A 115343-nucleotide genomic window follows, 5' to 3' on the forward strand; every position below is an offset into this window, starting at 1 on the left:
GCCACCGTATATTCTCAAGCCGTCGGTCTGGGTACGCAGCAAACCAAACTCCACGGTAAACCAGTAAAGACGCGCCAAAAAGACCCTGTCTTCCTTGCTGGCATCAAGCCCCAACTGACCGTAAATATGGGAGAAATGAGCAAAGGCCGGGTTGGTCAGCAAGGGACAATGACCGAAAATCTCATGAAAGATATCCGGCTCCTGCAGGTAATCAAACTCCTCCCTGCTGCGGATAAAAGTTGCCACCGGAAACTCCTTGTTGGCCAGGAGTTCAAAGAAGCGCCCGAATGAAATAAGCGCCGGCACCGCCGCCGTCTTCCAACCCGTAGTGTCCTGCAACACGGCATCCAGCTCTCCCAGTTGCGGGATCCTGTCTTTGGGCAAGTCCAACGCCTTGAGTCCCTGCATGTATTCATCGCAGGCGCGACCGGGCAAGTTGTGTTCCTGGCGGGAATACAACTCCTGCCAGATGGCGTGTTCATCTTGCGGGTAATCTATTCGGCCATCACTGCCTGGATGACGTGCCACATATTGAGTTGCTTTACTCATAGTCCATACTCACTGCCTGAATCGTTTCTGATTTCATGTTCACTCAAGGGCGAACTTTTGTTAACCAGCTCACACTTTATTTCCGGAGGCTAGTGATGAAAATTTGTAAAGAATGGGTTACAAAATAGTATTTAGCTCGGTAAGCTCAGTAGCTTGCTCTTGCAGCCCAGGCAGAATTTTTTGCAAGTTTCCAGCAAAATAAGCCCTTTTTGCAAATGGCTTTTCAGTTTTACTGCATTACAATAGGGGCTGATTTATCCCGAGCACCCAAGGTATCTGAATGCCGATAAAATCAACCACCATCCGCAAGGCGGTGATCCCCGTTGCGGGTCTTGGCACCCGTATGCTGCCGGCCACCAAGGCGATTCCCAAAGAGATGCTGCCGGTAGTAGATAAACCCTTGATTCAATATGTAGTCAGCGAAGCGATTGCCGCCGGCATCAAGGAGATCGTGCTGGTCACCCACGCCAGCAAAAACTCCATTGAAAACCACTTCGATACCAGTTTTGAACTGGAAGCCCAGCTAGAGCGCCGGGTAAAGCGGCAACTGCTCAATGAAGTGCAGTCCATCTGCCCGCAAAATGTCACTGTTATCAGCGTCCGCCAGGCTCAGGCCAAAGGGCTGGGGCATGCCATTCTCTGTGCCCGTCCGGTAGTAGGTGATGAGCCCTTCGCCGTGCTGCTACCGGATGTATTAGTAGACGATGCCGCCAGCGATCTTTCCCGCGATAACCTGGCCGAAATGGTCAGCCTGTTCGACCAAACAGGAACCGGGCAGATAATGGTCGAAGGTGTACCGCACGAGAAGGTAGACCAATACGGAATAGCCGATGTCAACGGCCACGATCTTAAGCCGGGCGAATCCCAGCCGCTGATCAAACTGGTTGAAAAACCGGATGTCGACGAAGCCCCCTCTAACTTGGCTGTAGTGGGCCGCTATGTGCTGCCTGCCGCCATTTGGCCCTTGCTAGGCAAAACACCGGCCGGTGCCGGTGATGAAATCCAGCTTACTGATGCCATTGCCATGCTGATGCAAAGCCAGCAGGTCAACGCTTACTATATGCGTGGCAAGAGCCATGACTGTGGCAACAAGCTTGGCTATATGCAAGCAACGGTAGAGCATGCATTGCGCCATCCCGAGCTTGGCAGTGAATTTGCAGCCTATCTGGGCGATTTAATAAAAGGATGTAAAGCATGACAATTTTGGTCACCGGCGGTGCCGGTTATATTGGCACCCACACTCTGGTCGAACTCTTGGCCGCGGGCAAAGAGGTTGTGGTAATAGACAACCTGAGCAACTCAAGTGTTGAAGCCCTGGCCAGAGTCGAAGAGATCAGCGGCAAGAGCGTACTCTTTTATCAGGGTGATATCCTCAACAAGGCATTCCTGCAGAAAGTCTTCAGCGACCACAGCTTCGAAGCCGTGATTCACTTCGCCGGCCTCAAGGCAGTGGGTGAATCGGTCGCCCAACCGCTGAGATACTATGAAAACAATGTCACCGGCACCCTTATTCTGTGTCAGGTGATGAAAGAATATGGCGTTCGCAACCTGGTATTCAGTTCATCGGCCACTGTTTACGGCGATCCCGCCAGTCTGCCGATCACCGAAACTTTTCCCACATCGGCCACCAACCCCTATGGTCAATCCAAACTGATGGTGGAACATATTCTGGCGGATTTAGCCGCGGCCGAACCCAACTGGAATATCGCCCGCTTGCGTTACTTCAACCCGGTTGGCGCCCACAAGAGCGGCCGTATCGGTGAAGATCCCAACGATATCCCAAATAACCTGATGCCATTTATCGCCCAGGTTGCCGTCGGCAAGCGTGATAAACTCAGCGTCTTCGGCAATGACTACCCCACAGTAGACGGCACAGGTGTGCGCGACTATATCCACGTGGTTGACCTGGCCATAGGTCACCTCAAGGCTCTGGACAAGCTCGCCACCAATCCAGGTCTGGTCACCTATAATCTGGGAACCGGCCAGGGCTACAGTGTACTTGAGATGGTCAAAGCCTTTGAGAAAGCCTGTAACAAGGCGATCCCCTTTGAGTTTGCCCCGCGTCGTCCCGGCGATATCGCCGCCTGTTATGCTGATCCCGCCCATGCTGCCAAAGAGCTGGGCTGGAAGGCTGAGCACAGCCTGCAGGATATGGCCGACTCCAGCTGGAACTGGCAATCCAACAACCCTAACGGTTACAAGGGTTAGTCATGGATCTTTCCCGCAGACGCCTGTTCAGTCGCCGCAAGAGTGATCTGGTTCGGCCGCCCTGGAGCAAGCCGGAGGCGGAATTTACCGACGCCTGCACCCGCTGCGGCGCCTGTGTGGATGCCTGCGAGACTCAAGTGCTTATCAAGGGGGATGGCGGCTTTCCGGAGCTTGACTTTCAGCGCGCCGAATGCAGCTTTTGTCAGGCCTGTGTCACCAGCTGTGAACAGCCGGCATTCAGGCCTCTCATCGAAGCGCCTTGGCGGCTCATTGCCCAATTTGCCGACAGCTGCCTCGCTCGCCAGGGTATTGTCTGCCAAAGCTGCAAGGATGCCTGCGACGAACGGGCGATCCGCTTTCCGCCCCTTTTAGGGGCTACCGCCCTGCCGGTACTGGATGCTGAGCGCTGTAGTGGCTGCGGCGCCTGCGTTGCCCCCTGCCCCGCCTCTGCCATCAAGCTACGAGAGCCAAACCCCGACTGACGCTCTGCCGGAAGCCAAAAATCTGACTCCCACAGCGCCAAATATTAGTGGTTTTGTTACTTTGTGATAACAGGTAATATCGAGTTTCCCCTGATAAAACCACTAAAAAGTACTATGTTTGGTAAAAACAAAAAAACGGCAGGGCTCACCTATATTGCCCAGGGTAGCAAGATTACCGGCGAGAGCCACTTCGATGACGAGACCCTGGTCGGCGGCGCCATCTATGGAAAAGTAACAGCTGAAAATAAGCTGATCATCGAAGCCAACGGCCTGATTGATGGCGAACTTAACTGCCAGGAACTCAAGGTTTCCGGGCTATTTCGCGGTAAACTCCACTGTGAGAAATTAACTATCTGCGGTACCGGTACGGTCGAGGGAGAAGTCGCCAGTAAATCAATGGAGATCTTCGAAGGTGGTCAATTTATCGGTATCAGAGTCAAAGACGAGGTTAACTTGCTTAAAGAGCTTGGCGATGATAATCCCCCTATGACTGAACTTAAGCTCCAAGCTCAAGAGTAGTGATCAAAAAAGCACACAAACATGACTTTTGTCACATTTTAATCACAATAAATTCGAAAAGCGCACTGAATTGTGCTCAGTCACAGTAATCATATTTGTGCTGGTCTAGCATCTATCTCCAAAGAGGTATAAATCCATAGGATGGATGCTAATGTCGAGTCGATTATTGAAACAGCTGTGTGAGCTGGATATCTTTACCCTCATGGTGTTCAAGAACATCTATGAAACAGGGCACGCCAACTGTACAGCGCGAGAATTGGCAGTGTCTGCCCCTAAAATAAGCCGCTGCCTGGCGGCACTGAGATTAGCCTTTGACGACGAGCTTTTCTATCGCCGTCAGCAACAACTCAAGCCTACACCTCTGGCGGAGAATCTATACCAACCGGTTTGCGATTTCATCCATTCAGTGCACCGCCTGGAACAGCAAGTTCATCAGAGCCGCTTGCCTTCAAGCGATATCTGTATTCATGTAGCCGTAGCGCATGGCTTGCTTTCCTCGCTGGCGATGAAACTGGGACAGACGAACATTCAGCAGCAGTTGGGCCAGATCAGACTCTACCCCTGGCAAGATGATTCAGCAGAAAAAATTCACCGTGGACAATTAGACTTAGGGGTCTGTCTGGAGCACCCCGAGCAGTTGGATCTCATTCTGAGTTCGCTTGGGCAAACCATGGGTGTGTGTGTTGTCAGCCGAGAGGATCATCCGCTGTGGCAAAAATCACCGGCTATCACCCTCGAAGATATCAGCCAATATACTTTCGTTTACTTGACCATCAAGGGCTTCAACGAGCGCATGGATCCCATGGAACTCTTCTGTCAGCAAGAAGGCATTCCCCTATCCCAAGTGCATGCCGTACACGACAGGGAAGAATGGCATGCTCATCTATTGACCATGAGCAGTGTAGCCTTCAGCACCCCCAATGAAATGGCGCTTATTGAAGGCATGCCGGGTTTGCGGGTGCAACATCTGCCCGAGACCGAAGTGGCTAAACTCCACCGGGCATTTTCGCTGCCAAGCTACTCCTTGGTAGAAAAGGCCCCCAGCTATCGCCGTTACTCCGAACAACAAAGAAAACTGTTGTTGAATCTGGTCACTCAAGAACTCTACCCCAAGGCTGAATATTGAGAACTGATTGATCACCTGGCATCTTTGCGACCTTCAGAATTAGCCCATTCTCCTATTTGTCCAGAACTATCTGCTACTTATAGCCAGCTTCAGCTTGTCACTCTGCGCATTCGGTAATTTCAAAAACTGAAATTACCGATTTCGCCACCCGTTATTTCTTTATCAATTTCTTAACTCATATTTCACAAATAAAACAATAAGTCAAAACTACCACTTTGGATGTATGTATATTCAAATGACTGCACAGGCAGTACCCATAATTTGAATAAAGGGACGCAATGATGAAAAAACACAATAAGTCATTACTGGCGCTGGCTCTGACCAGTCTATTGTGCCTTACCGCATGCGGGGACGGTGAGGACGGAAAAGACGGAGCCCCCGGTGAACCTGGCATACCAGGCGAACCCGGACAGCCAGGAGCCCCCGCAGGTTCAAGTACTTCCACCATTATCAGTGCCGGCGATGTCAGTTTCGAGATAGTGCCGGCCGACAACACACTGGCAGGCGGCGAAACCTTCGCCCTCAAGTTCAAGACCTCGGCCACCAACGGCTCAGGGGAGCGAGTCCCACTGACGGGCCTGGATCAAGTCGCCCTCTACTCTATTACCGCCATGAGCAATAGTTCCGGCAGCGGTGCGCCGCTGCAATGGGTCAATAATGCCACGGCTCAGGAACTGGGCAGCTCCATGTACTGCACCCTGGATGGCACCTATAGCTCCAGGGGTCAAACTGGCGATGCCTGTCTTCTGGTTGAAGATCCGGCCGAGCCAGGTACCTATACCGGCACTTGGGCACATGATGGAGTCGCTCCCATCATGAATGCCAATGACAACCTCAGCGCACCTCATCGCTTGTTCCTGCGCGCCTATAACCTCAAGGATGCCAGCGGCGCAGCCATAGCAGACAAGGTGCTCTCTACGCCGCTGGATTATATTCCGGCATCCGGCGAGCTGGTTGAAGCCACAGGTAAGGATACGGTAACAGATACCGCCTGTATTGCCTGCCACAGTGAAGTCGAAGGCCGCATCGCCAAGATAAACGCGCACCACAACTACCAAAGCACTGAGAAGTGCGTTGCCTGCCACAACCCGGCTCTGGTACCTAACGAAGCCCAAAAAGCCGAAGGTTGGGTATTTGATTTCGGCCCTATGGTTCACAGGCTGCATGCCGGCCATCACATCGCAGGTTTCCTCTCCGGTGAAGCCAAAGAGTACTTCGGTGAAATAGGCTTCCCGGCAGAACTTAACAACTGCGCCAGTTGCCACAACAACGGTGACTCCTGGAACGCCAATATCTACCGCGAAGCCTGTGTCGGTTGCCATATCAATGTTAACTTTGAAACCGGCGTAGGCCACTCTGACTTCAACCTGGCTCAGGCCGACGACAGCCAGTGTCAGTCTTGCCATGGCAGCGGAGCACTTAGCCCAGTGCAAGCTCATAAAGTGGGTAAACGGGCTGAATATGCCGAGCTGTTGACCGTTGAGTTCACCTCGGCCACTGCGGCGGCTTCCACCACAGCGGGCAATAAACTGGTTACCATCACTGCTAATGTCAGCTTCAATGGTCAACCACTGACAGATGCAGCTCAACTGGCGGTGCTCAACAAAGACGCCACTCTGATAGGCAATGTGGATGCCAGAGGCGAAGTCACCCGCTGGGGCAGCAGGCCAGGTCTTGCCAGCGGCAGCGCCGCCAATGGTGTGCTGACCCTGACTACTGATGTTCCGGAAGCTCAGGCAATGGGCACCATTTACGTCGGTACCGAGGCCAACTTCTGTGTCGATAACTCAGGTAAGATAGCCGCCTGTGCCGAAGGCATGCCCTTCGATACCGGTAATCCAATTGGCGCCACTTCAAGCGTTAAGTTCTATAACCTAGATGGTGGTGATGCTGTCACAGCCCGCTTTGCCATTGCAGAGCGGATGAGCGCCAGCGAAGCCAAGTGTAATGCCTGTCACGGCACCCTGGACTATATCAAGGGCTACCGCCACGGCACCTACACCTTTGATCAGTGTATGGACTGCCATAACAACAGCTATTACGGCTCCTATCACGGCACCTCCGAGTACAACACGGGTAATCTGGATGCCGATGGCAAGCCGATATTTGCCGAAGTCCCCGGACTCCTGTATGCCAACCGCGATCTGATGACAGTTGCCCACCGTTTCCACAGTGGTAACTGGGGTGAAGCTGCCATCTTCCGTGACGCTTCAGGCGAGCTGCACGGTTATCCTGCTGTGGAAACCGAGTGTGCAGCCTGCCACAAAGACGACACACCGCTGTTTGCCGCCGATGGTGGCCTGACATCCGCCAAGCGTGGGATCAAGATTTCAGCTACCGAGTATATCTCTCCCGTTGCCGAATCCTGCCGTACCTGTCACGCTCACTCTGACGCGGCCGCTCTGGCCCACTTCAAGAGCAATGGTGCCTTCGTTGCCGGTGATGCTGCCACAGACGCCAACCTGCCGGTTGAATCCTGTGCCACCTGTCACGCCGAAGGCAAAACCTATGGCGTAGATAAGGTACACGCAGGGGGTGCTCACTAGTACCGTACCTTGAGGGCTGTCCCTGCAAGGCCCTCCCTCAACTCTGCAACAACAAGGGGACCCACTTGGGTCCCCTTATCTTTCCTTATCCAACTTAAGCCATAACTTACAACTCTGTAGCCGACATCCTCTGCTGCCACAGCTGTCGCAGTTTACGAACAAAGCTCTCCGGCGGTTGATCCAATGCGTCCACGGGAATATAGAGGTGATAACCCAAGTACTTGTCCAGCGTCAGGCAACGGCGGCCAAACATGGCCAATACGCCTCTGTAACGCTCATCATTGACCGTAAGAGGTTCAAACTCGGCGCTGAGTGCCGCTTCAAGTGTCTGCAGCTCTTCATCCTGGGCGGCAGCTGTCATCAGCAAGGGCCGCTGCTCCGACAAAAGCCCGGTCGCCAACCTGGGTGAAATGGCATCCAGCAGTGGATTGATACGTTTGAGCTTGAGCCCGACATAGGGCAGCGTCAGTTGCTCCATGCCTTGGGTGACTCTGGGCTGATCCAGCCGCTGAATATTATCCCAGGCCACAAACAAGCTACCGCGGCGATGGAAGAATCTCAGCCCTTCAGCGCTGAATTCAAGACTGACATGGGGCTCGAGCTGCTTGGCAATGCCCAGCACCAAAGACACGGCCCCAAGGGCAAAACACACTATGCCCGGGGCAAACATCCAGGGCCAACCGATAAACAACACCAACCCCAGGACTATGCCCAGCCCTCCAGCCAGAGTCAGTGTAATGCCATTGCGCTTACTGCCCGGCCTTATTGTGATAGTTTCCATAACGCTTTCGCTCTATTGCCAGCGGCTTATCAGCCGTTTATTCATTCTATAACCAGGGCAAGAAGCCATTAGCGGCCGCTGATAGTCAACCAGGCCAATCCCAGATATTCGTGCAACGCCTTTTGTGAATCATCCAGATTGGATGTGGTCAGGCGCCACCAGTGATCGCGCCTAAGCAGAAAGTCAGTCGGTGCCGCCTGAGGTTCAAGCCCGGTCGAGCGGAATATTCGCATCGCCCTTGGCATATGGCTGGCGGAGGTGACCAGGATCAGTTGTCTGCCACCCAAGGCATCTATCCCTTTATCATCAGCGCCGGCACCGAAGGCCTGCCGCAGCGCCTGGGCTTCTTCTATGGTATCGCGAGCCGAATCCAACATTAAAACTCGCGATGGCTCGGCCCCCAACTCGATGGCGGCCTCGGCCATACGCCGGGCATGACTCTGCTGCTCAAGACCGCCGCTCCAACCACTGACCGCCAACAGGCAATCTTTGCTGTTGGCCGCCTTGAGTTGCGCCACCCCTTCACTGAGACGCTCAAGCGCCGTTGCCGACAACATATGTCGCGCGAGTCCGCCAACCTCATCATCATGGCCCGAACCCAGCACCATCACCACACAGGAGCGCGCCGGCGCTGCGGTATAAAGTGGATACTGACGCTCAAGCCCGGCAAGCAGTGTATTGCTGCCGATAGAGCTGGAAAGCAGTAGCACCCAAGTGATGGCAAAAACCACCAGGGCGCGCGCTACACCCGGCCTGCGACGGATATAAAAACAGGCAAGCAGCAGAGTGACCAAGGTTAGAGGGATGGGCATAAAGAATTGAGAGAGGATTTTTTTCAGCCAGAACACGCTTGATATCCGAAGGTTGGCAAAAGTAGCCATAGCTTACAGAAGCGTTACTCGGCTGACCAGTGATTGGCGAAGGGCTATTGACTCACTTGCCCCAATACATGTTCGAGCGCTTTTCACTTTTGTCTAAAGTGCCTAGAGTGTCTAAAGTGTCTCAGTCGAATACCTGTAACACGGCCCGGGCACCTCGCCAAACTCAGTCCTGGCCCCACAGCCAAGCGGCGCCGCGTACCCCGGAGGAGCAGCCGTAGTGATTGGGCAACACAGGAGTTCGGCACTCGCCGCCGACCACATAGCGCTTGAGTCTATCCGGCAATGCCGGATAGATGGCCTGCACATTGGACATACCGCCGCCGAGTACTATGGCGTCCGGATCCAGCAGATTGATCACATGGGCCAGAGAGCGGGCCAGACGGTCGAGATAGCGCTCAAAGGCCGCGCCGGCCTCGGCATCCCCCTGCTCCAGCAATGCCATCACCTCGGCGCCTGAGCTGAGCTGCGCACCGGCAGCCTGGTTATAGTCGCGGACAAACCCGGTTCCCGAAATAAAGGTTTCGATGCAGTCGTGCTTGCCGCAAAAACACTCAGTGCTGTTGAACTCCTCGGCGCGTATCCAGGGCAAGGGATTATGGCCCCATTCACCGCCTATACCATTGCCGCCCTGATGTACCCTGCCATTGATGGCAATGCCGGCACCGCAGCCTGTACCTATGATCACCCCGAACACCACCTCTTTGCCTGCGGCGGCGCCATCCACCGCCTCGGAGACCGCAAAACAGTTGGCATCATTGGCAACCCGCACTTTGCGCCCCAGACGCTGCTCGAGATCTCTATCGAGCGGATGACCATTTAACCAGGTGGAGTTGGCGTTTTTCACCAAACCGGAAAAGGGTGAGATCACCCCGGGAATGCCAATACCCACAGTTCCTGTCATTTCCAGCTGCGTCTCGGCTTCATCGACCAAGGCACAGATGGCCTCAAGGGTCGCCTGATAGTCTCTGGGGGTGGCAATTCGCTTGCGAAACAGCTCACTCCCGGAATCACCCAGAGCCACCAATTCAATTTTAGTGCCGCCCAAATCAACGCCGATACGCATCATGCTTTCAACTCCGGTGTTTGTATCTGCTTTAATCGCACGGCCAATCGGCGCTGTATGCGATAAACCAAGGATTGAGGATAGTTTCTTTTTGGTTATATTTTAAGTTGTTGCCTGCTGGATATTCCAAAACTCGGCCACCGGCACTCTCAAGCACGGCCTGAGCCGCCGCCGTGTCCCATTCACTGGTAGGGCCCAATCTGGGGTAGATGTCCGCCTTGCCCTCAGCAAGCAGGCAGAATTTGAGTGATGAGCCGACACTCTTCATTTCGTGCTCACCGAGCTGCTGCAGATACTCGCCAAGCCCCGGGCTCGAGTGCGAGCGACTGCCGACAATCACAGGAACCTGGCGCTTAACTCCGGCCCTGGCATTCAATTCCACCCGCTGGTATCCAGCCGCATTTGGGGTCTCACGCCAGGCACCAAGTCCCAGTGCGCCCAAATAGCACACGGCTGTGGCGGGCACATAGACAACACCTGCGACCGCCTGGCCTCGGTGAATAAGCGCAATGTTGACGGTAAATTCACCGTTGCCCTTGATAAACTCCTTGGTGCCGTCGAGTGGGTCGATAAGCCAATAGGTTTCCCATCCCCGCCGCTGCGCCCAGGGGATATCCGCCGCTTCTTCCGACATCTGTGGCCAGGCTGGAAACTCACGCGCCAGCGCCTGTTGCAACACGGCGTGACTGGCAAGATCGGCAGCCGTGACCGGACTGTCATCGGCCTTGTGCTCAATCGCCAGTTCGCCGCCCTGATAGTAGTGCATTATCGCCTCACCGGCGGCGCGGGCCATCTCGGTCAAGAGTGTCAGCTGCTTGGCATCAAGCAAGGTCTTGGGGGGATTATTCGACAAGGTTTCATCCTTTGGATCAACAAGATAGTTTATTATGCCAGCCACCCGGCTTTGGTGGGTATAACCTTTAGCTACTGGTTATAATCTACAGCCGGTTTTGCCTTACTTTTCATCCTGTTTAACCCCATTCAATCCAAGGAAGGTGCACCAAGCCCCGAAAGCATCAGCGCCAGCTGCGCCTGCCAGGAAAGCCAGATGGGTGATGGATAGTCTTTTGGCAAATAGCAGCGAAATGCCGAAGGCATGGCCGCCATGGCATCTTTGAGAGCGCTTGAGTCGAGCGCCGAATACGCCGGGCGCGGCGCCTGCGCTCGATTCAATAAGGCGCCGTACTCTGCTGTGCTGACAGGCGTTATCCGGCACCCTGGCGTTATTGGCGCCGGGTTTGGTTGAGCATGTAATGTAGCTTGAGATTGCAACGCGGCCTGAGATTGCAACGCGGTTTGCAATGGCACCGCCGCCTGAGAGCTTGGCGCTGAATTGCACTGCTGCTTGGCAATTTGCTCGGCTATCTCTTTGGTGAAAAGATACCAGCTGCACTGCCCCGTTGCTGCGTAATGAAAGCAGCCGCTCAGCACCGCGGACTTCTCTGGCTTAAGATGAAACCAGATGAGCAACTGCCAGATAAGCCGCGCCAACGCCTCGGCCCAGGTTGGCGTGCCGATCTGATCCGCCACTACCTTGAGCTCCGGACGCCCGGTCAGCAATCGCCGCATGGTCAACACAAAGTTGCTGCCAAAACGGCTGTAAAGCCAAGAGGTTCTCAGCACCAGGGCGCCGGGATTGGCCTTAAGCAAGCGCTGCTCGCCGGCGAGCTTGCTCTGACCGTACAGGCTCAACGGCTCGCAAACATCACTCTCGGTCAAGGCTCTGGGCGCATTCCCGAGCATATTGGCCGCTGCATTTCCAGAAACGTTTCCAAGAGCATTTCCCAAATCCTTCCCGAAGACATTCCCGAAGACATAGTCGCTCGAAATATGGATAAGCCAAGCACTCTGTTGCCGGCACCAGATAGCCAAACGCTCCGGCGCTTCGGCATTAAGCGCCATCGCGGCAGCCATATCCTGCTCGGCCGCATCCACGGCGTTGTAGGCGGCGCAGTTGATTATCACATCAGCATTGATTTCACTGAGCCGCTCAGGCAAATCTGCCGAGGTTAAATCCAGCTGCTGATGCCCGAGCGCCACAATTTCAATTGCGCTGCCAGGTGCTACAGCACTGCGGGGCTCTACAGCACTGCCGGGCACCAGGCTTACCTCAGGTATCTTCATTCGCAGCCTGGAAGGCGAAAACTCGGGTAACCAAGGTAAGTTCGCCAGCAGCGCCTGTCCGAGCTGACCATGAGCGCCGGTGATCAATATTCGGGTAGTCTTGGCTGTCACGATTCGGAATTCATGGCTAATCAGTTGATGGATTTTTGTGGTTCGTATACTTAAAGCAGGCGAACCAGGTTAGCCTGCAACCGCCTCACTCTCAAAGTAGTCGATTAACTCACCAAGCGTCTTGTGGCCTCGCTGCTGCAGGAAATTCAGCAGTGCCAATGGCTCGCGATTGAGCAGCCTGTCTCTTGGATAACCGGCGGCATCCACTATTTCAAGCGCCAGCGGGAACTCACCCAGACTGAAGGCCACATGGGAATCTGATCCCATCACCAATTGGGCGTCGAATCGTTTCGCCAGTTTGGCAATATTGAGGCAGCTGTCTTCACTGCCCTTGCGGGAGCAGGCAAAAGAGGAGTTATTGATCTCCAGCGCCACATTATGCTCGGCGGCGGCGCGGACAATCAGCTCCTGATCCAGTGGATATTTGGGGTTGCCTGGGTGGGTAATGATATCGACCTTGCCGCTGCGAATGCAGTTCAGCAGCGCCTGAGTGTGGCTGTCACTGTCGGCGGGAGGGAATACCGGCTCGTGAAACCCGGCCTGCACCAAGTCCAGCTCTTCCAGGAACTCACCAAAGAAGTCGATTTCCCCCTCCAGATTGGTAATATTGGCTTCAATCCCGCGCAATATCCCCACGCCGTCGACTATCCGCGGCAACACCCTGAGATTCACGAAATGCCAGAAATGCGGCGCATCGGCCATCGCCGGGCCATGATCTGTGGTGGCAAACAAACGGATCCCTTTGTGCTTGGCGACTGCCAGATAATCATGGATCGTGCTGTAGGCGTGAGTAGAGGCAACTGTGTGGGTATGGGTATCGACTACGAACATGGCTCCCCCAGGAGACTGTTTCTTGAAAACCGGGCCACTAGCTTAGCGCAACTAACCCACTTTGGCGAATGAACCCAATAGCGTTTCCTATCTATCGGCCACCCCAAAGATAAAGGGTATGCATCGACTCAAACGGCTTGAACAGCATAGGTTTCCACTCGGCAAAACTCTCAAGCACCTGCCGTGGGCTTTCGTCCTAACGGCTTCTCGGCACGCCGTGAAATCATCCCTGATGGCTCTACTCTGGCACCCATGCCAGCGAAGGCCTCGAATCCATCAGGAGCAGAATACTTATGTTGTTGGCATTTGCGGTTGATTAACCCAAGTAGGCTCAACTAAATCGGACTTGCTATCTTTTACCAAGCGCTCTCTTGCGGGCCCGCTGCTTTTGGGCAGCTTTACTCTGGTTTCTCGGCGCGTCAAAACTGCGGTTAAGATCCGGCTCAAACCCGGGCAGCCATTCTCTGGGGAGGCGCCTGTCGAGTATGGCTTCCAGCTCTTCGAGGAGGCGCTCGTCGTCACGACTGAATAGGGTGATGGCGAGCCCCTCCATGCCGGCGCGGCCGGTGCGGCCAATGCGGTGCAGATAATCTTCGCGCTTGAACGGCAGCTCCAGATTGATAACGCAAGGCAAGGCCGCTACATCCAGGCCTCTGGCGGCAACATCTGTGGCCACCAGCAAACGGCATTCACCCGCCTTGAACGCCTGATAGGTCTGCTCCCGCTGAGCCTGACTCAGATCTGAGTGCAGCGCACTGGCGGCCAAGCCCTCGGCACTGAGCCCACAGACCAGTTTGTCGGCGCCCTCCTTGGTGCGGCTGAACAGCAACACCTGACGCCAGTCGTGCCGACGACAAAGGGCGGCAACGGCGGCGGCCTTACGCTCGCTATCGAGCTCAATCAATCGCTCCTTGATACTGCCATCCTGCTCTGATGCTTGCAGCTCCAGCACTTTGGGAGACTGCAGCAAAGTCTTGGCCAGGTGCCAGATGTTGTCGTTGAAGGTGGCGGAAAACAGCAGAGTCTGGCGCTGTTTGGCCATCTTTTTCATCAGCGCCGAGATCTCATCTTCAAACCCCATGTCCAACATGCGGTCGGCCTCATCAAACACCAAGGTTTCAACCTTATCCAGCCTGAGACTGCGCTTTTTAAGGTGATCCAGCAGGCGCCCGGGCGTGGCGACCAAGAGATCAACGCCATCCTTGAAGTTCTTTAGCTGACCATCGAGTGGCACGCCGCCATAGGCAATGGCAATCTTCAGCTCGCAGCCCTTGGCATAGCTTTTAATGTTATCGAAAACCTGCTGCGCCAACTCCCGGGTAGGCACCAGCACCAGAGCCTTGGGCGCTGCGGGTTTTACTGCTCTCTCAGCCGTGGCGGGCAGTAAACGCGCCAGCAGCGGCAAGGCAAAGGCGGCGGTTTTCCCTGTGCCCGTCTGTGCCTGCACCAGGAGATCGCTGCCGGCGAGCACCAAAGGAATGGCCTCTGCCTGCACTTGGGTTGCCTTGCTAAAACCCAGTCCGGCCAGATTGGTCAGTAGCGGTTCGGGCAGAGAAAAAGCGGCAAATTCCATGGAGAGTCCTTCAAAAATAAAGCTTAGGGCAAACTGCCATTATACCCTGCTACCCGGTGCCGGATAGGTGTTATCCCTGGGTTCAGGCAGCAAACGTTGCTTACGGGTGAAAAATTAACCGCCCGAGAGACTTATTCGGCTTGACGTTTGCTTTAGGCTGCAGCGCATCTTATTGTCATAAAAAGCAGTTTTACTTTTCTCTGCCCTATTTGAACAAGGAAGCGCCCATGGCCGTCACCAGTTTAGATGCCAGTCAGGTATATCGTCCCGCCAATCTCGACAATCTGGGAGATGAGGTCAAATCTACCCGCGAACTGGAGCCGCTGGATGACATCATAGGCCAGGAGCGGGCCCAGAGTGCGGTGGAATTTGCCATGTCCATCAAGGAGAAGGGCTACAACATCTATGCCATAGGCCAAAATGGTCTGGGCAAACGCACCATGATGCTGCGTTATCTCAAGCGCCATGAATTTACCGACAAGACACTTAACGACTGGTGTTATGTGGCCAACTTCGACCAGACCCGGACCCCCAAGGTGCTCAAACTGCCCGCCGGCAAGGGCGTCACTTTCAAGAAAGAGATGGAAAAACTGGTTCTCCGGCTGGTCAAGGCGCTGCCGTTGGCGTTTGACAACGAGATGTATTACCGCCGCGCCGACAAGCTCAAGAGTCAGTTGGCGCAAAAACAGGAAGCGGCGCTGCTGGCTCTGAGCGAAGAAGCCAAGGGGATGAAAATAAGCCTCTCCATCAACACTCAGGGCGAGTATCAGTTGATGGCGCTGAACGGCGAAGAGCCGCATACCGAGGAAACCTATCTCGCCCTGCCAGAAGCCGAGCAACAGCTGTTTGAACAGAATATCAAACACTTGGAATCGCGCCTAAGGGGCATTATTCGCCAATTGACCGAATGGGAAGAGGAGTTCAGCACCAAGCAGCAGGAGCACGATGAACAGGTGGCCCGCGAAGTACTGAGCCATTTCTTCAAGCCGCTCAAGGATGAATACCGCAGTCTGCCGGAAATCCGCTCTTTTCTGACGGCGATGCAAAAAGATATGCTCGGCAACCTGGATATCTTCCTTGAGGAGAGTGAAGACCAACTGGCGCTGGCTTATGCCTCGCTGGAAAAGAAAATGCCCAGGCGCTATCAGGTTAATCTCTTGGTAGAACAGGAAGAGCAGAAATTCCCTGTGGTGGTAGAGGAAAACCCCACCTATCACGGCCTGTTTGGATATGTGGAAAACGCCACTTACCGCGGCACTGTCTTTACCGACTTTTCGCTGATCCGACCCGGCAGCCTGCACAAGGCCAATGGCGGGGTGCTGCTTATGGATGCGGTCAAGGTGCTGGAGCGGCCCTACGTTTGGGACGGACTCAAACGGGCACTGCGTTCCCGCAGTCTGGACCTCAGCTCGCTGGAGCGTGAAGTCTCCCTGTCCGGCACAGTTTCACTGGCACCTGAGCCTATCCCTCTGGATGTCAAAATCGTGCTCTTCGGTGACAACCAGACCTACCAGTTACTACAGCATTATGATCCCGACTTCAGTGAGCTGTTTCGGGTAACCGCCGACTTTGAAGATGTGATGCCAAGAAGTCCGAAGGCCGAATGCTTCTATGCCAGATTTATCTCTTCGATAGTGCACGACAACCAGATGCTGCACTGCGATCGCAGCGCCATTGCGCGGATAATAGAATTCAGCTCGCGCCAGGCCGATGACCAAACCCAGCTGTCACTGCATTCGGCCAATATCGCCAATCTGCTGCGGGAGACCCACTACTGCGCCAAGGCGGCCAACGCCCGCAGTATTCGCCTCACCCATGTAGAGCAGGCACTGGCGCAGCAGGAGCAAAGGGTATCGCGCCTCAGGGACCAACTGATGCAAAGCTTTCACAAGGGCACCACCCTGATTGATGTGCACGGCAAGGTCTGTGGTCAGGTCAACGCCCTGTCGGTTATCGCCACCACAGATCATCAGTTTGGCCTGCCCAATCGCATCAGCGCGACCACAGCCTTTGGCAAGGGCGAAGTGTTGGACATAGAACATAAGGTGCGCCTCGGCGGCCGTATTCACTCCAAGGGGGTGTGGATCCTCTCGGCCTATATCAAGACTCTGTTGGGACGCGAGGCCGATATTCCGCTGACCACCTCCCTGACCTTTGAACAATCTTATTCCGGGGTCGATGGCGACAGTGCCTCCATGGCCGAATGCTGCGCCATTATCTCTGCAATCGCCCAAGTTCCCCTGCGCCAGGATATCGCCATCACAGGCTCAATGAACCAGTTCGGTGAAGCCCAACCCATAGGCGGAGTCAATGAAAAGATTGAAGGCTTTTTCGATGTCTGTGCCATCAAGGGGCGCAGACATACCCAAGGGGTGATCATTCCCGCGGCCAACGCCCACAACCTGATGCTGAAAAAGCCTGTGGTGGACGCCATCAGCAAGGGCAAGTTCCATATCTGGACGGTCGAGCATGTGACCGAGGCGATGGCATTGCTGTGTGATATGGAAACCGGCAAGGCCGACAAGCGCGGTCACTACCCGAATGGCAGTTTACTGGGGCTGGCCTCGGCCAGGCTGTCAGCCCTGAAAACTAAAAACCAAGACAAGAATCAAAACAAGGCTTAAACCTATTCTGGGCAAAGCGCACTCTTTTCCGGTATGGAGTCAAAACGTCGGTGACCAGGCCGTGAAACTCAATAAAAATCCCCGCCATTGTTAATGGCGGGGATTTTTCATCTGGCTATTTTTCCAGGCGAACCACCTGAACTGGGCTTAACGCCGACGTCGCAGCAATCCCAGCGACAAGAGCAGTAAACTCCAGCCGAGTGAACCACCCGAGTCTGACTCATCCACCGGCGGCTCTGGTGGGCTCACAGGGTCAACCCCGTCGGACTCCACCTTCAGCATAAAGCTGGTGCTGGCGGCATCGCCGCTGTTGAGGCTATCACGCACAGTTACTGTGACCAGGGTTTCACCGTGGAAATCGGCCTCTGGGATCAGGTTGAAACTGTCACCGTTAATCTCTGCGCTGATGTGTTCACCACTGACCTCCAACAGATTAGGCACTTTATCGGCATCAATATAAGTCACGGCAATACCGTCTATACGGCCATTTTCAGCAACGCTCATGTCACTGAGTGGCGCCAGTTGGATATTGCCTTTAACCGCAATTTGATGGCTCAGGGTTTCCGGTTCGCCGCCTTCAAGATCGTAATCCAGTGTCATGGCAAGCGCCTTACCGGTAGCACCGGGTTGAATCGCCGCCTTGAAGCTCAGCTCGACCCTGCTTTGCTCAGGCCCTGAGTAATCAAAACAGATCACCAGGTCTTCCTCGAGCAAGGTATCCAGATTATCGAAGCCCAGCATCTCATAAAGATAGCCATTCTTCGGCCCCGCATCACTGGACCAGGTACTGTCAAAGCCTTCGACAAACACAGCACCGTCGGCCACATCGGCCCCCAGATTCTGGTAGGCATAGATGATCTCATACATACCTGGATGATCGTCGATACCACTACGCAGTATGGTCTGGAAGTCAAACTCCTGACCTGTCTGGCGGTCGGTAACATTATCAAACTCGAGGAACAACAAATCTCCCAGATCCGGACGTTCTTCCTTATACTGAGACGCTATGGTCAGGCCCCATGGTTCTTCCCAATGACGGCGGTACTTCATCTCAAAACTGCCACGCCAGAAGGGTGCCAGCGCCTCGTAGAGGAAACCCGGGCCACGGTGCGCACCCATATACCAGTAGGCAGTGTTAAACTGCAACGCGCCCACTGTGTGCATCCGCATATAACCGGCATTGGCCTGATTGTACACCTTAAACTCGGCGCCCTCTTTGTAGAACAACCAGTCAATAGGCACATCGACACTGGTTTGAGAATCACCGACCAACCAGTCGGCATTGGGCTGCATACCAAACTCACCAAAGAGATCTATGTAGCCACCGGTGGAGTACTCATCAATCATAGGTGTACGACACATGGCATCGTTAAGGTTGGTACTGACTTTGTATTGCCGCTCAAGGAGCCGAGTGCTGGGCTGCAAGCCTGTCAGCGTCAAACCGTTTTCATCGGCAACAATCGCTTCGGCAACCGCAGGATTATTACTCTTGATGGTCGCCGGCGCCAAACGCATGCCTTCGGGTAACTTGAGCTGCAGTTCATAGTTGCGATCGCGGGATTCCAGGTTGGCCGCCAGTTTAACGGTAACATCCACAACATCTTCACTCAGCGCCTTGTCCTGGCTGACTGTCCAACTGACGGCATCCTCGCTGCGGCGGATATTGAGGGCACTAAAACCGAAAGAACCTTCAGCGCCCGGCCCGGCACCGAGATCCATACCGCCATAGAAAACATCCCCTTGCTTGGCATCGGGAATATTCCAGTTAAGAGTCAACTGGTAGTCACCGTTGCCATCGTGCGATGCCGGGCCATCCAAGCTCAACATACCACGATCGTCATCGGCCATGATCACCGCATGGCCGGTCACAGCTTCCACTTCCCCCTTGCCATAAGCCATGGCGGTGGCAAACCAATAAGTACCGGGAGCAGGATTTTCCAGGCTACAAAGGTTGTTTTCGGCTTGGCTGGAAGAGAAACACATCAGCTCGGCATCGTATTCAGCCTTGAGCGCCCTGTCATCCTGTTCCATCTCCTCCTGCGAAGGGATAAAGCCGTTGTTGCCGTTGGCATCACGACCCAGGATCACAAAAGGGAACACCCCTGAATAGCGTGGGTTCATATCCTCAAGCGTGCTGGTGCGCTTGGCGCTCTGCACTTCCACCACCAAACGCTTGGCGCCTTCAGGAACCGTGACTGTTTGAATATCCCAGCCCTTTTCTATGTAGTCCAGGTCAAGGAATGGCGCCACGGCTTCCAGGGTGGCACTTTTAAGTTCAGGCTGCACTGGGCCGTAGAAACGTGGCGTCAGCTGGGCATAGGCCGAGGTATTCATCTTCAGAGTCTCACTGCCCTGAGAGCGGCTGATCTCCAAATCCATGGATACCGGCATCTGATCTGCCTTACTGGCCACCACCACTGGCATGTGCAGCTCAGGGGAAGCACCCGACGCTTCAGTGAGCCTGAGCTCACCATTGAAGAAGGTGTTTTTGTTTTGTACCTGTTGCCAAGGCGTTCCCGGTTCGCTCGGATTGACGTTGGACTCAATCAGCGGCGGCACTTTGGCCTTGATCACCAGGGTCTGACTCTCACCCTTGGCAAGAGTAAAGTTCGTGGGAGAAACGCTGAGCTCAAAGCCCTGCTCCTGACCCAAAGCCTCGGCACTCCAGCTGCCGTCGCGGGTAGCAGTAACAGTACGCATCCAGCTGCAGCTTTGCTCACAGGCCATTTCCACCATGGAAGGCAGGTTGAGCCAATTGACTATCCCACCGTTTTCCGGATTGGCATTACGGTAATTTTCTATGGTCTCATCCATCACCAGGCCGGTATCGGCTGCACGGGCCACATTAATGGCACCGGCGCCGGCCATAAAGTGATAGAAAGGCTCCAGCAACTCATAACCTGTGTTGAGATACACAGGCCCGGCAGTCATCATCAGCGCCGACTGCACTTCAGCCGGGGTCCACTCTGGATGCAGCTGCATCAGCAACGTCATGGCACCCGTCACATGGGGGGCTGCCATTGAGGTGCCGCTCATAAAGGTCCAGTCAGAAGCATCCGGCGCTCCGGTAAAGGGTTGATCATCTGCGTTGGCAGCGTAAATCTGTACCCCGGGAGCAGTAAGATCCGGCACCAAGGTGTTGTTGGTGCGGCTCGGGCCCATTGAGCTGAAAGGCGCCAGGTTATTGGCCAGGGCATCATCAAACAGATACTCGTTGCTGAAGTCCGAGATAGTCGCGACAGCCGTGCCAGGCTCACTGTATTTAACCCAGTTTTTCAGCTTATATCTGTTACTCTGCTTCACCTGGATCCCAGGGATCACAAAGCTGTCGGCCACCAGATTGTCGACCTGATAGTCCACGTTTTGCAGAATAAAACCACCGGCGCCGCCGGCCGCTACATTCTTGGCCTTGTCCACTCTGGGAATGTCACCGCGCTCACAGATGACAATCTGGTCATCGCGGAAGGTTCCGGCAGGGAAAGGGGCGTTGCAGGAAGCGGCGTTGAAATCATCACTGGGATCAGGGTCGGCATAGTTTTCAGCCAGCACCACCTCACCGGTAATGCTGCCGGAGAAACTCTTGCCTGCAATAGGCTCGGACGGGCGATAACGTTCGTTGCCGCCGAAGTTGTCTATATGCTTGCTACCGGCTTCCAGCACCCTGTCGTGGGTGGTGGCGCCAACAGTTGTCACCCAGGGAGAGCTGTGATCCGCGCTCCAATAGGCGCCGGCATTACCGGCCGCTACGGCCACAGAAATCCCCGCTTCACGGGCTGCCAGAAAAGCCAACTCCATAGGGTCGGCCCAGGGTAAAGATTCAGCGCCACCGATTGAGAAGTTTATCGCATCGACCCCGTCGGCAATCGCATCTTCAAAAGCCGCCAGAATCGCCGACTCGGGACAACCTGCATAGGGATCACCACCATTGCCGGGCCAGCACACCTGATAAGAGATGATATGTGCCCGCGGCGCTACACCGCTGGTAGACGGGAAGTTAAAGGGCACATTAACCCCATCACTGGTAGCGTCACCTGTTGCAGCCTGCAAAGGTGTATTATCCAGATGGTTACCTGCTACTGTGCTGGCGGTGTGGGAGCCATGGCCGTTATAGTCCTCACCATTGGCCGGGCGCACCATGACAGGTGTGCCCCAGGGGTTGGCCTGAAATTCCGGCGCACCGTAAACATCTGTGATCTCGGGATAGGAATGTACCCCCACCAGTTTGTTGTTACACAGCTCAGGGCTGTCGACACAATCACCGGTAAACTTGTTGCTACCGAGCGGATTCAAACGCACATAGTCCTGATCCTCGGCAAAGGCCGGGTGATCTGTGTTAACCCCGGTATCTATGATCCCGACCAACATGCCCTCGCCCTTGGCAGCCAGGCCTGTACTCGGGTCCTGGCCGAGCCAGATCCGGTCGGCACCGATAAACTCAGGCCCTCTGTCGGTACGCAGTTGGAAAATGCGGTTAGGGGTTATCCGCTTGACGCCGCTCTGGCGGGCAAGAATTTTGGCATCTTCCTGAGTCATCTCCACCACCATAGCATTGCTGGCGACGGTGAAGCGCTGTTTCAACTGCAGATTGGCGCCGGCCTGACGGGCGCGGTTTACGAAACTGTCCTGGCGCTGTTCCAGGAAGCGGCTGTAAGCCCTGGCATCAGTCGTATTGACACTGACCCGACCTTTGGCGATCAGCGAACGATTTTTTGGTGCCTTGGTGGCCGCCAGCCCTGAAATACTACCGTCATAAGTTGCCAGAGGCTCTTCATTAAGCTGCACTATATAACTTTGAACGCCACTGACAGATGGATCCGGTTGAAATATCTGTTCCGGTGTCCGTTGACGCAACACCTGATTGAGCACTCCCGGCTGACCGACATAAATATCACCTTCAAGACTCGCCTTGCGGGCCTTGTCTGCCGCCAACACCTGTTCTTTGGTAAAACTTGGCTGATAGAAATTGCCTTTGCCCACAGGTTGCATCTGCACCTGGGCGCTGGCGCTCATCATGCCGCCGAAATAGAGCGCGGTCAGACTGGCCAACGCCGTCTGACGGAACCGCGTTCCAAGTTGATTATTTGTTATAGTCATAGGTCCTCTTTAAGACTCTTGCTTTCAGTTGCGCAGTTAATCTGCACTACAGATATAACAAACAAAAACAAACAATTTCGTAGCATTTAGTAACCTTGCAATTACATACAAATGTATGGGATGCTGACGACACCTGCAGTTCTATTTCAGCATTGTTGGGTTCCAAGCCTCTGATATGAAGGTTAAATATGAAACTGACTTGGGTATTTTTTCTGCTATTTCTGCAGCAGCCATGGCTGGCTTTCGCTAACTGTAATCCTTCATCCCCTTCAACTTCTGAACCGGCAGTACCGCTGCATCTGACACTGACCAATGATCCCTGGCCTCCTTTTATTGAGACCGATGGCAAAACCGGTTTGGCACTGGAAATAGTTCAGAGCGCGCTGGCGGTTCATTGTTATCGCTTACAGGTGGAGTTAAAACCCTGGGCACGGGCACTGAGGTCGGTTAAAGAGGCCAAAACCGATCTGCTGCTGGCGACCTGGCATACGCCGGAGCGAGAGCAAGTGCTGTTGTTTTCTGAGCCCTATCTGCAAAATCGCCAGCGTTTCATCAAGCGCCGTGGCGATCCCTTTGAATACACAGATCTCGACAGCCTCAAGGAGAAAAGAATCGGCGTGGTACGCGGATACAGCTATCAAACCGGTTTTCGCGCCGCTAGCGATTTTATTCGCGTGCCCAACAACAGTCTGGAGTCCAATCTGAAGATGTTGGCAGTGGGGCGTCTGGATTTGACTCTGGAGGATGAGATTGTCGCCACAGATACATTCTGGCGTCTGCACCAGGAAGATAGCTTCGACTTTACCGGTCCGCCACTGGATATTCGCAACCTGCACCTGAGCACCAGTCGCCTTCATCCCCATGGCGCAGAGTTAATAGCCGAGTTCAATCAAGGGCTGGAGACAATCAAAAAAAACGGCGAGTATGCCAAAATACTCGCCAAATATGGGGCAATTCTACAAGGACGCCGGGCGCCGCCAATACTGCATCTCGATGGCGCCATGGCTAAGCGGGTTAAGGATAAGACTCCGAACGGGATGTTCTGCTTCAGTCAAGAGTGGCCAGCATCTCATCCGAGTAATCCTGCAGGCGCTCACCGCTGCGAACCTTGGCGATATAGTCAGGGTTAGCAATAAAGGGGCGGCCTATGGCGACCAGGTCAAAACGCCCGGCAGCAATCGCCTCAGCGGCCGTTTCCGGGCTGTAGCCACCCACACCCACCAGATTTCCCTGGTAGTGACGGCGCATGTAGTCCGATACCCGGCCATCGAGGAAGTCAAAGCGCATGTTGTCGTCAAACATGCCCTCGTGCAGATAGGCCAATCGGCGTGAGCCAAGCTCAGCGAGCAGATAATCGAACACCTGACGGTCACGGGGATCGGCACTCATATTAAAGTATGCCCCGGGTGACAAACGCAGCGCCGTGCGATCTGCACCTATGGCGGCTATGGTGGCATCCACAACTTCCAGGGCAAAGCGGCTCATGTTTTCAGGCGTTTGACCGTACTCATCTTCACGTCGGTTGCTGTCGTAATGCAGGAACTGATCGATGAGATAACCGTTGGCGCCGTGGATCTCCACACCATCGAAACCGGCCTCAATGGCGTTTTCTGCCGCCTTGGCATAATCACGCACCAGTTCAGCAATCTCGGCCTTGCTGGCCGCCTTTGGGGTTTGATAGCTCAGCTCGCGCATTCTCGGCACTGTACCTTCAACGCCCACGGCAGATGGTGCCAACACATGCTCACCATTAAAAAAGTGCGGATGCGCGACCCTGCCTGTGTGCCACAGCTGGGCAAAAATCTTACCGCCCTTTTCATGCACGGCATCTGTCACCCTGCGCCAACCGGCAATCTGAGCCTGGGTAAAGAGCCCAGGAGTATTGGGATAGCCCTGCCCATCCGGGCGAATGATGGTGGCTTCACTGATGATCAGCCCAGCCTCGGCGCGGCGGGCGTAGTAAGCCAACATGGCATCGGTCGGCACCAAATCGGCATCGGCCATACAACGGGTAAGCGGCGCCATCATAAAGCGGTTATTGAGCGTGATGCTGTCATTGAGACGATACTGTTCAAACAAGTTCTGGTACATGGTTCCTGCCCTTGGCGAGTTAACGGCTCAGTCACTGGCATTCGCCTTATTCAGAGCCTGAGGAGCTGAGCCCCTATTTGAATGTTTGTTCAAGATAAAGATTGTTGAATGATCATTCAAGCCTTTTTTGAACAAATGTTCAAATTGCAGTAAACTCGGCGCATCACAGTGGGAAATCATCTTATGAGAAACGCCGAATTCGATCGCGAGAAAGTGCTGCGCAGCGCCATGAATGCCTTCATGGCCAAGGGTTACAGCAAGACGAGTATGCAGGATCTGACCCGGGCAACCGGCTTGCATCCGGGGTCTATCTATTGTGCCTTCGACAATAAGCACGGGCTGTTTCTGGCGGCGATTGACCAGTACCATGCCGATCGCGAGCAGCAGCTACAGGGCTTTTTCCCGGCCGAGGGTTCACGGCTCGAATGCCTGCGGCGTTATCTGGACAACATAGTCAGCGAGTGCCTCAGCTGTGACACCAGCCAGGCCTGCCTTTTGGTCAAGGCCTTGAGCGAAGTGGGTGAGCAAGATCTGGCTGTGCAACAAAGAGTGAACCAACATCTACAGCAATGGCAAACGGCGTTGCAGCAGATACTGCAGCAGGCCCAGGCGCAAGGTGAACTGGCCGCCGATAAAGATCCGGCGCAACTGACCCGGTTTCTGATGATGGGTATTTATGGCCTGCGCACTTATGCCCATACTCGCCCGAGCGCCGATGAACTCAGTGCCCTGGCCACAGAGCTGTTTGAACACCTGAGTCTCTGAGCCGACCGCAAGCCTTGAGCGCCCAAGGCGCAGTCGCACTGCAGCATCACTGGGCCTTGAAGCCTATCCGAAAGCCACCCCAGTGTTTGCCCTTAACATAGATGGGCACAGAGAGATCGTGCATCACCTCGCCTGTATCACGTTTGTAGGTCTGCAGCAGCACCGGCTCTGTGTGCTGGCCGCAGCGGATCCCTGTTGGGTCGTTGAACAATCTCTTGGTGCGGTTTTGCAGCATATCCCGCTCCCTATCGCCGGTCAGCGGCTGGCAGAAACGCTGATTGTGAGTCGGAAAGTAGCCCTTCTTATCAACCGCACCGGCGTAAATCACCTCCCGGTGACGCTCCAGTATCGGTTCCTGCAAGGCCGGAAAGTGCTTGTCGGTAAAACCGTCAAAGGCGGTGTTGTATTTGGGTGGCTCTGTTGCCGCTATCGGCCGATATTGCGGCGAAAACAGCTGCTGCTCAGTAAATTTGCCTTCCGCCAATCCTTGCTCCAGCGCCTGGCCGCAAGCCTTGGCGGCCTGCTGCGCTTGTTTGAGAATAAGCTGATCGAAACTACCGGTATCCCAATGGGAAAGCGCCCGGAACATTCCCTCTGTGGTCTGCGACAGCCCAAAGGCCTGACGGGAGATCTGCTCGCTGCGACGACCTGTATCTGTCAGCGACTCGCTGATATGGGTAATAGCATTGGAAATATCCGCCGTCGTGCCGCGATATTCACGTAAAGCCGCCTCAATCTGCTCCAACGCCTGCGCCGAGTCCTCGACACCCGAAGCGATACTGTCAAACCTCTGCTCCAGTGAATTCATGGCATCCACGGCGCCGGCCGTTTGGCTAACCACCTGATTCATTAGCTGTGAGGTGCCATCGGTCAGCTCTCTAATCTGGGTCAACATGGCGGCAATATTCTGGGTAGCCTCTGCGGTCTTGGCCGCCAGACTGCGCACCTCATCGGCCACCACGGCAAAGCCCCTGCCCGCCTCTCCGGCTCTGGCGGCTTCAATGGCGGCATTGAGCGCCAACAGATTGGTCTGGGCAGCAACACTGTCAATCACTTCGGTGATTTTGCCTATGGCATCGGCCTGCGCCTTGAGTTGCCCCACCCCGGAGGCGGCCTTGTCGACATCCTGACTCAAAGCTTCAACCGCACGAAAACCACTGACAGCATACTGACGCCCTTCCATGCTGACACTGCGGGATGCCTGTGCCTGATTGAGCACCACTTCGGCGTGTTCACTCAAGACCACGGTAGTATGACTCAGCTGATTGGCAGCCACGGCAATTTGCCCGGCTTGCTGGCCGCTGGAATCCAGAGTGAGCTTGAGCTGGTCAACAAAGTGGGACACTTCGGCAGCGCCGATAGCAATACGACTGGCATCCCGGCCCAGTTGCTGCGCCGCCTTGTCATCACCTGCGCTCTCGCTGGATACCTGCTTGGCATTTTGAACCACAGGGCGGGAAGCCCAGCGCAGCGCCAATACAGGGCCAATAAGCGCAAGACACCATCCAAGCAGTGAAAGTAATAGATTGTCGGCACTTAAAGCCAACTGGACACAACCCAGTGCCAGCGCCCCGAGCAGCAAACCCGCCAGCATAGGCCAAATACGGTTTTCCTCAAACATGCAGCCTCCCTTCCTATCCTTAGTGTTGGTTTGCACCAAATAAGGGATCCTTGAGTTTTCAGCATAACCCAAAGCATGGCGCTCTGCCGAATTGGACATAAGTCTATAGTGAGGCAATGAGCTTCTACGGCGGGAGACGGTAAGCATGATCAGGCGTAGCTTCACACTGCCGGCAGCCCGACGGGCGGACAGGTGCATTTAGTGTGGGAAAGCTGCTAGAATCTGCCACTCTTTTTCAACGCATTGATGAGACATTGCAAAGATGGGCAGAGCATATCAAAACCGCAAGGAATCCATGGCCAAAACGGCCGCACAGAAGACCAAGGTCTACTCCCGTTACGGGAAAGAGATCTACGTGTGTGCCAAGGGTGGCGGTGTCGATCCCGACGGTAACCTGGCACTGCGGCGCCTGATTGAGCGCGCCAAGAAAGATCAGGTACCGGCACACGTTATTGACCGGGCTATCGACAAGGCCAAAGGTGGTGGCGGTGAAGACTATGATACTGCCCGCTATGAAGGTTTCGGCCCGGGTAACTGTATGGTGATTGTCGACTGTCTGACCGACAACGGCAAGCGCACCTTCACCGAGGTTCGTCAGGCCTTTGTGAAGAATGATGCCAAGCTGGGTGGCCCAGGCACCGTGGCCCACATGTTCGATCACCAGGCGGTATTTGTCTTCCCCGGTGAAGATGATGAAATGGTGCTCGAGGCCCTGATGATGGCCGATGTCGATGTTGCCGATGTCGAGTTGGAAGATGGCATGATCAGTGTCTACGCCCCCAACACAGAATTCTACAAAGCCAAGACGGCATTGCAGGAAGCCTTCCCCGAGATCAACTTTGAGATGGAAGAGATCACTTTCGTGCCACAGAGCATGGTGGAAGTGTCCGGTGAAGATGTCGCCCAGTTCGACAAGTTTATTGCCGCACTGGAAGACTGTGATGACGTGCAAAATGTCTATCACAACGCCGAGATCATCGAATAATCTCAAAGATTTAGAATATGAAAAAGGGACCAGATGGTCCCTTTTTCATTTCTGCATCAAAGTTAAGTCCTTGAATTAACGCAGTTCCATTTCCTGGATGATCTCGTGGGCAATTTCCGGGGTCGTCACCTCGGGCTTTTCATGAAGATCGGCTTTGAGCTGTCCCTTTCTGTGCTTGAGCGCCGCTTCCAGTTTTTTGCCTGCCTCGGCGATAGCCGGATACATGACTTCGTTCTTGCCGGAGGCCGCGACCGCCACCCCCTCGTAATTGGTTCGAATATCAACCTGATGTACGCCATGCTCTTTGGCAATAATGATGTCCAAGCCGATCAGGCTGGGAAAATGCTTGGCGATTTTGGAAAACTTCTCTTCGATATGGCTACGTACTGCTGCTGTAACTTCAACATGATGACCTGAAAGCTGAATTTTCATAGGTTTTCCTTTTTTCTGCTGATTCACTTATAGAGCTTGGGGCTTTCAGCGTAAAACACAAGGGGCAATGTTCAAATAAAGCTCGATAAGTGCCTTATTCTGCTCTTGTATGGTCAAAATTAATCCAGAGTTCATCATACTCCCTGTTTAGTGCTGTTTTTATCGCCTGTAATTAGCTCGATTTAATTCAGTTCAATATTTTCAGCCCCTTCATTATCAAACCCTGGCCAACTTGATACAGGCATCATTTACAAGTAAAACACGAATGCTAATGTTTATCATTAAGCATTATTAAGATAGAATCAGCGCATCTCTTTCCCTTGATGACCAATGCACTATCCGCAGCAATCATGAAATCTTTATCTCTATTACAGTTTCCCAGGCGCCATCCCCAAGCCCTGACCATTATCAGCCGGGCGCTGGCATCTATTATTGGCGGTTATCTTATTGCGTCTTTGGCCTGTGCCCTGTTGGCTGTGAGTCTGCCGATGAGCCGTATCGACAGTACAGTGTGCGCCATGATGCTGTCTTTTTTGATCTACGCCCTGGTGGTTATCAGGGTATTTTGCATCAAACGCAGTTTGCGGGCCTGGCAGGAACTCCTGCTGCTGGCGGCCGCCTTGTTTGGCGTGCTGAAACTGCTGGGGGCTTGAGATGAAAGACAGTTTTTTTCGAACTATGACCTGGCTACACACCTGGGTAGGCCTGCTGGTTTGTTGGGTACTGTTATTGGTGTTTTTTGCCGGCACCCTGAGCTACTATCGCCATGAAATCAGCCTGTGGAATCAGCCTGAGCTACACAAAGAGGTGTTCCAATCCTACGATACCACCCGCCTTACTGAGCAACTGAGTCAGGGCGAGGATTATCTCAGGCAAAATGCGGTCAACGCCCAGCGCTGGCTGATTGAATTCCCCACTGAGCGTCATCCCATGTTGAGTTATGGCTGGCAACAGCCGCCGGAGCCGGGACAGCGCCGCGGCGCCTTCAGTGAACATGCAGTCAAGGCCGATAACAGCGGCTATGTGACTGAAGTGCGGGAGAGCCGCGGCGGCAACTTTTTTTATCGCCTGCATTTCGATCTGCATTATATCTCGGCCATCACGGCGCGCTGGATTGTCGGTTTCTGCACCATGTTTATGCTGCTGGCGATCATCTCAGGAATAGTGATCCATAAACGCATCTTCAAGGACTTCTTCAGCTTTCGCCCCGGCAAGGGCAGCCGTTCCTGGCTCGATGCCCATAATGTCAGTTCGGTACTGGCACTGCCATTCCATCTGATGATCACTTATACCGGGCTTATCACCCTGATGATCATCTATATGCCTTGGGGCATATTGGTCAACTATGACAGTGACCGCCGGGAATTTATCAATGAAGCCCGCCCCGGCAGCAGCTTCACCCGCATAGCTGCCGCCAATGAAGCCGCGCCTCAATTGCCACTGGCAAGCTTCCTGCCCAAGGTGCAGCAAACCTTTGCCGAACTGCCGCTCAAGTCGGTGTCAGTGATCAACCCGGATGATGCCAACAGCCGGGTAGTGGTCACTTTCAACACAGGCGAGCAGGTTACAGAGCGGGAGCTGTTTATGGTGTTCAGCGGTACTGATGGCGAGCTTCTCTACAGCGCGGACAACGACATCAGCGCCGCCAAGGCAACCCACGACGCCATGATGTCCTTGCACACCGCCCGTTTCTCCGGCCCCGTACTGAGGGGGCTCTTCTTCCTTCTGGGGCTGAGCGGCTGCGTGATGATAGCCAGCGGTACCTTGATGTGGGCGGTTAAGATTCGCCAGAAACAACAAAAAGCCATCAGTCAGGGCGCCAAGCCCAGCCTGGGTCTGCGCCTGGTGGAAACGCTGAACCTGATGTTTATCCTCGGCCTACCCCTGGGTACAGTGGCCTTTTTCTATGCCAATCGCCTGCTGCCGGCCTCTTTGCCTGGCCGCAGTCAATGGGAGGTTCACAGTTTCTTTATTCTGCTGGTGATCAGTGGCCTGCTGGCTATCTGGCGCCGAGACAGAGCCATGTGGCGCGCTCAACTGGCGGCGCTGACAGCCGCACTGGCGTTCTTGCCGCTGCTGAACGCCCTGACCTCGCCAGCCAACCTGCTGAGCAACCTCGCGGCCGGTCAATGGCAATTGGCAGGATTTGATCTGCTGGCGCTGGCCTTCGCTGCCCTTGGCTTATTTGCCTTCAAGCGTTTGGGGAGACAGCCAATGAAACAAACGGCCAAGGCCCAAAAACTTAAGGCGGTGCGCGGATGATGATTGCACTTATTGCGTTGACTTATCTCGCCTTTGGCCTGCTGGCCATGTCCATGTTCGGTCATTTCCGTGAGGCCATGGGGCGCGCGCCAAAAACATTGGAAAGCCAGCTATTGTATGTCAGTGGTTGGCTGACGCTACTGATGAGCCTGATACTGTGTGTCACAAAATATGATTGGGGTTACGGTAGCATACTGTTTTTCGGTCTGATGACGCTGGCTGCCCTACCTGTGGTTTTACAGCTCAGCTATGCCAGCCGTAGCCTACCAAAAACGTTAATATTGGCACCTGTCATCCTGATAGCGGTTTGGTTTATCTAGCCAACTCTGCCTCAAACCATGAAAAAGCGCTGCAACTGCAGCGCTTTTTAGTGTGTATCTCAAAAGAGATCCAGCAATCAGCGAGGATTTTTCGGGTTTTTACAGCCTTTGCCCTTACATCCACCTGTGTCACCGCCACCGCCGGTGCCACTGCCGGAGCAACCATTGGCGGTCAGATAATCCACAGCATCCTTGGCCTGTACCAGACCATAACCTGTCTCATCATCACGGCCGGAAGCGCCAAGATCTTCGGCGGTGGCACGCAATGCCGCACGAATGTCACTGTTGCTGCACTGAGGGAAATGACTCCACACCAAGGCCGCAACCCCGGCCACATGAGGTGTCGCCATCGAAGTGCCGTCGAAGTATGCATAGTTACCCGCACCGATATCAACGCTGGCATTGCTGCCCACGGCCGCCAACATGGCCGCACCATCGGTATCACTCACACCCACAGACGGAATGGCGGTAACCACCTCACCCAGAGTCCCGTTTAAGGCCCCCGGCTCATTGTTGTAGATAATGGCCGCAACACCACCGCCGTTTTCACAGGCGAGCACCTTGTCGGAGAAGGCGATATTACCGCGCTGAATTAAACACACCTTGCCGGCGGCATCACACTGGCTCTCACCTGTGCCGCAGTCAGCCAGAGTACCGGCGGCGCTACCTGTAGGTGAGCCTTCCATTCCTATGGCTTCGTAACCATTGCCGGCAACAGCGGCAGCAGCTACCAATGCAGTGCCCATAGGCACAGAGGAAAGTACGCCGACCCCCGGGCCGGAGAGCTCAACCTGACTGGTACGCTGTGAGAAATCCGCATGCTGCTTGTTGGCATCCACTGCGGCAACCGATACCACAGAGTTATAAGATGCCGGATAAGAGTGACGGGTATTACCGTCGTTACCGGCTGCAGCAATACTCAGAATGCCGCGACTGTCGGCGGCAGCAAAGGCGCTGTCCTCGGTGCGGCTCTTCATGCTGCCACCCAGACTCATGTTGATTACCTTGGCGCCGGCCTGTTCACACTTGTCCAGTGCGGCAACCAGGCTGGATGAATAGCCCCAACCATCGGCATTGAATACCTTGATAATGTGCAAGTTAAGATTGCCGTTGGGGTTTACGCCTACCACACCAACCCCATTGTTGAGCGCGGCAATAGTCCCGGCCACATGGGTACCATGATGGTTTTCATCTGTGTACCAGTTGCCGGTACCCGGATCATTGGTGCCATCAACATTGTTGCCCGATAGGTCTTCATGAGCCAACTGGTAACCCGAATCTATGATACAGACCTTCATATTGCCGGTCTGGGCGTCACTGAGTTGGTCGGCCTGCACCATGGGAATACCATAAGGCACTATCTGTGAAAGCGGGAAACGCTTCACATCCGCTTCGACATATTCCACGTTGGGATTGTTGGCCAGGCCCTTGAGAGCCTGAGCCGGAATAGAAAAAGCGGCGGCGTTGTGGGCCGACAGATCCAGCTCCATTTTGGCACCCATGGCCTTCATCTGCGCCATAGTGCTGGGGCCTTTCCCCTCCTTAAACTTGACTATGTAGCGCTCGTTATCTGCAGCCTGTGCACCGACGCACAGCGCCAAAGTCACCGCTGCTGCGAGGGGCTTGTAAAATGCCTGCATAATGTTCTCCTGCAATTTGTTTTTGGTCTGCATTTCGATCTATCTCGAAATATTATTTTTATTAACAATTGAAACAAGGTGTTTACACACGCTATTGTTATAGCGCTGCCAGACTTGAGATGCAAGACTAAAGTAGGTGGAATGACCAAAGAATTAAGACCAAAGAACTAATGGCAGACATTCATGTAATTAACTTTAAAAACAACACTTTAATAAATATTTTCTGTTGATTTTGCCGAAAAATATCGAGCATAAATGGATCCTGCCCCCCAGTGGCAGACAAGGGTTTGGCAAATAGGCTATAGTGGCCGCTACTTTGCAAACCGTCTCAAGGAGCATCCAATTGAGTTTTCATCTGACCGTATCCTGGCAAACCAGCCCGGCGCCCGAGGGAGAGTTCAATCGCGATCATCAAATAGACTTTGGTACTGGCCAACAACTGCTGGCGTCAGCAGCCCCCGAATACAAAGGCAATGAAACCAAAGTCAACCCGGAAGAGAGTCTGCTGGCGGCACTGTCGTCCTGCCATATGCTGACTTTCCTGACTATAGCTCACTTGAAGCGCTTACCGGTCGAGAGCTACCGGGATAACGCCACCGCAGAAATCGGCAAGAAGGAATCAGGTAAAATCGCCGTGACCCGCATGACTCTTAATCCTGAAGTGACCTTTGCCGAAGGCACCGAGATAGATAGGGAAACATTGGCAAAGATCCACGAAAAGGCACATGCCAACTGCTTTATCGCCAACTCTCTGGCGGCAGATACCGAAGTGGAAATTAATTTCTGAGCAATAAAAACGGGTGCTACCGGCCTGGGAACCAAGTGGCCGATAACACCCTAACACCTGCACGGGGGATGCAAATGCATCCCCCGTTTTTTATACCTCGACGTTTACTTAATATCGTCCGCTTTCCCCTTGGGAGGCATGGGGCGAGCATTCAATGCCGGTATCGGCTCCCGCAACAATTCATCCTTGAGATAACTGATAGCCCGCTCAAGCTGGGCGTCTTTGCCGTTGAAGGTTGCCAGTGGCAAGTTGTCTACCTCGATATCCGGGCTGACACCTCGGCCTTCAAGCACCCAGCGACCATCGATGGCATACTGAGGATACTCGGCAACCCGCGCCATGCCCCGGTCGGTGAGGCTGTTGCGACCCGAGAGCCAAACCCCGGCGCCCGCCGTCTGTTTACCCACCAAGGGCGCCAATCCCAGTGCCTTTATGCCGGCGGAGAAGGTTTCACCATCGGAGTAGGTCAACTGATCTGTCAGCACCACCAGGTGGCCGCGGAACGTCTGCTGCATGTTGACATAAGGCGCACCTGTTGTGGGTTGCCAGAAGGCCCAGGCCTTACGCAGCAGCTTTTCGATAATCCAGCTGTCGATATTACCGCCACGATTGCGGCGCACATCGATAACCAGGCCATCCTTGTCATAGTTGGCGTAAAACTCGCGGGCAAAGCTCTCAATATCATCACGGCCCATGGCATACAGATGCAGATAACCTATCTTGCCGTCGCTGGCCTTGGCCACCTTATCGGCATTGGCATTGACCCAATCGAGATACCTGAGTTTGGCATTGTCACGGTTGCTGATGGCCTGCACTATTACCTTGTGCTGCTTGCTGCCGCGCTTGAGGCCCAAAAGCACCTGTTTATCGGCCTGATTACGCAGCATGGAGGTGAGCTGCGCCAGGGTAGCCAGCTTACGGCCATTGATATGGGTGATGATGTCGCCATCGCGGACATCGACTCCGGGGCGCGCCAGCGGTGAGGCCTGCATCGGCAACTCAGGGTCGGTGCGATAGATATGGCTTACCTTGACACCATCTTTCACCTGACTCAGACGTGCACCCAGCTCGGCGGCCTTGGGCATATCGGGATCCTTGGCAAAGTCACCACCGCGCACTTGAGAGTGCAGCGCATCCAGTTCCCCCATCATCTGAGTGAAGATGTCATTCAGCTCATGCCTGTCGGTGAGCCGGTCCAGCAATGGCTGATATTTGGCCTTGGCGGCTTGCCAATCGACACCGCGCATCTTCTTGTCGAAAAAGGAGTCTCTGTGCATCAGCCAGGCATCTTCAAAGATCTGCTGCCACTCCTGACGCGGTTGAATGGCGAGTTGCCACTGGGATGTTTGCACCACGGCATTGCTGAGATCGCCCGGCAGTTTGTCACCCACTGGCACTATTACCATCTCTTTGGGATTGCTCTGCTTACGCAGCAATACCTTGCTCTGATCGGCCGAGAGCTGATAATCGCGCACATCATCGGCGAAGGTTTCCAGCTTGGGGCTCAAAGGGTCAAACCTTACCAGCTTGAGCGCCGACTGTTCGCCTGTGATATCGCTATCGAGCAGATAGAGCCCCGAGTCCAGCACCTGCAAATTCTGGTAGTTACCCGCCTCGATGGGGACTTGCCACAGCCGCGACTTCAGGCCTTGCCAATCCACTTGCAGCTTATCGTCAGCGGCCTTTTCATCACCGGCAATAGCGCCTTGCAGCTCGTTGGGACGTTGGAATGGGAAACGGGCATCCTGACTCAATGCCAGGGCAAATATTTGGCTACGCTTGTCAAATACGGGGCCCATGTTGCGATCGCCCCAAGGCGAAGATGGAGTGGCCTGGAACTCACGGTTTGACAGGAAATAGAGCCACTGGCCATCCGGGCTGAAGCTGGGCGAGAAAGACTCGTACTTGTCGCTGGTCAGCATCTCGCCCTTGGCGGATTCCAGCGAGTAGAGCATCACCTGGCTGCGCTGGGCACCGACTTCCGAGCGAGTCAAAGCCAGGAAGCGGCTATCCGGCGACCAACGGATATCGACATAGGGGCCGAGACCTTCGTTGTTGGTCACTATCTTCTTGTTACTGCCGTCTTTGAGATCCAGCAGCCACAAATTACCGGCATAATCATCATGAGCCAAATAACGCCCATTGGGCGACAGCTCCAGGCTCATTCTCAATGTGTTGCCATCTTGGGTCAGCTGCTTGGCGCCAGCGCTGCCATCGGCGGGATAACGCCAGATCTCCTGCTCACCGGAAGCATCCGAGATGGCATAGACCCAACGGCCGTCATGACTCATCAGTGCATTGCGCATTCTATGCTTGCCGTCCGAGTCCAGCTCTACCAGGCGGGAACCATCTGTAGTCGCCAGCGCCACATGGCTGCGGGCAGTGATGACCACCTTGTCTCCTGCCGGGGCCAGCCTGGCACTGGTGGCAAAATCGAGCGGATCGTTAACCCAATGTTCACGCCGCTCGGGGAAGTCTGAGGCCAGACGCAGATCCAGCTTCTGCTCCTGCCCGGAAGCCAGGTCCCACAGGTGAATATCGGCACCCAGCTGGAACACTATGCGGCCGCCGTCCAGATAGGGGCTGCGCACTTCGAAATCACGATATTGAGTCAACTGTTTAAGATCTGAGCCATCGCTGGCCATAGACCAGATATTGGCGTTGCCATCGGCATCCGAGACGAAATAGACCCGCCCCTGCCACAGCATGGGATGACGCAGCGAGCCCTGATGCTCTTTGCCCAGCCGCACAGCCTCTTTGTCCTGCCCCAGTTGATAACGCCACAGTTCACCCATGGCGCCGCCGCGGTACACCTTGGCATTATCCCCTGTGGTTTGCAGCCCAAAGCGGCTGAAGTAGACATACTCGCCTTGTGGGTCAACCACGCCTTCTATGGCATCGGCCAACGGCAGATCGCGGGTTGTCAGGGTATCCGGGTTTACCGAGCGCAGCACCCAGTAGTTCGCCGGCCCCTGGGCATTGTCTGTGGCATAGAGAATTTCGCCATTTGCGGTCCAGCCCTGTAGCCGAACCTGGCTGTTTTCGAAACTGACGCGCTTTGCAAGCCCGCCACTCATGGGGATCACATAGACTTCCTGGGCACCATCATAGTTGGCGGTAAACGCCAGCGATTTTCCATCGGCAGAGATCTTGGCATTCAGCTCTTCGGCCGGCAGGCTGGTCAAACGGGCAGCTTTCTCCTGCCCGAGTGTCTGAGTCCAGATATCCCCTTCGGCAGTAAACACCAGGGTATTGTCATGAATCGCGGGCGAACGGTAATAGCCCTGACCCGCTTCTGCGGCATAGGCGGCTGCACTGCCCAAAGTTCCCAATGCCAGCATACAGCAGGCCACGGAGTGACGAAGTTTCATCAATGCCTCTATTCTCTGTTATTAATCAGTTAGCGCGGTTTTACGAGCCCAACAAGTTAGCAGAGAAAGCGGCGGGATTCAGCTGTTGCCGACGACAGAAGTTTTAGCAAATGTGTCGGCAGGCATACTGAAAAAATCAAACTGATAGCGGCCAGCCGTGGGTAATTTTACTCAAGGGTTCATTCACATCGAACAGCCTGATGCGTATGTTGTGGGCGCCCATGGCCGCCACTCGTTGTGAGTGCATGCAAGCGTAAGCTTCGGCGCTGGCTTCATCTTCAAATAGATAGATGCCACCGGCCTCGCCGCTGCGTGGGTTTTCGGTCCAGATTTTGGCAATGAAACCCGGCTCCCGGGTAATGGACTCGGCCAGAGGCTTGGCCTGCTCAGTCAGGGCATCGCCCATCATTTCGGCGGGAAATTCAAAATCGATTTGCAATAGAGTGGTCATTCAACCCTCCCCTTGGTTTGCGGATTAATGTCAGGGAAGATGCAAACAAGTGATTGGCCTTGAATGCCTGTCACTGTTAATGCTGCTCGCTTGGCAGATAGCAGCATGAGAACCTTCCTTATGAAATCATAAAACTGCGGCGCGTTCGCTACAAGGAGGCACAAATTGGTGGCATAGTTACCCTAAAGTAACTTGCGCCCAGCCTTATGACACTCAATCAGCAAGCCCCTCTCTGCCCGGCCTATCAGGTTCTGCGGCTGATCTGCGGCAAATGGAAACCCGCCATTCTGTTCCTGCTGCAACAGCAGCCACAGCGCTTCAGCTACTTAAAACGGCATCTACCCGGTGTCAGTCAAAAAGTGCTGACCGCTCAGCTAAAGGAGCTGGAGCAAGACGGCGTACTCACCCGTACTCTCTACCCTGAAGTGCCGCCCAGGGTCGACTATCGTCTCAGCCCGCTTGGAATGGCACTGTTGCCGCTGCTGGAGCAGATGCACCTTTTTGCCGAGCAAAACGCCGACTTGCTGACGGGAGAGGCCCAATGAAGCCTGTGCCCTGGCTCGATGGCATGAAGCGCTGGCATTTTGCCTTGGCCACGCTTTTATTATTCGGTACTGAAATATTGATAGCCCGCTACGCCCCGCCCGGCTTCATCCGCGGGTTTATCGGCGATCTGCTGGTAGTAATATTGATGTTTTGCGCCCTTAAAACTCTTACCCCTTGGACAAGTCGGTTGCTGCTTCCCTTGGTGCTGGCATTTGCCTTCGCCATAGAGTTTGGTCAGGCCTTTGGCTTGGTGGATAAGCTGGGGCTGGGCCATATTCGCCTGGCACGAATCGTTATCGGCAGCCACTTCGACTGGCTGGATCTGCTGGCATACAGCCTGGGTTGTTTGCTGTTACTCCCGGGCTCCCTGGCGTTATCTTTCCCGGGGAAGAGACAAGCTCAAAGTGCCCGGGAATAACCCCTGAATAAAACTCAGTTTCGGTGCTTGCTCCCCGGCTTAGGCCAATATCAGCACCACCTGGGCGGCATTGGGCTGAGAATTACCCGCTAAGTCGGGCTAAAAGACCGGGAGCAGGTTGGCAGCTGCCCCCCGTGGATTTGACGGTTCAAAAAGGCGGTTTAAAAATCACGGCTCAAAATAAGCTTAAACCTTGTAACGCTCGCTAGCGGGTCAGGCGGTTTATCAACACCTGATGCTGAGGGAAACGCTCGAGCAGTTCATTACGGCCGAACAGCTTGAAGTCATCGAAAGTAAAGCCAGGTGCCACCATACAACCTACCAGCGAATAGCCCGGATTATTCATTGCCGAACCAAAAATAGTGCCTTTGGGCACCAAGACCTGTGGCCGCTCACCTTTGGCCAAGTCCATCCCGAGTTGCGCCTCGGTCAGCTCACCCTGCTCTGAGAGCATATATATGGTCAGCGACTCGCCACTGTGGAAGTACCACATCTCATCGGCCGTCAGTTGATGCAGGTGGGACACTTCCCCCGTCTTGAGCATAAAGTAGATGCTGGTCCACAGGTTACGGCTATCATCATAGTGGCTGTCCGAAACGAATGAACGACCGAAATACCCGCCCTCAACATGGGGCTCAAGCTCGAGTGCCTGGATAACATCATCGGCGGTCAACATAAAAAACTCCTGTTATTAAAATGAGGGCAGGCTCCCTGCCCTGTGATGGATTGAAACTGACTGACTTCCCGGTAACTTTTTTTAAGCCCAGTAACTCTCTTTAAACTCAGTCACTCTCTTTTAAGCTCAATCTTTAGTCTCAGTGATTCTCTTTGACTTCGAGACTCTGCTCGAGACGCTCAAGCAAGGCTTGCCAGCGCTCGCTCTGCTCGCGATTAAGCGCTTGCGCATTCTCGGGCGCCGTAGCCTGATGGATAAAGGACTGCTGCTTCAGTTGCTGCTGGGCCGCTTCTTTCACCAGAGCCGCTTCATTTAGGCTCAAGGCCTTGGCTAAAGCATCCGGCAGCGTCAGTTGATAATCTGCAACTATGCCTCGTACCAGCACTGCCGCCTGTTCAAGTTCACCGGCTTCGATGGTACTTGTCAGCAGATCCAATCGGCCGTCGATATCACTTGGCTGCGCGGCCAGAGCTTGCTGCTGCCTGGGGGCCATTCCCGCTCTTTGCTGCACACTCTGTTCTGCCACGGCGCGATTCTTGGCAGCAGCGCTTTCTTGAAGATGCATATCCTGTTGCTGAACAGCCTGTTCCTGAGGTGCCGCTCGCTTGGCGGCCATGGACTGCGGCGCCGCCATCGGCTCAACTCTGGCGGGCTGCGCCGCATCTTCAGCGCTATCTGGCTGCGGGCTGATTTCCAGATTAGCCGGAGCACTGAGCTGCGGCGCCGATGCGTTTCGCAGTTCGGGATTCAGAATAAACAACCCTGCCACCAGCATCACAGAAGCCGCTGCGGATAGGCCATATCTGTGCTTTTGCCAGAAACCGGGTGCCGGACGGATCACCTCTGGCGCTTGACGGCAGTTGTCCCTCGCCTGCTGCAGAATTTGCTGATCCAGGGCCAGAGGCGGCTGCTCGACAGCACCTTCACGATAGAGCGCATCTATCTGCGACTCTGGTGTGGCAGCATCATCGCGTTTGTTCTCTGTCATTCAATGCTCTCCTGGGTCTTGCGCCCCAAACAGTCACGCAGGCTCTGATAGGCATAACGTATCCGGCTCTTGGTGGCCTCCAGCGTCGCCCCGACAACTTCACTGATCAGTTGCGCCGTCAGCCCGGACTCCTGATTCAGCAAAAAGGCTTCCTTCTGCACCTGGGGCAAGAGACCAATGCACTCCTTGAGCCAGGCGACCTGACGACTTCGCTGCAGTTCGCTATCCGGCTCAGCGGTTTGTGGGCCCAGCAGATTGGCCTGCGCATCCGGCTCATCCTCATCTATGCTGAGGCTGTCGACCGGTTTAACCGCCCGCACATGGTCAATCAGCAGGTTGTGAGCTATCCGGTACAGCCAGGTAGTAAACTTGGCGCTGGGTTGATAACTCTGCGCCGCCTTGATCACCCGGCTCCAGGTTTCCTGATACAAGTCTTCAGCCAAGGCCATGTCACTTAACTGACGGACAAAATACCGGTAGAGTCCGCCCTTGTGTTTAAGATAGAGGCGCTCAAAAGCTTGGGCATCCCCGGCGGCATAAGCCAGCATCCAGGTCTCATCCTCTCCACTTGGCATTCCCGTCTGCCTTTGCTGTTCCAAATTCTCTCTCCTGACCGGCAGCTTAATTGGTTATTGGGATGAGAGTTTGCCTCTACACCATTGGGCTGTAAAGCCCGCTGGCGCGACTCTGGATCTCAGTTTTGCCTACGCCCCTGTCCCAGTGGTTTAAATCCGTCGGCCGGCATAGGTTCAAACATAGCTTCGGACACAGATTCGGCTCTGGTTTTATCTGCCACGACTTTGCGTCCGGGCTTAAGCGCGCCTTGCCCGGCCAACAGCGCGGCGCTGCGAGCCAGGCTGACAAACTCATGTCGATAACCGTATGGGTCTTCGCCCTTGGCCGAATCGGCAAGCTCGGCGACCCGGCGCCAGTCAAAGTCATGCAGATACACTGAGCCGTTAAGCAGTTGCCCAAGCCCGGCTACCGCCGCGGCGAAACGCAGATCATCACTGGCGAGCGCAAGCGACTTGTGGGCAGAATCCAGGCGAATGCCGTGAGTATAAAGCTGGCTCTTGCTGTCTTTGCTACTCTCACTCAAGGGCGGTTTGGCTCGCAGTTTCAGATAGCCAAGCTCTTCACGGCTGTATTTTTCCTTGCCGCTGACAGGGTCGCGACCATAGCGCAATGCATCGTTGGCCAGGTTATGTGAATCCGTAAGGCTGAGCTCATACAGGGCCGTCACCGCATGTCCGGCGCCCATTTCGGCGGCGTCGACCTTATCGTTGTTGAAATCCTCCCGCTTGAGGGCGCGGTTTTCATAGCCGATGAGGCGATACTCGGCCACCAGCGCCGGGTTGAACTCGAGCTGCACTTTGACATCCGACGCTATGGTCAGCAGGGTGCCGCTACGCTGCTCCACCAGAATTTTACGGGCCTCGCTCAAAGTATCGATATAAGCGTATTGGCCATTCCCCTTATCCGCCAACTGCTCCAACATACTGTCGCGGTAGTTGCCTAGGCCAAACCCCAGAGTCGTCAGGCCAATCCCCTGCTGCTTTTGTTGTTCAACCAGTGCCAGCAGCTCCTGCCTGCTGGTCAGACCCACATTGAAGTCGCCATCGGTGGCCAGCAGAACCCGATTCACCCCGCCACTGATAAAGTGCTTGCGGGCCAAACGGTAAGCTGTTTGGATGCCTTCGCCGCCATTGGTGCCGCCGGCGGCCTTAAGCTCAGCCAAAGCGGCGTCTAGGCTCTCTTTATCGGCACCATTGATACCGTCCAGTACTACGCCGGCCTCACCGGCATAGACAACTATCGACACCTTGTCCTCTGAGGTGAGCGTATCGCTGAACATTTTGATGGCCGATTTCAGCAGCGGCAACTTGTCCTGCGATGACATGGAGCCGGAAACATCCATTAAGAACACCAGGTTGGCGGCGCCTATCTGACTGGCAGGCACTTCATAACCCTTAAGCCCGATACGCAGCAACATCTTGCCTTCATTGTAAGGCGACGGTGCCAGCTCAGTACTGATGGAGAAAGGCTCGCCTTTGTCCGGCTGTGGGTAGTTGTAGTCGAAATAGTTAATCAATTCCTCGACTCTCACTGTGCCCTTGGCTGGCAATGCTCCCAGGTTGATACTGCGCCGCATCAGGCTGTAACTGCCACTGTCCACATCGACGGAAAAGGTCGATAACGGTGTTTCGCCCGCCACCATGATGCCGTTGGCGATATACACCTCCGAGCCATTGGCAAGCACAGTGGCGCTGGGATAATTCACATCCGCCAGAGTCAATTCAGCAGGCACGCTCAAGCTTCTTGGCTGGACACTCGGCTGGTACAAAGTCCGTGACGATGCAGCGCCGCTGACGGCTAACTTCTGAGCTTGCGCATGGGTTATAGCATTCGCGATATCCCGCCCGGGGTCTTTGCTTGGCAGCACAGTAGTTTCAACCTCAGAGGACTGAGGCTCACTCGCTTGATTGGCTACCTTGGGTGGCTCATGGGACTGCTGTGGCTGACAGGCAGTCAGCCACAAACTGCCAACTAGAATGGCCAACAGGCTAAGATGATATTGGCGCCCGGCAATGGCGGCGCTTTGATTTATCCCCATCTTCCCTTTGGTACTCACCTTGCATTTGCCTGGCAACATTGTCGCCTTCATAACATTTCTCCTTATTCGGCTGTTGTTATTGCAAACGGGCAGCAGAAGCAAAAGGGTTATCGAACCCACAATAAATCTTGCAAATAAGCCAAAGCACTGGTGAATGATGGCTAAGAAACGCCAAGCGACCAAGGCAGATAAAAAGAGAAGAGCAAACGTGAAAAACAGAATTGCTTTCGACCAAACACACTTTTACCCCAAAAAAAAGCTTAAAACTTAGCTTTTGAGCCACACGTCACACAAGACGGGTTTACAGAAGCCTAAAATAACGGCTCTTTTTTTCCGGCCACAAGCCGGTTCGATTTTCTGGAGCCCTGTCGACGTGCCTCACATAAGCAATTTCAGAACCCAACTTTTTTCTTTGCGCCTAGGCCATGCCCTGCGTGAAGTCATCGCCAAGGAAGGCTATAGTGGTAAACACTTTGGCCAGGATCTGATGGCCGGGGTCACAGTGGGGATCATCGCCATTCCATTGGCTATGGCTTTGGCTATAGCCAGTGGTGTTGCCCCTCAATATGGTCTCTATACCGCTATCATAGGCGGCTTTATCATCGCCCTTACCGGCGGCTCACGCTACTCAATCTCTGGCCCAACCGCGGCCTTTGTGGTGCTGCTTTATCCCATAGCTCAGGAGTTTGGCCTCGCCGGTCTGTTGATGGCGGGGATGATGTCAGGGGGGATTCTGATAGCCATGGCGCTGCTGCGCCTTGGTCGCCTGATCCAATATATTCCCCAGTCGGTGACGCTGGGCTTTACCGCCGGGATAGGCGTAGTCATTGCGGTTTTGCAGCTGAAAGACTTCTTCGGCCTCCCGATAGACAGCATGCCGGAGCAGTTTGGTGAAAAGCTGCAGGTACTGGTACTGGCACTGCCACAAACCGATTTTCCCAGCTTAGTGGTCGCATTGGTCACTCTGGCTGTGATGCTGTTGTGGCCAAAACTGAAATTGCCGGTACCGGCGCATCTGCCGGCCATCATTATCGGCAGTCTACTGGCACTGCTGCTCGGCAGCTTTGGGCAAGAGGTAGAAACCATAGGCAGCCGCTTCCATTATCTGCTGCCCGACGGTAGCCAGGGCAATGGTATTCCCCCCTTCCTGCCAAACTTTGAGTGGCCTTGGTTGCAGCCCGGGCCGGATGGTGAACCTCTGGGGCTTTCCTGGCAGATGGTAAAAGCCCTGGCCCCAGCCGCCTTTGCCATCGCCATGTTGGGCGCCATCGAATCCCTGCTGTGCGCCGTAGTGCTCGATGGCATGACAGGTAAGCGTCACAGCGCCAACAGTGAGCTGCTTGGTCAGGGGATAGGTAATATATTGGCCCCTTTCTTTGGCGGTATCACGGCTACAGCTGCCATCGCCCGCAGCGCGGCCAACGTCAAGGCCGGTGCCTTTAGCCCGGTATCGGCGATTATCCACTCCCTGGTAGTACTCCTGGGGCTGGTGGCGCTGGCCGGCTTACTGTCCTTCCTGCCGATGGCGGCCATGGCGGCCTTATTGCTGGTTGTAGCCTGGAACATGAGCGAAGCTCCCAAGGCCTGGCAATTGCTGAAAACCGCGCCGCGCAGCGATATCTGGGTATTTTTAAGCTGCTTTTTCCTGACGGTAGCGTTCGACATGGTGATCGCCATCTCTTTCGGGATCATGCTGGCGGCCCTGCTGTTTATGAAAGAGATCGCCGAGATGACCCGCCTCTACGATATCAGCCACAATAAACGTTATATTGACCGGCCACTACCGGACGATTGGGTAGTACTTAAGATTAATGGCCCACTGTTTTTTGCCGCGGCGGAGCGCATCTTTGCTGAAATCGCGCAGATGACTCAGGATAAACAGACAATCGTGCTCTATATGGATGGGGTGTCCATTCTCGATGCCGGTGGTATGGCGGCGTTGAACAAGCTGATACGCAAATGCCAAAGTAACGATACCCGTTTGCTGGTTGCCGATCTGCAATTCCAGCCAATCCGGACCCTGGCCAAGGCCAAGGTTCAGCCTATCGAAGGTGTGCTCAAGTTCTATCCCACTTTGAGAGAGCTAATTGAAGAACAGGTGCCGCTCAGCATAGATGGTCAAACTAGCGCAGAAGCCGCCCATATCAAACCGGCACAATAGCACTATTGAGCATTGATTATACCTTCACGCGCCCGGTCTTATCCGGGCGCTCGCTTATCCCGCCAAAGTAATAACCATCGCAAACTACTGACACAATTGTAAGAGATTGGCTATCCCCCCCACTTAAGCCAATCTGCTAGTATGCGCGCTGATAAAAAGGGCGTTGATTAAAAAGCACAGGATAAAAAAGGCGCAATATTGATTTGCCGCCGTACATTGCAAAGGACTGGGAATGCAAGCAAAACAAACAAAGCTCTGTAACCTGTTAAAGCTGGTTGCCGGGCTGGGACTATTCAGCCTGAGCCAACTGGCGCAGGCTAATGAGGATAAAACAGAAGCGGAGATCCGCTGGCAAACACTTAGCCCGATAGCCAACCTGTATCTGAGTCAAGCCAACGCGGAAGACTTCATCGCCCAAGGAGATAATGAAAAAAGCCGCTACAACAACTACGCCGGTGCCCTCGCCTATTACCTAATGGCCACAGAACGCGATAGCAGCAATATCTGGGCGCCCTATCAAGCCGCCGGTACTCTGGCAATGCTGGAACTTAAAGACCAGGCTATCGAAATGCTGCAACTGGCCGACAGCCGCGGCCTGTGGCAACAGATAATGCTTGAGGAAGACGAAGAACTTAACGCCATCAGAGACTCGGATGAGTACCGCGCCGTGCTGGAAAAGGTTAAACGTCGTTATCCTCAGCATGCAAAAGATGCCGGTACAGCTTATATCCACCACCCTCATGGGACAGCCCCTGAAGGTGGCTGGCCTGTGCTGGTCTGGTTATCCGGCTATGGCACAGAAGGCAGCAACAGCACCCATATGGCCGAACTGCTGACGAGTGAACGGGCAATATTTATCGGCATCAACGGCACGGAAAAGCTCAATGAGCACAGCTTCCGCTGGGCCAGAACCGAAACCGAGTCCAGTCACCGGGCGGTGCAGCAGGCTTTAGCCCTGGCGGCAAAGACCAGCCCTGTCAACAAGCAGAAAGTAGCACTGATGGGCTTTTCCCAGGGTGCCCTTCACAGCGCTCACCTGCTGGCCAAACACCCGAATGATTATGTCGGCGCCCTGTTATTGTCGGCAGGCGGTATGCAAACCGAGCTCAAAACTTCGGCCCCCGCCGGTAAGCGACTGGTCATCTCATACGGCGAACAGGAACACAGCAGTAATCTGGCGCTGGATAAACAGCTGGAACAATTTTTTAGCCCGGATAATCAACTGCAGCTCAAACCGCATCAGGGCGGACATTTCTTTGATGATGCCTGGCAGCAGAAATACCCGGATTATGTCAATTTCGTATTGGAACTCAATTAAGGAAGATTAGATGGAACTGAAAAGTACCTCAGGTTTTAAATCCTATTTTACCCCCAAGCGCATTCTGATAGGGGTGGGCATATTGGCGGCCCTGGGTATTGCCCAAAGCTCAGTATTGATGACAGATGCCGGTTACACCTATGTGCATCAGAACAATGTTACCGGCTCTTTGGATGTGTTCACCGAGCCCGGCATCCACTTTCGCATGCCGTTTCTGTCGAAAATAACCCGCTATGATCAGGTCGTTACCGTCTCCTTTGGCAACAACCAGGGCGAGGTATTCTACCAACGTCTGCCGGCGCTGCAGGTACGTTTTGCCGATACCTACACAGGCCAGGTACCGGCCACTTTCCGCTTTAAGCTGTCTTATGATCCCGAGCAGCTCAAGACCATGCATCGGGAGTTTCGCTCCAACGACAACCTGATTGACACCATGTTGATCAAAAACGCCCGCAACGTCACCGTGATCACCTCAACCCAATATACCGGCGAGGAGTTTTTCCAGGGCGGCCTCAATCAGTTCAAGGCACAACTGTCGGATCAGCTCAGCAACGGTATCTATACCACTGAGCGACGCCAGGTTGAAGTCGAGCAGGTGGATCTGGTGCCGGTGGGCTTCGATCAGGAAGATTCCAACAAGCTGCAAGCCACCAAGCAATTGGTGTTGAAGACAGTGCCTATTACCGACAAGAGCGGTAATCCGGTACGTCAGGATAACCCGCTAAAACATTATGGAATCACGGTCACCCAGGTCACTATCGGCGATCCCAAGCCGGAAGATCAACTGGACAAGCTATTGACCGACAAGAAAAAACTGGTTGCCGAACGGATCCGTACCATTCAAGAGCAGGAAACCTCCAAGGCCCAGGCCAAGACGGAGCAGCTGCGCAAAGAGATCCAGCGTACCCGCGAAGTACAGGATGCCCAGCGTGCCAAGGAGCTGGCGGTTATTGCCCAGCAAAAAGAGGTTGAAGTGGCGCGGCAAATCGCCGAGCGTGAACTGGTGGAAGAACGCAAGAAGAAAGATATCGCTACCCTGAGCAAGGCCAAGGAGCTGGAAATCGCCCAGGCCAACCTGGAGATCCAGAAAGCCAACTCGGCCTCGGCCATGTTTGAGGCCAAGGCGATCCGTGAAAAAGGGATAGCCGAAGCCGACGTACTGGCGGCGAAATACAAGGCATTGGGTGCTCATGAGAAAGTGTATCTGGCCGAGCTGAATCGGGATGTAGCCAACGCCCTGTATCAGAACCTGCCCAACTTCAAGGTGGATATGCCGAAGAACTATATCAACGGCAGTGGCGGCAACGGCATGACCTCCAATCTGGACGTGATCACCGGCTTGTCGGCGTTGGGACTGATGGAAAAAAGCACCACCCTTGGCAGTAAAGCATCCGCCAAATAACAGGCTGGCTAGAAAGTCAATTTTAGGGAGGCTTAGCCTCCCTTTTTATTCGCCTTCATTTCAGGTCATACTGATATGCCCAACCGCAAGGAGGCCTTATGTCTAAGCACTCATCCGTTTCACTGCGCCCGCAGCGCCGCGCTATCTCGCTTGCAGCAGCTCTCTCGACGGCAGCTTTGTTGACAGCTACCGTGAGTGGCTCTGCACTGGCTAAAAATTCAGCGCCATCGGTACTGAAGGATATCCGCCTGCCCCAGGGCTTTAAGATAGAAGTCTATCTGGATAATGTCGCCAATGCCCGCCAGATGGCGCTTGGCAGCCAGGGCACACTCTTTATCGGCAGTCGCGGCGAAGGTAAAGTCTATGCCGCAATAGATACAGATGCCGATGGCCGCCACGACAAGGTCAAAGTGATCGCCTCCGGGCTCAATATGCCTTCCGGGCTGGCTTTTCGGGACCAGACTCTCTATGTAGGCGCCGTGAGCCAAATTCTCGCCTTTGACAATATCGAGCAACAGCTGAGTCAGAGTGCTTCCCCGAGCTACCGAATCTTTTATGATGACTTACCCTCAGATAAGCATCACGGCTGGAAATACCTCAAGTTTGCCGCCGACGGCCGCCTGTATATACCCATAGGCGCACCTTGCAATATCTGTGATGCCGGCAGCGACTACAGCAAAATAATCAGCCTGGATCTCCAAAGCAAACAACCGAGGCTCGAAGCCGCCGGTGTGCGCAACAGTGTCGGTTTCGACTTCGACCCTATCAGTGGCCAGCTGTGGTTTACCGATAATGGCCGCGACATGATGGGAGACGATATGCCAGCCGATGAGCTCAATCATTTGAGTCAGCGCGGCCAACATTTTGGTTATCCCTACGTTCATCAAGGGGATATCCTGGATCCTGAATTCGGCAAAGGTAAGCAGCCCGCCGATTTCAGCCCACCTGAAGTCAAGCTGGGCGCCCATGTAGCGGCGCTGGGGATGACCTTCTATCGCGGCGACAGCTTCCCCAAGGCCTATCACGGCGGCATTTTTATTGCCGAGCACGGTTCCTGGAACCGGTCCAGCAAGGTAGGATATCGAGTGCGTTTCGTGCCGATAAAACAGGGCAAGGCCGGTGAACCTCAGGTGTTTGCCGAAGGCTGGCTCAAGGGCGAAACCGTATCCGGACGCCCCGCCGATGTGCTGCAGTTACCGGATGGTTCCTTGCTGGTAGCCGATGATGCCAAAGGCCGCCTCTATCGCATCTTTTACTCGGGCTGATTTTTGTCCGAAACACAGTGTTCAAGGGCAGCGCGCGCCGTCCTGTCATGATATTATCTGCAGCCATTATCGCCCGGCCTTGGGAACAACGCCGGGTTAAGGACGTTGCGAACCACGCCTTTTATCAAGGCCTGTAAGCCCACGCAGAGCACGCATGGAACTGGTTTGCACCGTCCGTTACTGTACCCGACCTGGAAACAGGCAAAATATTATAAATAAAATCAGTAGTTAAGGAGTTATCATGCAAGCCCTCGTTGCTGTTGTAATGGGTTCCAAGAGTGATTGGCCCACCATGGAAGCGGCCGCAGAGATCATGGATTCTCTCAAGGTGCCCTACCATGTCGAAGTGGTTTCGGCCCATAGAACCCCAGACAAGTTGATGGAATTTGCCGCATCAGCAGCAGACAAAGGATACAAGGTCATCATAGGCGGTGCCGGCGGCGCCGCTCACCTGCCGGGTATGATAGCTTCCAAAACCCGCTTGCCTGTACTGGGCGTGCCGGTACAAAGCAAGGCTCTCAGCGGCATGGACAGTCTGTTGTCGATAGTGCAGATGCCCAAGGGTATTGCCGTGGGAACGCTGGCCATAGGGACAGCCGGGGCATTCAATGCCGGCCTGCTGGCCTGCCAGATGCTGGCAACTCAGGACTCGCAACTGGCCGAGCGCCTCGAAGCCTTCCGCGAAGCTCAGACCCGCGCGGTACTGGATAATCCGGATCCGAGGGAAGACTGAGATGGCTGACAAGAGAGTTTGGGTACTGGGCGATGGCCAACTGGGTGCCATGTTGCGTCATGCCGGCCAACCGCTGGCGATAGATGTCCGCCCGGTGGATATCATGGCGCCAAGCGATGAAAAGTTGCCGCTGACAGACACAGATATTATTACTGCCGAACGTGAGCAGTGGCCCGAGTCACCCCTGAGCCTGCAATTATCGCAGCACTGTCATTTCATCAATGGTCCGGTATTTGGCCGCCTCGCCGACAGATACACCCAAAAATCCCTGCTGGATCAGCTCAAGGTGGCCACTGCGCCTTGGGAACTGCTGGACGATAACACCCAAGCTAATGATCTTTATCACAAATACGGTGAAAGAGTTCTACTGAAACGCCGCACCGGCGGCTATGATGGCAAGGGACAACACTGGCTGAAACAGGTCGAGTCGAGCACTATCCCAGCCGATTGGCGTAATGAGGCGATTGCCGAGCAGGCGATCCCCTTCGATGAAGAAGTGTCTCTGGTTGGGGTTCGCAGCCGCAGCGGCGAGTGCTTCTTTTATCCCTTAACGCTCAATTTGCATCAAGATGGCATTCTGATGGCATCGATAGCCCCCTTGGCCCGGTTGCAACCATTGCAGGCCGAGGCCGAAACTATGCTCAGCAGTATAATGCATGAGCTGGAGTATGTTGGGGTGATGGCGATGGAGTGTTTCCGGGTGGGCGATCACCTGCTGGTCAATGAGCTGGCGCCAAGAGTGCACAACTCAGGGCACTGGACTCAGGCAGGCACTCATATGGATCAGTTCCAGCTGCACCTGCGGGCCCTGTGCGAATTGCCACTGATGACGCCTCAGGTTAACTTCCAGTGTGTAATGGTCAACCTGATAGGCATAGATAAGGACGACCGTTGGCTGAGCCTGGCCAATGCCGAGCTATTCTGGTACGACAAAGAGGTGCGCCCCGGCCGTAAGGTAGGCCACCTGAACTTGTCGGTACTGGATAAAAACGCGCTGGCAAACAGCATCAGCCAGCTTAAGCAGTGGATGCCGACTCAGTATCAGGCACCACTCTCATGGATACAGGCAGAGTTTGACTGAAAAACGGGCGGGCAAGGGTTGCCCGCCTTTTACGACTGTTCAAGGCATAACTTTAGGGCTTTCAGGATTTGTTGGATCAGAACGGACTCAAAAAGCAGAAGATAGACACATTGGATCTGCGTTATCATCTGCTGCTTATGTTACTGCCGCTGCTACTGATAGCCTTATTATTTTGGGTCACCAGTCCAGCCGGAGAACTTCCCTGGCTGCAGTGGGTTGGGGTTTCTGTCATCTATTTCATGGCCTATAGTTTGGGCTACTTTGTCCACCAAGGGCGCCTGGGCCGGCTGTGGCGACACCTGGAACAGGTGCTGGGTATCAACGAAGCCACCTTCGAGTTGGTGCATCTTTCCAGCCAATACGAAACCGAACACGCCTTCCTCAATGCCCTACTGGGTAAAGCAGTCGCCATGATAGATGGCGCCGAAATGGGCTCTATCATACTGGTGAAACCCGGCAGTAATAAGCTGCACTTTGAATCGGCTGTTGGGCTGGATATGACCAAATTGCAACGGCTGAATATGACCCTGGAGCAGTCTTTCGCATACAGGTTGACCAATGGCCGCTGCGACCGGGTAGTTGTAGTCAACGATATGCGCAAACTCAACGCCCAGAGTGGTCTGAGTCCTGAAGCTCAAACATTATTGTTAAACGCAGCCGCCCCTCCCATTAGCGCGACGCTTTCAAGCCCACTCCATATAGATGGCAAACTCTATGCCATGCTCAATCTCGACAGTTCATTAGTTGCCAGCTTCAGCAGCTATGACAGGGATCTGGTGGCTATTTTGACCCATGAAGCCGCCAATGCCATCGCCCTGTACCAAAAGTCCCGTCAGATCCACCAATTGGCCAACTTTGACAGCCTGACGGGGCTCGCCAATCGCAAGTATTTTGAAGAGCAAACCCAGAAGTGGCAGCCCAAAAACAACATAGAAAGCATGCTGGTGCTGCTGGATATGGATAACCTGAAAAAAATCAATGATAGTCTGGGGCATGGTGCCGGTGACTTTGCACTCAAACGTTTGGCAACCGAGCTGAAACTCGCTTTTCCGACACCGGCGCTGGTGAGCCGCTTTGGCGGCGATGAGTTTGTGCTGCTCAGCTACGGCAGTGAAACTTGGCTCAGAGAACGCTTACGGCAAGTCGAGACCAAGCTGACCACCGATAAGGTTGCCGTGTATTTCAGCGCTGGCATCGCACCTTTCAATGGCGATGTGGAGCAGAGTCTCAGGTTGGCAGACAACCAGATGTACCAATATAAAAAAGCCCGCAAGAGTGAGCTCAAATAAGTAAAGAACCGGATCCCAATGACGGGGTTACAGAAGTCGGTAACAAGGAGAAGCTATGCATAAACATCTCACCATCATGACAATGTTGGTCGTGAGCACATCGACTTTGCTGCAACAGGCACAAGCGGCACAAAACCTCTCTTCCTTAATGGTGGAAGTCCGGCAGCAGGATGGTATCCCTCATTATTACAATCTGGCCAGTGGCATGCCCCTCAATGGTGAGATCTCCATCATTCGCGATAACCAAGGTTATACCCAAGCGACTTTCTCTCAAGGATTGCCCAATGGCCGCTGGCAGGTATTTCACCCCAACAATGCCAAATTGATTGAGGGCCAGTATTTCCAGGGTTATCAGAATGGCAGCTGGCGCATGTATGACCTCAGCGGCCAGATGACCGAATTACAGGTGTTCAACAAGGGCGTACCCGAAGGGGAATGGCAAACCTTTGACAGCAATGGCCGCCTCAATGAAAGCGTATTCTACCGCAGCGGCAATAAAGAGCTGGTCAAGCGCTTCTACGCCAGCGGTAAACTCAAGGCCAGCGAAACCTATACCGATAACCTGCGCCATGGTCAGTGGCAGAGCTTCTATGAAAATGGCACCCTGGCACAAAGTCAGCAATATGCCAACAACCAACTCTTTGGCGAGTATCTGGAGCAAAACAACCAGGGCGTCATCAAGATCAAGGGCAAATTCGATGCCAATGGCCAACGTCAGGGCGTCTGGCAGAGCTTTTTTGATGATGGCAGTAAAGAGAGCGAAACTCATTTCAGCGCCGGAGAACGGGACGGCGAAAGCCTGAAATATCACCCCGGCGGTGAACTGGCGGTCAAATGTGCTTACCGCGCGGGTAAACGCCAGGGCCCATGCCAAACCTTCGACAATAAAGGCGTGCTGCTGGGCAATGAACTCTTCAGTGACGGCGAAAAAGATGGCCACCAGGAGTACTTCAACAGTGAAGGCAAGCTGGTCATAGAGCAGCATTACAAAAATGGCCTGCAAACCGGTATACAGAAACGTTTTCATCCCAATGGCCAGTTGGCCGAGCTGGAAACCTTCCACGACAGCCAATTGAGCGACAACGGTCAATATCCCCGCCATGGCAAGTATGAACGTTTCGATATCGACGGCAAACCCCTGGAAAAGTCCCAGTTCACCATGGGCCTGCTGGATGGCTTATATCAACGTTTCAGCGCCGGCGTTTTGCAAGAGTCCAGCCAATGGCAACAGGGAAAACGTCACGGCGACTTTATCCGTTACTTCCCGAACGGGGAAAAACGCAGCCTGGTGCAATATCAGCATGATAAGCAAACCGGAAAGTCCATCCGCTACTTTGAAGATGGCACAGTGCAAGAACAGGGCGAAGTCATAGACGGTAAATGGGTCGGCAAGTATGAGAGCTTCTACAACAATGGCAAGCCCAGGGAGTTAGCCCACTATGCCAAACACAAGGCCGCCAAGGATTATCGTTATCCGCTCGATGGTGCCTTCAAGCGCTGGTACGCCAACGGCGATCCCAATGAGGAAGGCGCATATCTCAACGGCGACAAGGACGGGCTCTGGATTCAGTATCGCGAAGGGGTCAAGAGCCGGGAGCAGACCTTTGTCAAAGGCAAACTCAATGGCCAATATGCCGAGTATTATCATGGCCGCCGCCGGGTTACGGGGGAGTACCTGGACAATAAGAAGACAGGTAGCTGGATAGACTACCGCTACGAAGAGGACGATCCCACCTTCGGCACCATCCCAGAAGGCAATGTCAGGATCAAGAGCCAGTGGCAGCAGGGTAAGTTGCATGGCGCACGCGAGCATTACAGCTTCAAGGGCATCCTTTATCGCAAGGAAACCTATGCCAATGGCGACAAGAGCGGCAACTACAGCGAGTACTATGTCGACAATGGGCAACAGAAACTGGCCGGCGAGTTGTTAAAAGGGGCCAAAAGCGGCCAGTGGCAAAGCTGGTTTGAAGATGGCATGCTCGCCGCCAGTCAAGAGTTCAAGGACGATGTACTGCACGGCAAGTCTGAGCAGTACTACAGTAACGGCCAGTTGAAACTGCAGGCCAACTACTGGCAGGGAAAACTCGATGGCAAACTGAGCCAGTACTTCCAAAATGGCAAACCACAGAGCCATGAACAGTGGCTCAAGGGCCAGAAAGAGGGTGAAGCCAGTTACTTCCACAACAACGGCAAGCTGGCCGAGAAAGGCACCTTCCTCAGGGACAGAAAAGAGGGGCTGTGGCAGACCTTCTGGACCAATGGTGAGAAGCGTACCGAAGGCAGCTATATCAGCAATCGCGAATCAGGTGACTGGAACTTCTACGATCAGTTCGGCAAGCTGATAAAGACTGAACACCATGGTTAATCTCCCCCCCGGTTTCGCGACTAGAGTTGAGGATTGTGAATTTTGGCAGCATCTATTGGCGAGAAAATGGGTTCAATAGACAAGTCGCCAAGGCTAGAGTCGTAAGCCAGCCTGATAGCAGCGGCTAATATCAAGTTACCGAAATAAACAGCCCCTTCCCCAGCCGGCCTCATCAGTAACCATAAAAATGCCGCTTACAAAAGTAAACGGCATCACGCGACAGAGGGATCCTAGCGCCAATATCAAATAATCAAGGTTGTTGTTCCAACTGAGGTATTGGCACCGCCTTCATCAACACTTCGGTGGTGAACTTGTCATTGTTGATCACCGGATATCTGTCATAGGTTTGGAAAATCACCCTTCCCTGATACTGGATCATGGCGACCACACCATAGTTGACATCGGACTCAAGGGTTTCAGTCGGTAAAATAAACTTGAACGGCACCGGCGCCCTGGCGATATCAAAGCTCTTTTGTGCCACGATTACCCCGGGGGTGTCCAAATCTATGATGGCAATGGTGATACTGGAACCTTGAGGCAAGGCCACTCTTTCCAAGTAACCAGCGGCCCCGTTGACGATAACAGGAGCTTTGGGGTCAACAGTGACACAGCCGCCTAGAAACACTATCCCAGCAGCAATTACCAGTCCTTTCAAATACTTAATCATCTTGCTTTCCCTTATTTGGCGGTCATTCTCATCAAGCCTTCCTGAGTGGCAGAAGCCACCAGCTCGCCCTGTTGATTAAAGAATTGCCCTCGCACATATCCCCGACCGCCACTGGCATTGGGACTCTCTATGGCATAAAGCAGCCATTCCCCCATATTGACAGGTCGGTGGAACCAGAGTGAGTGATCTATAGTGGCCATCCGCATCCCCGGGGTCAAAAATGACACCCCATGAGGCTGAGCCGCTGTCACCAAAAAGTTGAAATCCGAAGCGTATGCCAATAGGTAGTCGTGCATTTCATGTTCGGGCGGCAAGGCACCATTTGCCCGCATCCATACATGTCGTACGGGCTCAGTGGCCGCCGGAGCTACAGGGTTAAGCGGATTGACCAGGCGCATTTCAATGGGGGCATCGGCCATAAACTTTTCCAGCATTCTGGAGGGCACCTTATCCCTCATGGTCATTGCCAACTCCTGCTGATTGAGTATCCCTTCTGGGCCGGGAACCTCTGGCATTTCTGCCTGATGGCTGAAGCCAACTTCCGGCTCCTGGAAGGAGCAAGTCATGTAGAAAATCGGCCGCCCTTTCTGAATCGCCTTCACCTGACGGGCGCTGAAACTACCACCGTCACGCATATTTTCAACTTCGTAGACTATCGGCAGCTTTTCATCGCCTGCACGTAAAAAATAGGAGTGCAGTGAGTGCACCTGGCGCTCTTGCGGCACAGTACGACGGGCGGCACTGAGGGCCTGACCCATGACCTGACCACCAAACACATGACCAAAACCCAGATCCTGACTCTGGCCCCGATAAAGTCCGATTTCTATCTGTTCAAGCGCGAGCAGTGACAAGAGATCATCTAAAACCTGGCTCATAAAACTCTACTAACTGGCTGACATATACCGCAAAGATTAACCCAGAACCGCCCTCCGTGACCAGATGACTTTACTCTATCTCTATATCATGCTCAGCGGCAGCTTGTCTGGCCCAGTTAACAATTTGCGCCTCACCGCTGTCGCTGAAACCCAGCGGTGTGGCCACACTCAACTCTGGCCAGGCTCTGGCCAAAAGCTCAGGAGTACAAGCATCGGCATTAAAGTAACCCGGCTCTGTCTGCGCTATTCTCACCCGGCTGATACTGCCTGCTGCAGCCAACAAATGTTGCCCATTGGGCGCCTGCTCACTGAGCAGAAACAACCCGGCTGCCAATGGTGCGCTCAAACCAAATAAAGGTTGTACCGGCAGTGCCAGATGTTGCTCCGTCATAGGGGTGGTAGCCAAAGGATAGAGACTGTTGACACGGATGTTATGATTGCCGCCTTCACGACTGAGACTATTGGTTAATCCAAACAAAGCCATCTTGGCGCTAGCCCAGGCACTTTCAAAAAGATCTCCAAACAGTCCACTAACACCCCCCAACAAAAGGATCCGGCCATACTCCTGTGCCTTCATTCGCGACCAGAGGCCGTGACAGAGAAAGAAGCTGCCATCTAGATCCACCTGCAACTGCCGTCGCCACTGCTGTGGTGTCAGTTTTTCAAATGAGCAAGGGGTATGGATCCCGGCACAGGCCACCAACAACTCTATGGTGCCAAAGTGGTCACAAGCTTCCTGCAGCACCAAAGCAACATCTTGCTCATTGGCAACATCACAGTGCCAGGCTTTGGCATCGGCCCCCAAAGCAGAAATCGCATTCAAGGTATCTTTACAGCTGTCTATGTCCAGCAGTGCCAGACTGGCGCCACGCTGAGCCAAACCTATGGCAAAGGCGCGCCCCAACCCCGAGGCGGCACCGCTGACAAGGGCTGTCCTGCCCCCAAACCCCATCATATTAACCTCTGCTTTAGTAATAAGCTCATGAAATACCGGGTATTCTTTAACAATAAGAACACATAATCCCCTAAGGTTATTTGATTATGGCTGCATTTTTTTAATCCGCACGGGTACAAATGTGCGCTGACTCAAACTCTGTTAAATGCATTTATCCGATTGTGCTAACTTTCAAGTGGAAAATTGGTATCCTTAGCATGTTTTCCCATCTTTAACTCTGAAGAATTAACAAGATGAATCCCTGGATTTTAGCCTCACGGCCGCGCACCTTGCCTGCGGCAATAGGACCCTTGCTGATAGGCAACATTCTGGCTCTGCAACTGGAGAGTTTTAGTTGGACCATTGCAGTGGCATCTATGGTCTGTGCCCTGTTACTGCAGATTGCCGTTAACCTGGCCAACGACTACTTTGATTTCAAAAATGGTATAGATACCGAAGAGCGACTTGGGCCGATAAGGGTCACCCAGAGCGGCTTACTCGACCCGCTGAAAGTGCGTAATGCAATGATTTTTTGCCTATTGCTGGCATTGGCGGTGGGGTCTTTCCTCATCTGGCACGGTGGCTGGCCGATTGCCATCCTGGCGGCGGCTTCCATTTTGGGCGCCCTGGGTTACAGCGGTGGCCCATACCCGTTGGCCTCACACGGCCTGGGTGAAGTGGCGGCCTTTATCTTCTTTGGCTTGGTAGCCGTTGTCGGCAGTTACTATCTGCAGGCCGGTGATACCAGCACTGCAGCCTGGATTTTGGGTAGCGCCGTGGGCCTGCTCAATGCCGCCATCTGCCTAGTTAACAACACCCGCGATATCTATACTGACGAGAAAGCCGGCAAGCGCACTTTGGCGGTACGTATAGGTGAAGCCCAATCCAAGGTGCTGTACCAGGCGTTGGTATACTTACCCTTCGGCCTGATTATCGCTGGTTTCCTATTGGGCTTGCTACCTGGGCTACCTGTGCTGCTGACAGGCCTCGCGCTGCTGATGGCCCGCAAGCTGTCCAGTGATTTTATCCAGGAGTCAGGCGCAGCATTAAACCCTTTACTGGGGCGCACCGCCAAACTGACTATGATATTCAGCGCCCTGTTCAGCTTAGGCTTGGTGTTTACCCTTTAGCACTGGGATAGCTATAAACAAAGGGATAGAAATAGCAAAGGCTTCCACTGCCAAGCAGTTGGAAGCCTTTTTGTTGGCCGGTGATAGTATTCTGCCCGACCCGGTTTCCCTCAATCCAGCTTAATCAGCGGCCGCTTGGGGTCACTCCAATCCAGGTGATAACGCTCGTTGGCAGCTTGGTCTATGCGCTCAAAACTATGTGCTCCGAAAAAGTCCCGTTGCCCCTGTAACAGGTTGGCCGGCAAGGTCTCGGTGCGATAACTGTCGTAGTAGGAAAGCGCCGATGAGATGCAGGGCACTGGCACACCCGCAAGTACCGCCTTGGCAACCGTTTGCCGCCATGCCTGCTGGTGCGCCGAAAGCGTTGAAGCAAAGCCATCGGCCAACAGCAAATTGGCCAATTCCGGCTCCTTGTCGTAGGCTGCGGCTATGGATTGCAGGAATCTGGCGCGAATAATACAGCCGGCGCGCCAGATCCTGGCAATGGCGGCAAAATCCAGCTGCCATCCCTGCTCCTGAGCCTGCATCGCCATCAACTGGAACCCTTGGGCATAACAGCTCACCTTGGCGCAATAGAGTGCACTCTCCAAGCCATCAATAAAACTTTGTTGCTCGTCCGGGGCCGCCGATTGAGTGTCTCGCGCTTCGGGACCGGCCAGCTTGGTAGCCAAACTCTGGCGCAGAACTTTTTGAGTACTGATGGCGCGGGCATAAACCGCTTCGGCGATAGTGGGCGCCGGGCAACCTATCTGCAAGCTGCTAACTGCCGTCCACAGGCCTGTGCCCTTCTGCCCTGCCTTATCTAGGATCATCTCAACCAGAGGCTTACCGCTCAATGGGTCCTGTTGCCGCAAGACCTCGGCGCTGATTTCCATCAGATAACTGGAAAGCACACCTTTATTCCAGCGCTCGAATACCTCGGCAATGGCGTAGGCATCAAGACCCAGCACTTGGCTTAGCAGATGATAAGCCTCGCAAATCAACTGCATATCGGCATATTCAATACCGTTGTGCACCATCTTCACATAGTGACCGCTACCGGCCGGGCCTATGTAAGCCGTGCAGGGCTCCCCTTGGGTAACCGGGTTGCCGGGCTCGAATCGCTCCAACGGTAATCCGGTGTCACCATCCACCTTGGCAGCTATCGCCCGCCAAATAGGAGCAACCCGCCCCCAGGCTTTGATATCGCCGCTGGGCATCAGCGAGGGCCCGAATCTGGCCCCCACCTCACCGCCGGATACGGCGGAGCTGAAGAAGATAAACTGATCGCGATAGCGCAGCTCCCGCGCTATGGTGTCTGTCCACAGGCTATTGCCCGTATCTATGACTATATCCTCGCGCTCAATTCCGGCATCGAGCAGGGATTGGCATACGGCATCGACTGCCGCACCGGCCGGAATGGACAGCAGCAGAATGCGCGGCGTTGCTAAATTCCCCATCAAATCAGTAAGATTATTACAGCCAAACAGCAATTGTTCCCTCTCGGTCACTTCCATCTTGGCCTGGTTTTCGGCAGCAATCACTTTGCGACTGTCCAGATCGAACGCCGCGACCCGATAGCCGTTATCTATGATATTGAGAGCGAGATTCTTGCCCATCACACCCAGGCCTATGACCCCGATGTCAGAAAGATGCTTGTGGGTTTGCATTGTTATTAATTCCACGGGTAGCAGAGGAGCCGGTCGTTTTGTGAGCCAACAACCGGCCTTGAGTGGATTAATTATACTGATTAACGAAAGTTAATTACCAGCCGCCCTTGACGATAACCTTGTTTGAAAAACACGATTAACAGACAAACATCCGGGTTCAATTAGCCAGTTTCAGTCCCAAAACACCAATAAAAATCAACAGCAAACTGCCGATTTTCATCAGACTGGCACTCTCGCCGAATAGCCAGATCCCCACCAATGCCGTGCCCATAGCGCCAATGCCTACCCAAACACCGTAAGCCGTGCCTATAGGCAATGACTTGGTCGCCAGCCCAAGCAAACCGACACTGATAGCCATAGCGCCCAAGGTCAACAGACTCGGAATTAACTTGGTAAAACCCTGGGTATATTTAAGGCCTATGGCCCAACCTATTTCAAACAAACCTGCGAGGATTAAGAGTAACCAGTTCATGAACCCGTCCCTTTTTAAGAGGGGTCGTCCCCGATAGTGGAAAAGGCGCTTACAGGGTCGTCCCTGCGGCCAGAGTGATAAGGCTACATAGTGAGCTTAAGTTGCAAGCCTGAATGTAAAACTTGGATGCTACTACTTTGTATGTAACTACTTGTTGTTGCCCCGAACGGAGCAGCGGCATCTTAGCAAAGGCCGACTAAAAGGGCAAAGTGTAAGAGGCGCGCCTTTGCAACATGAAAAACAGTTAAAAAAACGCCTGCCGACGGCAGGCGCAAAAGGAGAAAGTCAGCCTCAGGCGTGCTCTTTCACCAGAGAATCGGCATAGCCCATACGGGTCAGTGCGGTGCGTACCAGATCCAGAGTAGCGGGATCTTCTATGGTCGCGGGCGCCTTGAACTCCTGATTGTCGGCAATTTTACGCATGGTGCCGCGCAGTATCTTGCCGGAGCGGGTCTTGGGCAACTTGGGTACAGCGCTCACCAAACGGAACGCCGCCACCGGGCCTATTTCCTGGCGCACCAGGGCCACCAGCTCCTTGTGTAGCTGTTCTTCGCTCAGGGTATTGCCCATCTTGAGCACCACCAACCCCAGCGGCACCTGGCCCTTTAGCTTATCTTCGACACCGATAACCGCCGCTTCAGCCACCGCCGGGTGCTGACAAAGCACCTCTTCAAAGCGCCCGGTCGATAATCTATGACCGGCCACATTAATGATGTCATCGATGCGACTCATGATGTAGAGATAGCCCTCTTCATCCATATAGCCGGCATCTCCGGTGAGATAATAGCCGGGATACATGGCCAGATAGCTGTCATGGTAGCGCTTATCATTTTGCCACAGCGTGGTCAGGGTTCCAGGCGGCAGAGGCAGCTTGATAACCACATTGCCCGACTGCCCGGGAGCCACCTGCTCCCCCATTTCGTCCAGTACTTCCACCTGATAACCGGGCACGGCTCTTGCCGGTGACCCGGCTTTGACCTGAATAGGGGCAACCCCCATCAAGTTGGCAGCAATGGCCCATCCGGTTTCGGTTTGCCACCAGTGATCTATTACTGGCTTGGCCAGCTTCTCAGCCGCCCACTTCAGGGTATCCGGGTCACAACGCTCGCCGGCCAGAAACACGTTTTTCAGGCAAGAGAGGTCACTTTGAGCCACATAGCTTGCCTCCGGGTCCTCACGTTTGATAGCGCGAATCGCAGTCGGTGCGGTAAAGAAACTCTTGACCTTGTACTTGGCTATGGTGCGCCAAAAAGTACCGGGATCCGGGGTGCCCACAGGTTTGCCTTCAAACAGCAAGGTGGTGGCACCTACCAGTAGCGGTGCATAGACAATATAGGAGTGACCCACTACCCAACCCACATCCGAGGCTGCCCAGAAGACATCTCCTGGTTCTATGTCATAGATGGCCTTCATCGACCAGGCCAGCGCTACCGCATGACCACCATTATCACGCACAACCCCCTTTGGCTGCCCTGTGGTGCCTGAGGTATAGAGAATGTACAAGGGATGGGTGGCTTCGACCGCCACACAATCGGCAGGAGTCGCCTGACAGATGGCACTCTGCCAGTCATGATCCCGCCCTGGCTGCAACTCGGCCTGATACTGACTGCGACCGAGAATAAGACAGTTTTCCACCTTGTGCTCGGACTGTTCCAGCGCCTTGTCCAGTAGGGGCTTATAAGGCACAACACCTGAAGGTTCTATGCCGCAAGAGGCAGACAATACCAATCTGGGTTTGGCATCGTTAATCCGGGTTGCCAGTTCATTGGCGGCAAAGCCGCCGAACACCACTGAATGTATGGCGCCTATGCGGGCACAGGCCAGCATGGCAAACACGGTTTCCGGCACCATGGGCATATAGATAACGACTCTGTCGCCCTTATTGATGCCGACAGATTGCATCCAGCCCGCCAGGCGACTCACCTGCTGCTGTAATTCGTTATAGCTGATGCCGTACTCGGTATCGGTTACCGGACTGACATATTGAATGGCGGTCTGTTCGCCGCGCCCGGCGGCCACATGTCTATCCACCGCGTTGTAGCAGGTGTTGAGCATGCCACCGCGAAACCAGTGATAAAATGGCGCTTCACTCTCATCCAGCACCTGCTCCCAGGGCTGTTGCCAATCAATGGCGCGGGCACACTCACCCCAAAACTGTGTCTTGTCCTCGAGTGACGCCTTATGCATGGCTAAACCCGGATCTATCATTATCTTTCCTCCCAAAGGACGCCGTTCTGCGACGGCACTGCGTTCCCTTCCTTCCTGTGACAATTAAAGTCCTTTTTGGTCTTGTCCCCAATTAGACGTTAGCCTAAAACCCTGTTCGAACTGCGCCTTTTGGCTTCCGAGTATTTTGCTGTCCATCCGAAGCGGACATCAAAACGATTGGAATGCAAACATGCATAGTGAAGGATGCCATGTACCGTTACCCAGATTGGAAGACAAATAAACAGGTTACTGAAGCAAGTGTTTCAATACGGGCAAAGGCCGATGGCAGCGGCGGTGGACACCAAGCTGCTCGCAAAATGCCACAACAAACTTTACCTTTACGTAAACTTCATATATCTTGCCAAACAGGTTCAATTTTATGGTGTTATCGATGAGCGCAAACCACAATCCACAAACCACTTACTCCATCAGTGATCTGTCAAAGGAATTTGATATCACCACCCGTAGCATCCGCTTCTATGAAGATCAGGGGCTGCTCAAACCCAGGCGTCGTGGCCAGACCCGTATCTACAGTCTCAAGGACAGAGTCAGACTGAAACTTATTCTGCGCGGCAAGCGTCTGGGCTTTTCCCTGGCGGAAACCCGCCGACTGTTTGAACTCTACGATGCCGACAAGAGCAGCCATGCACAGCTCAATACCATGTTGGCCCTGATTGAGGAAAAAAAGACCTCACTGCAACAGCAGATGGACGATATCAAGGTGGTGTTGATGGAACTCAATTCTGCCGAACTTCAGTGCCGTCAGGCGCTGGATGACATGGAGCAGGAAAAAGCCTGAGCCATTGACCAAACACCATAATAATAAAATAAAAATATTAACTTACAGGACATCAAGCCAATGAACTCTCTCTACTCAAGCCTCAACTTTGGACTCGGTGAAGAAATCGATATGCTGCGGGATGCAGTCAACGGTTTCGCCGCCAATGAAATCGCCCCCATTGCCGCCAAGGTGGATCAGGACAACGCCTTCCCCAACGAGCTTTGGCCTCAGTTCGGCGACATGGGGCTGCTTGGGATCACAGTCCCCGAAGAGTTCGGCGGTGCCAACATGGGTTATCTGGCGCACGTTGTCGCCATGGAAGAGATCTCCCGCGCTTCGGCGTCCATAGGTTTGTCCTACGGCGCCCACTCCAACCTGTGCGTCAACCAGATAAACCGCAACGGCAATCAGGCCCAGAAAGACAAATATCTGCCCAAGCTGGTCAGCGGCGAGCATATAGGCGCACTGGCGATGAGTGAACCCAACGCAGGTTCAGACGTGGTTTCCATGAAGCTGCATGCCCGCAAGGAAGGCGACCGTTACATTCTCAACGGCAACAAGATGTGGATCACCAATGGCCCGGATGCCCACACCTATGTGATTTATGCCAAAACCGACTTGGACAAGGGCCCGCACGGGATCACTGCCTTTATCGTCGAGCGCGGCTTCAAAGGCTTCTCCCAGGCACAGAAGCTCGACAAGCTGGGAATGCGTGGCTCCAACACCTGTGAACTGGTATTCGAAGACTGCGAAGTCCCGGAAGAGAATATTCTCGGCGGCCTCAACCAGGGTGTGAAGGTACTGATGAGCGGCCTCGACTACGAGCGGGTGGTGCTCAGCGGCGGCCCTCTTGGGATAATGACCGCCTGCATGGACATAGTGATGCCCTATATGCACGAGCGGGTGCAGTTCGGCAAATCCATCGGCGAATTCCAACTGGTGCAGGGCAAACTGGCCGACATGTACACAGGCATGAATGCCGCCAAGTCCTATATCTATAACGTCGCCAAGTCCTGCGATCGCGGCGAAACCACACGTAAAGATGCCGCCGGTGCCATTCTCTACAGCGCCGAGCTCGCCACCAAGATGGCACTGGACGCCATTCAGCTGCTGGGCGGCAACGGCTATATCAATGAATACGCTACAGGTCGCCTACTACGCGATGCCAAGCTCTATGAAATCGGCGCCGGTACTTCGGAAATCCGCCGCATGCTCATCGGCCGAGAGCTGTTCAACGAAACCAAGTAATGCCGAATACCGGGGCCGTTCAAGCGGCCCTTCACGCTCCCCCATTCAGTCGAAAAGGATGACAAGCCGTGCCTCAAATCAGCAGTAGAATCAACGCCCGCAGCGATGAATTCAGGGAAAAACAAGCCGCCATGTCCCACCTGGTGGCCGATGTCCAACAAAAACTCAACAAGATAGTCGAAGGCGGTGGCCCTGTGGCCATGGAGCGCCATCTGTCCCGCGGTAAACTGGCGCCGCGTACCCGGGTAGAGAAACTTCTGGATCCCGGCTCGCCATTTCTGGAACTAAGCCAGTTTGCCGCCTTCGAAGTCTATGACGAAGAAGTGCCCGCCGCCGGCATCATAACCGGGATCGGCCGGGTCAGCGGAGTCGAGTGCATGATTATCGCCAACGACGCCACAGTCAAAGGTGGCACTTATTATCCGCTAACGGTGAAAAAACACCTGCGGGCTCAGGAGATAGCCGAGCGCTGTCACCTGCCCTGCATCTATCTGGTGGACTCGGGCGGTGCCAACCTGCCACGCCAGGATGAAGTGTTCCCGGACAGGGATCACTTCGGCCGCATCTTCTTCAATCAGGCCCGCATGTCCTCCAAAGGGATCCCGCAAATCGCCGTGGTCATGGGCCTGTGCACCGCAGGTGGCGCCTATGTGCCGGCGATGGCCGATGAATCGATTATTGTCCGTGAACAGGGCACCATCTTTTTGGCCGGCCCGCCGCTGGTGAAAGCCGCCACAGGTGAAGAGGTCAGTGCCGAAGAGCTCGGCGGCGCCGAGGTACACACCAAGATAAGCGGTGTGGCCGATCATCTGGCGCAAAACGACGACCACGCGCTGGAGTTGGCCCGCAATGCCGTCTCCCGCCTCAATCACCAAAAACAGATTGCCCAAACACTGAGCCAGGTAAAGCCGCCCAAGTACGATATTCATGAGCTCTACGGCATAGTCGGCACCGACTTGAAAAAGCCCTTCGATGTCAAAGAAGTGATTGCCCGCATCGTCGATGACTCAGACTTCGACGAGTTCAAGGCCGGTTATGGTGCCACTCTGGTATGCGGTTTTGCCCGTATTCATGGCTACCCGGTTGGCATAGTGGCCAACAACGGCATTCTGTTTTCCGAGTCGGCGCAAAAAGGCGCTCACTTCATCGAGCTTTGCTGCCAGCGCAAGATCCCGCTGCTGTTTTTGCAAAACATTACCGGCTTTATGGTCGGCAAGAAATATGAGCATGAAGGCATAGCCAAACACGGCGCCAAGATGGTGACCGCAGTATCCTGCGCCACTGTGCCCAAGTTTACCGTGATCATTGGCGGCTCCTACGGCGCCGGTAACTACGGCATGTGCGGCCGCGCCTTTGAACCCACCATGATGTGGATGTGGCCCAACGCCCGCATCTCAGTCATGGGGGGGGAACAAGCCGCCGGAGTGCTGGCCACAGTGCGTAAAGACGGCCTGGCCCGCAAGGGGCAGACCATGAGCGCCGAGGAAGAAGCCGCCTTCAAGGCTCCGGTGATAGCCCAGTACGATAAAGAAGGGCATCCCTACCATGCCAGCGCCCGCTTGTGGGACGACGGCATTATCGACCCGGCCCAGACCCGTGATGTGGTTGGCCTGGCATTGTCGGCGGCGCTGAATGCGCCCATAGAGGACACACGTTTCGGCGTGTTCCGCATGTAATGGAGGCCGGTATGGATTATCAATATCTGACCTTAACCACCGACTCCCGCGGCGTTTCATCCCTGGTGATGAATCGCCCGCAGCTGGCCAACGCCTTCGATGAAGTGATGATTGCCGAGCTCATTGATGCGCTGGAGTCCCTGGCCCGGGATCCCGCCTGCCGGGTGCTGCTGCTGAAAGCCAACGGCAAACATTTCAGCGCCGGCGCCGACCTGAACTGGATGCGCAAACAGGCGGCGATGGACTTTGACGACAACCTCAAAGACGCCGCCGAGTTGGCCCGGTTGATGGCAACCCTGGATCAATTCCCCAAGCCGTCATTGGCCCTGGTACAGGGCGCGGCCTTTGGCGGAGCGCTGGGGCTGGTGTGTTGCTGTGATATCGCCATAGCAACACCCAAGGCCAGCTTTTGCCTGTCAGAGGTGAAGCTTGGCCTGATCCCGGCGGTTATCAGCCCCTATGTGCGCCGCGCCATGGGCGAGCGTCAGGCGAGACGCTATATGTTGACCGCAGAGCGTTTCGATGCCGAAGCCGCCAAAACTTTGCAACTGGTGCATCAGGTAGCAGACGATCTCGAGGCCGCCGCCGCGCCCCTTATCGAATCGCTGCTGGGCAACAGTCCGCAGGCACTCAACTGGTGCAAACAGCTGATAAGCGATATCCGCCACGGACTGATAGATGAACAGACGCTGGCGCTCACCGGCGAGGCCATCGCCCGGATCCGGGTGTCTGCTGAAGGCCAGGAAGGGCTGAACGCCTTTTTCGAAAAACGCCCGCCGAGCTGGCAAGGCTCAAGTGACAATCCGGGCAATAACTCCAGTTGCAATCCAGGCAATAGCTCAAACCCGCCACAGCGCCGTGACTAAGGAAGGATGTAAGATGTTCAACAAGATTCTGATTGCCAACCGCGGCGAAATTGCCTGTCGCATCATACGTACCGCCAGGTCATTGGGAGTGCGCACTGTCGCACTGTTCTCGGATGCCGATCGCCATGCCGCCCACGTGGCCATGGCCGATGAAGCCTTTTATCTGGGGGGCTCGGCGCCGGCCGACTCCTACCTCAAGGGCGATGCCATTATCGATATCGCCAAGGCCTGTGGCGCCGAGGCGATCCACCCGGGTTATGGTTTTTTGTCGGAAAACGCCGGTTTTGCCGCTGCCTGTGAACGGGCCAATATCGCCTTTATCGGTCCCAAGGCCAATTCCATAGAAGCCATGGGCAGCAAGAGCGCCGCCAAACTCATCATGGGCCGCGCCGGAGTGCCGCTGGTGCCCGGCTATCACGGTGATGACCAGAGCGATGAAGTGCTGCTCAGTGAAGCCGAAAAAATCGGTTTCCCGCTGCTGATCAAGGCCGCCTTCGGTGGCGGCGGCAAGGGAATGCGGATTGTCCGCAGCCTGACGGAAGTCAAGTCGGCCATCGACTCGGCCCGCCGTGAAGCCGCCTCCAGTTTTGGCAATGACAAGCTGTTGATGGAGCGTTACCTGGAGCAGCCGCGCCATGTGGAGGTGCAGGTATTTGCCGACACCCAGGGCAATGCCATCTATCTATCAGACAGGGACTGCTCGATTCAGCGCCGCCACCAGAAAGTGGTGGAAGAAGCGCCGGCCCCCGGCCTCAGCGACGCCCTGCGCCGCCGCATGGGTGAAGCCGCCGTGGCTGCCGCCCGCGCCATCGACTATGTGGGTGCAGGCACGGTCGAGTTTCTGCTGGACACCCATGCCACAGAGGAAGACGGAAGCTTCTTCTTTATGGAGATGAATACCCGTTTGCAGGTAGAGCATCCGGTTACCGAACTGGTGACAGGGACAGATCTGGTGCACTGGCAACTGCTGGTCGCTGCCGGAGAGCCTCTGCCCCTCACTCAGGAGCAAGTTGCCATTAATGGCCATGCCTTTGAAGTGCGAATTTATGCCGAAGATCCGGATAACGACTTCCTGCCCGCCAGCGGCAAGCTCAACTTCCTGCGCGAGCCCAAGCCATCGAGCCATGTGCGTATCGACTCGGGGGTCCGTGAAGGCGATGAAATCTCCAACTTCTACGACCCCATGATAGCCAAGCTGATTGTCTGGGATGAATCACGCCCAAGAGCGCTGCAGCGCCTGCAAAGAGCTCTGGATGACTTCCAGCTCACCGGCCTGAAACACAATATCGGTTTCCTGGGTAAAATCGCCGCTCACCCGGCCTTTGCCAGCGCCGACTTCAGCACAGATTTTATTGAGCGTTATCAAGCACAGCTGCTGCCTCAAGCGAAAGACAGCACTCTGCCCTTGCCGCTGCTGGCCAAAGCCGCACTGTATGAAATGCTGTGGCGCAAACGCGACTCCCGGGCCAAACAGACAAACAGTCAGGACCCATCCTCGCCCTGGGGCAGCGCCAATGGTTTTAGACTCAACAGCGCCAAGCGCCACGATATTGCCCTGATGGACGATGAACACCATATTCATCACCTTCAGCTGACTGAGCTGGCCAAGGCCGATAGCTGGCAATTGACACTGGATGGCCAAACCCTGGTTATCGAAGGCGAGTTGAGCACAGATGAGGCCGGTGGTGACACGCTTCGCTGTGTGGTCGATGGACATATCAGCAGCCAGCGAATCAGCCGCCAGGGCATGGACTTTACCCTGCTTGGCCGCTCCGGCGAGCTTAGCGCCTGCCATTTCCGCGCCATTCAGAATGAGCTGGAAGAGGAGCAGGCCAACCATGCCGATCTGCTCAAGGCGCCGATGAATGGCACCATAGTCACCCACCTGGTGGCTGTAGGCGACAGCGTTAAGGCCGGCCAAGGGCTGATGGTGATGGAAGCGATGAAGATGGAATACACCATAGCCGCGCCTTTCGATGGCACTGTGAGTGAGTTTTTCTTCCAGCCCGGCGAACTGGTCAGCGATAGCGCCCAGTTGCTGGAGCTCAGCGAACAACTCAAGGAGGCTTAAAATGCTGCCTCCCAAGGTAAGCCTGTTTGAAGTGGGCCCAAGAGACGGCCTGCAAAATGAAACCTCGGTCAGCACTCAAGCCAAGATAGCCCTGATTGAAGCGCTGGCCGATGCCGGGGTGAAGCGCATCGAAGCCGCCAGCTTTGTGTCGCCCAAGTGGGTGCCGCAAATGGCAGACTCGGGCGAGGTACTGCGTGGCATTTCACGCCGCGCCGGCGTCTGCTACAGCGCCCTGACTCCCAATCTCAAGGGCCTGGAGTTAGCGCTGGCTGCCGGCGCCGATGAAGTAGCGGTATTTGCCGCCGCCTCCGAAGGCTTCAGCCAGAAGAACATCAACTGCTCCATCGAAGAGTCCATCGCCCGCTTCGAGCCCCTGCTGAGCCGGGCCAAGGAGCAAGGCATTCGGGTTCGCGGCTATGTTTCCTGCGTATTGGGTTGCCCCTATGATGGTGAAATCGCCCCGGCAGAAGTGGCTCGGGTCGCCGACATTCTGCATCAATTGGGCTGCTATGAAATATCCCTCGGCGACACCATAGGCGTAGGTACACCGCTCAAGGCCCGCAAAATGCTGGAAACCGTGGCCGAGCGCGTACCGGTAGAGCACTTGGCGCTACACTTCCATGATACCTATGGTCAGGCGCTGGCCAACATTCTCGCCTGCCTGGAAACCGGCGTCAGTGTAATAGATACCTCGGTCGCCGGACTCGGTGGCTGCCCCTATGCCAAAGGCGCATCCGGTAATCTGGCCAGTGAAGATCTTGTCTATATGCTGCATGGTATGGGTATAGACACAGGCATAGATCTCAACAAACTGGCCCGGGCCGGACGGCAGATAAGCCAGCAGCTTGGCCGGGAAACCGGTTCAAAAGTAGCCAGAGCCCTGGGAGCTTAAGGCCTCCAGGTGGCACAACAGATAAGCAGTATAACGACAGATAATAAACAGCAAGGACATCACTATGGCAGGACTCAATAAAGTCGTCGGCAGCTACGACGAAGCGCTCGCAGGTCTCACCAATGATATGACAGTCATGGTGGGTGGTTTTGGCCTTTGTGGCATTCCCGAAGGCCTTATCAATCAAATGGTCAAGCTGGGTGTCAGCGGCCTGACCGCCATCTCCAACAACGCCGGGGTGGACGACTTCGGGCTGGGGCTGCTGCTGCAACATAAGCAGATAAGCACAATGATCGCCTCCTATGTGGGTGAAAACGCCACCTTTGAGCGGCAGATGCTCAGCGGCGAGCTCAATGTAATCCTCACTCCGCAAGGCACTCTGGCGGAGAAGATCCGTGCCGGCGGCGCCGGGATCCCCGCCTTCTTTACCGCCACCGGCTACGGCACCCCGGTGGCCGAGGGCAAAGAGACCCGCGAAATCAATGGCCGCCACTATGTGCTGGAAGACGCTCTGACCGCCGACTTCGCGCTGATCCGCGCCTGGAAGGCCGATACCATGGGTAACCTGGTATTTCGCAAGACAGCCGCCAACTTCAACCCCATGATGGCCACCGCCGGCAAGATCACTGTGGTGGAAGTGGAAGAGATAGTCGAGCCGGGTGAGCTGGACCCGGATCATATCCACACCCCGGGCATCTATGTGGATCGCGTCATCAAGGGTGTGTTCGAGAAGCGTATCGAACAGCGCACAGTCAAACAGGCATAAGGGCAGGAGAGCAAAATGGCACTTTCAAGAGAACAACTGGCCCAACGCGTCGCCAAGGAACTCAAAGACGGTTACTACGTCAACCTGGGGATAGGTATCCCGACTCTGGTGGCCAACTATATCCCCGAGGGTATGCAGGTGATGCTGCAATCGGAAAACGGCCTCTTGGGCATGGGTGAATTCCCCACCGAAGACACTATAGATCCGGACCTGATCAACGCCGGCAAGCAAACCGTTACCGCCGTCAAGGGCGCGTCTTTCTTCTCCAGCGCCGAGAGCTTCGCCATGATCCGTGGCGGGCATGTGGATCTCACGGTACTGGGCGCGTTCGAGGTGGATGTCGAAGGCTCTATCGCCTCCTGGATGATCCCCGGCAAGCTGGTTAAAGGCATGGGCGGCGCCATGGACTTGGTGGCCGGTGCCGACAATATCATAGTCACCATGATGCACGCCGACAAACACGGCAACTCCAAACTGCTGAGCAAATGCGAGTTGCCGCTCACGGGTTATGGCTGCATCAAGCGGGTACTGACAGACCTGGCCTTTATCGAAATCAAGGACGGCGCCTTCCACCTGCTGGAGCGGGCGCCAGGTGTGAGTGTCGAGGAGATAGTTGCCAAAACCGCCGGCAAGCTTATTGTCCCCGAACATGTGCCAGAGATGGCCTTGTAAGAAATTAAGTCTCTGAGGCCTATTATCACTCACAATAGGCCGACCTTGACCGGGCCGATTTTCAGCGGACCATAGTTTTTGAGTCGCCATCGCGACTCAAAAACCCCCGGATAATATTGGGTGTGACGGTTTTATCTCAAAACTTGCAAAACGCCACTTTTAGCTGCTGAGCAACTCACGGGCATTGGCCAGGGTATTGCTGGTGATGGTATCGCCACCAAGCAACCGGGCCAACTCCTGCACCCGCTGCTCTTTATCCAGCGCCACCATAGAGGTTTCAGTACCGCTGCCCTTGGCATGTTTAGCAACAAACATATGCTGATGGCCGTTACCTGCCACCTGCGGCAAGTGAGTCACACACAATACCTGGGTCGACTCTCCCAGGGTACGCAACATGCGGCCCACCACGGCAGCCGTCGGTCCGGAAATCCCCACATCCACCTCATCAAAAATCAGTGTCGGAGTCGCTACCTTACGGGCGGTTATCACCTGAATACCCAGGCCGATACGGGAAAGCTCGCCCCCCGAGGCCACCTTGGCCAGACTCTGCAGTGGCTGCCCCGGATTAGTGGTCACCAGAAACTCCACCCTGTCACTGCCGTTGACCGACATCTGCCCAGGATTAAACTCCACCGCTATGCTGAACTTGCCCTTGGGCATATTGAGCTCATGGATGGAAGCTGTGACCAACTTGTCCAGCTCTTTGGCATAGCGGCTACGGCTCTGACTGAGTTTCTGCGCCTGGGTCAGATAATTCTGTTTGCTGGCTTCCAATTGCTGCTCTATCTCTTCAAGCTTCTGCTCATCCGAGTCGAGACTCCCCAGTTCGGCCAGCAATTGCTGATGGTGTTGATACAGCTCTGAGGGCATCACCTGATGCTTGCGCGCCAGTTGCATCGCCTTGGAAAGTCGCGCCTCCAGCATGGCAAAGTGTTCAGGGTCCAACTCGAGCTTGTCCAGATAGCGCTGCAGTTCGCTGCTGCTTTCCTGCACCTGGATCAGGGCATCGTTGAGCATGCCGCCGACATTGAACAGCTCAGCATCGACACTCTCAAGATCGGCACTGATATGCACGGCCCGGTTCAACAATGACTCTATGTTGGCTTCTTCGCCCTCACTGAGCAGCATCAAGGCCAACTGACAGGACTCGATCAGCGCCGTACTGTTGGCCAGACGCTTGTGCTCCTGCTCTATCTCGGCAAATTCATGCTCCCCGAGAGCAAAGTCATTGAGTTCTTCCACCTGATAGCTGAGTAACTGCTTGCGGGCAATTCTCTCCTGCTGCGACAGCACCAGTTGCCGCAGTTCCTGCTCGATTTGGCGATAACGCTGATAGGCACTGCTGACCCCATCGAGCAACAGCTTATGATTGGCGTAGCTGTCCAGCAGGTAAAGTTGCTGCTCTGTCTTGAGCATGGCGTGATGGGCATGCTGGCCGTGGATCCCCACCAGCAAGGGTCCCAACGCCTTGAGCTGAGTCAGCGGCACAGGGTTACCATTGATATAGGCGCGGGAGCGGCCATCGCTGCCAATGGTGCGCCGTAGAATACATTCATCTTCGAGTTCGAGATCATTATCTTCCAGCCAACGCTTGGCCAGAGGGACATCCGCCAGAGAGAAACGGGCACTGACTTCCGTCTTGCTGGCGCCGGGGCGCACACTGGCGGCATCGGCCCGGTTACCGAGACAAAGCCCCAGGGCATCGATGGCAATGGATTTACCCGCCCCGGTCTCGCCGGTAATACTGGTCATTCCCGGACGGAAGTCCAGCTCCAGAAAACGCACTATGGCAAAGTTATTGATGCTGAGTTGGCAAAGCATAATGAATTCCCAAAACACTGTATTGATAAACAGTATATACTGATTTTTTATACAGTAAATATCTGTCGATTAATTATTCCCTGTGTTCTACCCAGCCTAAACAGCCCATGCCGCTATCAAAGGCAAACTGATAAAGGTGATTAGCGTGCCCAGTAATATACCCTGGGCACTGACCCCAGCCTTGGTGTCATAACGCTGCGCCAGTAAGTATACACTCGCTGCAGTAGGCAGGGCCGCAAGAATAACCCCCATCTGCAGATTGGTGCCGCTGATCCCCATGGCTTTCAATAATAGATAAGCCAGCAGAGGTTGCAGTAGTAGCTTGCAAGCGTTGATACCAAAAAGCTCGGCCAACTGCCAAGGCCCAGGTAAGCGGGTGGCGCCGCGAACCCGGGTCGCCTTGGCCAACACCATACCTATGGCAAACAGGGCGCAGGGACTGGAGGTAGCGCCTATCTGACTTATCATCATCGCTATCCCATCCGGCAGAGCCATACCGGAAGCCGAGACAGCAACGCCCAGGGCGCTACCGATAACAATCGGGTTTTTCGCCAGCGCTTCAACAATAATCAGCAAGGGATGCGCCTTGTTTTCTGTATCTCTGGCAAGCTCCAGCGACACCAGTGCGATGGCAAACATCACCACAGACAACAGGCTGGCAATGGCCGCCGCAGCCAGCGCCAACTGGTTTCCCGGGTAGACTATCATCATCATGGGGATGCCGATAAAGGCGGTATTGCCAAAGGTGGCATTCAAGGCGCGAATTGCCCCAACCCCCTGACCGGCCCTGAAACAACCGGAAATCAGCAGTACCAGCAGATAGGTCAGCATCATTGCCACACTGAAACCGACGATGAAATGCCACTGGAAGATCTCCTCGAAAGAAGTTCTTGCCAGCACTATCATCATAATGGCCGGAAAAGCTATGTAATAAACATATTGGTTGAGGGCGGCGTCCGTACCATCCGGCAGGATTTTGCTTTTCTGTACCAGTGAACCTGCGAGCATAATGCCAAACACAGAGATCAGCGGAGTAATGATTCCAGTCATACTTCTTCCATTTTGCTGACTTTGGCTGTCGTACTCCCGCCGAGGATCTGCGAAAATGGCGGGGAATTCTGTATCTTGCCTGCCCTTATCAGTACAGCTAAGTAAGTTCGGCAGAGATTGCCGACAAGTTACCACAGCCGTTATCTGCCAGCCATTGCGCTATGGTCGTAGACATCGGCAGACAAGCGTTTTAAACATATCCTTGGCACATTGAGGAACAGCAATGAGTGACAATCAGGCTCCCGAACTGCAACTGCTCTACTTGTTTGTACATCTGGTCAATGCCGGCAGTTTCTCCCAGGCCGCCAAAGTACTGAATATGCCGGTGGCCACCGTCAGCCGCAAACTAGCCAAGCTGGAATCTGTGCTGGATAAACAACTACTGATGCGAACCACCCGCAAACTGAGGTTGACCGAAGAGGGACTGGAGTTGTTCCAACGCTATCAGCAACTGATAGCCCAGTTTGATGCCCTGGCCAGCGGCACCTGCGCCGACAAGCCCGAAGGCACCCTGAGAATTGCCGCTCCCATCTCGATTATCTCTATGATATTCATCGAGACACTGAACGAATTTTGCGAGTGCTACCCGGATATCAAGCTGCATATCGCTCAAAGTAACGAGGTGGTGGATCTCATCGATAAAGGCATAGATGTTGCCATAGTCGGCGGCACCCAGCCTGACTCCTCCTGGGTTTCCTGCTCTCTCGGAGTATTGGATTATCGCCTGGTGGCTTCCCCTGGGTATCTTCGAAAAGCGCCGGTATTTAACCATCCGCAACAGCTCAGTCAGCACAAGGTTATCAAGGTCTGGCCTCTGTTCAACTGGTCGCTGCGCCATCCCGATGGCGATGCCTTCTATTATGATGGCCCAGCCAACCTAACCCTGACGGATCTCCACGGTGCCATCCGCGCGACCTTAAATGACGGCGGCATTCTTTACGGCCCAGAGCTATTTTGCAAACAGGAGTTGAAAGATGGCCGGCTACAGGTATTACTGCCGGAGTGGAAAGGAGAAAAACGGCGTATTTCCCTGCTCTATCATCAACGCAGCCAGCAACCTCTCAAGGTAAAACTCTTTATCGAGTTCATGCAGCAGCGCGCCCCTGCGCTGTTTTCCATGGACTGATACCCAGACGCAAAAAAGCCCGCATCGCGGGCTTTTCTTCGAAGGGGTAAGTCTTACAGACGGATACCAGCCTTCTCCAGGTCTTTGGCAATCACACTTCTTGGCAGTGCAACATAACCGTCTTTCTCAACAACCTGCTGACCCTGCTTGGACAGGACATAGCGGACAAACTCGCGCTGCATGGGTGACAGCTCTTTGTTTGGGTGCTTGTTGATGTAAACGTAGAGGTAGCGTGACAGTGGGTAAGTACCGCTGGCAGCATTCTCAGGCGTTGCCGCGATATAGTCGTCGCCCTTCTTCGACAGAGCCACAGCTTTCACACCGGCAGTCTTGTAGCCTATGCCTGAGTAACCGATAGCGTTCAGCGACTGAGATACAGACTGAACCACCGAGGCGCTGCCTGGCTGCTCGTTCACGTTGGCTTTGAAGTCGCCCTTACACAGCGCTTTCTTCTTGAAGTAACCGTAAGTACCGGATACTGAGTTACGGCCGTACAGCTGAATGTCTTTGGCAGACCAGCTTCCGTCCAAACCGGCATCACCCCAACGAGTGATATCGCTGCCACCACACTTGTGGGTAGAGGAGAAGATGGCATCAACCTGCTCTATGCTCAGCCCCTTGATGGGGTTGTCCTTGTGCACAAAGACTGCCAGAGCATCAATGGCTACACGAATCGCAGTAGGCTTATAACCATAGTGCTTTTCAAACGCTTCCTCTTCGTTTGGCTTCATCTTGCGGCTCATAGGGCCGAACTGAGAAGTCCCTTCGGTCAGGGCTGGAGGCGCAGTTGAAGAACCGGCAGCCTGGATCTGGATGTTGACGTTAGGGTACATCTGTTTGAATTCTTCTGCCCACAGAGTCATCATGTTGGCCAGAGTGTCAGAACCGACAGAAGACAAGTTACCGGATACGCCACTTGTTTTCTCGTAGGTTGGCAGTGACTGATCGATAGCAGCCATAGATGCTGCTGAGAATACACCAGCGGCTGTAAGAGTCACCGCACCGACAAGCTGTTTCAATTTCATTATTTGCTCCAGTGTTTACCGAAATTGGTTTCTAAAACGCAGCCAGTATCAATTGCCACAATGACAAGTCTATGACTTTAAAATGACAGTTGCATGACAGGCCAAGATAAATTCGCAGCAAATGAGGGATTGAAATTAGCGGATAGCACAGTTTTCAATAGTTTCAACATTAAGGGCCTTCGAGTAAAAGTATTGTTTAAGCAGCTCACTTTCTGTAGCGAAGAGTTTGTATAAACATAATCTGAAGCTTGCTGCTGGTGACACAAGCAGCAAAATAAATCCCCTTCGCACCAGATAGTAAAAAAGGAGCCTACGGCTCCTTAATAACATTAGTCTATTCCAGCGCTTCAAGAATCTTGCTGCTCCAGCAGATGCTGCGGGATCACAAAGCTGAAAGTACTGCCCTTACCCAACTCGCTGGTCACCTTGAGTTCACTGTGGTGATGACTAAGGGCGTGTTTCACTATCGCCAACCCCAAACCACTGCCACCGGTTTGCCGCGAGCGGGCACTGTCGACCCGATAGAAACGTTCAGTCAGTCGACTGATATGCTGCGGTGCAATTCCTTCACCACTGTCTTTGACGCTGAACATGGCGCCGGTTGCCACCCGTTGCCAGCGCACCTCAATACTGCCGCCCGGTTCAGTGTAACGTATGGCATTGGACAACAAGTTGGAGCAGGCACTGCGCAGTTGCAACTCGTTGCCATGGGTATTGAGCCCGGGTTCGGCATGGAAGCTCAGTTGGTAGCGGCCACGGGAGAGCGCTTCGCCCTCCTCCTTTAAGGTGGTCATCAACTGCTTCATATCCACAGTGTGTTCCAGATTGATATCGGCGGCATCTTCTATCCGCGACAATGCCAACAACTGCTCTACCATGGATTGCATTCTGCCGGTCTGCTGCTGCATCAGCTCCAGCGCCTTGACATTGGGGGAATCAGGTTCGGCCATGCTCTGCATCATCTCAAGATACCCCTGCAGCACAGTGAGCGGCGTCTTCAGCTCATGGGAGACATTGGCAACAAACTCCTTGCGCATTCCCTCGAGTTGCCTAACCCGGGTAATATCCCGGGCAATCAGCAACAGCTGCCTGTCGCCATAGGCCATCAAACGCACTTCCAGCAAACGTCTATCCGAAACCGGGGACGGCAGCTCCAGCGGCTCCTTGTAATGACCCTTTTTCAAATAGGCCGAAAAGTCGGGATGCCGGATAAGGTTATCTATTCGCTGACCATTATCCTGCGGCCAGACAAAGCCAAGCAGCAGCTGCGCCAGCTTATTACACCAGAGAATATTGTGCTCTGAATCGAGTACCACTGCCGCATCAGGAAGCGCTTCGGCCCCCTGACGAAACCGTCCCAGCAACCCTGCCAACTGACTCACCCGCTTGCGGTTTTTACCCTGCAGGCGATAGATGCCATTGAACACCCCTTCCCAGCTGCCGCTGCCCTGAGGCGGCGTTAAGCGGCGATCGCGCCACAACCAGTAATTGAGCCGAATAAGCTGGCGATAGTGCCAACCCAATAATAGAAAAGCTCCCAGACACAACACCAGGAGCAACTGACCAAGCAGCAACCCAAGCAGCAGACAAGCCGCCAGGTACAGCATCAGACGGGAAAACAGCCGATAACCCGAATAGGAATCAAACATAGAAAATGCCCAGGCAAAAGGCCGATGGTTGCACAAGATAACGCAAAAACCGACCCGTGCCCATTGTTACCCCGCTAGATACGGGTAGAGAAGCGGTAACCTGCGCCGCGAACCGTTTGGATCAGTTTATCGTGCCCGGACAGCTCCACGGCTTTCCTTAAGCGACGAATATGCACATCCACGGTTCTGTCTTCGACATAGACATTGGTACCCCAAACATTGTCCAGCAGCTGCTCACGGCTGTAGACCCGTTCCGGGTGAGTCATAAAAAAGTGCAGCAAACGAAACTCAGTCGGCCCCATCTCCAGCACTGAATCCCCCACAGTGACCCTATGGCTGACAGGATCCAGAGTCAGGCCCTGCACATCTATGGTTTCTTCCAGGCGGGTTGGCGCGGCGCGTCTGAGAACCGCCTTGATGCGGGCCACCAACTCCTTAGGGGAAAACGGCTTGGTAATATAGTCATCGGCGCCCACTTCCAGGCCTTTGACCTTGTCCTCTTCCTCACCGCGGGCGGTGAGCATGATAATGGGGATCTGACGGGTAAACTCATCTTGCTTCAATCGCTTGGCAAACTGAATACCGCTGCCGCCCGGAAACATCCAGTCCAGCAGAATAAGATCCGGATAAGGTTCCTTGAGCAGTGCCAGGGCAGAGTCAAAGTCCTCGGCGGCACTGGTGGTGTACCCGTGTTGTTCCATAACAAAAGTCAGCATCTCACGGATAGCCAACTCATCTTCTACTATTAAAATCCTTGCAGTCATAACGGTTTCTGTCAGTGAATTTCCACGTGGCCATTATTGGACAGTTTTATTACAAAATTATGAAAAAGACTCGTTGAAGCCCTATTAACGCCACCATTTTGTCATAATTTTCCGGATTAAACACTTGAAACCCTGATAAAAATATCTTTAAAACCTCTCCATTAGCCGCTATCGACAACAATCCTAATGCGTGTAAATCCATAACAAAAACATATACCAAACAATATCTTACCTGGAAATAAATCCCACATCTCCCAAAAGATAATAATCAAGTTAAACCAGGCTCGGAACATATGACACAGACCAAGGCGCTGACACATATTCTGCCGATGCTTAAAGTGATCGCATGTCCGGTCCAACTTGCCGGTCTGAAATCAAGTCAAATAGTGTGATTACCGGCGATTTTTGGCGATAAACAACCACAGGAGTTCAATGAAGCGCCACCAGGTTAATACCTGAAACCGGCCCGAAAACGAAAGCAGCTCATCACCTTAGAGTACGAACCTGAGGCTGGCGACGCCATGCTAACGAGTTTTATTTACCAAGAGGCTTGATGATGCTGGGGAACAATGAAGCCGAGTAACAAAAATCCGATGACATATTTACATCGGATTTTTATCTTTTGCATGAACCCCTTAAAGTCGCCAGATAGATATGTTCGGGATTGCATTCTTTGGGCATTATTGCAAACTTATCTAGGCCTTGAACAAGGCCTCTACCGACAATCCCTGAGAGGAGAGTATGTCGCGCAGGCGTTTCAATGCCTCCACCTGAATTTGCCGCACTCTTTCTCGGGTCAGGCCAATTTCCGAGCCTACATCCTCCAAAGTGGAAGGTTCATATCCCAGTAGGCCAAAGCGTCTGGCAAGCACTTCTCTTTGCTTGGTATTGAGCTCATTAAGCCACTTAACCACAGAGTTGGAAATGTCTTCTTCCTGCACCTGGGCATCCGGTGTCATATCATCATCGTCTGCCAACACATCGAGTAGGGCCTTGTCGTTGTCACCGCCTATCGGGGTGTCGACCGAGGTGATCCTCTCATTCAGCTTCAGCATCTTGCTGACATCGCTGCTTGGTAGTTCCAGCTTTTCGGCTATCTCTTCGGCTGTGGGTTCGTGATCCAGCTTATGGGCCAACTCCCGGGCAGTACGCAGATACACATTGAGCTCTTTAACCACATGAATAGGCAGGCGTATAGTACGGGTCTGATTCATTATGGCTCGCTCTATGGTCTGGCGGATCCACCAAGTGGCATAAGTGGAGAAACGGAAACCGCGCTCGGGGTCGAACTTTTCTACGGCACGGATCAGACCAAGATTGCCTTCTTCAATCAGATCCAAGAGTGCCAAGCCACGGTTGTTGTAACGACGGGCTATTTTGACCACGAGGCGTAAATTACTTTCGATCATGCGGTTGCGTGATTTTTCACAACCTTTGAGGGCCTTGCGCGAGAAAAAAACCTCTTCTTCTGCACTCAGCAAAGGGGAAAATCCGATTTCACTCAGATAAAGTTGGGTCGCGTCTAAGTTTTTTTGCAGGTCATCCTGAACCATTTCGGCCAGAGCTTCTTCCTTCTTTGACGCCACTTCCGTGTCGTTTACGGATAAATCTACAAGCTCTTCCACGGGTGCGCTAGCATTTTTGCGGCTCATAATATTCTCTCCCAAACCTTAACAAACTAATTTACATCGTTTTTTATCCTCCATATGCCAATTTTGGCTCCCAAACAATCAGCGTTTGGGTAAATAATTGAGTGGATTGACAGACTGACCATGGTAGCGGATCTCAAAGTGCAGCATGACCTGGTTGGTGCCTGTGCTTCCCATCTTCGCAACCGTCTGCCCGGCAGACACATGCTGCTTTTCCTTGACCAAGATCTTATCGGCGTGGGCGTAAGCACTGAGATAGTCATCACTATGTTTGATAATGACGAGGTTTCCATAACCCCGCAAAGCATTACCCGCATAGACCACCCGACCATCGGCAGTGGCTTTAATAATATCGCCTCGGTTACCGGCTATCTTGATTCCTTTATTTCCCTGCTCTTTGGCAGAGAATGCGCCAATCACCCGGCCATTGACCGGCCATATCCAGCGACTGACTTTGTCCGGCAGAGTCGAACTCGGCTTATGGACAACATGGTTAACATTTTGTTTACCATTGGATACAGGGTAAGCAGACTTTGATTTGGGATCAAGTGTTTTTTTCGGCTTATTTTGCTTGGCTTGAGCAACGGCCTGCTTCTGTTTAACCGTTTGTTTTTTATAGACCTTATCTTTTGATTTTTGAGGTTGAGGTTTGGAGTTTTTACTCGAGTTCAGCCACGAACCGTTTTTAACATTTTTTTTACCTCCCAGGATGAGTACCTGTCCAGGGTAGATGGTATAAGACTTATCTAGCTGATTTAACTTGGCTATTTGCGCATAGTCTTTACCGGCTCCCCAGGCGATGGAATAGAGGGTATCGCCTTTTCTCACCTTGTAAGTATCAGATTGGATTGAGCCTCTTTCGATTGCCGGCCGTTTTACACCATAAATAGATTCGACCGGAGCGGGTCTGTGAGCCTGAAAACTACATCCAGAAACCAGAGTAACCAACAGCACTGAGCCAAGACGCCAAAATAATGATGTCTTTCGTTGCAATAACCGGCTGAAATGCAATGGATTCAAGAATACTCCTGCACGCTGTAATAACTATCAGGCTAAGCCGCCACTGATTAAAGGCACAAATTTCACCGCCTCGATAACCTGAGAAGTAAACTGTCCCTTCTCCCGGCGGATCTTCAACAACTGCTGGCTCTCATCACCGACAGGGATCACCAATACGCCCCCCTCAGCCAACTGTTCCAGCAGGGCGGCAGGGATATCAGATGCCGCCGCGGTCACCATGATGGCATCGAAGGGCGCCCTGTTGGGCCAGCCTTGCCAGCCATCACCATATTTGAAATGGACATTATGCAGATCCAGCCGCTTGAGACGTTGACGAGCTTGGATTTGCAGACTTTTGATCCGCTCGACCGTAAAAAGTTCAGGCACCAACTGCGCCAATACCGCCGCCTGATACCCGGAGCCGGTACCAATTTCCAGCACCTTGGCAGGATTATGCTCCAGTAGTAACTCGGTCATTCTCGCCACAATATAAGGCTGGGATATAGTCTGACCCGAGCCTATAGGGAGAGCAGTATTTTCATAAGCCTTATGCGCCAATGCGCCATCAAGAAACAACTCTCTGGGGGTTTTGGCCACCACCTGCAACAGACCCGGGTGACGGATCCCCGCTTCCTGCAGTTTTTTGGTTAAATTCAATGCCGATGTGGAGGCTACCCGGGTCATAGTTTTTCTATCCAGTGTTGCAATTGAGAAAGCTGCCGATAGGCGGTTAAATCTACAGTTAATGGGGTGATGGACACATATCCCTGAGACACAGCATAAAAGTCGGTGTCTTCACCCACATCCAGTTCAATCCCGGGGGGCCCCAACCAAAATACCTCGCGGCCATGAGGATCTCTGGCTCTGACCATCCCCTCCGCCTTATGGCGGGCGCCGAGCCGAGTAACCCGTATCCCCTTGATTTCATCGAGAGGCAGATCCGGCACATTGATATTGAGGATCTGATCCGAGGCAATGGGATGCTTCTTAAGCCCCATAATGATCTTCACCGCATAGGCCGCCGCAGTGTCATAATGCGTAAACTCACGCCCCACCAAGGATACGGCCACCGCCGGTAACCCCAGAAAACGCCCTTCCATCGCTGCCGCCACTGTGCCTGAATAAAGGGTATCGTCTCCCATATTGGCACCGGCATTGATCCCCGAGACCACCATGTCGGGTTCGCCTTCATAGAGTTCACGAATCGCCAGATGAACGCAATCGGTCGGCGTACCGTTTACCGAGACGTAGCCATTCTCTAACTTATTAATCCTTAAGGGGTTCGTCAAGGTTAAAGAGTTACTGGCGCCGGAGCAGTTGCGATCCGGTGCCACAGTCAGCACTTCGGCAACGGCTGACAAGGCTTCTGATAGAGCGCGGATCCCAGGTGCCGTTACCCCATCATCGTTGCTGACCAAGATTTTCATGCGGGATTTCCTTCCTGAGCCGCCTGGCGCTCACGCCACAGACGTTCGGTCACATCATCATAGTCGAGCAGTTCCCGCAGCACTGAGGTTGCAAAGCTGCCCGCGGGAAGGCTGAACTCCAGCTCCAAAGTGTCCGGCTCGATAAATTGGTACTTCATCCCCTCGGGACGCAGCAACAATGGTCGCCTTTCCTGCTCGAGCCCGGCTTTTTCCAAACCTTCACAATCGGCGCTGTATTCGGCCAACACCTGAGTCTCAAAGGCCAAGGCATCGGCACTGCTGAGTGGCTGGCCCCTACCCCACATGGGCGCCGACAACAAAATATCTTTCTCTGCCAGCCTTTGTTGCAACACCTCATCCCAGCGCTCGGCAACAAAGAAGCTGCGACTGCCGGCCAGCATGACACAATCACCGTCCAGACACTCAAGCCCATGGGTCGCCAGGCGCTGAGAGACCAGTTGATTGAACAATAATGAGCGCAGCGCCGACAGGTAGATGGAGCGCTTGTTTCTGTCTTTCACCTTGCGCCCCTGTAACATCTGCCGCGCCATTTCTATGTTACGGCCGTTGTGACCAAAGCGCTGTTCACCGAAATAGTTGGGTACGCCGCTCTCGGCAATCGATTCCAGCCGCTGCAATACATCTGCCGGCTGGGTTATCTGGCGCAGAACCAGCTTGAAACGGTTACCGGAAAGCGCACCAATACGCAGCTTCTTGTTATGACGCGCCGCACTCAATACCGTGATGGACTCGCTATTGAGGCTCAGCCAATCCGGCGTTTCCTTGCCCGGAATTCGTACGCCGAACCACTGCTCTGTGATGGCATTCTTATCCTTCTGACCGGCAAAGGTCACCTCTTTGGGGTGCACCTTGGCCAATTTGGCCAGCATCTCGGCCACCTGAACCGTATTCAGGCCATCTTTACGAATATGCAGCAGATGGTGCTCACCCTCGCCCGAGGGCAGAAAAGGCAGTATTTCCTGCACCTGAAAATCGCTGTTGCTGGTGCGCATATCGCCTTTGGAGAGCGGCTTGCCATAGAGAAAGTGTAATGAATTCATCTTATTTGAAATCTTTTCCTGTAAATGAGTCGGTATTACATACCGAACATCAGCACCACGGCTTCTACCGCAATGCCTTCACTGCGGCCGGTAAAGCCGAGTTTTTCTGTCGTGGTCGCCTTGACGTTGATGGAGTCAAGATCTGTGTGCAGATCTTCGGCCAACATCTGTCGAATGGCTTCAATATGCGGCGCCATCTTGGGCGCCTGGGCAATAATGGTCACATCCAGGTTGCCGAGACGAAAGCCCTTGTCCAGCGCCAGGCGGTAACAATGACGCAGCAGCACCCGGCTGTCGGCTCCCTTGAATTCGGCATCTGTATCGGGAAAGTGTTTACCTATGTCACCAAGTGCCATGGCGCCGAGTATCGCATCTGAAATCGCGTGCAATACCACATCACCATCGGAGTGCGCCAACAAGCCTGTGTGATGCGGTACTTCCACCCCACCCAGAACCAAGGGCGGCTCACCACCGAATTTATGTACATCAAAACCGTGTCCAATACGTATATTCATTGCTTGTTCCTGTATTCAGTTACCCCGCTGATGCGCCAGATAAAGCGCTGCCAGCGGCAAATCGTCCGGATGGGTTACCTTGATATTGTCGCTACGGCCGCTGATAAGCGCCGGGTGTACCCCGCGCCACTCCATTGCCGAGGCTTCGTCTGTCACCAGCACACCGGCGGCCAACGCAGCTTTCAGCGCCTCGGTCAAAGTAAGCAGTGGAAACAGCTGCGGCGTTAGCGCATGCCAGAGCGCTTCTCTGGCAACCGTTTCACTGATGCAACCATCGATGCCGCTGCGTTTCATGGTATCGCGCACCGGCGCTGCCAGTATCGCCCCTTGCGGATATTGTTTTCGTGAAGCAAGCAACTTATCAATATCGCCATGGGTCAAGCAGGGTCTGGCGGCATCATGCACCAAGGCCCAGGTAGTGGCAGGCAATGGCTTGTCGGCAACCAGACTCTCAAGCGCCGCCAACACAGAATCCGCGCGCTCTTTACCGCCAGTGACAGTCTCCAACTTGGGATGACTGGCCACAGAGAGTTTGCCAAAGAAGCTATCTTCCGGGTTCAGCGCCACTATCACCCTTGAAATACCACTGTGGCTCAGCAAAACCTTGAGGGTTTGCTCCAAAATGCATGAGCCGGCAAGCGGCAGATATTGCTTAGGGCAGTCAGCGCCCATGCGACTGCCTATTCCAGCGGCCGGTACTATGGCAATCACTTGTTCATCACTGGGGAGCCCGGCCTTTATGGCTCGGGAGGAAATAGCTTCACTCATGGATATCCGTTATGTTGAAATTGGGCCGTTATTGATTGGCCAAAGACATAGAACGCTGTTCACCACCAACAACCCGGTAAAAGGTTTCACCCTTCTTGATTAACCCCAGCTCATTGCGGGCACGCTCTTCCAGGGCTTCGGTACCGCTGCGCAGATCGCGGATCTCCTCTTTCAGTACCTGGTTGCGTTCTTCGAGCCTGGCATTGCTGTCATTTTGAGCCGCTATCTGCTGCTCAAGATGAAAGTACTCCGGCAGACTGTTTTCTCCCAGCCAAAGACGATATTGCAGTAACCCCAGCAGCAAGACGATGACAAAAAGCAGTCGTTTCATGGTGATAAATTCAGCTCATGCCCTAAAAATACGATTAGTGTTGATAGTACAACAAAAAAGGCCACCAAGTGGTGGCCTTTTGAAACTGGAGGCGAAAATTACGCCTGACCTTTGATCTCACTCAGGCCACGGTAGGCTGCCTTGGCACCCAGTTGCTCTTCAATGCGCAGCAGCTGGTTGTACTTGGCAACACGATCAGAGCGGCACAGAGAACCTGTCTTGATCTGGCCGGCTGCGGTACCTACTGCCAAGTCGGCAATGGTCGCATCTTCAGTTTCACCTGAGCGGTGAGAGATAACGGCGGTGTAACCGGCTTCCTTGGCCATACGGATAGCGGCCAGAGTCTCTGTCAGAGAACCTATCTGGTTGAACTTGATCAGAATCGAGTTGGCAACGCCCTGCTCGATACCGCGAGACAGGATCTTGGTGTTGGTCACGAACAGGTCATCACCCACCAGCTGGATCTTATCACCGAGGATCTTGGTCTGGTAAGCCCAGCCATCCCAATCAGACTCATCCAAGCCATCTTCGATAGAAACGATAGGATACTGCTCGGTCAGCGACTTGAGGAAGTCAGAAAAACCGTTGGAATCGAATACCTTGCCTTCACCGGCCAGGTCATACTTACCGTCTTTGTAGAACTCGGAAGCGGCACAGTCCAGCGCCAGAGTCACATCAGTACCCAGTTTGTAGCCTGCGGCTTCAACGGCTTCTTTGATAACCGCCAGGGCGTCGGCGTTGGATGACAGATTAGGCGCAAAACCGCCTTCGTCACCCACGGCAGTGTTCAGGCCCTTGGACTGGAGCACTTTCTTCAGGTTGTGGAAGATTTCAGCGCCCATACGCAGGGCTTCACGGAAACTCTTGGCACCGACTGGCTGTACCATGAATTCCTGAATGTCGACGTTGTTGTCGGCATGCTCACCACCGTTCAAGATGTTCATCATAGGAACCGGCATGCTGTACTGACCAGGAGTCCCGTTCAGTTCGGCAATATGAGCGTAAAGCGGCATACCTTTGAAGGCAGCAGCGGCCTTGGCGGCAGCCAAAGACACAGCCAGAATGGCGTTGGCGCCCAGCTTGTCTTTGTTTTCGGTGCCGTCCAGCGCGATCATAATGCCGTCCAGCTCGGCTTGAGCCGTGGCATCTTTACCCAGCAGGGCTTCACGGATAGGACCGTTGACATTATCAACAGCCTTGAGCACGCCTTTACCCAGATAGCGAGCCTTGTCGCCATCACGCAGTTCCAGCGCTTCACGGCTACCGGTAGAAGCGCCTGATGGAGCGGCTGCCATACCAATGAAACCACCTTCCAAATGCACTTCAGCTTCTACAGTGGGATTACCGCGAGAATCCATGATTTCGCGTCCTATGACGTTAATGATCTTAGCCATAATGTCCTCGATTAAAGTTAAAGAAAAAAACCATACCCATCTGAGCGTTCAGCGTCTCTCATATGGGTATTGGACTTTCACTTCACACTTCCCGGTGCAGCGGGGATGAAAAAGCCGGAGCTGCCATAGCAGTCCGGCTCTTCTAGTTTAACCCAGATTACGCTTTTGGTAAGTACTGGCAGCGGCGACAAAACCTTCAAACAGAGGGTGACCGTCGCGAGGTGTTGAGGTGAATTCCGGATGGAACTGACCGGCAACAAACCAAGGATGTGCCGGGATCTCAATCATCTCCACCAGCTTGCGATCGGAAGACAAGCCGCTGAATACCAGACCAGCCTTTTCCAAACGCTCACGGAAAGCGTTGTTCACTTCGTAACGATGACGGTGACGCTCAATACAGGTGTTGCTCTTGTATGCGGCAGCGGCCTTGGTGCCTTCAATCAGATGGCACAGCTGAGCGCCAAGACGCATGGTACCACCCAGATCAGAAGCTTCATCACGCTGCTCCAAATTACCTTCTTCATCAACCCATTCGGTGATCAGGCCCACAACAGGGAAAGGTGTTTCCTTGTTGAACTCGGTAGAGTGGGCACCTTCCATGCCGGCGACATGACGGGCGAATTCAATCAGGGCAACCTGCATCCCCAGACAGATACCAAAGTATGGCAGTTGGTTTTCACGGGCATATTGAGCGGCAAGGATCTTACCTTCAACACCACGCTCACCAAAGCCGCCGGGAACCAGAATGCCGTCCAGGCCTTCCAGCACTTCAACGCCTTTGACTTCAACCGTCTGGGAGTCGATATACTTGATGTTCACTGAAACCCGGTTTTTAAGGCCGGCATGCTTCAGCGCTTCGTTGACAGACTTATAGGCATCCGGCAGTTCGATGTACTTGCCGACCATACCTATGGTCACTTCATTGTTTGGATTGGCTTCCTGATAAACCACGTTTTCCCATTCGGACAGGTCGGCTTCAGGGCAGCTCAGGCCAAAACGCTTGACGACCAGCTCATCCAGACCTTGTGAGCGCAGCAGCGCCGGGATCTTGTAGATGGAATCCACGTCTTTAAGGGAGATAACCGCCCGCTCTTCAACGTTACAGAACAGGGAGATCTTGGCTCTCTCGGTAGCCGGAATGGCGCGGTCGCCACGGCAAACCAGGATATCCGGCGCAATACCGATAGAACGCAGCTCTTTTACCGAGTGCTGAGTCGGCTTGGTTTTCACTTCCTGAGCCGGGCCGATAAAAGGCACCAGAGTCAGGTGCATAAACAAACTGCGCTCGCGGCCCAGTTCAACAGCCAGCTGACGGATAGACTCGAGGAAAGGCAGAGATTCGATATCCCCCACAGTACCACCGATTTCAACGATGGCGACATCATGGCCTTCACCGCCTTCGAGGACTTTTTCCTTGATGGCGTTGGTGATGTGTGGGATCACCTGAATGGTGGCACCCAGGTAGTCACCACGACGCTCCTTGCGCAGCACTTCCTCGTAGATACGACCTGTAGTGAAGTTGTTGCGACGGTTCATCTTGGTACGGATGAAACGCTCGTAGTGGCCCAAGTCCAGATCTGTCTCTGCGCCGTCCTCAGTGACAAACACTTCCCCGTGTTGGGTTGGGCTCATGGTTCCCGGATCAACGTTGATGTAAGGATCCAGCTTCATGATGGTTACATTCAGGCCTCTGGCCTCTAAAATTGCTGCGAGCGATGCCGCTGCAATGCCTTTACCTAGTGATGAAACAACGCCACCAGTAACGAAGATATACCTTGTAGTCATGCTGAACCTGAGAAAAAAGAATGATAAATAGGTGCTCGAATGAAAGCACCAGGACGGGGCGACAGTATATCAAAGCCCCTGCCATTTACCAAACAGGAATGACGATAATTTTTACGCGCTGATCTCATTCGCGCATTTTTAATCCAGGCTTAGCCTGCTACTGGATTTCACCGCGCTCTTCACGCTTGACCTGATCCCAATAAGCATCCAGAGCCTGCAGATCGTGTTCTGCAAACGGCTTGCCGCTGGCATTGGCTTTTTGCTCAATAGCACGAAAACGCCGCTCAAACTTGTTATTGGCCCCTCTGAGGGCCTGCTCGGGATCCACCCCCAAGTGGCGCGCCAGATTCACCGCAGCAAACAGCAAGTCGCCCACTTCATCCTCAACTCTGGCCTTATCCGGCGTGGTTTGACGCGCTTCGTGCAACACCTCTTCAATCTCTTCCTGTACCTTGTCGACCACAGGCTCAAGCTCGGGCCAATCAAACCCTACCCGGGCGACCCGCTTTTGGATCTTACCCGCCCGCGCTAACGCCGGCAGCGCCTTGGGAATATCATCCAGCACTGAGTGCAGCTCGCGCCCGGCGCGCTCTGCCGCTTTAATGCGCTCCCAGTTGTTCTTGGCATCCGGCGCCGAGTCAAAACTCAAGTCGGTATCGGCGGCAAACACATGGGGATGACGATTGATAAGCTTGTTACATATCCGCTCGAGCACAGTGGCGAAATCAAACCAGCCCTTTTCCTTGCCAAGCTGGCAATAGAACACCACCTGAAACAGCAGATCACCAAGCTCAGAAGGTAACTCCTGCCAGTCGCGGCTTTCTATGGCGTCAGCCACTTCATAGGCTTCTTCCAGGGTGTAGGGCACTATGGAGTCAAAATCCTGCGCCCTGTCCCAGGGGCAACCCAGCTCAGGATCCCTGAGCTTTGCCATAATCTCAAGCAATGCATTGATATCTGCCGCCACCGCCATTACTCCTTTATTGCTAATACGCTTACCAATCCAACGACTCTTTGATAAGTCTTAAACAACAGCAGGACGCAACCTAGGCGTCCTGTTTTAAATACCGGTCGAATACCGAACTGGCCTCAGAGCCTGCGGGCTTCTATTACCCCGTCTATCTGGGTCAGCTTGGAGATAACCCTGGACAAACCGTCTAGGTTATAAAGCTCCATCTCAAGTTCAATGGCCGCAGTCTGGTTCTTGAGATCCGATGAGGAACTCATCGCCAGCACATTGGACTTTTCCGCCGCCAGCACAGAGGTGAGATCCCGCAGCAGACCGGTTCTGTCATTGGCCACCACTCGAATACGGATTTTGTAGCCGCCGGAGTAGTTTTCGCCCCAGACCACATCCACTACCCGCTCGGGATGGGCACGCATCAGTTCCTTGACCTGCTCACAATCGGCTCTGTGCACCGAAATACCGCGTCCCTTGGTGATAAAACCGAAAATCTCATCCCCGGGCACCGGCTGACAGCAGCGCGCCAGATGGCTCATCAGATTACCGACACCATTGACCTCTATCTGGCCGCGATTGGCACCTATGGGCTTCTGCTGACCTTTCTTGACCAGCTCTTCCACCGCCTCTTCGTCGGAAGGCTCCTGAGTCCTGAGTCGGCTCTGTACATGATTGACCACTTGGTTGAGGCGCACATCGCCGCCACCTATGGCCGCCAACAGGTCATCCATGTTGGTCATGTTGAAGCGCTCAATTGCGCTGCCGACATCCTTGAGTGTCAGCCCCACCCGCGCCAGTTCGGCTTCCAGCATCTCGCGTCCGGCCACCAGGTTCTTGTCCCTGTCCTGCTGCTTGAACCAGTGTTGGATCTTGCTGCGGGCTCTGGAGGTCTTGATATAACCCAGGTTGGGGTTGAGCCAATCGCGCTTCGGATTGGGATGCTTGGAGGTGATAATCTCGATGCGCTCACCGGTTTCCACCTGATAAGTAAACGGCACTATGCGGCCATCGACCTTGGCGCCAATACACTTGTGGCCCACCTGGGAGTGGATATAGTAGGCAAAGTCCAGCACGGTTGAGCCGGCTGGCAAATCCACCACTTCGCCGGACGGGGTAAACACATAGACCCTGTCTTCGAAGACCTGAGCCCGGATCTCCTCCACCAGGTTGCCGCTCTCGACCACATCTTCCTGCCATTGCAAAATCTTGCGCAGCCAGTTGATCTTCTCTTCGTAGCCACTCTGTTTACCGGAGTGATTACCCTCTTTATATTTCCAGTGAGCCGCCACCCCGAGTTCGGCATCTTCATGCATCTGCTGGGTGCGAATTTGGATTTCGACTGTCTTGCCCTCCGGTCCCACCACCACAGTGTGAATCGACTGGTAACCGTTTGGTTTGGGGTTGGCAATATAATCGTCAAACTCTCTGGGAATATGGTGCCAAAGGGTATGCACTACACCGAGCGCGCCGTAGCAGTCCTGCAGCCGGTCGGTGACGATTCGCACTGCACGCACATCAAACAGCTCGTCAAATTTAAGCTGCTTGCCGCGCATCTTGCGCCAGATGGAGTAGATATGTTTGGGGCGACCATAGACCTTGGCACGAATCTCTTCTTCATCCAGCCGCGTTTGCAACTGATTGACAAAGTTGTCGATAAAGACTTCTCGGTCCAGGCGCTTGCCGTCCAGCTGCTTGGCAATCTCTTTATAGGTTTCGGGATGCAGATAACGAAACGAGATATCCTCCAGCTCCCACTTGAGCTGACCTATACCCAAACGGTTGGCCAGCGGCGCGTAGATGTCGGCAATTTCCCGGGCCAGCAATACCCGGGTTTCTTCATCGTCGTTTTTCACGGCCCTAAGCAGGCATACCCGCTCGGCCAGTTTGATCACCACGGCGCGTACATCTTCCACCATGGCCAGCAACATCTTGCGGATATTGTCGATTTGCGGCTCACTGCTGCGGCTGTCATTGCCCACCTTGAGTGCACCTATGGCATCCATGGTCTTGACGCTGTTGACCAAGGTAGCCAACTCGGGACCAAAGTCTTCAGTGAGCTTGGCTTCATCGACTATGCCCACCTCGAAAAACACAAATAAGATGGCGGCCTGCAGGGTTTCGATATCCATGTTGAGCGGCGCGAGGATCTCTATCATCTCCCGCGCCTTGGCCTGAAGCTCGGCTTTAGGACGCTTGCACTTGCCCATAGGCAGTGCTTCCACCTTGGCTATCAGCTCCAACAAACGCCCGGCATCGGCGGAGTCGGCCACATAACGATTAACCCACTCATTCAGATTGAAATCAGGATCCTTAAAGTGTGCTTCGCGAACAGATACCATCTCACCTTCCTTTAGTGTCCGATTAACAGACTCAACAAGACTCCCTATCTTGAGCATACCCGATGGTATGTCAAACCCCCGTGAGTACCTTTATTGATAAAATTGACTCGATAGACAATAAAAGCATCAATTCCGCACAAACAATGCCATGGCTTCGGTGTGATGAGTCTGGGGGAACATGTCCAACACACTGAGGCGCTCCAGGCGATAGCCTTGCGCGAGCAATAACACGCTGTCCCGCGCCAAGCTCGCCGGATTGCAAGAAACATACACTACTCGCTCTGGCGCGATGTTTTTCAGGTAAGAAAGCGTCTCATAGGCCCCGGCACGGGCGGGATCCAGCAGCAGCTTATCCACCTTGCCAAGCCAGGGCTCGGCCGAAAGGTCGGCGCTAAGATCGGCGCAAAAGAACTGCACACCTTCAAGCCCGGCTTGTTTGGCATTTTGCCTGGCCTGCTCAACCATGGCGGGCACACCCTCGACACCTGTGACCCTGGCGCCGGTGGCCGCCAGCGGTAGGCTGAAGTTACCCATGCCGCAAAAGAGATCCAGTATGTGCTCACCGGCCTTGGGTTGCAGCCAATCTATGGCCTTGGCCACCATGGCGCGGTTCACTTCGCCGTTGACCTGAATAAAATTCCCCGGATTAAACTTAAGCGTCAGCTCATCGCCATCGACGCCGGGCAAGCGGTAGCTTGGCTGACTGCCCGCAAGATATTCACACTCGCCCTGATTGTCCTGCAGCACCAACTGCAATCCTTGCTGCCCGGCAAAGGCCTTGAGCTTTTCCTTGTCTTTATTCACCAGTGGCCGGGTAATTCTCAGCACCACAAAACGACCGACTTCGGTTTCAATCAGCTCCACATGACCAAGCTGAGCCACGCCCTGCAGGTGCGCCAGTTGCGCCGCCAACGGTTTTATCAGCTCAGACAACGAAGCCGCCAACACAGGGCATTCGCCGATGGCAACTACCTTACTGCTGGATTTAGCCCTGAACCCCAGGGTGAATTCGCGACTTTGTTTGTCATACCAGGTCGCCAGTCTGGCCTTGCGTCTATAATGCCAAGGGGCTGAAGCCAACTCGCCTATCTCCGGCAGTTCGGATAAGCCAGAGAGCTTGGCAAACAGCTCGGCCAGGGCCCGGCGCTTGTGCTGCCGCTGGCTCAAATCTGACAAGTGTTGCAGATCGCAGCCGCCGCAAAGCGCATAATGGGGGCATTGGGGTTCAACCCGCTCCGGGGATGTTTGGCTGATGCGGATGAGTTTACCCCTGGCATAGTTCTTTTTTTGTTCGGTGAGCTGCACCTCGGCGCTCTCACCGGGCAATAAGCCGGGAATGAACACCACTTTGCCCTGATATTGACCGATCCCGGCACCCTGATGATCCAATCCGGAAGCCGTGAGTGACAGTTTTGCGGAAACTTTCTTGGATCTGTTTGGTTTTTCTCTAAAAAATTGTGCCATCTAGGCCCCTGAAACAATAAAAAACTGGCAAAGACGCCGGGATATCTGGCAGTCTATCTATAGCCGTAAAACAAACTAGCTGGAATACCTATACCGCCCATGAACAGTGCGAATAACATGACCAAGTACAGCCTCAGATCCTGGGTGCTGGTATTGGCCCTGGCTCCTACCATTTTGGTCGGTATTCTTCTGGGCAGTTACTTTACCATAAATCGCTTTTATGAGCTTGAAGATACGCTCATAGAACAGGGCAGTAATATCATAGAGCCGCTGGCCATCGCCAGCGAGATAGGCCTGGCTGCCAACAACCGCGAAGCCACCAAACGCCTGCTCGCCGCGGCTCAGCTCAACAAGTCGACCTTGGTGAAATCCATCGCCATCTTCGATGCCGACAACCAGCTGTTTGTCACCTCCCATTATCACAAAGACTTTGAGATAATGCGCTACAAGGGCGCCATCTCGGATCTGGCCCGCACCGAATACGATCAGCTAGGCGACAGCCTGGTGCTTAGGGCACCGATTTTCGCTGCCGGTAGTCTGCTGGCGATAGACGACGCTCCCGGCTTCAATGAAAAACCCCTGGGCTATATCTCTTTGCTGCTCAACAAGGAAAAGGCGCTGCTGGAACAGCACAGAGCCGCGGTGGCGGCTTTTATCATAGTGCTTATCGGGGTGCAGCTGAATCTGCTGTTCACCTTCCGCCTGGTAAAGAATGTCACTCAGCCGATCACCGACATGGTGCGGGTGGTGGCCAAAATCCGTGAGGGCAAGCTGGATACCCGACTGGAGGGTAATCTCATCGGTGAGCTGGATCTGCTCAAACGGGGGATTAACGCCATGGCGGGCTCCTTGTCGGAATACCATGACGAGATGCAGCAAAATATCGATCAGGCGACCTCGGATCTCAGGGAAACCCTGGAGCAGATTGAAATTCAGAACGTCGAACTGGACTTGGCCAAGAAACGAGCGCTGGAAGCCAGCCGGATAAAATCCGAATTCTTGGCCAACATGTCCCACGAGCTGAGAACGCCGCTCAATGGCGTGATAGGTTTTGCCCGTCAACTATTGAAAACACCGCTGCACGCCAGCCAGATGGAATATATTCGTACCATTGAACGCAGTGCCACCAACCTACTGGGGATCATCAACGACATCCTCGACTTCTCCAAGCTGGAAGCCGGTAAAATGGTGCTGGAAACCATGCCATTCGCCCTCAGGGAAACCCTGGATGACACCCTGATGCTGCTGTCCGGTTCCGCCCACGAGAAAGGGCTGGAACTTGTCGTGGATGTGGCCCCGGAAGTGCCGGATGCCGTTAGCGGAGACGCCATGCGGGTTGGCCAGATCATTACCAATCTGGTGGGTAATGCCATCAAGTTTACCGATCAGGGCAGTGTGCTGTTGAAGGTGGATATCAGCAACATCAAAGAAGACAAATTGCTGCTGCACTGTGAGGTATCGGATACGGGGATTGGCATTGAAGAGAGTCAGCAGGAGTTGCTGTTCCAGGCGTTCGGCCAGGCCGATTCATCCATCTCCCGCCGCTTTGGCGGTACTGGTCTTGGATTAGTGATAACCAAGCGCCTCATTAATCAGATGGGCGGCCAGATAGGCTTCAGTTCCAGGGTGGGCAAAGGCTCTACCTTCTGGTTTACCTTACCACTGATGACCAGCCAATTCTCCATAGGTGAACCACTGCCACTGGAACAGCTTAGCGCCAAGACGGTATTGCTGTTTGAACCCAGACCCTTGACCCGCTCTGTGCTCAACCGCCGCCTGCAACATTGGCAGATGCAGGTCAACAGTGTCCACACTGTGCCGCAACTGGAAGCCGAGCTTGCTCAGAACAAGGCACATTTCGACTATGTGCTGCTCGGTTGTCACGGCTTCGATGGTCCATCACAATTGCAGTCAGTACTTAAGAGCGCCAGACAAGTCACCGAGGCCCTTATCGCCCTATTTGACTGCCATGACCAGGAAGCGTTGGAGCGTTATATCCGTCCCGCGGTGGATCTGGTGTTGAGTATCCCCGCCAGCGAATACCTGATGGCACGCAATATGATTTATCTGCCACAGGAGTCGGAGCTCAAACCCGCCCGCCCCCAATTGGTAGAGCCGCAGCCACGCCACAAACTCAATGTGCTGGCGGTGGATGATAACCCGGCCAACCTTAAGCTGATTGACACCCTACTCGATGAACTGGTTACAGGAGTAACCACGGCCAGTAATGGCGAGCAGGCGGTCAACCTTGCCAAAAAACGCAGTTTTGATTTGATCTTTATGGATATTCAAATGCCGGGGACTGATGGTATTACCGCCACCCGGCTCATCCGTCAGGACTCGCTGAATCGTAATACACCGATAGTCGCGGTCACGGCTCATGCCATCAATGAGGAGCGCGAGCGGATCCTCAATAGTGGCATGGACGGCTATCTGCCCAAGCCTATCGATGAAGCCGCACTGAAAGGAGTGATCAGTCGCTGGATCACCCGGCCCAAGTTTACTCATTTTGATCAACATACCCTCAACTGGGAACTGTGTTTGACCCAGGCCAACCAGAAGCAGGATCTGGCACTGGATATGCTCAGAATGTTGATTGATTCCATGCCCAAAACCAGAGCCACCATACAAGAGTCACTGGAACAAAATGACGTAGAAGAAATGAAGGCCTGTGTTCACAAACTGCACGGTGCCTGTTGCTACTGCGGCGTACCGACGCTGCAAAAACTCTGTCAGACCGTGGAAGGCGGTCTCAAGCAAGGCAATAACATTACCGAGCTGGAGCCGGAAATACTGGAGTTACTTGATGAGCTAACTAAGGTAGAATCCGCGGCAAAACAAGTGATATCCCAACTTTCGATGGATTTAACCGATGACAACTAAACCTGGCTTCTTTAAACGCCTGAAGGCACTGGAACTGCCGCAAAAAAAACTCTTTGCCGTGGCATTATGCCAACGTATGTACCCCAACTACCAACTGTTTTCCGAAGTGTGTGAGTTCGGAGATCCCCAAGTATTGGATACTGTGCTGAATCTGCTGTGGCAGTCTTTGTATGACCGTAAACTCAAGTTGAACCTTGAGCTGCAGATGGCTAAATTGGAAGAAAACACCCCGGAACCGGCCCAATTCGACGCCTATGGAGTCTACCCTGCCATGGATGCTGCTGTGGCGCTCAGTTCACTGCTTGGCGCGCTGGAAAGCAAGGTGGAAGACGACATCACCAATATCTCCAAGTTGTCATCCGGTACTGTTGCCAACTATATTGAAGCCATTGCCGATCCCGAATTGGACGGTGAAGCATTGGACGAGTTTGTCTTCAGCCACGAAGTAATGCAGGAAGAGCGCGAGTTGCAGGCATCCTTGCTGGAAATTATCGAGGAAAACCCGCAGATAACCGCAGATTTTGTCAAAGCACTGCGCAAGGAAATCGTCATGAACGGCGTATCCAACATAGGAATAAGCGTTCAACAAGATGCGTAAGCTGGTTTATCGCGGTTATATCCTCAGTAATACCGATGGCCTTACCGACAGCTGGACCCTGACCATAGGCCAGACCAGCCGCACCGGCTCTTTGTTCGAACTGAGAAGGCAAATCAACTTCTTTGAAGAGTTGGGGGTATTGCCACAGCCCAGAATGACTGATCAGCAGGTCACAGACAATTCATCGGCTCCCCAAGGGAAGACAAGAAATAAACAGCTCTCCCCAAAGCAACATTTCCGCAAAAGCAGTAAACCATAAGGCCGGACGGGCAAATAGTCCGGCTTAGGGTTTATCTATTTCAAGCATATCCAACATCCATAAACCCTGCCCTTTTGCGGTTTGGATGCTTTGAAGGGTTGGCTCTCCAGGGCCTTGAATTTAATCAAATCATTCTTGTCTCCCTCCTGGCTATCAATTACTCTGAAACCATATTGGCAATGGATAGCTTAACTTCAGCCCATAAGGTCCAAACCTAAGAAGCGACATAAAGCTTGATGTAAAGCAACCGCTTTAGGCCGGGACGTGAAGGCTAGATGGGATGCCCTCAGGATCATCCACCAAGTAACAGGGAAGTTTGTCATCTCTCCCAGTTGCAATAAATCAACTCAACATACTGTCTGGCGGAATTCAAGATGCTTAGTTCATCAGCATCATCCAATAGTCTCTGTGTGAAAAGTTAACCAGAAGTTTCTCTACGGCCAGTATTGTTATATCTCTACCATCTCAGGTATTAGCCAAAAACAATCACTTTTGGGAGACTCAACTTGACCATTAAAGCGCTGCTTTTTCTTATCTGCCTGTCGGCATCGGGTATTGCCCATATAAAAACGGCCAAAGCAGACACTGTCGCCGATCAAGCGCCAAGGTCTGAACATGCACTGTAAAGACTCAGTAGCAAAAGCCAGCCCAAGACCCAGGTGATGATACTCGGCACCCTGCACCTAAGCAGTATTCAACAGCAATTGGACAGCCGCTCGCTATCCTCCATCCTTGAGCCCCTCTCCCGTTACCAGCCTACGGCCATAGCGGTGGAGTCACTGCGGCCACAGGATATCGCGGCCATGATCAACGGCTCTGGCGAGTATCAAACTGTGTTGGATCATTTTGTGGGACAAAGATTTCTGGCGCTGGCGATAAAAGAGCAGCAGGCGTTGCGACTCTCGGCGCAAAAGGCGCTTGAGAGTCTGGAGCCCTTATTGGACGAAACAAGCCTTGAACCTGTGCAGCGAGCAAGGCTCATCAAGTTAGCCGTTGCCGCCTATCACAAAGAGTTAGCCCTGCTGCACTGGCATTATTTGGACAAAACCGCAGCGAGTTCAACTATTTCCACCGAGTTGCAGCACTATCTGGAGCAACTTGCCTCGAGCAATAACGAGAAAAACACCCTTGGCAACAACCTGGCCATGACACTGAAGCTCAAGCGGATTTATCCGATAGATGATCATCTGGATAAAGATCTCTACCGCCCCATCGAAGCGCGACTGCTGGAGTCTTACAATCAGTCGCCCCATGCCGCCGCTTTGGCCAAAAGCGACTATATCAACAAGCCACAAAGACTGAAGACAGAGGCGCTTGAAACAGGCAACTGGTTGCCGCTCTTTTCCTGGCTAAACAGCCAGAAGTACCAGACGGCCGTCATTGACCAGGAGTGGAGCCTGTTTATCGATAAAGATTTACCCCCGGATGCGGCGCTCTCCCGGGTTGCCCTTTGGGAGATACGCAATCTCAACATGAGCTCCCACATAATGCGCGTGGTGGCGGCTAACCCTGGAGGTCGGGTGCTGGTGATAGTCGGAGCCAGCCACAAGGTGTTTCTGGAGCAGTATTTGGCCAATATGTTAGGAGTTAAACTGATCCAGCCGCAGCAGTATTTTACTCCCCCCAAAAGTCCACATGACAACCACTAAAGAGCCAATGGCTGGTTTTAGTTGTCAACAAGGAACCCCATGAAACAATTACAAAGTGTCGCCTGGCTACATGAGAAAAACGCTGAAGTCTTGTGTGTCAAATCCAAGGGCAAAGATAAATTCTTTATTCCCGGCGGCAAACCTGAACCAGGTGAAACCCTTGAACAAGCCCTGACTCGGGAGTTAAAGGAAGAACTCAGCATAGAACTGCAGCAAGACACCATTTGCTACAGATTCAGCATCACGGATAAGGCCTTTGGCCTTGAGAACACTGAGCTGACGATGCACTGTTTCAGCGCGGGCTTTAGTGGCAACATCAATTCTGCCGCCGAGATAGAAAGTCAGGAGTGGATAGGTATAGCAGATATGGCAAAATGCGCACCGGCGGCGCAGCAGGCGATTGCAAGACTGCTTGACTGTGACCATTGAATCGACGTTTGCTAAAGCAGCCTTGTCCAACTTGGTCTATCCAGCCGCCAGATAACACAGAGTCAGGCTCGCACTCGCAAGCGAGCCAGGGAGAACACAAATGGACAAAAAATGGCAACAAACTGACGGTAGCGTTTCTATCGACCATAAAATTGCTGCCTTGGGCGGCTGGCGCGCCGAGATGCTTGGCCATATCCGTGAACTTATCAAGGCCGCTATTCCCGAGGTAGTTGAAGAGTGCAAATGGGTAAAGCCAACCAACCCGTCCGGTGTACCTGTATGGTCAAGCCAAGGCATACTCTGTACCGGCGAGTCATACAAAGCCAAATTAAAACTGACATTTGCCAATGGCGCTTCGCTGGCGGATCCCCACAAACTGTTTAATGCTGGCCTTGAGGGCAAACAGCGTAGAGCCATAGATATTACCCAGGGCCAATCTTTGGATGAAACGGCTTTCAAGGCACTGATAAGCGCCGCTGCCGACTTCAACCACAACAAGGCACTGAAACAATCAAAGCGCTAAAAGGGCTGCCACAGCGGCAGCATAGATGCAGCAAGCTAAAGATATACAAATCTAAGGAAGAACAATGAATAACCCGTTTATTCGCCGTTTAGCAATATTATGTTTGCCCTTATTTTCCCTCTGCCTGGCGCCCGCGGCATTTGCCGAAACGGATGAGCTTTTTAAGCAGTATCTACAGGGCCATTATCAGCTGGTTGGCAAAGCCATTGATTCAAATGCCAGCTACATCGGCAAGATGAGCATTTATGAGCAGGGCGGCGAACTTAAGGTACACCGGGAGATAGAAGGCTTAAGCATTCAAGGGACTGCGGCGATAGAGCCAGTGCTGAACGGCGATGCCAAGGTGCTTAGGATCCGTTTTCAGCAACAAGAGCGGGATATTGAAGCCAGCTGCCTGTGGCGCGGCGATCTGGATAACTATGCCCGCATCAGCTGCTACCTGTATCATCCGGGGCAAGACACAGAAAACCCAGGTTTGGAGGCGCTGTTTCACTTGAGATAATTGCCAGGATTAACAACCCGGCTTGCCAGTACGCGTTCAACACCTTTAACTCTCTTTAACAATCAAACAGGGAAGTCACTATGAATCGTAAGCTCATCACCTTAATCAGCAGCGCCTTAATCCTGGTTTTCGGCACTACTGCGCAGGCCTGCACCCGCGCCGTCTATCACGGTGAACAGCAGTTGGTGATCACCGCCCGCTCCATGGACTGGCGCGACGAGATCCCGGCGAGTCTGTGGCTGTTTCCCCGCGGCATGCTGCGTCATGGGGCAGTCGGCGACAACTCAGTCACCTGGACCTCACGCTACGGCAGCCTGATCACCAGCGCCTTTGATATCTCCAGCACCGACGGCATGAATGAAAAAGGTCTGGTGGCCAATCTGCTCTGGCTGGCAGAGTCGAGTTATCCCGAGTACCAGGGTAAACGAAAAGGCTTGTCGGTTGCCGCCTGGGTGCAATATGTGCTGGATAACTTTGCCACTGTTGCAGAAACAGTCGAGGCGCTGAGAGCCGAACCTTTTGTGGTGGTTTCCGCCAATATTCCCGGTACTCAACGCTTTGCCACCCTGCATCTGTCGATTTCCGATGCCACAGGTGACAGCGCCATATTCGAGTATATAGACGGCAAGCTGGTGATCCATCACGACCCAAAGTACCGGGTCATGACCAACTCCCCCATCTTCGAGCAGCAACTGGCACTGAACCAGTATTGGCAGCAGATTGGCGGCTTTACCATGTTGCCTGGAACCAACCGCGCCGCCGACCGGTTTGTCAGGGCCTCTTTCTATATGGATGCCATTCCCAAGACAGCCAATACCCGGGTGGCGGTAGCCGGCGCCTTCAGCGTCATACGTAACGCCTCTGTGCCTTTCGGTATAGCTTCCGAGACCGAACCGAATATCTCTTCGACCCGTTGGCGCTCGGTCTCTGATCATAAAAATCGGGTGTATTACTTTGAAACCGCCTTGACCCCCAACACCTTCTGGGTCGATATGAAAGGCATCGACTTTGGTAAGCTGCAAGAAGTGAAAAAGCTGGCCATCAACAACAGCAGCATCTACTCAGGTAATGCGTTGCAAGACTTTGTCACGGCCAAGCCCTTTACGTTCGCGGGACTTTAATCTCTAAACAGACTGGGAGCCTAAGACTCCCAGTCTGCCTTGCCCAACCTGCTATTGAATGCACCTACCGAATAAAGGACTCAAACTGTTCAGCCCGGCTTAAGGCTGATAGCTGATACTGTGAACTCTAAGAACCTTTGCAGGAGTCCTGTGGATGAAGCAGTCCAACACCTTAGGCAAAAAATATTTCCCCGCCAAAAAAACTGTACTCTGGATGTTTTCGGCCCTGGCCCTTGGCTCACTCTCCGGCTGCGGCTGGTTTGCCGCAGATGAAAAGACACAACTGGAGCAGCAGTGGCTCGCCAAAGATCAAGAGTTACAACAAGCCATTGAGCAGATCCGCTCTCAAGGTCTGGATGCCATCAATCGCAGCGCCGAGGTCAGCTCAATGACCGCCTGCGTCGCTGAAAAGCTCAGTCACGATCCGCTTGGTGAACTGATCCAGGTCGATGGCGTCCTGGCAGAGCCCGCCAGGGTCAGCGAGCTGCTCGGCCAAATTCAACAGCTACTGGAGCAAGGCTTCAGCTTTGAAAACGCGGCCGCACTACTGAATAAGGGTGCGGATCTCGCCGCCTATGTCAGCACACTTATCGAATCCCAGGGAATAGACAAGGCTTTGGCAGATGTCGAACAGCTACTGAAAAACGGCACTGATATTAAGGATCAGCAACTCGGTGGCCACCTGCAAACCCTGCTGAACCAATGCCGCCAATCCTCTCCTAAAGGAAATGGATAACGGCTGAACGTCATTCCGCTAGAAAAGGTGGCGGCTATCCATTACCTGCCACCAGCTTAAGCAAAGCTCAATCACTGTTGGGATCTTACCGCCGCTCTCCCCTCCCCTTGCTCGCCAAGGACTTGGCTACAGGCGCCACAGACTCACCAAATAAAAGAGAAATCCCAGTTACCCAATTAGACACTCAAACCAAAAACCAGTTTTTATCGCCACCAAAACAACAAAAACCAGACAATTGCGCCATAGCTTTAAATCTTAGCTGTGATAGAGTCTCTATGAACAAGGATCCGAGTCTGAACGTAATGGAGGCCATATGAGCACAGCAGTTCCACGTACCGTCACATCTCCCAAAAAGTTCATTATTGGCAAAGGCTTATTGTCAAAAATGCATGAATATGTACATGACTTCGGCGACAATGCTTTTATTATCGCCGATGAGTTTATTCTCAGCAGGCTTGAGGATGAAGCCCTGACGGGGCTTGAGCAAAACGGCATCAGCAACCAACTGGAAAAATTCAACTACGAGTGCAGTGAAGTCGAGATCCAGCGCCTTGTCGCCCTGGCTGAACAAGCCCACGCCAACGTCATTGTCGGTGTCGGCGGCGGTAAGACACTGGATGCCGCCAAGGCCGTTGCCTTCCATCTTAAGCACCCTGTTGTCCTGTACCCCACCATAGCGTCAACCGATGCACCCTGTACGGCTTTATCAGTGATTTATACCGAAGCGGGTGAATTTGAACGCTATCTGTTCCTGCCACAGAATCCGGATGCCGTGATTGCCGACACCAGCATCATCGCCGCCGCGCCGGCACGTTTCTTTGCTGCAGGCATAGGCGACGCTCTGGCCACCTACTTTGAAGCCAGGGCCTGTTATCAAGCCGATGGTGTCAACCTGGTGCTAAAAAAGCCTTCGCGTACCGGTCTTGGTCTGGCACAACTGTGCTATCAATTGCTGAGTGAAAACGTGGCCGCCGCCATGGATGCGGTAAACAACAAAATAGTGACCCCGGCGCTGGAGCAAACCATAGAGGCAACCATCTATTTAAGCGGTGTTGGTGCCGAAGCCGGCGGCCTGGCGGCAGCGCACGCCGTCAATAACGGCATGTCGGCGGTTGCCGATCTGCATGGTGCCCAGCATGGCGAAAAGGTGGTCTTTGGCCTCTTGACCCAACTGGTGCTGGAAAACGCCCCACAGAGCGAAATCGACAATGTTGTCCGTATCATTAAAACCGCAGGTTTACCGCTGACTTTGGCGGATATGGGGCTGAAACACTTCCGTGAGGAGGAGTGGCGTAAAGTTGCCGAAATTGCCTGTGCCGAAGGCGATACCATGGGCAATATGCCTATGGCGGTCAGTGCCGATGATGTTTATCAGGCGATGATCGCAGCCAACGCCATGGCCGAGCGCTATAGCCACCGAAACTGACGATATACAAACAGCACAACCCCTCTCCCGAAAGGGAGGGGTTGCATCTTTCCTCACGCAAGAACAAGGCGATAGGTTGCACTTTTGTTAACCGCTGCTGTTTTTAAGTTTTTTAAAAACAAAGAACTAACAAGAAAGGATTAAAAATCACCAACCGGTAGACATCAGACTGCCGACGTGACCAAGATCACACAAACATCGCCATTTAAAGCGTAGAAAGGTTTGAGCTTTTTTTGCCACTCGCCCCTGAGGGGCAGAACCCACGATAACTTCAAACATTTTCACCCGATGCCAGGAGTTGGCGTCAATACCCTATTACTTGCAACGCTGGGAGGAACACATGGCATATGCAACAATTAATCCCTTCACGGGAGAGCTCATCAAAGAATTTCCCAATGCCACTGACGCCGAAGTCACACAGGCAATTGAGTCGGCCCACCAGGCCTTTTTAAGTTGGCGCAATACCTCTTTTACCGACAAAGCTGAAATACTCAATCGGGCTGCAACCCTGCTCAGAGACAGCAAGCGCCGTTACGCCGAACTGCTGACCCTGGAAATGGGTAAAGTCATTGGAGAGGCCGAAGCTGAAGTCGAACTGTCGGCGCAGATCCTCGAATACTATGCCCAGCATGCCGAGAGACTGCTGGCACCACAGAAACTGCCGGTGGCCGATCCCGCCGAAGGGGAAGCGCTGCTGGTCAATGAACCTCTTGGGGTCTTGCTGGCCATTGAACCCTGGAACTTCCCCTATTACCAGATAGCCAGGATCTTGGCACCGCAACTTTCTGCCGGCAACACCCTGCTGCTGAAACACGCTTCCAATGTGCCTCAGTGCGCCGCCGCTTTCGAGAGCCTGATGCGGGATGCCGGCCTACCACAGGGTGCCTTCCAGAACCTGTATGCAACCCGGGATCAAGTCGAGCAGATCATCAACTCACCCAAGGTACATGGCGTGGCACTGACCGGCTCTGAAGGTGCAGGCGCCGTTATTGCCTCTCAGGCCGGTAAGGCACTGAAAAAATCCACCCTGGAACTGGGCGGCTCTGACGCCTTTATCGTGCTGGAAGATGCCGAGCTTGAGAAAACCATAGATTGGGCGGTATTCGGCCGTCACTGGAACGCCGGTCAGGTGTGTGTTTCATCCAAACGGATGATCCTGGTGGAAGCCATCTATGACAAGTTCATGGAAGGCTATACCAAAGGCGTAGCCGCGCTTAAAGCCGGTGACCCTATGGATCCGAATACGACTCTGGCACCTCTGTCTTCCCAGGGTGCTGCCGATGAAGTGAAGCAAAAAATTCGTGAAGCGGTTGAGCATGGTGCCACAGCCACCGAAGTTGGCCCCAAAGTGCCGGAGCAAGGCGCTTTTGTACAGCCAACCATACTTACCAATGTGACCCCGGACAACCCGGCTTACTATTGGGAGTTCTTCGGCCCTGTCTCAATGATCCTCAAGGCCAAGGATGAACAGGAAGCGATTGCCATTGCCAACGACTCGCCCTTCGGCCTCGGTGGCTCTGTGTTCACCGCCGATGAACAACGCGGTCTGGCGGTAGCCAAGCAAGTCTCTACCGGGATGATGTTTGTGAACCATCCCACCATGGTTAAGGCTGATTTGCCCTTTGGCGGTATCCGCCGCTCCGGCTATGGTCGTGAGTTGATAGACCTCGGATTGAAAGAGTTCGTTAACCACAAGCTGATCAACGTGGTGGATATCAACGCCCCCTTCTGATCTCGCTTGAAGCATACTTGATTAGATTAAGACCCGGTCACCTGGCCGGGTCTTTTATCGCCACAATCAAATCGACTTGCAAACTGACAGGTTTCGGCACAAAGCACAGAACGCGGCAGCGCCCAAAGCGGAATAACCAATGGTATGACCCTTGTATTCAGTACCTTGCCCATGTCATCTTAACCGATACCTAATACTCAAAACCGCGTAATTCATGTCCGGACTGGAAAAGAAACTGCCGCCCCTGGCGCTCTTGCTGCTGTTTGCGCTACTGTTGCAGCTAACATCCTATTATTTGCCCTCTTCAAACCTGCATCCGACCTTTAGTTTGGGGCTCGCTGTTTCTCTGTTGACTGCTGGGCTGGTTATTCCTTTGGCTGGAGTACTGAGCTTCAAACGCCATGGAACCACGCCAGATCCCAGGGTGCCCGAACAGAGTTCGGCCTTGGTGACCTCAGGTATTTACCGCTGCTCACGCAACCCCATGTACCTGGGGTTTGTATTCTTGCTGCTGGCACAGGCCGTCTTTCTCAACTGCCTCTGGTTACTGTTTTTAATCGCCCTTTTTGTTGCCTATTTGCAACGCTTTCAGATCCTTCCGGAAGAAAGGGCAATGCAGCAACTCTTTGGTGACAGCTACCGCTTGTATTGTCAAAAAGTCAGACGCTGGATTTAGCCGCTTATTTGGCGAAGGAAAGCATAGCTGCCCCTAAGATTCTTGCTCACAAAGCACTATGGCTGTGACCCAGTTCACAACCATATTATCCGCCGCTAATTCAGCTTCCCAGTTTGCATCTTTAGCTCATACCCGAGACGCTATCACTGCACATCTCTGGCATAATTGATGCTGACGGTCAACCACATATTTTTGAGACACTGCCATGCCCCTGTTTGCCAGAGCCTCCGCCTTCGCCGATTTTATCTACCGCCATTCCCGTGCCGTACACACGGTAAAACTGGCCTTGGCGCTGTTTATTGCCGCCGCCATCAACGCCATCTGGTCCCTGCCTCACTTTGTCTGGAGCATGGTCACCATAGTGATCATCATGATGGGCCTGCCACAAGTGGGCGGCGCTATCGAAAAATCACTGCAGCGGGCCATAGGCACCTGCCTGGGCTCGGCTTACGGGGTCTCATTGGTGATCTTGATGAATGGCTATTGGGATCTGATGGGGTTGCTGATCCTCGGGGTCAGCATAGTCTGTTATCTCAACGCCGGCCGTTACAGCTATGCCTATCTGGTGGCGGGATTCACCATGATTATAGTGATAGGTGACGCCAACCACGACACCTCGGAAGCTCTGTGGCGTACCGCCAATATTCTTATCGGATGCGTGATTGCCGTGCTGGTCTCCCTGTTTGTATTGCCAATCAAGGCCAAACAAGACTGGCGGGCACAGCTGGCAAGCTCACTGAAAATCATGACCCAAGTGCTGGAACAACATCTCAATGCCGGCCAGGAAGAGCCGGAAAATGCCCGTAAATCGCTGGAGACGGCAATGAAGGCGGTGCTGGCGCAGAAAAAGCTGCTGTTTTCGCTGGAATGGGAAAGCCAAACATTAAAGAAAGAGGCCGCTACTCTGACCGAGCTGGCCAACAAACAGATAAGGGTGATCACGCTTTTGGAGCTGCTACTGCTCACCCGCTGGAAGGCCGAAGAAGATGCGGCTTACGCCAGAGTCAAACAGGTGGCCTGTGGGCTACAGCGAGAGTTCGCCTATCTGGCGGACTATGTGGCCGGCAACACACCCGACTGCCCCAAACTCCCCCTGGGACTTGGTTATCAATTGCAGCAACAGCTACTAAAGCAACTGCCATCTGAGCCGAGCGACGACTCGCCGGAAGCGGCCCATCAAGACTTTGCGCTCAGCGGTTACAGCTGGCTTATCTATCAACTGGCCCAGGCACTGTTAGCCATTCATGGCGAGCTGGCCAGCCTGGATCTGGCCTATAAGCGCAAAGCATCTTCCCAGCGCCAGTTGGATATTCCCGATTAACCCGTCAATTGCCGGGCGTTACAGTCGCAACAGATCCTGCTGATGAAAGTGGATCACCACCTCGGGGTCGAGCTTGAGTGCCAGATCCAGGATATGGCTGATGCTGATGGGTGCCTCGCCCATCTGACTTAAGCTATTGTAATAACCGAGTAAGGGTAAGGCCCAGTCGCGGCGCCTTTCTATCAGCTGTTGGTACAACAGGGCCGCCTCTTGGTATTGTTTCTGCTCATAGCTCAGCATGGCTTTGAGATAGACAAGCTGCAAGTAAGCACGGCCCTGACGCTTCAATCCCTTGTCGAGCTGCGCCAGAGCCTCATCGTACCGCCCCAACGCCCGCAAGCTGACAGCCTGATAGAACTGCAGCTTATCCAGATAGTCATACTGCCTCGCAGCGCGTTGATAACTCTTGAGCGCCACCTCATGCTGGCCCATTTGTGCCAGGATATTGCCTTTGAGCATCTGGCCATCGGCCCAAAGCTGAGGCTGGTTATTGAGATAGCGGTTTATCTGCTCCAGCGCCGCCGGATAGTCCCGGGTTTCATAGAGTGTCCTGGCAATATCCAACCTGAGATCCCGCTCCGATCCCAAAGCCTCGGCTTTGCGGTAATCGGCCAGTGCGCCGATATAGTCCGGGCTCAGGCGCTGGGAATAAGCGGACAGCACCTGAGCCTTGGCCGCGGCGCGGAAAAAATACAGCTCAGAGTCCTTGGACAACATGGACTCGGCCTTGTCATAGGCCGCCACCGCCTTGGAATAATTGGGGAGATTGCTGAAGTAATAAAGCTGCCCAAGCAAAAATGCCAGCCGAGCGGAGTCCGGGTAATTTTCTATGGCCGCATCCAGTCTGGGCGCCGCCTCTGCCATCTTCCTTTCAAAAATAAGCTTTTGAATCACTTTAATTTCTGAGTTTGGCACTTTCTGCCCGGCGACAGCATGTTGCAACAGGCTTGAGCCCAGTGACAGACTCAACAATAAACCCGGCAACACCCGCCAGCATAGACGATTTACGATGAGAGAACTGGACGACATAAGCTTCCTTTCTTTATATCTTTGGCTTTTCTCGATTAAATTTGTATCTTTCGAGTTTTCAAATACTGCGTCTTGGCATCAGTCCCAAATCAGTTCGCGATAGTGCTTGCGACATACAGACTCATAACTCTCGTTGCCACCTATGGCTACCTGCTCTCCTTCTCGTACCGGGTTACCTGAACCGTCACGACGGATCACCATATTGGCCTTGCGACCACAGTGACAGATGGTTTTCAGCTCTACCAGCTTATCGGCCCAGGCCAACAGGTACTGGCTGCCGACAAACAGTTCGCCCTGGAAATCGGTACGCAAACCGTAACAGAGTACGGGAATATCCAGGATGTCGACCACATAAGCCAGCTGCTTGACCTGCTCTTTACTGAGGAACTGGGATTCATCAAACAGCACGCAGTGCAAAGGTTGGCGCTCATGTTCGGCGCGGATCATCTCAAGTAGATTATCGTCATGGGCAAAAATGCGTGCATCACATTCAATACCTATCCTGGAGGCGACCTTTCCCACGCCAAAACGGTCATCTATCGCCGGGGTCATCACCAGGGTGTGCATGCCGCGTTCACGATAGTTATAGGATGACTGCAGTAAAGAGGTGGATTTTCCGGCATTCATCGCCGAATAGTAGAAATAAAGTTGCGCCAAAACGGCTCTCCCCTGAGAAAAATTCCGGCCGCAATTTTACACTTTTTACCACATAAATACAGGACGCGTGCCCCTTGCGGCCAAACTTGGGAATTGATTCAGCATTCACTAAATCTACTCATTAAAATCAATTTGTTACACTTCTATCTCAATCAGCCTCTGGCATATAAACATCCGGATTAGGTAGGCTATAATCATCAAATTCAGCCACTTTTAAGCAACAAGTGCTAAATTGCGCTAAAAAACTCATAACTAAAGATGGAAGTCATATCAATGCGAAAATCTCTTCTGGCGCTAGCCGTTGGCGCCACTCTGGCTATTTCTGGCTGCAGTACCCACACGCCTCAGGATACCAATCTGACAAGTGCTGAAGCCACCCAAAACAACCCACTTTTTGCCAAGAGCACCTTGCAATATCAGGCTCCGGATTTTCGGCTAATCAAAGATGAACACTTCAAGCCTGCACTGGAAGCCGGTATCGCCGAGCACTACCAGGAAGTGCTGGCCATTGCCAACAATCCAGAAAAACCCACTTTTGCCAACACTATCGTGGCGTTGGAAAAGTCCGGTGAACTGCTAAACCGCGCCTCAAGCGTTTTCTATAACCTGACCAGCTCCAACTCCAACCCTGAACTGCGTAAAATTCAGGGTGAAATGGCGCCCAAGATGGCGGCCCATTCAGACAACGTCAACCTCAACCCAGAGCTGTTTGCCCGTATCGACAGCCTCTACTCCCAGCGTCAGCAACTGAACCTGAGCAGCGAAGAAGTGCGCCTTATTGAGGTGTACCACCAACGCTTTGTGCTCGCCGGCGCCAAGCTGACCGAGAGCGAGAAAGCCCAGATCCGTGCTCTGAACGAAGAACAGTCCAAGCTGGTGAACGAATTCCAGCAACGATTGATGCGGATGAACAAAGAGATTGCCGTAACTGTGACTGACGTCGTCCAATTGGAGGGTCTGTCCGACTCGGCCATTCGCAATGCCGCGGCCGATGCCAAGGCCGCCGGTCTCGATGGTCAATACCTTATCAGCATCACCAACACCACTCGCCAGCCTGTGCTGACGCAGCTGAAAAATCGAGAGCTGAGAAAGCAGATCTGGGAAGCCTCGGCCTACCGCGGTCTTGAAGGTGAGAATGAAACCGCCTCTCTGGTGGCTCGTCTGGCGCAGCTGCGCGCCGAGCGTGCCGCCCTGCTGGGCTTTGATAACTGGGCCAGCTACCGCCTGAGCCCACAAATGGCCAAGACACCCGAGGCCGTCTATGAAATGTTCGGCTCCATGGTGCCGGCCGTTGTCGCCAACACCCAGAAAGAAGCCGCCGATATCCAGGCGATGATCGACAAGACAGGTGGCAATTTCCAGCTCAAACCTTGGGACTGGGCCTTCTACGCCGAGCTGGTGCGCCAGGAGAAGTATGATCTGGATGAGGCCAGCCTCAAGCCTTACTTTGAATTCAATCGGGTGTTGGAAGATGGCGTCTTCTTTACCCTCAACCAACTCTATGGGGTGACCTTCAAGCCTCGGCCGGATCTGCCGGTTTATCACCCTGACGTCAAAGCCTGGGAAATGTTTGATGCCGATGGCAGCAGCATGGCCATCTTCTACGGCGACTATTTCGCCCGCGAAGGCAAGCGTGGCGGTGCCTGGATGAGCTCTTTCGTCAGTCAGAACCTGCTCAAGGGTGAAAAGCCTGTGGTGGTCAATGTAATGAACATCAAGAAGGCGCCTGAAGGCGAAGCCACCTTCGTCAGCTATGATGAAGTAACCACCATGTTCCACGAGCTGGGCCATGGCACTCATGGTATGTTCTCCAAGGTGACTTACCCTAGCCTGTCCGGTACTGCAGTATCCCGTGACTTTGTCGAATTCCCATCCACCTTCGAAGAGGACTGGGCCGGTCATCCACAAGTGTTGGCCAACTACGCCAAGCATTACCAAACCGGTGAACCTTTACCCAAGGCGATGCTGGACAAGTTGCTGAAGTCCCGCAGTTTCAACCAGGGCTTCGACACCCTGGAGTATATGGCAGCCGCCCTGGTAGACATGGAATGGCATTCGCTGGACAAGGATGCACCGCTGCAAAATGTGGCCGAATTTGAAGCCAAGGCGCTTGAAAAACACGGCCTGAATATTGAAGCCGTGCCACCACGTTACAAGTCAACCTACTTTGCCCACGCCTTCCCGGGTGGCTACAGCGCCAGCTACTACGCCTATATGTGGAGCGAAATCCTCGCGGCCGATGCCTTTGCCTATGTGCAGAGCCAAGGCGGCCTCAAGCGGGATATCGGTATGAAGTATCGCAAGACTATCCGCGAAGTGGGTAACAGCGTGCCACCTATGGAAGCCTACAAAAACTTCCGTGGTCAGGAGCCTACAACCGATGCCCTACTCAAGCGTCGCGGTCTGCTCTAATAAGCCTTCACCTAAGCCATAGAGACACCTCTGTGGCTTAAATAACAAAAAGCACCTTGGTTGTTACCTAAGGTGCTTTTTTATTCGTTTCCTAAAAGCGTCACGATTATCTGGCTAACAATCCAGTTGCCGCAACATCAGGAGACCAGTTAAATAGTATTGCTTGCGGAAGTCATCAACTCAGAGACCGGTTTCATCCATCCGATGGCGCCATACCGCTGCCGCCAACAATAGCCAGCCCACCAGGAAGCAGCTGCCACCGAGGGGGGTTACCATGCCCAGCCACTTGGTGCCTGTCAGGGCATACAGATACAGCGAGCCGGAAAACATAAAGATCCCGACGATAAATAGCCCGGCAGCCCAGTCAATCAGACGCGACTTGAACCAGTGACCGGCAAAGGCCAGGGCTATCAAACCAAAGGTGTGATAGAACTGATACTCTACCCCCAGGTTGAATATGGCAATCAACTCGGCAGGTGCAATGGTCTTGAGTCCATGGGCGCCGAAAGCGCCCAAAGCAACGGCAAAGAAACCACTGATGGCCGCTAATAACAATAACCCCTTACGCATAACTAACTCCCGATAAATAAAAGTGATTCTTTCACAGCGTCCTGCAGGTTAGCCTTAAGATCCGTTCCCGACGACTTGCGCGGCACAAAACTATGATCTCCGTCGGTAATAAAGCGTACTTTGGCCTGCTCGGGCAGCGCCCAGGAGGCCAACTGCTCGCGCTTGCCGAAGCTGTCGCGCTCGCCCTGCAGAATAAGCAGAGGCGAGGCACACTCCCACAAGGGCTCAAGTCTGGGCTCGGTTTTCTTCGGCGGCAAAAACGGATAACCAAGACAGATAACGCCGCTGGGGGGCATCGCCAGTTTATCATTGGCCGCCAGCATGGCCGCCATCCGCCCGCCCATGGATTTGCCCATCAAAAATAGTCGCTTGGGCGCAAACTCGGCAACCGCAGCCGCCAGCGTCTGCTCGAAGGACTGCAGCAGCACCTGTGCCCGGTCCGGCGGGCGCCGCTTACCATCCTCGCTGCGCTTGACCATGTAAGGAAAGTTAAACCTTAGCACGCTCGGGCCGCTGGCGGCCAACAGCGCGGCATAATCCGCCATAAAGTCGCTGTGCATATCGGCACCGGCACCATGGGCGAACAACACCAGAGTGTCACTGTCCTTACCTTGATCCAGCAGCCAATTAGTGTTCAATTTCATCATCAACCCTGTCCGAAAATACAATAATTCTCATGCTTGGATTCGAATAAGCCACAATATTAAATATTGTACTTACCTAACAAATTAATTTATTAACAAACAGCACGCCAAAACGCCCGTGTGGCAATTACACCCCTCTTACCCAGACTGTCTTTACATGTTCTTTCAATAAATCAATCACACTTTGGTGAATAAATACCAAACCAAAGTCTTCTTCCAGTTTAAATATCAATCTTTGTTCCACAGGAATATTTTCCAGTTTAGAAAAATCGAACTCTGTCGAATCAGTATCTAACCAATTCAACTTACCAAATTGCTTTTCTTTATCCGTCAATCTGTACGTCTGCTGGATATAAGGCATTCGATAGTTGTCATATACCTCGAGTTGTTCATCCGAAGGTTGACTTGGCGAGTTGTCAACACGAGCATCCAGCCATTCGGCGCCATGCTGCACCAATGGCTCCAGTTTGGATGCTATATCACCAATAATGAACAGCTTTGGAGAAAAGGTCATTTCCAATAACAGATCCGGTGCTGCAGCACCTACTGGTGCAGGTGTTTGTTGGAATGGGAAAGTATCCATATTTTGTTTAGTGAGTATCGAGTATTCATCTTTCACTTACTATTATCTCCTTGGTGCTTCATCATCGACATCAAACTTAAAAGCGGTCAGTCCACAAGCTAACCCCTGTCGAGCGATAATATACAATTCATCATATATTTCTGAAGAAAAGAAAAAGCTGTTGGTGCCTTTAACCCTAAAAATATGCCTGCGGTTCATAGGGTAGGTTTCGAGTTTTTCCCGGTCCAGATATAATTTTTGAACTAGAACGGAATGAAACGACTCTCTCTCTTCAAGAGGCACATCATAACCATGTTCTTTGGGATCGTAATGTTCAACAAAAGATTCAATATTTGACTTTTCTTGATCCAATACATCCAACTCGTTATTTATCGCGATAATATATCGCTGCTGAGTCGACAGACCATCCATGCACTGTAATTTATTGGGCAAAAAAGCGACGCCATATGGGTCAAAGCTCATAAAAACGTCTGCTATAGGTTTGGTAACGCTTAAATCCCCTGAATTTGTGATATCGAAAACAGCTTCTGAATAACTGTCTTCATCCTCCCAAATAACCGCACTCAATGCGCTCACTGGAATGTAGTCCATGTCTTCGTACAGGTGCCCTCTGTTATCAGAGCAACTAAACATGGCATCACTCTCTTCCGTGTTTTCGTTTATGTAAGCCAGTTCCATCAAAGTTCCCTATAAACTGCAAGCTTTCACTTCTTTGTAGTGCCTTCCTGTATATGCAGAGAAACGTGTTACCGACTTATCCCGGCAACAATTCACTACGTGACTCCTCAGCAAACATATCCAGCATCCATTCGCGGAACGCGACAATTTTACCTAACTCGGCATGCTTTTGCTGGCACACCAGATAATAGGCATCTTTGCTGACCAGAACCTCCTGGAACGGACAGACCAAACGCCCGGCCTTGATGTCGGGGCGGGCGAGCACGCTGTAGCCCAGAGCTACCCCCTGGCCATGGGCCGCCGCCTGCAGTACCAGAGATGAGTGGCTGAATATCGGCCCCTGATTTACATTGACATCTGTTACGCCACATTGGCGGAACCAGGCCTGCCAGTCATGACGGCTCATATCGTGCAGCAGGGTATGATATTTAAGATCGGCGGGCTTTTCCAATGGCTTGGGGCCGTTGAGCAGCATTGGCGAGCAGACGGGGATCAACACTTCGTTGCGCAGTTTGTCGGCCCTGAGCCCGGGCCAGTTACCCTGACCATAGTAAATTGCCACATCCACATCGTCGGACAAGGCGCTGAACTCGGCATCCACCGCCTTGATCCGCACATCGATATCGGGATTCTTCTCGCTGAATTTCGCCAGACGCGGCACCAGCCACTGAATGGCAAAGCTGGGCGACATGCTGACAGTCAAGGAACCCACGGCGCTGCGGGCCAACAGCCTGTCAGTGGCATCCGACAGTTGGGTAAAAATATCCTTGATATCGAGGAAGTAGCTTTGCCCCTCTTCGGTCAGTAGCAGCGAGCGGTTCTTTCGGCGAAATAATTTTAATCCCAGAAAGTCTTCCAGCGCCTTGATCTGATGACTCACTGCGGCCTGGGTAACGAACAGTTCTTCGGCGGCGCGGGTAAAGCTCAAATGCCTTGCTGCTGCCTCGAACGCCTTGACCGCATTCAGCGGAGGGAGTCGTTTTGACATAGTGATCCACTTCTCATTTTTTAATTAGTTTTTCTAATCCAGATTGTTACATTTTATCGTTTGTTAAAGCCAGCGCTTTTGGTTAAATTTTGCGCCGAAAAGTTGAATATTCAGACAATCTCTGAGCAGTCGAAGGGAAGGTCTGACACTGGCACTCAGTGCCCGTTCTCACCCGGAGGCATCCCATGTTGAACTTTAAATCCGCTTTTGTGCTCCTGCTGTTTGGCATGAGCACCAGCGCCATGGCTGCGGAAAGTCTTTCTGCACCGGCGCAAGCTCGTCCACTGCCCAGAGTCGCTGTCGAAGCCCCTGCGGTGCAGATAGACTTCAAACTGCTTGAGCAGGAGCTGAGCCGTAACATTGCCGCCAGCGGCGAAGAGCTCAGAACCCATGCGCTGGACGAGCCGACACTGCTGTTGGCCGAAGACGCGGCAGCCAGTCCATCAAAGGTTCAGCTTAACTGAGCCCCATTGGATTTCGCTGAGCGTCAGCAGCAAAAAAGCCGCTTCGAGAGAGGCGGCTTTTTGTTTATCAGGGGCGGTAAACCTTGACGTTACCGTGCCCTTGCTCCTGAAGGTAGAGCGCCTGCAGTTTACTCATAACGCCGCGGTCGCAATAGAGCAAATAGGTCTTACTGCTATCAAGCTCGGCAAAGGCGCTGGCCAGCTTGAAGAAAGGAATATGAACTATCTCGGCACCTTCCAGTTGCAGCGGCTTGCTCTCTTCCTCTTCCGGCGCCCTGATATCCAGCACCACTTCACCCTGACCGACACTGGCGACGGTTTCGGTTTCCGTTACT

General features: G+C 53.7%; 100 protein-coding genes (2 of these 100 cut by a window edge). 49 read left to right on the forward strand and 51 right to left on the reverse strand.

What is annotated here, in order from left to right; all coding sequences use genetic code 11:
* A protein-coding gene (gene phhA, locus AYI96_RS05925) for a phenylalanine 4-monooxygenase (RefSeq protein WP_039033780.1) crosses the window boundary here: on the reverse strand, positions 1–549 show its 5' portion. Its footprint begins 243 nt before the window's first position; 549 of the gene's 792 nt are visible here — the first part of the coding sequence; the start codon lies at positions 547–549; its stop codon lies off the left edge, out of view.
* A gap of 286 nt (positions 550–835) precedes the next feature.
* Between phhA and galU the strand changes: the two genes are divergently transcribed.
* The 6 genes from galU to AYI96_RS05955 all read left to right on the forward strand — a co-directional run bounded on the left by galU (position 836) and on the right by AYI96_RS05955 (position 7430).
* Positions 836–1747 (forward strand): UTP--glucose-1-phosphate uridylyltransferase GalU, encoded by a 912-nt coding sequence (gene galU, locus AYI96_RS05930; protein ID WP_101095309.1) that lies wholly within the window; start codon positions 836–838, stop codon positions 1745–1747.
* Complete coding sequence (galE, locus tag AYI96_RS05935; RefSeq protein WP_144361196.1) at positions 1744–2757, forward strand: UDP-glucose 4-epimerase GalE; 1014 nt, start codon at positions 1744–1746, stop codon at positions 2755–2757. The genes galU and galE overlap by 4 nt, the downstream gene beginning before the upstream one ends.
* A 2-nt stretch (positions 2758–2759) precedes the next feature.
* Positions 2760–3239, forward strand: coding sequence for a ferredoxin-type protein NapF (gene napF, locus AYI96_RS05940; protein ID WP_144361197.1), 480 nt, complete (start codon positions 2760–2762; stop codon positions 3237–3239).
* Positions 3240–3353: 114 nt separating this feature from the next.
* A complete protein-coding gene (locus AYI96_RS05945) occupies positions 3354–3758 on the forward strand; it encodes a polymer-forming cytoskeletal protein (protein WP_039033777.1) in 405 nt (134 codons plus the stop codon).
* Positions 3759–3909: 151 nt separating this feature from the next.
* The gene (locus AYI96_RS05950; RefSeq protein WP_039033776.1) at positions 3910–4884 is read left to right on the forward strand and encodes a LysR family transcriptional regulator; all 975 of its coding nucleotides are present in this window, start codon (positions 3910–3912) and stop codon (positions 4882–4884) included.
* Between the two features lie 278 nt (positions 4885–5162).
* Positions 5163–7430: an OmcA/MtrC family decaheme c-type cytochrome gene (locus AYI96_RS05955; protein WP_144361198.1), complete on the forward strand. Its 2268-nt coding sequence runs from the start codon at positions 5163–5165 to the stop codon at positions 7428–7430.
* Positions 7431–7536: 106 nt separating this feature from the next.
* Here the strand turns inward: AYI96_RS05955 and AYI96_RS05960 are convergent, their stop codons facing one another.
* The 7 genes from AYI96_RS05960 to AYI96_RS05990 all read right to left on the reverse strand — a co-directional run bounded on the left by AYI96_RS05960 (position 7537) and on the right by AYI96_RS05990 (position 14794).
* Positions 7537–8211 (reverse strand): DUF2982 domain-containing protein, encoded by a 675-nt coding sequence (locus AYI96_RS05960; protein ID WP_039033774.1) that lies wholly within the window; start codon positions 8209–8211, stop codon positions 7537–7539.
* Between the two features lie 68 nt (positions 8212–8279).
* Positions 8280–9059, reverse strand: a complete 780-nt coding sequence (locus tag AYI96_RS05965; protein WP_313954991.1) for a YdcF family protein — start codon at positions 9057–9059, stop codon at positions 8280–8282.
* A 196-nt stretch (positions 9060–9255) separates the two neighbouring features.
* Positions 9256–10158, reverse strand: a complete 903-nt coding sequence (gene mak / locus AYI96_RS05970) for a fructokinase (RefSeq protein ID WP_071476255.1) — start codon at positions 10156–10158, stop codon at positions 9256–9258.
* A 28-nt stretch (positions 10159–10186) separates the two neighbouring features.
* Positions 10187–10948 (reverse strand): 3'(2'),5'-bisphosphate nucleotidase CysQ, encoded by a 762-nt coding sequence (cysQ, locus tag AYI96_RS05975; protein WP_083399796.1) that lies wholly within the window; start codon positions 10946–10948, stop codon positions 10187–10189.
* Between the two features lie 188 nt (positions 10949–11136).
* Positions 11137–12390: an SDR family oxidoreductase gene (locus tag AYI96_RS05980; RefSeq protein WP_186300026.1), complete on the reverse strand. Its 1254-nt coding sequence runs from the start codon at positions 12388–12390 to the stop codon at positions 11137–11139.
* A gap of 69 nt (positions 12391–12459) precedes the next feature.
* A complete protein-coding gene (locus AYI96_RS05985) occupies positions 12460–13221 on the reverse strand; it encodes a phosphatase (RefSeq protein WP_071476258.1) in 762 nt (253 codons plus the stop codon).
* A gap of 349 nt (positions 13222–13570) precedes the next feature.
* Positions 13571–14794 carry a DEAD/DEAH box helicase gene (locus AYI96_RS05990; protein WP_144361200.1) on the reverse strand — a complete coding sequence of 408 codons (1224 nt, stop codon included), beginning with the start codon at positions 14792–14794 and terminating at the stop codon, positions 13571–13573.
* A gap of 227 nt (positions 14795–15021) precedes the next feature.
* On the opposite strand from AYI96_RS05990, the gene AYI96_RS05995 reads away from it, so the two are divergent.
* Positions 15022–17418, forward strand: coding sequence for a Lon protease family protein (locus AYI96_RS05995; RefSeq protein ID WP_039033769.1), 2397 nt, complete (start codon positions 15022–15024; stop codon positions 17416–17418).
* Positions 17419–17565: 147 nt separating this feature from the next.
* Here the strand turns inward: AYI96_RS05995 and AYI96_RS06000 are convergent, their stop codons facing one another.
* Positions 17566–22512: a S8 family serine peptidase gene (locus tag AYI96_RS06000; protein WP_144361201.1), complete on the reverse strand. Its 4947-nt coding sequence runs from the start codon at positions 22510–22512 to the stop codon at positions 17566–17568.
* 188 nt (positions 22513–22700) lie between these two features.
* Between AYI96_RS06000 and AYI96_RS06005 the strand changes: the two genes are divergently transcribed.
* Complete coding sequence (locus AYI96_RS06005) at positions 22701–23642, forward strand: substrate-binding periplasmic protein (RefSeq protein ID WP_071476262.1); 942 nt, start codon at positions 22701–22703, stop codon at positions 23640–23642.
* On the opposite strand, the gene AYI96_RS06010 is transcribed toward AYI96_RS06005, so the two are convergent.
* A complete protein-coding gene (locus AYI96_RS06010) occupies positions 23560–24603 on the reverse strand; it encodes an alkene reductase (protein WP_039033767.1) in 1044 nt (347 codons plus the stop codon). The two genes, AYI96_RS06005 and AYI96_RS06010, sit on opposite strands and share 83 nt — an antisense overlap.
* 183 nt (positions 24604–24786) lie before the next feature.
* Here AYI96_RS06010 and AYI96_RS06015 point away from each other — a divergent pair, with 183 nt between their 5' ends.
* A complete protein-coding gene (locus AYI96_RS06015; RefSeq protein ID WP_071476263.1) occupies positions 24787–25368 on the forward strand; it encodes a TetR/AcrR family transcriptional regulator in 582 nt (193 codons plus the stop codon).
* Positions 25369–25414: 46 nt separating this feature from the next.
* Here the strand turns inward: AYI96_RS06015 and AYI96_RS06020 are convergent, their stop codons facing one another.
* Positions 25415–26989: a methyl-accepting chemotaxis protein gene (locus AYI96_RS06020; RefSeq protein WP_260852957.1), complete on the reverse strand. Its 1575-nt coding sequence runs from the start codon at positions 26987–26989 to the stop codon at positions 25415–25417.
* Between the two features lie 262 nt (positions 26990–27251).
* Between AYI96_RS06020 and AYI96_RS06025 the strand changes: the two genes are divergently transcribed.
* Positions 27252–27974: a YebC/PmpR family DNA-binding transcriptional regulator gene (locus tag AYI96_RS06025; protein ID WP_144361202.1), complete on the forward strand. Its 723-nt coding sequence runs from the start codon at positions 27252–27254 to the stop codon at positions 27972–27974.
* 75 nt (positions 27975–28049) lie between these two features.
* Here the strand turns inward: AYI96_RS06025 and hpf are convergent, their stop codons facing one another.
* The gene (gene hpf, locus AYI96_RS06030; protein WP_039033763.1) at positions 28050–28406 is read right to left on the reverse strand and encodes a ribosome hibernation-promoting factor, HPF/YfiA family; all 357 of its coding nucleotides are present in this window, start codon (positions 28404–28406) and stop codon (positions 28050–28052) included.
* Positions 28407–28756: 350 nt separating this feature from the next.
* Here hpf and AYI96_RS06035 point away from each other — a divergent pair, with 350 nt between their 5' ends.
* From AYI96_RS06035 to AYI96_RS06045, 3 genes are read left to right on the forward strand one after another with little or no spacing between them, the layout of a single operon-like run.
* On the forward strand, positions 28757–29059 hold the full coding sequence (locus AYI96_RS06035) for a hypothetical protein (protein ID WP_071476266.1): 303 nt from the start codon (positions 28757–28759) through the stop codon (positions 29057–29059).
* A 1-nt stretch (position 29060) separates the two neighbouring features.
* Entirely contained in the window at positions 29061–30668 is a 1608-nt protein-coding gene (locus AYI96_RS06040; protein WP_071476267.1) for a PepSY-associated TM helix domain-containing protein, read from the forward strand.
* Positions 30665–30988: a DUF3325 domain-containing protein gene (locus tag AYI96_RS06045; RefSeq protein ID WP_071476268.1), complete on the forward strand. Its 324-nt coding sequence runs from the start codon at positions 30665–30667 to the stop codon at positions 30986–30988. Before AYI96_RS06040 ends, AYI96_RS06045 begins: the two co-directional genes overlap by 4 nt.
* 77 nt (positions 30989–31065) lie before the next feature.
* Here AYI96_RS06045 and AYI96_RS06050 read toward each other — a convergent pair whose 3' ends face one another.
* Complete coding sequence (locus AYI96_RS06050; protein WP_071476308.1) at positions 31066–32628, reverse strand: S8 family serine peptidase; 1563 nt, start codon at positions 32626–32628, stop codon at positions 31066–31068.
* Positions 32629–32971: 343 nt separating this feature from the next.
* Here AYI96_RS06050 and AYI96_RS06055 point away from each other — a divergent pair, with 343 nt between their 5' ends.
* Complete coding sequence (locus tag AYI96_RS06055; protein WP_071476269.1) at positions 32972–33415, forward strand: OsmC family protein; 444 nt, start codon at positions 32972–32974, stop codon at positions 33413–33415.
* 104 nt (positions 33416–33519) lie between these two features.
* Here the strand turns inward: AYI96_RS06055 and AYI96_RS06060 are convergent, their stop codons facing one another.
* Complete coding sequence (locus AYI96_RS06060) at positions 33520–36786, reverse strand: S41 family peptidase (protein WP_071476270.1); 3267 nt, start codon at positions 36784–36786, stop codon at positions 33520–33522.
* Positions 36787–36922: 136 nt separating this feature from the next.
* On the reverse strand, positions 36923–37237 hold the full coding sequence (locus tag AYI96_RS06065; RefSeq protein ID WP_071476271.1) for a monooxygenase: 315 nt from the start codon (positions 37235–37237) through the stop codon (positions 36923–36925).
* Positions 37238–37443: 206 nt separating this feature from the next.
* On the opposite strand from AYI96_RS06065, the gene AYI96_RS06070 reads away from it, so the two are divergent.
* Positions 37444–37782, forward strand: coding sequence for a winged helix-turn-helix transcriptional regulator (locus tag AYI96_RS06070; protein WP_039033759.1), 339 nt, complete (start codon positions 37444–37446; stop codon positions 37780–37782).
* The gene (locus AYI96_RS06075; protein ID WP_222116202.1) at positions 37779–38201 is read left to right on the forward strand and encodes a DUF2809 domain-containing protein; all 423 of its coding nucleotides are present in this window, start codon (positions 37779–37781) and stop codon (positions 38199–38201) included. Before AYI96_RS06070 ends, AYI96_RS06075 begins: the two co-directional genes overlap by 4 nt.
* Before the next feature lie 205 nt (positions 38202–38406).
* Here the strand turns inward: AYI96_RS06075 and AYI96_RS06080 are convergent, their stop codons facing one another.
* The 4 genes from AYI96_RS06080 to AYI96_RS06095 form a co-directional block, all read right to left on the reverse strand.
* Complete coding sequence (locus tag AYI96_RS06080) at positions 38407–38877, reverse strand: cupin domain-containing protein (RefSeq protein WP_039033758.1); 471 nt, start codon at positions 38875–38877, stop codon at positions 38407–38409.
* Between the two features lie 139 nt (positions 38878–39016).
* Positions 39017–39865: a hypothetical protein gene (locus AYI96_RS06085; protein ID WP_144361203.1), complete on the reverse strand. Its 849-nt coding sequence runs from the start codon at positions 39863–39865 to the stop codon at positions 39017–39019.
* The gene (locus AYI96_RS06090) at positions 39862–40440 is read right to left on the reverse strand and encodes a sigma-70 family RNA polymerase sigma factor (RefSeq protein WP_100145235.1); all 579 of its coding nucleotides are present in this window, start codon (positions 40438–40440) and stop codon (positions 39862–39864) included. Before AYI96_RS06090 ends, AYI96_RS06085 begins: the two co-directional genes overlap by 4 nt.
* 119 nt (positions 40441–40559) lie before the next feature.
* Positions 40560–42530 carry a vWA domain-containing protein gene (locus tag AYI96_RS06095; RefSeq protein WP_234500690.1) on the reverse strand — a complete coding sequence of 657 codons (1971 nt, stop codon included), beginning with the start codon at positions 42528–42530 and terminating at the stop codon, positions 40560–40562.
* Between the two features lie 322 nt (positions 42531–42852).
* On the opposite strand from AYI96_RS06095, the gene dauA reads away from it, so the two are divergent.
* The 8 genes from dauA to AYI96_RS06135 all read left to right on the forward strand — a co-directional run bounded on the left by dauA (position 42853) and on the right by AYI96_RS06135 (position 54093).
* Entirely contained in the window at positions 42853–44640 is a 1788-nt protein-coding gene (gene dauA, locus AYI96_RS06100) for a C4-dicarboxylic acid transporter DauA (protein WP_144361204.1), read from the forward strand.
* 232 nt (positions 44641–44872) lie between these two features.
* Positions 44873–45958, forward strand: a complete 1086-nt coding sequence (locus AYI96_RS06105) for an alpha/beta hydrolase (protein ID WP_144361205.1) — start codon at positions 44873–44875, stop codon at positions 45956–45958.
* Positions 45959–45968: 10 nt separating this feature from the next.
* Complete coding sequence (locus AYI96_RS06110; protein WP_144361206.1) at positions 45969–47360, forward strand: SPFH domain-containing protein; 1392 nt, start codon at positions 45969–45971, stop codon at positions 47358–47360.
* 98 nt (positions 47361–47458) lie between these two features.
* On the forward strand, positions 47459–48625 hold the full coding sequence (locus AYI96_RS06115; RefSeq protein ID WP_144361207.1) for a PQQ-dependent sugar dehydrogenase: 1167 nt from the start codon (positions 47459–47461) through the stop codon (positions 48623–48625).
* A gap of 241 nt (positions 48626–48866) precedes the next feature.
* On the forward strand, positions 48867–49358 hold the full coding sequence (purE, locus tag AYI96_RS06120; protein WP_025010942.1) for a 5-(carboxyamino)imidazole ribonucleotide mutase: 492 nt from the start codon (positions 48867–48869) through the stop codon (positions 49356–49358).
* Between the two features lies 1 nt (position 49359).
* Positions 49360–50439 (forward strand): 5-(carboxyamino)imidazole ribonucleotide synthase, encoded by a 1080-nt coding sequence (gene purK / locus AYI96_RS06125; protein WP_144361208.1) that lies wholly within the window; start codon positions 49360–49362, stop codon positions 50437–50439.
* A 68-nt stretch (positions 50440–50507) separates the two neighbouring features.
* Positions 50508–51728 carry a sensor domain-containing diguanylate cyclase gene (locus AYI96_RS06130; RefSeq protein ID WP_039033751.1) on the forward strand — a complete coding sequence of 407 codons (1221 nt, stop codon included), beginning with the start codon at positions 50508–50510 and terminating at the stop codon, positions 51726–51728.
* 55 nt (positions 51729–51783) lie between these two features.
* A complete protein-coding gene (locus tag AYI96_RS06135) occupies positions 51784–54093 on the forward strand; it encodes a toxin-antitoxin system YwqK family antitoxin (protein WP_144361209.1) in 2310 nt (769 codons plus the stop codon).
* A 250-nt stretch (positions 54094–54343) separates the two neighbouring features.
* On the opposite strand, the gene AYI96_RS06140 is transcribed toward AYI96_RS06135, so the two are convergent.
* The 3 genes from AYI96_RS06140 to AYI96_RS06150 all read right to left on the reverse strand — a co-directional run bounded on the left by AYI96_RS06140 (position 54344) and on the right by AYI96_RS06150 (position 56590).
* Positions 54344–54760, reverse strand: coding sequence for a YbaY family lipoprotein (locus AYI96_RS06140; RefSeq protein ID WP_039033749.1), 417 nt, complete (start codon positions 54758–54760; stop codon positions 54344–54346).
* Positions 54761–54771: 11 nt separating this feature from the next.
* On the reverse strand, positions 54772–55635 hold the full coding sequence (gene tesB / locus AYI96_RS06145) for an acyl-CoA thioesterase II (protein ID WP_039033748.1): 864 nt from the start codon (positions 55633–55635) through the stop codon (positions 54772–54774).
* A gap of 70 nt (positions 55636–55705) precedes the next feature.
* The gene (locus AYI96_RS06150) at positions 55706–56590 is read right to left on the reverse strand and encodes an SDR family NAD(P)-dependent oxidoreductase (RefSeq protein ID WP_052248016.1); all 885 of its coding nucleotides are present in this window, start codon (positions 56588–56590) and stop codon (positions 55706–55708) included.
* Between the two features lie 233 nt (positions 56591–56823).
* Between AYI96_RS06150 and AYI96_RS06155 the strand changes: the two genes are divergently transcribed.
* Positions 56824–57699 (forward strand): 1,4-dihydroxy-2-naphthoate polyprenyltransferase, encoded by an 876-nt coding sequence (locus AYI96_RS06155; RefSeq protein WP_039033747.1) that lies wholly within the window; start codon positions 56824–56826, stop codon positions 57697–57699.
* Positions 57700–57809: 110 nt separating this feature from the next.
* On the opposite strand, the gene gndA is transcribed toward AYI96_RS06155, so the two are convergent.
* The 3 genes from gndA to AYI96_RS06170 all read right to left on the reverse strand — a co-directional run bounded on the left by gndA (position 57810) and on the right by AYI96_RS06170 (position 62028).
* A complete protein-coding gene (gene gndA, locus AYI96_RS06160) occupies positions 57810–59348 on the reverse strand; it encodes an NADP-dependent phosphogluconate dehydrogenase (RefSeq protein ID WP_144361210.1) in 1539 nt (512 codons plus the stop codon).
* Positions 59349–59505: 157 nt separating this feature from the next.
* Positions 59506–59820 carry a quaternary ammonium compound efflux SMR transporter SugE gene (gene sugE, locus AYI96_RS06165; RefSeq protein WP_039033745.1) on the reverse strand — a complete coding sequence of 105 codons (315 nt, stop codon included), beginning with the start codon at positions 59818–59820 and terminating at the stop codon, positions 59506–59508.
* Positions 59821–60111: 291 nt separating this feature from the next.
* A complete protein-coding gene (locus AYI96_RS06170) occupies positions 60112–62028 on the reverse strand; it encodes a propionyl-CoA synthetase (protein WP_144361211.1) in 1917 nt (638 codons plus the stop codon).
* Positions 62029–62419: 391 nt separating this feature from the next.
* Here AYI96_RS06170 and AYI96_RS06175 point away from each other — a divergent pair, with 391 nt between their 5' ends.
* The 8 genes from AYI96_RS06175 to AYI96_RS06210 all read left to right on the forward strand — a co-directional run bounded on the left by AYI96_RS06175 (position 62420) and on the right by AYI96_RS06210 (position 71000).
* Positions 62420–62827 (forward strand): MerR family transcriptional regulator, encoded by a 408-nt coding sequence (locus AYI96_RS06175; protein WP_025009395.1) that lies wholly within the window; start codon positions 62420–62422, stop codon positions 62825–62827.
* 60 nt (positions 62828–62887) lie between these two features.
* Positions 62888–64057, forward strand: a complete 1170-nt coding sequence (locus AYI96_RS06180) for an isovaleryl-CoA dehydrogenase (protein WP_144361212.1) — start codon at positions 62888–62890, stop codon at positions 64055–64057.
* A 68-nt stretch (positions 64058–64125) separates the two neighbouring features.
* A complete protein-coding gene (locus AYI96_RS06185) occupies positions 64126–65733 on the forward strand; it encodes a carboxyl transferase domain-containing protein (RefSeq protein WP_144361213.1) in 1608 nt (535 codons plus the stop codon).
* Between the two features lie 11 nt (positions 65734–65744).
* Positions 65745–66599 (forward strand): enoyl-CoA hydratase-related protein, encoded by an 855-nt coding sequence (locus tag AYI96_RS06190; RefSeq protein ID WP_243883659.1) that lies wholly within the window; start codon positions 65745–65747, stop codon positions 66597–66599.
* Positions 66600–66612: 13 nt separating this feature from the next.
* A complete protein-coding gene (locus tag AYI96_RS06195; protein WP_144361214.1) occupies positions 66613–68670 on the forward strand; it encodes an acetyl/propionyl/methylcrotonyl-CoA carboxylase subunit alpha in 2058 nt (685 codons plus the stop codon).
* Between the two features lies 1 nt (position 68671).
* The gene (locus AYI96_RS06200) at positions 68672–69562 is read left to right on the forward strand and encodes a hydroxymethylglutaryl-CoA lyase (RefSeq protein WP_144361215.1); all 891 of its coding nucleotides are present in this window, start codon (positions 68672–68674) and stop codon (positions 69560–69562) included.
* A 64-nt stretch (positions 69563–69626) separates the two neighbouring features.
* Complete coding sequence (locus AYI96_RS06205) at positions 69627–70328, forward strand: CoA transferase subunit A (protein WP_101095308.1); 702 nt, start codon at positions 69627–69629, stop codon at positions 70326–70328.
* Positions 70329–70343: 15 nt separating this feature from the next.
* Positions 70344–71000, forward strand: a complete 657-nt coding sequence (locus AYI96_RS06210; RefSeq protein WP_025009400.1) for a CoA transferase subunit B — start codon at positions 70344–70346, stop codon at positions 70998–71000.
* A 159-nt stretch (positions 71001–71159) separates the two neighbouring features.
* Here AYI96_RS06210 and recN read toward each other — a convergent pair whose 3' ends face one another.
* Both recN and AYI96_RS06220 read right to left on the reverse strand, forming a co-directional pair.
* On the reverse strand, positions 71160–72821 hold the full coding sequence (gene recN, locus AYI96_RS06215; RefSeq protein ID WP_144361216.1) for a DNA repair protein RecN: 1662 nt from the start codon (positions 72819–72821) through the stop codon (positions 71160–71162).
* Positions 72822–72917: 96 nt separating this feature from the next.
* Entirely contained in the window at positions 72918–73871 is a 954-nt protein-coding gene (locus AYI96_RS06220; protein WP_039033737.1) for an AEC family transporter, read from the reverse strand.
* A 223-nt stretch (positions 73872–74094) separates the two neighbouring features.
* Between AYI96_RS06220 and AYI96_RS06225 the strand changes: the two genes are divergently transcribed.
* The gene (locus AYI96_RS06225) at positions 74095–74997 is read left to right on the forward strand and encodes a LysR family transcriptional regulator (protein ID WP_039033736.1); all 903 of its coding nucleotides are present in this window, start codon (positions 74095–74097) and stop codon (positions 74995–74997) included.
* Between the two features lie 53 nt (positions 74998–75050).
* On the opposite strand, the gene AYI96_RS06230 is transcribed toward AYI96_RS06225, so the two are convergent.
* From AYI96_RS06230 to rlmD, 16 genes are all read right to left on the reverse strand, one after another.
* Positions 75051–76022: a PstS family phosphate ABC transporter substrate-binding protein gene (locus AYI96_RS06230; protein WP_025889126.1), complete on the reverse strand. Its 972-nt coding sequence runs from the start codon at positions 76020–76022 to the stop codon at positions 75051–75053.
* 347 nt (positions 76023–76369) lie between these two features.
* Positions 76370–77671: a phosphate regulon sensor histidine kinase PhoR gene (gene phoR / locus AYI96_RS06235; protein WP_039033735.1), complete on the reverse strand. Its 1302-nt coding sequence runs from the start codon at positions 77669–77671 to the stop codon at positions 76370–76372.
* A gap of 74 nt (positions 77672–77745) precedes the next feature.
* Positions 77746–78435 (reverse strand): phosphate regulon transcriptional regulator PhoB, encoded by a 690-nt coding sequence (gene phoB / locus AYI96_RS06240; RefSeq protein ID WP_025011640.1) that lies wholly within the window; start codon positions 78433–78435, stop codon positions 77746–77748.
* Positions 78436–79130: 695 nt separating this feature from the next.
* Positions 79131–80087 carry an RNA polymerase sigma factor RpoS gene (rpoS, locus tag AYI96_RS06245; protein WP_039033734.1) on the reverse strand — a complete coding sequence of 319 codons (957 nt, stop codon included), beginning with the start codon at positions 80085–80087 and terminating at the stop codon, positions 79131–79133.
* A gap of 78 nt (positions 80088–80165) precedes the next feature.
* Positions 80166–81038 (reverse strand): peptidoglycan DD-metalloendopeptidase family protein, encoded by an 873-nt coding sequence (locus AYI96_RS06250; protein ID WP_186300029.1) that lies wholly within the window; start codon positions 81036–81038, stop codon positions 80166–80168.
* Between the two features lie 93 nt (positions 81039–81131).
* On the reverse strand, positions 81132–81767 hold the full coding sequence (locus AYI96_RS06255; RefSeq protein ID WP_039033733.1) for a protein-L-isoaspartate(D-aspartate) O-methyltransferase: 636 nt from the start codon (positions 81765–81767) through the stop codon (positions 81132–81134).
* Positions 81764–82510 (reverse strand): 5'/3'-nucleotidase SurE, encoded by a 747-nt coding sequence (gene surE / locus AYI96_RS06260; RefSeq protein WP_101096167.1) that lies wholly within the window; start codon positions 82508–82510, stop codon positions 81764–81766. Before surE ends, AYI96_RS06255 begins: the two co-directional genes overlap by 4 nt.
* On the reverse strand, positions 82507–83571 hold the full coding sequence (truD, locus tag AYI96_RS06265) for a tRNA pseudouridine(13) synthase TruD (protein WP_039033731.1): 1065 nt from the start codon (positions 83569–83571) through the stop codon (positions 82507–82509). The genes surE and truD overlap by 4 nt, the downstream gene beginning before the upstream one ends.
* A gap of 35 nt (positions 83572–83606) precedes the next feature.
* Entirely contained in the window at positions 83607–84086 is a 480-nt protein-coding gene (gene ispF, locus AYI96_RS06270) for a 2-C-methyl-D-erythritol 2,4-cyclodiphosphate synthase (RefSeq protein ID WP_028781518.1), read from the reverse strand.
* 15 nt (positions 84087–84101) lie between these two features.
* Entirely contained in the window at positions 84102–84854 is a 753-nt protein-coding gene (gene ispD, locus AYI96_RS06275) for a 2-C-methyl-D-erythritol 4-phosphate cytidylyltransferase (protein ID WP_144361217.1), read from the reverse strand.
* 28 nt (positions 84855–84882) lie between these two features.
* Positions 84883–85185 (reverse strand): cell division protein FtsB, encoded by a 303-nt coding sequence (gene ftsB / locus AYI96_RS06280; RefSeq protein ID WP_039033729.1) that lies wholly within the window; start codon positions 85183–85185, stop codon positions 84883–84885.
* Positions 85186–85283: 98 nt separating this feature from the next.
* Positions 85284–86579 (reverse strand): phosphopyruvate hydratase, encoded by a 1296-nt coding sequence (gene eno, locus AYI96_RS06285; protein ID WP_039033728.1) that lies wholly within the window; start codon positions 86577–86579, stop codon positions 85284–85286.
* A gap of 147 nt (positions 86580–86726) precedes the next feature.
* The gene (locus AYI96_RS06290; RefSeq protein WP_039033727.1) at positions 86727–88364 is read right to left on the reverse strand and encodes a CTP synthase; all 1638 of its coding nucleotides are present in this window, start codon (positions 88362–88364) and stop codon (positions 86727–86729) included.
* A gap of 157 nt (positions 88365–88521) precedes the next feature.
* The gene (gene mazG, locus AYI96_RS06295) at positions 88522–89337 is read right to left on the reverse strand and encodes a nucleoside triphosphate pyrophosphohydrolase (RefSeq protein WP_144361218.1); all 816 of its coding nucleotides are present in this window, start codon (positions 89335–89337) and stop codon (positions 88522–88524) included.
* A gap of 116 nt (positions 89338–89453) precedes the next feature.
* Complete coding sequence (relA, locus tag AYI96_RS06300; protein ID WP_039033725.1) at positions 89454–91664, reverse strand: GTP diphosphokinase; 2211 nt, start codon at positions 91662–91664, stop codon at positions 89454–89456.
* 126 nt (positions 91665–91790) lie between these two features.
* Positions 91791–93128, reverse strand: coding sequence for a 23S rRNA (uracil(1939)-C(5))-methyltransferase RlmD (gene rlmD / locus AYI96_RS06305; protein WP_144361219.1), 1338 nt, complete (start codon positions 93126–93128; stop codon positions 91791–91793).
* Positions 93129–93227: 99 nt separating this feature from the next.
* On the opposite strand from rlmD, the gene barA reads away from it, so the two are divergent.
* The 13 genes from barA to AYI96_RS06370 all read left to right on the forward strand — a co-directional run bounded on the left by barA (position 93228) and on the right by AYI96_RS06370 (position 106983).
* The gene (gene barA, locus AYI96_RS06310; protein ID WP_144361220.1) at positions 93228–96011 is read left to right on the forward strand and encodes a two-component sensor histidine kinase BarA; all 2784 of its coding nucleotides are present in this window, start codon (positions 93228–93230) and stop codon (positions 96009–96011) included.
* Positions 96001–96609, forward strand: coding sequence for a YjaG family protein (locus tag AYI96_RS06315; RefSeq protein WP_101055012.1), 609 nt, complete (start codon positions 96001–96003; stop codon positions 96607–96609). The genes barA and AYI96_RS06315 overlap by 11 nt, the downstream gene beginning before the upstream one ends.
* On the forward strand, positions 96602–96868 hold the full coding sequence (locus AYI96_RS06320; RefSeq protein ID WP_039033721.1) for a DUF3319 domain-containing protein: 267 nt from the start codon (positions 96602–96604) through the stop codon (positions 96866–96868). Before AYI96_RS06315 ends, AYI96_RS06320 begins: the two co-directional genes overlap by 8 nt.
* A 662-nt stretch (positions 96869–97530) precedes the next feature.
* Positions 97531–98517 carry a DUF5694 domain-containing protein gene (locus AYI96_RS06325; protein WP_144361221.1) on the forward strand — a complete coding sequence of 329 codons (987 nt, stop codon included), beginning with the start codon at positions 97531–97533 and terminating at the stop codon, positions 98515–98517.
* Between the two features lie 39 nt (positions 98518–98556).
* On the forward strand, positions 98557–98946 hold the full coding sequence (locus AYI96_RS06330) for an NUDIX hydrolase (protein WP_144361222.1): 390 nt from the start codon (positions 98557–98559) through the stop codon (positions 98944–98946).
* A gap of 100 nt (positions 98947–99046) precedes the next feature.
* The gene (locus tag AYI96_RS06335; RefSeq protein ID WP_071476295.1) at positions 99047–99469 is read left to right on the forward strand and encodes a DUF1801 domain-containing protein; all 423 of its coding nucleotides are present in this window, start codon (positions 99047–99049) and stop codon (positions 99467–99469) included.
* Positions 99470–99533: 64 nt separating this feature from the next.
* The gene (locus tag AYI96_RS06340; RefSeq protein WP_144361223.1) at positions 99534–99971 is read left to right on the forward strand and encodes a hypothetical protein; all 438 of its coding nucleotides are present in this window, start codon (positions 99534–99536) and stop codon (positions 99969–99971) included.
* Between the two features lie 80 nt (positions 99972–100051).
* Positions 100052–101092, forward strand: a complete 1041-nt coding sequence (locus AYI96_RS06345; protein ID WP_144361224.1) for a linear amide C-N hydrolase — start codon at positions 100052–100054, stop codon at positions 101090–101092.
* Between the two features lie 154 nt (positions 101093–101246).
* The gene (locus tag AYI96_RS06350; protein WP_313954992.1) at positions 101247–101828 is read left to right on the forward strand and encodes a hypothetical protein; all 582 of its coding nucleotides are present in this window, start codon (positions 101247–101249) and stop codon (positions 101826–101828) included.
* A 313-nt stretch (positions 101829–102141) separates the two neighbouring features.
* Positions 102142–103254, forward strand: a complete 1113-nt coding sequence (locus tag AYI96_RS06355) for a glycerol dehydrogenase (RefSeq protein ID WP_039033717.1) — start codon at positions 102142–102144, stop codon at positions 103252–103254.
* A gap of 340 nt (positions 103255–103594) precedes the next feature.
* Complete coding sequence (locus AYI96_RS06360; protein WP_039033716.1) at positions 103595–104986, forward strand: NAD-dependent succinate-semialdehyde dehydrogenase; 1392 nt, start codon at positions 103595–103597, stop codon at positions 104984–104986.
* Between the two features lie 214 nt (positions 104987–105200).
* Positions 105201–105662 (forward strand): methyltransferase family protein, encoded by a 462-nt coding sequence (locus AYI96_RS06365; protein WP_039033715.1) that lies wholly within the window; start codon positions 105201–105203, stop codon positions 105660–105662.
* Between the two features lie 205 nt (positions 105663–105867).
* Positions 105868–106983 (forward strand): FUSC family protein, encoded by a 1116-nt coding sequence (locus tag AYI96_RS06370; RefSeq protein ID WP_144361225.1) that lies wholly within the window; start codon positions 105868–105870, stop codon positions 106981–106983.
* Between the two features lie 18 nt (positions 106984–107001).
* Here the strand turns inward: AYI96_RS06370 and AYI96_RS06375 are convergent, their stop codons facing one another.
* Together AYI96_RS06375 and AYI96_RS06380 are read right to left on the reverse strand one after the other, a co-directional pair.
* Positions 107002–108012, reverse strand: coding sequence for a tetratricopeptide repeat protein (locus AYI96_RS06375; protein WP_144361226.1), 1011 nt, complete (start codon positions 108010–108012; stop codon positions 107002–107004).
* Between the two features lie 78 nt (positions 108013–108090).
* Complete coding sequence (locus AYI96_RS06380) at positions 108091–108669, reverse strand: thymidine kinase (RefSeq protein WP_039033712.1); 579 nt, start codon at positions 108667–108669, stop codon at positions 108091–108093.
* A 273-nt stretch (positions 108670–108942) separates the two neighbouring features.
* Here AYI96_RS06380 and AYI96_RS06385 point away from each other — a divergent pair, with 273 nt between their 5' ends.
* Positions 108943–111081, forward strand: coding sequence for a M3 family metallopeptidase (locus tag AYI96_RS06385; protein ID WP_071476299.1), 2139 nt, complete (start codon positions 108943–108945; stop codon positions 111079–111081).
* A gap of 180 nt (positions 111082–111261) precedes the next feature.
* On the opposite strand, the gene AYI96_RS06390 is transcribed toward AYI96_RS06385, so the two are convergent.
* From AYI96_RS06390 to AYI96_RS06410, 5 genes are all read right to left on the reverse strand, one after another.
* Entirely contained in the window at positions 111262–111651 is a 390-nt protein-coding gene (locus tag AYI96_RS06390; protein ID WP_039033710.1) for a DUF423 domain-containing protein, read from the reverse strand.
* A gap of 2 nt (positions 111652–111653) precedes the next feature.
* A complete protein-coding gene (locus AYI96_RS06395; protein WP_260852958.1) occupies positions 111654–112295 on the reverse strand; it encodes an alpha/beta fold hydrolase in 642 nt (213 codons plus the stop codon).
* A gap of 127 nt (positions 112296–112422) precedes the next feature.
* Positions 112423–112914: a hypothetical protein gene (locus AYI96_RS06400; RefSeq protein ID WP_144361228.1), complete on the reverse strand. Its 492-nt coding sequence runs from the start codon at positions 112912–112914 to the stop codon at positions 112423–112425.
* 6 nt (positions 112915–112920) lie between these two features.
* Positions 112921–113556 carry an imm11 family protein gene (locus AYI96_RS06405; RefSeq protein ID WP_144361229.1) on the reverse strand — a complete coding sequence of 212 codons (636 nt, stop codon included), beginning with the start codon at positions 113554–113556 and terminating at the stop codon, positions 112921–112923.
* Positions 113557–113632: 76 nt separating this feature from the next.
* On the reverse strand, positions 113633–114544 hold the full coding sequence (locus AYI96_RS06410; protein ID WP_025012011.1) for a transcriptional regulator GcvA: 912 nt from the start codon (positions 114542–114544) through the stop codon (positions 113633–113635).
* A 185-nt stretch (positions 114545–114729) separates the two neighbouring features.
* Between AYI96_RS06410 and AYI96_RS06415 the strand changes: the two genes are divergently transcribed.
* On the forward strand, positions 114730–115008 hold the full coding sequence (locus tag AYI96_RS06415) for a hypothetical protein (protein ID WP_144361230.1): 279 nt from the start codon (positions 114730–114732) through the stop codon (positions 115006–115008).
* Between the two features lie 67 nt (positions 115009–115075).
* Here AYI96_RS06415 and thiI read toward each other — a convergent pair whose 3' ends face one another.
* Positions 115076–115343 carry the 3' portion of a tRNA uracil 4-sulfurtransferase ThiI gene (thiI, locus tag AYI96_RS06420; RefSeq protein WP_144361231.1) on the reverse strand. Its footprint extends 1187 nt past the window's final position, so the window shows 268 of its 1455 coding nt (coding positions 1188–1455); its start codon lies beyond the right edge, outside the window; the stop codon is at positions 115076–115078.

Origin of the sequence: Shewanella sp. MSW, assembly GCF_007636515.1 — a bacterium.
In the GTDB taxonomy this organism is placed as follows: domain Bacteria; phylum Pseudomonadota; class Gammaproteobacteria; order Enterobacterales; family Shewanellaceae; genus Shewanella; species Shewanella indica.

Bases quoted from the DNA above. Each gene is read 5' to 3' on its own strand.
- AYI96_RS05945 (WP_039033777.1), top strand. From the start codon at position 3,354: ATGTTTGGTAAAAACAAAAAAACGGCAGGGCTCACCTATATTGCCCAG.
- mazG (WP_144361218.1), bottom strand. From the start codon at position 89,337: ATGGCGGTGGCGGCAGATATCAATGCATTGCTTGAGATTATGGCAAAG.
- AYI96_RS06050 (WP_071476308.1), bottom strand. From the start codon at position 32,628: ATGCAGGCATTTTACAAGCCCCTCGCAGCAGCGGTGACTTTGGCGCTG.
- AYI96_RS06410 (WP_025012011.1), bottom strand. From the start codon at position 114,544: ATGTCAAAACGACTCCCTCCGCTGAATGCGGTCAAGGCGTTCGAGGCA.
- rlmD (WP_144361219.1), bottom strand. From the start codon at position 93,128: ATGGCACAATTTTTTAGAGAAAAACCAAACAGATCCAAGAAAGTTTCC.
- AYI96_RS06355 (WP_039033717.1), top strand. From the start codon at position 102,142: ATGAGCACAGCAGTTCCACGTACCGTCACATCTCCCAAAAAGTTCATT.
- AYI96_RS06000 (WP_144361201.1), bottom strand. From the start codon at position 22,512: ATGACTATAACAAATAATCAACTTGGAACGCGGTTCCGTCAGACGGCG.
- AYI96_RS06320 (WP_039033721.1), top strand. From the start codon at position 96,602: ATGCGTAAGCTGGTTTATCGCGGTTATATCCTCAGTAATACCGATGGC.
- AYI96_RS06075 (WP_222116202.1), top strand. From the start codon at position 37,779: ATGAAGCCTGTGCCCTGGCTCGATGGCATGAAGCGCTGGCATTTTGCC.
- barA (WP_144361220.1), top strand. From the start codon at position 93,228: ATGAACAGTGCGAATAACATGACCAAGTACAGCCTCAGATCCTGGGTG.
- AYI96_RS05960 (WP_039033774.1), bottom strand. From the start codon at position 8,211: ATGGAAACTATCACAATAAGGCCGGGCAGTAAGCGCAATGGCATTACA.
- AYI96_RS06065 (WP_071476271.1), bottom strand. From the start codon at position 37,237: ATGACCACTCTATTGCAAATCGATTTTGAATTTCCCGCCGAAATGATG.
- AYI96_RS06135 (WP_144361209.1), top strand. From the start codon at position 51,784: ATGCATAAACATCTCACCATCATGACAATGTTGGTCGTGAGCACATCG.
- AYI96_RS06110 (WP_144361206.1), top strand. From the start codon at position 45,969: ATGGAACTGAAAAGTACCTCAGGTTTTAAATCCTATTTTACCCCCAAG.
- AYI96_RS06060 (WP_071476270.1), bottom strand. From the start codon at position 36,786: ATGAAACTTCGTCACTCCGTGGCCTGCTGTATGCTGGCATTGGGAACT.
- purE (WP_025010942.1), top strand. From the start codon at position 48,867: ATGCAAGCCCTCGTTGCTGTTGTAATGGGTTCCAAGAGTGATTGGCCC.
- AYI96_RS05990 (WP_144361200.1), bottom strand. From the start codon at position 14,794: ATGGAATTTGCCGCTTTTTCTCTGCCCGAACCGCTACTGACCAATCTG.
- AYI96_RS06340 (WP_144361223.1), top strand. From the start codon at position 99,534: ATGAATAACCCGTTTATTCGCCGTTTAGCAATATTATGTTTGCCCTTA.
- gndA (WP_144361210.1), bottom strand. From the start codon at position 59,348: ATGCAAACCCACAAGCATCTTTCTGACATCGGGGTCATAGGCCTGGGT.
- AYI96_RS06015 (WP_071476263.1), top strand. From the start codon at position 24,787: ATGAGAAACGCCGAATTCGATCGCGAGAAAGTGCTGCGCAGCGCCATG.
- AYI96_RS06025 (WP_144361202.1), top strand. From the start codon at position 27,252: ATGGGCAGAGCATATCAAAACCGCAAGGAATCCATGGCCAAAACGGCC.
- AYI96_RS06390 (WP_039033710.1), bottom strand. From the start codon at position 111,651: ATGCGTAAGGGGTTATTGTTATTAGCGGCCATCAGTGGTTTCTTTGCC.
- AYI96_RS06175 (WP_025009395.1), top strand. From the start codon at position 62,420: ATGAGCGCAAACCACAATCCACAAACCACTTACTCCATCAGTGATCTG.
- AYI96_RS06090 (WP_100145235.1), bottom strand. From the start codon at position 40,440: ATGCCAAGTGGAGAGGATGAGACCTGGATGCTGGCTTATGCCGCCGGG.
- hpf (WP_039033763.1), bottom strand. From the start codon at position 28,406: ATGAAAATTCAGCTTTCAGGTCATCATGTTGAAGTTACAGCAGCAGTA.
- AYI96_RS06005 (WP_071476262.1), top strand. From the start codon at position 22,701: ATGAAACTGACTTGGGTATTTTTTCTGCTATTTCTGCAGCAGCCATGG.
- AYI96_RS06190 (WP_243883659.1), top strand. From the start codon at position 65,745: ATGGATTATCAATATCTGACCTTAACCACCGACTCCCGCGGCGTTTCA.
- AYI96_RS06010 (WP_039033767.1), bottom strand. From the start codon at position 24,603: ATGTACCAGAACTTGTTTGAACAGTATCGTCTCAATGACAGCATCACG.
- relA (WP_039033725.1), bottom strand. From the start codon at position 91,664: ATGGTATCTGTTCGCGAAGCACACTTTAAGGATCCTGATTTCAATCTG.
- AYI96_RS06375 (WP_144361226.1), bottom strand. From the start codon at position 108,012: ATGTCGTCCAGTTCTCTCATCGTAAATCGTCTATGCTGGCGGGTGTTG.
- napF (WP_144361197.1), top strand. From the start codon at position 2,760: ATGGATCTTTCCCGCAGACGCCTGTTCAGTCGCCGCAAGAGTGATCTG.
- AYI96_RS05955 (WP_144361198.1), top strand. From the start codon at position 5,163: ATGATGAAAAAACACAATAAGTCATTACTGGCGCTGGCTCTGACCAGT.
- AYI96_RS06345 (WP_144361224.1), top strand. From the start codon at position 100,052: ATGAATCGTAAGCTCATCACCTTAATCAGCAGCGCCTTAATCCTGGTT.
- AYI96_RS06150 (WP_052248016.1), bottom strand. From the start codon at position 56,590: ATGATGGGGTTTGGGGGCAGGACAGCCCTTGTCAGCGGTGCCGCCTCG.
- rpoS (WP_039033734.1), bottom strand. From the start codon at position 80,087: ATGAGCCGCAAAAATGCTAGCGCACCCGTGGAAGAGCTTGTAGATTTA.
- AYI96_RS06385 (WP_071476299.1), top strand. From the start codon at position 108,943: ATGCGAAAATCTCTTCTGGCGCTAGCCGTTGGCGCCACTCTGGCTATT.
- ispF (WP_028781518.1), bottom strand. From the start codon at position 84,086: ATGAATATACGTATTGGACACGGTTTTGATGTACATAAATTCGGTGGT.
- AYI96_RS06415 (WP_144361230.1), top strand. From the start codon at position 114,730: ATGTTGAACTTTAAATCCGCTTTTGTGCTCCTGCTGTTTGGCATGAGC.
- AYI96_RS05985 (WP_071476258.1), bottom strand. From the start codon at position 13,221: ATGTTCGTAGTCGATACCCATACCCACACAGTTGCCTCTACTCACGCC.
- AYI96_RS06335 (WP_071476295.1), top strand. From the start codon at position 99,047: ATGGACAAAAAATGGCAACAAACTGACGGTAGCGTTTCTATCGACCAT.
- AYI96_RS06230 (WP_025889126.1), bottom strand. From the start codon at position 76,022: ATGAAATTGAAACAGCTTGTCGGTGCGGTGACTCTTACAGCCGCTGGT.
- AYI96_RS06080 (WP_039033758.1), bottom strand. From the start codon at position 38,877: ATGTTGACCGCCGATGATGTTATCCAGGCACTCGAGCTTGAGCCCCAT.
- sugE (WP_039033745.1), bottom strand. From the start codon at position 59,820: ATGAACTGGTTACTCTTAATCCTCGCAGGTTTGTTTGAAATAGGTTGG.
- AYI96_RS06020 (WP_260852957.1), bottom strand. From the start codon at position 26,989: ATGTTTGAGGAAAACCGTATTTGGCCTATGCTGGCGGGTTTGCTGCTC.
- AYI96_RS05995 (WP_039033769.1), top strand. From the start codon at position 15,022: ATGGCCGTCACCAGTTTAGATGCCAGTCAGGTATATCGTCCCGCCAAT.
- AYI96_RS06350 (WP_313954992.1), top strand. From the start codon at position 101,247: ATGAAGCAGTCCAACACCTTAGGCAAAAAATATTTCCCCGCCAAAAAA.
- AYI96_RS06315 (WP_101055012.1), top strand. From the start codon at position 96,001: ATGACAACTAAACCTGGCTTCTTTAAACGCCTGAAGGCACTGGAACTG.
- eno (WP_039033728.1), bottom strand. From the start codon at position 86,579: ATGGCTAAGATCATTAACGTCATAGGACGCGAAATCATGGATTCTCGC.
- surE (WP_101096167.1), bottom strand. From the start codon at position 82,510: ATGAAAATCTTGGTCAGCAACGATGATGGGGTAACGGCACCTGGGATC.
- tesB (WP_039033748.1), bottom strand. From the start codon at position 55,635: ATGAGCCAGGTTTTAGATGATCTCTTGTCACTGCTCGCGCTTGAACAG.
- AYI96_RS06220 (WP_039033737.1), bottom strand. From the start codon at position 73,871: ATGACTGGAATCATTACTCCGCTGATCTCTGTGTTTGGCATTATGCTC.
- AYI96_RS06140 (WP_039033749.1), bottom strand. From the start codon at position 54,760: ATGATTAAGTATTTGAAAGGACTGGTAATTGCTGCTGGGATAGTGTTT.
- truD (WP_039033731.1), bottom strand. From the start codon at position 83,571: ATGAATTCATTACACTTTCTCTATGGCAAGCCGCTCTCCAAAGGCGAT.
- AYI96_RS06325 (WP_144361221.1), top strand. From the start codon at position 97,531: ATGATACTCGGCACCCTGCACCTAAGCAGTATTCAACAGCAATTGGAC.
- AYI96_RS06095 (WP_234500690.1), bottom strand. From the start codon at position 42,530: ATGAAGGCGACAATGTTGCCAGGCAAATGCAAGGTGAGTACCAAAGGG.
- AYI96_RS06205 (WP_101095308.1), top strand. From the start codon at position 69,627: ATGGCAGGACTCAATAAAGTCGTCGGCAGCTACGACGAAGCGCTCGCA.
- AYI96_RS06290 (WP_039033727.1), bottom strand. From the start codon at position 88,364: ATGACTACAAGGTATATCTTCGTTACTGGTGGCGTTGTTTCATCACTA.
- mak (WP_071476255.1), bottom strand. From the start codon at position 10,158: ATGATGCGTATCGGCGTTGATTTGGGCGGCACTAAAATTGAATTGGTG.
- AYI96_RS06360 (WP_039033716.1), top strand. From the start codon at position 103,595: ATGGCATATGCAACAATTAATCCCTTCACGGGAGAGCTCATCAAAGAA.
- AYI96_RS06085 (WP_144361203.1), bottom strand. From the start codon at position 39,865: ATGACAGAGAACAAACGCGATGATGCTGCCACACCAGAGTCGCAGATA.
- AYI96_RS06200 (WP_144361215.1), top strand. From the start codon at position 68,672: ATGCTGCCTCCCAAGGTAAGCCTGTTTGAAGTGGGCCCAAGAGACGGC.
- AYI96_RS06045 (WP_071476268.1), top strand. From the start codon at position 30,665: ATGATGATTGCACTTATTGCGTTGACTTATCTCGCCTTTGGCCTGCTG.
- ftsB (WP_039033729.1), bottom strand. From the start codon at position 85,185: ATGAAACGACTGCTTTTTGTCATCGTCTTGCTGCTGGGGTTACTGCAA.
- purK (WP_144361208.1), top strand. From the start codon at position 49,360: ATGGCTGACAAGAGAGTTTGGGTACTGGGCGATGGCCAACTGGGTGCC.
- AYI96_RS06035 (WP_071476266.1), top strand. From the start codon at position 28,757: ATGAAATCTTTATCTCTATTACAGTTTCCCAGGCGCCATCCCCAAGCC.
- AYI96_RS06155 (WP_039033747.1), top strand. From the start codon at position 56,824: ATGAATCCCTGGATTTTAGCCTCACGGCCGCGCACCTTGCCTGCGGCA.
- AYI96_RS06330 (WP_144361222.1), top strand. From the start codon at position 98,557: ATGAAACAATTACAAAGTGTCGCCTGGCTACATGAGAAAAACGCTGAA.
- galE (WP_144361196.1), top strand. From the start codon at position 1,744: ATGACAATTTTGGTCACCGGCGGTGCCGGTTATATTGGCACCCACACT.
- AYI96_RS06180 (WP_144361212.1), top strand. From the start codon at position 62,888: ATGAACTCTCTCTACTCAAGCCTCAACTTTGGACTCGGTGAAGAAATC.
- AYI96_RS06070 (WP_039033759.1), top strand. From the start codon at position 37,444: ATGACACTCAATCAGCAAGCCCCTCTCTGCCCGGCCTATCAGGTTCTG.
- AYI96_RS06210 (WP_025009400.1), top strand. From the start codon at position 70,344: ATGGCACTTTCAAGAGAACAACTGGCCCAACGCGTCGCCAAGGAACTC.
- AYI96_RS06395 (WP_260852958.1), bottom strand. From the start codon at position 112,295: ATGAAATTGAACACTAATTGGCTGCTGGATCAAGGTAAGGACAGTGAC.
- AYI96_RS06255 (WP_039033733.1), bottom strand. From the start codon at position 81,767: ATGACCCGGGTAGCCTCCACATCGGCATTGAATTTAACCAAAAAACTG.
- AYI96_RS05950 (WP_039033776.1), top strand. From the start codon at position 3,910: ATGTCGAGTCGATTATTGAAACAGCTGTGTGAGCTGGATATCTTTACC.
- AYI96_RS06105 (WP_144361205.1), top strand. From the start codon at position 44,873: ATGCAAGCAAAACAAACAAAGCTCTGTAACCTGTTAAAGCTGGTTGCC.
- phoR (WP_039033735.1), bottom strand. From the start codon at position 77,671: ATGTTTGATTCCTATTCGGGTTATCGGCTGTTTTCCCGTCTGATGCTG.
- AYI96_RS06365 (WP_039033715.1), top strand. From the start codon at position 105,201: ATGTCCGGACTGGAAAAGAAACTGCCGCCCCTGGCGCTCTTGCTGCTG.
- AYI96_RS06040 (WP_071476267.1), top strand. From the start codon at position 29,061: ATGAAAGACAGTTTTTTTCGAACTATGACCTGGCTACACACCTGGGTA.
- AYI96_RS06195 (WP_144361214.1), top strand. From the start codon at position 66,613: ATGTTCAACAAGATTCTGATTGCCAACCGCGGCGAAATTGCCTGTCGC.
- recN (WP_144361216.1), bottom strand. From the start codon at position 72,821: ATGCTTTGCCAACTCAGCATCAATAACTTTGCCATAGTGCGTTTTCTG.
- AYI96_RS06225 (WP_039033736.1), top strand. From the start codon at position 74,095: ATGAGTGACAATCAGGCTCCCGAACTGCAACTGCTCTACTTGTTTGTA.
- AYI96_RS06170 (WP_144361211.1), bottom strand. From the start codon at position 62,028: ATGATAGATCCGGGTTTAGCCATGCATAAGGCGTCACTCGAGGACAAG.
- AYI96_RS06405 (WP_144361229.1), bottom strand. From the start codon at position 113,556: ATGGAACTGGCTTACATAAACGAAAACACGGAAGAGAGTGATGCCATG.
- AYI96_RS06115 (WP_144361207.1), top strand. From the start codon at position 47,459: ATGTCTAAGCACTCATCCGTTTCACTGCGCCCGCAGCGCCGCGCTATC.
- ispD (WP_144361217.1), bottom strand. From the start codon at position 84,854: ATGAGTGAAGCTATTTCCTCCCGAGCCATAAAGGCCGGGCTCCCCAGT.
- AYI96_RS06370 (WP_144361225.1), top strand. From the start codon at position 105,868: ATGCCCCTGTTTGCCAGAGCCTCCGCCTTCGCCGATTTTATCTACCGC.
- phoB (WP_025011640.1), bottom strand. From the start codon at position 78,435: ATGACTGCAAGGATTTTAATAGTAGAAGATGAGTTGGCTATCCGTGAG.
- cysQ (WP_083399796.1), bottom strand. From the start codon at position 10,948: ATGGCCCGCGCCGCCGGTGAGGCGATAATGCACTACTATCAGGGCGGC.